The sequence below is a fragment of the Sodalis sp. (in: enterobacteria) genome (assembly GCF_036327475.1).
Classification (GTDB): domain Bacteria; phylum Pseudomonadota; class Gammaproteobacteria; order Enterobacterales; family Enterobacteriaceae.
On the sequence record NZ_CP132913.1, the window covers coordinates 1,038,087 to 1,153,429 of the forward strand.

At 53.9% G+C, this 115,343-nt stretch carries 89 protein-coding genes, 4 tRNA genes and 27 pseudogenes (1 of these 120 only partly in view); 37 read left to right on the plus strand and 83 right to left on the minus strand.

The genetic code is table 11. The annotated features are described in order from the left end of the window. The 21 genes and pseudogenes from rpoC to GPOALKHO_RS05770 form a co-directional block, all read right to left on the minus strand. Positions 1-3,770, minus strand: partial view of a DNA-directed RNA polymerase subunit beta' gene (gene rpoC, locus GPOALKHO_RS05670; protein WP_406701629.1) — the 5' portion only. 451 nt of this gene lie to the left of the window's left edge; 3,770 of the gene's 4,221 nt are visible here — the first part of the coding sequence; its start codon is at positions 3,768-3,770; its stop codon lies off the left edge, out of view. Between the two features lie 90 nt (positions 3,771-3,860). Then, positions 3,861-7,892 (minus strand): DNA-directed RNA polymerase subunit beta, encoded by a 4,032-nt coding sequence (gene rpoB, locus GPOALKHO_RS05675; RefSeq protein ID WP_406701630.1) that lies wholly within the window; start codon positions 7,890-7,892, stop codon positions 3,861-3,863. Between the two features lie 321 nt (positions 7,893-8,213). Next, positions 8,214-8,582, minus strand: coding sequence for a 50S ribosomal protein L7/L12 (rplL, locus tag GPOALKHO_RS05680; protein ID WP_406701631.1), 369 nt, complete (start codon positions 8,580-8,582; stop codon positions 8,214-8,216). Between the two features lie 62 nt (positions 8,583-8,644). Then, entirely contained in the window at positions 8,645-9,142 is a 498-nt protein-coding gene (rplJ, locus tag GPOALKHO_RS05685) for a 50S ribosomal protein L10 (protein WP_406703405.1), read from the minus strand. 281 nt (positions 9,143-9,423) lie between these two features. Further along, entirely contained in the window at positions 9,424-10,128 is a 705-nt protein-coding gene (rplA, locus tag GPOALKHO_RS05690) for a 50S ribosomal protein L1 (RefSeq protein WP_406701632.1), read from the minus strand. 3 nt (positions 10,129-10,131) lie between these two features. Next, positions 10,132-10,560: a 50S ribosomal protein L11 gene (gene rplK, locus GPOALKHO_RS05695; protein ID WP_406701633.1), complete on the minus strand. Its 429-nt coding sequence runs from the start codon at positions 10,558-10,560 to the stop codon at positions 10,132-10,134. A 131-nt stretch (positions 10,561-10,691) separates the two neighbouring features. Further along, positions 10,692-11,237 carry a transcription termination/antitermination protein NusG gene (gene nusG / locus GPOALKHO_RS05700; protein WP_406701634.1) on the minus strand — a complete coding sequence of 182 codons (546 nt, stop codon included), beginning with the start codon at positions 11,235-11,237 and terminating at the stop codon, positions 10,692-10,694. 9 nt (positions 11,238-11,246) lie between these two features. After that, on the minus strand, positions 11,247-11,615 hold the full coding sequence (gene secE, locus GPOALKHO_RS05705; protein WP_406701636.1) for a preprotein translocase subunit SecE: 369 nt from the start codon (positions 11,613-11,615) through the stop codon (positions 11,247-11,249). A gap of 157 nt (positions 11,616-11,772) precedes the next feature. After that, complete coding sequence (tuf, locus tag GPOALKHO_RS05710) at positions 11,773-12,957, minus strand: elongation factor Tu (protein ID WP_406701637.1); 1,185 nt, start codon at positions 12,955-12,957, stop codon at positions 11,773-11,775. 57 nt (positions 12,958-13,014) lie between these two features. Further along, positions 13,015-15,120, minus strand: a complete 2,106-nt coding sequence (gene fusA / locus GPOALKHO_RS05715) for an elongation factor G (RefSeq protein WP_406701639.1) — start codon at positions 15,118-15,120, stop codon at positions 13,015-13,017. A 94-nt stretch (positions 15,121-15,214) separates the two neighbouring features. Continuing rightward, positions 15,215-15,685, minus strand: coding sequence for a 30S ribosomal protein S7 (gene rpsG, locus GPOALKHO_RS05720; protein WP_406703406.1), 471 nt, complete (start codon positions 15,683-15,685; stop codon positions 15,215-15,217). A gap of 95 nt (positions 15,686-15,780) precedes the next feature. After that, a complete protein-coding gene (gene rpsL / locus GPOALKHO_RS05725; protein ID WP_406701641.1) occupies positions 15,781-16,155 on the minus strand; it encodes a 30S ribosomal protein S12 in 375 nt (124 codons plus the stop codon). Positions 16,156-16,282: 127 nt separating this feature from the next. Then, positions 16,283-16,570, minus strand: a complete 288-nt coding sequence (gene tusB / locus GPOALKHO_RS05730) for a sulfurtransferase complex subunit TusB (RefSeq protein ID WP_406701643.1) — start codon at positions 16,568-16,570, stop codon at positions 16,283-16,285. A gap of 15 nt (positions 16,571-16,585) precedes the next feature. Next, positions 16,586-16,945 (minus strand): sulfurtransferase complex subunit TusC, encoded by a 360-nt coding sequence (tusC, locus tag GPOALKHO_RS05735; protein WP_406701644.1) that lies wholly within the window; start codon positions 16,943-16,945, stop codon positions 16,586-16,588. Between the two features lie 7 nt (positions 16,946-16,952). Then, positions 16,953-17,345: a sulfurtransferase complex subunit TusD gene (gene tusD, locus GPOALKHO_RS05740; protein ID WP_406701646.1), complete on the minus strand. Its 393-nt coding sequence runs from the start codon at positions 17,343-17,345 to the stop codon at positions 16,953-16,955. Continuing rightward, a pseudogene (locus GPOALKHO_RS05745) lies at positions 17,345-18,057 on the minus strand (transcriptional regulator). Before GPOALKHO_RS05745 ends, tusD begins: the two are co-directional and overlap by 1 nt. Before the next feature lie 257 nt (positions 18,058-18,314). Next, the gene (gene fkpA, locus GPOALKHO_RS05750; RefSeq protein ID WP_406701647.1) at positions 18,315-19,136 is read right to left on the minus strand and encodes an FKBP-type peptidyl-prolyl cis-trans isomerase; all 822 of its coding nucleotides are present in this window, start codon (positions 19,134-19,136) and stop codon (positions 18,315-18,317) included. Positions 19,137-19,659: 523 nt separating this feature from the next. Next, positions 19,660-19,911, minus strand: a complete 252-nt coding sequence (locus tag GPOALKHO_RS05755) for a hypothetical protein (RefSeq protein WP_406701649.1) — start codon at positions 19,909-19,911, stop codon at positions 19,660-19,662. 649 nt (positions 19,912-20,560) lie between these two features. Further along, a pseudogene (locus GPOALKHO_RS05760) lies at positions 20,561-20,828 on the minus strand (glutathione-regulated potassium-efflux system protein KefB); the annotation flags it as partial. Positions 20,829-21,067: 239 nt separating this feature from the next. Then, a complete protein-coding gene (locus GPOALKHO_RS05765) occupies positions 21,068-21,238 on the minus strand; it encodes a hypothetical protein (protein ID WP_406701651.1) in 171 nt (56 codons plus the stop codon). Next, positions 21,229-21,534: a hypothetical protein gene (locus tag GPOALKHO_RS05770; RefSeq protein ID WP_406701653.1), complete on the minus strand. Its 306-nt coding sequence runs from the start codon at positions 21,532-21,534 to the stop codon at positions 21,229-21,231. The genes GPOALKHO_RS05765 and GPOALKHO_RS05770 overlap by 10 nt, the downstream gene beginning before the upstream one ends. A gap of 915 nt (positions 21,535-22,449) precedes the next feature. On the opposite strand from GPOALKHO_RS05770, the pseudogene GPOALKHO_RS05775 reads away from it, so the two are divergent. The 4 genes and pseudogenes from GPOALKHO_RS05775 to GPOALKHO_RS05790 form a co-directional block, all read left to right on the plus strand. Then, positions 22,450-23,779: pseudogene (locus GPOALKHO_RS05775) on the plus strand (ATP-binding cassette domain-containing protein); the annotation flags it as partial. Between the two features lie 715 nt (positions 23,780-24,494). Further along, positions 24,495-24,671: pseudogene (locus GPOALKHO_RS05780) on the plus strand (YheU family protein); the annotation flags it as partial. A gap of 194 nt (positions 24,672-24,865) precedes the next feature. Next, a pseudogene (locus GPOALKHO_RS05785) lies at positions 24,866-25,483 on the plus strand (phosphoribulokinase). A gap of 96 nt (positions 25,484-25,579) precedes the next feature. Continuing rightward, positions 25,580-25,783: a hypothetical protein gene (locus GPOALKHO_RS05790; protein WP_406703498.1), complete on the plus strand. Its 204-nt coding sequence runs from the start codon at positions 25,580-25,582 to the stop codon at positions 25,781-25,783. On the opposite strand, the pseudogene GPOALKHO_RS05795 reads toward GPOALKHO_RS05790, so the two are convergent. Next, positions 25,770-25,984: pseudogene (locus GPOALKHO_RS05795) on the minus strand (hypothetical protein); the annotation flags it as partial. The gene GPOALKHO_RS05790 and the pseudogene GPOALKHO_RS05795 overlap by 14 nt on opposite strands. Positions 25,985-26,295: 311 nt before the next feature. Between GPOALKHO_RS05795 and crp the strand changes: the two are divergent. From crp to GPOALKHO_RS05810, 3 genes and pseudogenes are all read left to right on the plus strand, one after another. Beyond that, the gene (gene crp / locus GPOALKHO_RS05800) at positions 26,296-26,928 is read left to right on the plus strand and encodes a cAMP-activated global transcriptional regulator CRP (RefSeq protein WP_406701654.1); all 633 of its coding nucleotides are present in this window, start codon (positions 26,296-26,298) and stop codon (positions 26,926-26,928) included. A gap of 257 nt (positions 26,929-27,185) precedes the next feature. Beyond that, entirely contained in the window at positions 27,186-27,590 is a 405-nt protein-coding gene (locus GPOALKHO_RS05805; RefSeq protein ID WP_406701655.1) for an FUSC family membrane protein, read from the plus strand. 436 nt (positions 27,591-28,026) lie between these two features. Further along, positions 28,027-28,277 (plus strand): annotated as a pseudogene (locus GPOALKHO_RS05810) (hypothetical protein); the annotation flags it as partial. A 298-nt stretch (positions 28,278-28,575) separates the two neighbouring features. Here the strand turns inward: GPOALKHO_RS05810 and GPOALKHO_RS05815 are convergent. From GPOALKHO_RS05815 to GPOALKHO_RS05825, 3 genes and pseudogenes are all read right to left on the minus strand, one after another. Next, complete coding sequence (locus GPOALKHO_RS05815) at positions 28,576-28,941, minus strand: hypothetical protein (RefSeq protein ID WP_406701656.1); 366 nt, start codon at positions 28,939-28,941, stop codon at positions 28,576-28,578. Positions 28,942-29,182: 241 nt separating this feature from the next. After that, positions 29,183-29,764, minus strand: coding sequence for an aminodeoxychorismate synthase component II (locus tag GPOALKHO_RS05820; RefSeq protein WP_406701657.1), 582 nt, complete (start codon positions 29,762-29,764; stop codon positions 29,183-29,185). Between the two features lie 1,247 nt (positions 29,765-31,011). Next, positions 31,012-31,540, minus strand: a pseudogene (locus GPOALKHO_RS05825) (peptidylprolyl isomerase). 299 nt (positions 31,541-31,839) lie between these two features. On the opposite strand from GPOALKHO_RS05825, the pseudogene GPOALKHO_RS05830 reads away from it, so the two are divergent. From GPOALKHO_RS05830 to GPOALKHO_RS05845, 4 genes and pseudogenes are all read left to right on the plus strand, one after another. Then, positions 31,840-32,225 (plus strand): annotated as a pseudogene (locus GPOALKHO_RS05830) (MFS transporter TsgA); the annotation flags it as partial. A gap of 79 nt (positions 32,226-32,304) precedes the next feature. Then, positions 32,305-32,436, plus strand: a complete 132-nt coding sequence (locus GPOALKHO_RS05835; protein ID WP_406701658.1) for a hypothetical protein — start codon at positions 32,305-32,307, stop codon at positions 32,434-32,436. A 301-nt stretch (positions 32,437-32,737) separates the two neighbouring features. Continuing rightward, positions 32,738-32,980: a hypothetical protein gene (locus tag GPOALKHO_RS05840; RefSeq protein ID WP_406701659.1), complete on the plus strand. Its 243-nt coding sequence runs from the start codon at positions 32,738-32,740 to the stop codon at positions 32,978-32,980. Between the two features lie 205 nt (positions 32,981-33,185). Beyond that, positions 33,186-33,323: pseudogene (locus GPOALKHO_RS05845) on the plus strand (HoxN/HupN/NixA family nickel/cobalt transporter); the annotation flags it as partial. A gap of 1,357 nt (positions 33,324-34,680) precedes the next feature. On the opposite strand, the pseudogene GPOALKHO_RS05850 reads toward GPOALKHO_RS05845, so the two are convergent. Beyond that, a pseudogene (locus GPOALKHO_RS05850) lies at positions 34,681-35,067 on the minus strand (hypothetical protein); the annotation flags it as partial. Positions 35,068-35,135: 68 nt separating this feature from the next. Here GPOALKHO_RS05850 and GPOALKHO_RS05855 point away from each other — a divergent pair. Then, positions 35,136-35,273, plus strand: a complete 138-nt coding sequence (locus GPOALKHO_RS05855) for a hypothetical protein (RefSeq protein WP_406701660.1) — start codon at positions 35,136-35,138, stop codon at positions 35,271-35,273. 220 nt (positions 35,274-35,493) lie between these two features. Here GPOALKHO_RS05855 and trpS read toward each other — a convergent pair whose 3' ends face one another. The 8 genes and pseudogenes from trpS to GPOALKHO_RS05895 all read right to left on the minus strand — a co-directional run. After that, entirely contained in the window at positions 35,494-36,498 is a 1,005-nt protein-coding gene (gene trpS, locus GPOALKHO_RS05860) for a tryptophan--tRNA ligase (protein ID WP_406701661.1), read from the minus strand. Between the two features lies 1 nt (position 36,499). Beyond that, positions 36,500-37,127, minus strand: a pseudogene (locus tag GPOALKHO_RS05865) (HAD family hydrolase). Continuing rightward, complete coding sequence (rpe, locus tag GPOALKHO_RS05870; RefSeq protein WP_406701663.1) at positions 37,120-37,800, minus strand: ribulose-phosphate 3-epimerase; 681 nt, start codon at positions 37,798-37,800, stop codon at positions 37,120-37,122. Before rpe ends, GPOALKHO_RS05865 begins: the two are co-directional and overlap by 8 nt. Before the next feature lie 47 nt (positions 37,801-37,847). After that, positions 37,848-38,660 (minus strand): adenine-specific DNA-methyltransferase, encoded by an 813-nt coding sequence (gene dam / locus GPOALKHO_RS05875; RefSeq protein WP_406701664.1) that lies wholly within the window; start codon positions 38,658-38,660, stop codon positions 37,848-37,850. Between the two features lie 70 nt (positions 38,661-38,730). Continuing rightward, a complete protein-coding gene (locus GPOALKHO_RS05880; protein WP_406701666.1) occupies positions 38,731-39,717 on the minus strand; it encodes an SPOR domain-containing protein in 987 nt (328 codons plus the stop codon). Positions 39,718-39,814: 97 nt separating this feature from the next. Beyond that, positions 39,815-40,900 (minus strand): 3-dehydroquinate synthase, encoded by a 1,086-nt coding sequence (gene aroB, locus GPOALKHO_RS05885; protein WP_406701668.1) that lies wholly within the window; start codon positions 40,898-40,900, stop codon positions 39,815-39,817. 40 nt (positions 40,901-40,940) lie between these two features. Next, on the minus strand, positions 40,941-41,462 hold the full coding sequence (gene aroK, locus GPOALKHO_RS05890) for a shikimate kinase AroK (RefSeq protein WP_406703407.1): 522 nt from the start codon (positions 41,460-41,462) through the stop codon (positions 40,941-40,943). A gap of 333 nt (positions 41,463-41,795) precedes the next feature. After that, positions 41,796-41,915, minus strand: a pseudogene (locus tag GPOALKHO_RS05895) (hypothetical protein); the annotation flags it as partial. 225 nt (positions 41,916-42,140) lie between these two features. On the opposite strand from GPOALKHO_RS05895, the gene GPOALKHO_RS05900 reads away from it, so the two are divergent. Together GPOALKHO_RS05900 and GPOALKHO_RS05905 are read left to right on the plus strand one after the other, a co-directional pair. Beyond that, positions 42,141-42,503: a hypothetical protein gene (locus tag GPOALKHO_RS05900; protein WP_406701669.1), complete on the plus strand. Its 363-nt coding sequence runs from the start codon at positions 42,141-42,143 to the stop codon at positions 42,501-42,503. Continuing rightward, positions 42,500-42,823: a hypothetical protein gene (locus tag GPOALKHO_RS05905; protein ID WP_406701670.1), complete on the plus strand. Its 324-nt coding sequence runs from the start codon at positions 42,500-42,502 to the stop codon at positions 42,821-42,823. The genes GPOALKHO_RS05900 and GPOALKHO_RS05905 overlap by 4 nt, the downstream gene beginning before the upstream one ends. Here GPOALKHO_RS05905 and nudE read toward each other — a convergent pair. Next, positions 42,815-43,378, minus strand: coding sequence for an ADP compounds hydrolase NudE (gene nudE, locus GPOALKHO_RS05910; RefSeq protein WP_406701671.1), 564 nt, complete (start codon positions 43,376-43,378; stop codon positions 42,815-42,817). The two genes, GPOALKHO_RS05905 and nudE, sit on opposite strands and share 9 nt — an antisense overlap. Before the next feature lie 929 nt (positions 43,379-44,307). Between nudE and GPOALKHO_RS05915 the strand changes: the two genes are divergently transcribed. From GPOALKHO_RS05915 to GPOALKHO_RS05940, 6 genes and pseudogenes are all read left to right on the plus strand, one after another. Next, complete coding sequence (locus tag GPOALKHO_RS05915) at positions 44,308-44,358, plus strand: hypothetical protein (RefSeq protein ID WP_406703408.1); 51 nt, start codon at positions 44,308-44,310, stop codon at positions 44,356-44,358. Between the two features lie 47 nt (positions 44,359-44,405). Then, positions 44,406-44,627: an IgaA/UmoB family intracellular growth attenuator gene (locus GPOALKHO_RS05920; protein WP_406701672.1), complete on the plus strand. Its 222-nt coding sequence runs from the start codon at positions 44,406-44,408 to the stop codon at positions 44,625-44,627. Between the two features lie 101 nt (positions 44,628-44,728). Then, positions 44,729-45,016 carry an IgaA/UmoB family intracellular growth attenuator gene (locus GPOALKHO_RS05925; RefSeq protein WP_406701673.1) on the plus strand — a complete coding sequence of 96 codons (288 nt, stop codon included), beginning with the start codon at positions 44,729-44,731 and terminating at the stop codon, positions 45,014-45,016. A 311-nt stretch (positions 45,017-45,327) separates the two neighbouring features. After that, a pseudogene (locus GPOALKHO_RS05930) lies at positions 45,328-45,636 on the plus strand (heat-shock protein). 45 nt (positions 45,637-45,681) lie between these two features. Continuing rightward, positions 45,682-46,482, plus strand: a pseudogene (locus tag GPOALKHO_RS05935) (Hsp33 family molecular chaperone HslO). Between the two features lie 549 nt (positions 46,483-47,031). Further along, a pseudogene (locus tag GPOALKHO_RS05940) lies at positions 47,032-47,478 on the plus strand (phosphoenolpyruvate carboxykinase (ATP)). A gap of 578 nt (positions 47,479-48,056) precedes the next feature. Here GPOALKHO_RS05940 and envZ read toward each other — a convergent pair. The 3 genes from envZ to GPOALKHO_RS05955 form a co-directional block, all read right to left on the minus strand. Continuing rightward, positions 48,057-49,433 carry a two-component system sensor histidine kinase EnvZ gene (envZ, locus tag GPOALKHO_RS05945; protein ID WP_406701675.1) on the minus strand — a complete coding sequence of 459 codons (1,377 nt, stop codon included), beginning with the start codon at positions 49,431-49,433 and terminating at the stop codon, positions 48,057-48,059. Continuing rightward, positions 49,430-50,149 carry a two-component system response regulator OmpR gene (gene ompR, locus GPOALKHO_RS05950; protein ID WP_406701677.1) on the minus strand — a complete coding sequence of 240 codons (720 nt, stop codon included), beginning with the start codon at positions 50,147-50,149 and terminating at the stop codon, positions 49,430-49,432. Before ompR ends, envZ begins: the two co-directional genes overlap by 4 nt. A gap of 212 nt (positions 50,150-50,361) precedes the next feature. Then, positions 50,362-50,562 (minus strand): GreA/GreB family elongation factor, encoded by a 201-nt coding sequence (locus GPOALKHO_RS05955; protein ID WP_406701679.1) that lies wholly within the window; start codon positions 50,560-50,562, stop codon positions 50,362-50,364. A gap of 1,127 nt (positions 50,563-51,689) precedes the next feature. On the opposite strand from GPOALKHO_RS05955, the gene feoA reads away from it, so the two are divergent. From feoA to GPOALKHO_RS05980, 5 genes are all read left to right on the plus strand, one after another. Next, positions 51,690-51,917: a ferrous iron transporter A gene (gene feoA, locus GPOALKHO_RS05960; protein ID WP_406701680.1), complete on the plus strand. Its 228-nt coding sequence runs from the start codon at positions 51,690-51,692 to the stop codon at positions 51,915-51,917. Between the two features lie 76 nt (positions 51,918-51,993). Then, positions 51,994-54,303: a Fe(2+) transporter permease subunit FeoB gene (gene feoB, locus GPOALKHO_RS05965; protein ID WP_406703409.1), complete on the plus strand. Its 2,310-nt coding sequence runs from the start codon at positions 51,994-51,996 to the stop codon at positions 54,301-54,303. Continuing rightward, the gene (locus GPOALKHO_RS05970) at positions 54,300-54,461 is read left to right on the plus strand and encodes a hypothetical protein (protein ID WP_406701681.1); all 162 of its coding nucleotides are present in this window, start codon (positions 54,300-54,302) and stop codon (positions 54,459-54,461) included. The genes feoB and GPOALKHO_RS05970 overlap by 4 nt, the downstream gene beginning before the upstream one ends. 1,079 nt (positions 54,462-55,540) lie before the next feature. Then, the gene (locus GPOALKHO_RS05975; RefSeq protein ID WP_406701682.1) at positions 55,541-55,729 is read left to right on the plus strand and encodes a hypothetical protein; all 189 of its coding nucleotides are present in this window, start codon (positions 55,541-55,543) and stop codon (positions 55,727-55,729) included. Positions 55,730-55,783: 54 nt separating this feature from the next. Further along, positions 55,784-55,963 carry a hypothetical protein gene (locus GPOALKHO_RS05980; RefSeq protein ID WP_406701683.1) on the plus strand — a complete coding sequence of 60 codons (180 nt, stop codon included), beginning with the start codon at positions 55,784-55,786 and terminating at the stop codon, positions 55,961-55,963. Between the two features lie 78 nt (positions 55,964-56,041). Here GPOALKHO_RS05980 and bioH read toward each other — a convergent pair whose 3' ends face one another. Beyond that, positions 56,042-56,815 (minus strand): pimeloyl-ACP methyl ester esterase BioH, encoded by a 774-nt coding sequence (gene bioH, locus GPOALKHO_RS05985; RefSeq protein ID WP_406701685.1) that lies wholly within the window; start codon positions 56,813-56,815, stop codon positions 56,042-56,044. A gap of 620 nt (positions 56,816-57,435) precedes the next feature. Between bioH and nfuA the strand changes: the two genes are divergently transcribed. Further along, positions 57,436-58,011 (plus strand): NfuA family Fe-S biogenesis protein, encoded by a 576-nt coding sequence (gene nfuA / locus GPOALKHO_RS05990; RefSeq protein WP_406701686.1) that lies wholly within the window; start codon positions 57,436-57,438, stop codon positions 58,009-58,011. Between the two features lie 522 nt (positions 58,012-58,533). Here nfuA and GPOALKHO_RS05995 read toward each other — a convergent pair. From GPOALKHO_RS05995 to GPOALKHO_RS06030, 8 genes and pseudogenes are all read right to left on the minus strand, one after another. Further along, positions 58,534-58,749 (minus strand): 4-alpha-glucanotransferase, encoded by a 216-nt coding sequence (locus GPOALKHO_RS05995; protein WP_406701687.1) that lies wholly within the window; start codon positions 58,747-58,749, stop codon positions 58,534-58,536. 100 nt (positions 58,750-58,849) lie between these two features. Continuing rightward, entirely contained in the window at positions 58,850-59,035 is a 186-nt protein-coding gene (locus tag GPOALKHO_RS06000) for a hypothetical protein (RefSeq protein WP_406701688.1), read from the minus strand. Between the two features lie 381 nt (positions 59,036-59,416). Continuing rightward, positions 59,417-59,542 (minus strand): hypothetical protein, encoded by a 126-nt coding sequence (locus tag GPOALKHO_RS06005; protein ID WP_406701689.1) that lies wholly within the window; start codon positions 59,540-59,542, stop codon positions 59,417-59,419. A gap of 153 nt (positions 59,543-59,695) precedes the next feature. Continuing rightward, positions 59,696-59,890: a hypothetical protein gene (locus GPOALKHO_RS06010; RefSeq protein WP_406701690.1), complete on the minus strand. Its 195-nt coding sequence runs from the start codon at positions 59,888-59,890 to the stop codon at positions 59,696-59,698. Further along, a pseudogene (locus GPOALKHO_RS06015) lies at positions 59,887-61,506 on the minus strand (glycogen/starch/alpha-glucan phosphorylase). The gene GPOALKHO_RS06010 and the pseudogene GPOALKHO_RS06015 overlap by 4 nt, the downstream one beginning before the upstream one ends. A 675-nt stretch (positions 61,507-62,181) precedes the next feature. Further along, positions 62,182-62,807, minus strand: a pseudogene (locus GPOALKHO_RS06020) (DeoR family transcriptional regulator). Positions 62,808-62,833: 26 nt separating this feature from the next. Beyond that, positions 62,834-63,682 carry a rhomboid family intramembrane serine protease GlpG gene (gene glpG / locus GPOALKHO_RS06025; protein WP_406701691.1) on the minus strand — a complete coding sequence of 283 codons (849 nt, stop codon included), beginning with the start codon at positions 63,680-63,682 and terminating at the stop codon, positions 62,834-62,836. A gap of 303 nt (positions 63,683-63,985) precedes the next feature. Next, entirely contained in the window at positions 63,986-64,249 is a 264-nt protein-coding gene (locus tag GPOALKHO_RS06030; RefSeq protein ID WP_406701693.1) for a hypothetical protein, read from the minus strand. Positions 64,250-64,351: 102 nt separating this feature from the next. Between GPOALKHO_RS06030 and GPOALKHO_RS06035 the strand changes: the two are divergent. Then, a pseudogene (locus GPOALKHO_RS06035) lies at positions 64,352-65,127 on the plus strand (FAD-dependent oxidoreductase); the annotation flags it as partial. Positions 65,128-66,187: 1,060 nt separating this feature from the next. Here GPOALKHO_RS06035 and asd read toward each other — a convergent pair. Next, complete coding sequence (gene asd / locus GPOALKHO_RS06040) at positions 66,188-67,294, minus strand: aspartate-semialdehyde dehydrogenase (RefSeq protein ID WP_406701694.1); 1,107 nt, start codon at positions 67,292-67,294, stop codon at positions 66,188-66,190. Between the two features lie 207 nt (positions 67,295-67,501). On the opposite strand from asd, the gene GPOALKHO_RS06045 reads away from it, so the two are divergent. After that, positions 67,502-68,095 carry a YhgN family NAAT transporter gene (locus GPOALKHO_RS06045; protein WP_406701695.1) on the plus strand — a complete coding sequence of 198 codons (594 nt, stop codon included), beginning with the start codon at positions 67,502-67,504 and terminating at the stop codon, positions 68,093-68,095. A 92-nt stretch (positions 68,096-68,187) separates the two neighbouring features. Here the strand turns inward: GPOALKHO_RS06045 and GPOALKHO_RS06050 are convergent, their stop codons facing one another. Further along, on the minus strand, positions 68,188-68,334 hold the full coding sequence (locus tag GPOALKHO_RS06050) for a hypothetical protein (protein WP_406701696.1): 147 nt from the start codon (positions 68,332-68,334) through the stop codon (positions 68,188-68,190). 466 nt (positions 68,335-68,800) lie between these two features. After that, a complete protein-coding gene (gene yigL / locus GPOALKHO_RS06055; protein ID WP_406701697.1) occupies positions 68,801-69,601 on the minus strand; it encodes a sugar/pyridoxal phosphate phosphatase YigL in 801 nt (266 codons plus the stop codon). Positions 69,602-69,717: 116 nt separating this feature from the next. On the opposite strand from yigL, the gene GPOALKHO_RS06060 reads away from it, so the two are divergent. After that, positions 69,718-69,900 (plus strand): hypothetical protein, encoded by a 183-nt coding sequence (locus GPOALKHO_RS06060; RefSeq protein WP_406701698.1) that lies wholly within the window; start codon positions 69,718-69,720, stop codon positions 69,898-69,900. Between the two features lie 583 nt (positions 69,901-70,483). Here the strand turns inward: GPOALKHO_RS06060 and GPOALKHO_RS06065 are convergent. The 4 genes and pseudogenes from GPOALKHO_RS06065 to GPOALKHO_RS06080 form a co-directional block, all read right to left on the minus strand. After that, positions 70,484-70,973, minus strand: a pseudogene (locus GPOALKHO_RS06065) (LysE family transporter). 112 nt (positions 70,974-71,085) lie between these two features. Then, positions 71,086-72,912: an ATP-dependent DNA helicase RecQ gene (gene recQ, locus GPOALKHO_RS06070; protein WP_406703410.1), complete on the minus strand. Its 1,827-nt coding sequence runs from the start codon at positions 72,910-72,912 to the stop codon at positions 71,086-71,088. An 87-nt stretch (positions 72,913-72,999) separates the two neighbouring features. Further along, positions 73,000-73,572 (minus strand): annotated as a pseudogene (locus GPOALKHO_RS06075) (phospholipase A); the annotation flags it as partial. A 234-nt stretch (positions 73,573-73,806) separates the two neighbouring features. Then, complete coding sequence (locus GPOALKHO_RS06080; protein WP_406703500.1) at positions 73,807-74,049, minus strand: hypothetical protein; 243 nt, start codon at positions 74,047-74,049, stop codon at positions 73,807-73,809. Positions 74,050-74,160: 111 nt separating this feature from the next. Between GPOALKHO_RS06080 and rarD the strand changes: the two are divergent. Next, a pseudogene (gene rarD / locus GPOALKHO_RS06085) lies at positions 74,161-75,019 on the plus strand (EamA family transporter RarD). 217 nt (positions 75,020-75,236) lie between these two features. Here rarD and GPOALKHO_RS06090 read toward each other — a convergent pair. From GPOALKHO_RS06090 to GPOALKHO_RS06125, 8 genes and pseudogenes are all read right to left on the minus strand, one after another. Further along, positions 75,237-75,578 carry a hypothetical protein gene (locus GPOALKHO_RS06090; protein ID WP_406701699.1) on the minus strand — a complete coding sequence of 114 codons (342 nt, stop codon included), beginning with the start codon at positions 75,576-75,578 and terminating at the stop codon, positions 75,237-75,239. Between the two features lie 129 nt (positions 75,579-75,707). Continuing rightward, the gene (gene corA, locus GPOALKHO_RS06095) at positions 75,708-76,658 is read right to left on the minus strand and encodes a magnesium/cobalt transporter CorA (RefSeq protein WP_406701701.1); all 951 of its coding nucleotides are present in this window, start codon (positions 76,656-76,658) and stop codon (positions 75,708-75,710) included. A 315-nt stretch (positions 76,659-76,973) separates the two neighbouring features. Beyond that, positions 76,974-79,136, minus strand: coding sequence for a DNA helicase II (gene uvrD, locus GPOALKHO_RS06100; RefSeq protein WP_406701702.1), 2,163 nt, complete (start codon positions 79,134-79,136; stop codon positions 76,974-76,976). Between the two features lie 686 nt (positions 79,137-79,822). Continuing rightward, positions 79,823-80,607, minus strand: a pseudogene (locus tag GPOALKHO_RS06105) (tyrosine recombinase XerC). A 122-nt stretch (positions 80,608-80,729) separates the two neighbouring features. Then, positions 80,730-81,434: a DUF484 domain-containing protein gene (locus GPOALKHO_RS06110; protein ID WP_406701704.1), complete on the minus strand. Its 705-nt coding sequence runs from the start codon at positions 81,432-81,434 to the stop codon at positions 80,730-80,732. After that, positions 81,431-82,255, minus strand: a complete 825-nt coding sequence (gene dapF, locus GPOALKHO_RS06115) for a diaminopimelate epimerase (RefSeq protein WP_406701706.1) — start codon at positions 82,253-82,255, stop codon at positions 81,431-81,433. Before dapF ends, GPOALKHO_RS06110 begins: the two co-directional genes overlap by 4 nt. Before the next feature lie 77 nt (positions 82,256-82,332). Further along, positions 82,333-82,548 (minus strand): lipoprotein, encoded by a 216-nt coding sequence (locus GPOALKHO_RS06120; RefSeq protein WP_406701708.1) that lies wholly within the window; start codon positions 82,546-82,548, stop codon positions 82,333-82,335. A gap of 133 nt (positions 82,549-82,681) precedes the next feature. Next, entirely contained in the window at positions 82,682-85,231 is a 2,550-nt protein-coding gene (locus tag GPOALKHO_RS06125) for a class I adenylate cyclase (protein ID WP_406701710.1), read from the minus strand. A 428-nt stretch (positions 85,232-85,659) separates the two neighbouring features. Here GPOALKHO_RS06125 and GPOALKHO_RS06130 point away from each other — a divergent pair. The 5 genes and pseudogenes from GPOALKHO_RS06130 to hemY all read left to right on the plus strand — a co-directional run bounded on the left by GPOALKHO_RS06130 (position 85,660) and on the right by hemY (position 89,416). Beyond that, positions 85,660-86,025, plus strand: a pseudogene (locus tag GPOALKHO_RS06130) (hypothetical protein). 97 nt (positions 86,026-86,122) lie between these two features. Further along, the gene (locus GPOALKHO_RS06135; protein ID WP_406701711.1) at positions 86,123-86,314 is read left to right on the plus strand and encodes a hypothetical protein; all 192 of its coding nucleotides are present in this window, start codon (positions 86,123-86,125) and stop codon (positions 86,312-86,314) included. 73 nt (positions 86,315-86,387) lie between these two features. After that, a complete protein-coding gene (locus GPOALKHO_RS06140) occupies positions 86,388-86,651 on the plus strand; it encodes a hypothetical protein (protein ID WP_406701713.1) in 264 nt (87 codons plus the stop codon). Between the two features lie 267 nt (positions 86,652-86,918). Then, positions 86,919-88,127: a uroporphyrinogen-III C-methyltransferase gene (hemX, locus tag GPOALKHO_RS06145; RefSeq protein ID WP_406701715.1), complete on the plus strand. Its 1,209-nt coding sequence runs from the start codon at positions 86,919-86,921 to the stop codon at positions 88,125-88,127. Beyond that, positions 88,124-89,416: a protoheme IX biogenesis protein HemY gene (gene hemY, locus GPOALKHO_RS06150; RefSeq protein ID WP_406701717.1), complete on the plus strand. Its 1,293-nt coding sequence runs from the start codon at positions 88,124-88,126 to the stop codon at positions 89,414-89,416. Before hemX ends, hemY begins: the two co-directional genes overlap by 4 nt. A gap of 2,213 nt (positions 89,417-91,629) precedes the next feature. Here hemY and GPOALKHO_RS06155 read toward each other — a convergent pair. The 20 genes and pseudogenes from GPOALKHO_RS06155 to GPOALKHO_RS06250 form a co-directional block, all read right to left on the minus strand. Further along, the gene (locus tag GPOALKHO_RS06155) at positions 91,630-91,812 is read right to left on the minus strand and encodes a hypothetical protein (protein ID WP_406701719.1); all 183 of its coding nucleotides are present in this window, start codon (positions 91,810-91,812) and stop codon (positions 91,630-91,632) included. Positions 91,813-92,291: 479 nt separating this feature from the next. Next, positions 92,292-92,516: a hypothetical protein gene (locus GPOALKHO_RS06160; RefSeq protein WP_406701721.1), complete on the minus strand. Its 225-nt coding sequence runs from the start codon at positions 92,514-92,516 to the stop codon at positions 92,292-92,294. Positions 92,517-95,950: 3,434 nt separating this feature from the next. Next, positions 95,951-96,027 (minus strand) — tRNA-Pro (locus GPOALKHO_RS06165). 74 nt (positions 96,028-96,101) lie between these two features. Then, positions 96,102-96,188: transfer RNA gene (locus tag GPOALKHO_RS06170), tRNA-Leu, on the minus strand. 14 nt (positions 96,189-96,202) lie between these two features. Further along, positions 96,203-96,278 (minus strand) — tRNA-His (locus GPOALKHO_RS06175). Between the two features lie 60 nt (positions 96,279-96,338). Further along, positions 96,339-96,412: transfer RNA gene (locus GPOALKHO_RS06180), tRNA-Arg, on the minus strand. Between the two features lie 105 nt (positions 96,413-96,517). Further along, complete coding sequence (gene wecG / locus GPOALKHO_RS06185) at positions 96,518-97,258, minus strand: lipopolysaccharide N-acetylmannosaminouronosyltransferase (protein WP_406701723.1); 741 nt, start codon at positions 97,256-97,258, stop codon at positions 96,518-96,520. A 20-nt stretch (positions 97,259-97,278) separates the two neighbouring features. Further along, positions 97,279-98,628 (minus strand): ECA oligosaccharide polymerase, encoded by a 1,350-nt coding sequence (gene wzyE / locus GPOALKHO_RS06190; protein WP_406701725.1) that lies wholly within the window; start codon positions 98,626-98,628, stop codon positions 97,279-97,281. Further along, positions 98,625-99,710: a TDP-N-acetylfucosamine:lipid II N-acetylfucosaminyltransferase gene (locus GPOALKHO_RS06195; RefSeq protein ID WP_406701727.1), complete on the minus strand. Its 1,086-nt coding sequence runs from the start codon at positions 99,708-99,710 to the stop codon at positions 98,625-98,627. Before GPOALKHO_RS06195 ends, wzyE begins: the two co-directional genes overlap by 4 nt. Continuing rightward, on the minus strand, positions 99,664-100,956 hold the full coding sequence (gene wzxE / locus GPOALKHO_RS06200) for a lipid III flippase WzxE (protein WP_406701729.1): 1,293 nt from the start codon (positions 100,954-100,956) through the stop codon (positions 99,664-99,666). Before wzxE ends, GPOALKHO_RS06195 begins: the two co-directional genes overlap by 47 nt. Position 100,957: 1 nt before the next feature. After that, complete coding sequence (gene rffA, locus GPOALKHO_RS06205) at positions 100,958-102,079, minus strand: dTDP-4-amino-4,6-dideoxygalactose transaminase (RefSeq protein WP_406701731.1); 1,122 nt, start codon at positions 102,077-102,079, stop codon at positions 100,958-100,960. Beyond that, positions 102,066-102,809, minus strand: coding sequence for a dTDP-4-amino-4,6-dideoxy-D-galactose acyltransferase (gene rffC / locus GPOALKHO_RS06210; protein WP_406701733.1), 744 nt, complete (start codon positions 102,807-102,809; stop codon positions 102,066-102,068). Before rffC ends, rffA begins: the two co-directional genes overlap by 14 nt. Beyond that, complete coding sequence (rfbA, locus tag GPOALKHO_RS06215; protein WP_406701735.1) at positions 102,787-103,668, minus strand: glucose-1-phosphate thymidylyltransferase RfbA; 882 nt, start codon at positions 103,666-103,668, stop codon at positions 102,787-102,789. Before rfbA ends, rffC begins: the two co-directional genes overlap by 23 nt. Positions 103,669-103,685: 17 nt before the next feature. Then, positions 103,686-104,756 carry a dTDP-glucose 4,6-dehydratase gene (gene rfbB, locus GPOALKHO_RS06220; protein WP_406701737.1) on the minus strand — a complete coding sequence of 357 codons (1,071 nt, stop codon included), beginning with the start codon at positions 104,754-104,756 and terminating at the stop codon, positions 103,686-103,688. Beyond that, positions 104,753-106,015, minus strand: coding sequence for a UDP-N-acetyl-D-mannosamine dehydrogenase (wecC, locus tag GPOALKHO_RS06225; protein ID WP_406701739.1), 1,263 nt, complete (start codon positions 106,013-106,015; stop codon positions 104,753-104,755). Before wecC ends, rfbB begins: the two co-directional genes overlap by 4 nt. A gap of 4 nt (positions 106,016-106,019) precedes the next feature. After that, a complete protein-coding gene (wecB, locus tag GPOALKHO_RS06230) occupies positions 106,020-107,144 on the minus strand; it encodes a non-hydrolyzing UDP-N-acetylglucosamine 2-epimerase (protein ID WP_406701740.1) in 1,125 nt (374 codons plus the stop codon). A gap of 107 nt (positions 107,145-107,251) precedes the next feature. After that, positions 107,252-108,304 (minus strand): ECA polysaccharide chain length modulation protein, encoded by a 1,053-nt coding sequence (wzzE, locus tag GPOALKHO_RS06235; protein WP_406703412.1) that lies wholly within the window; start codon positions 108,302-108,304, stop codon positions 107,252-107,254. 11 nt (positions 108,305-108,315) lie between these two features. Further along, entirely contained in the window at positions 108,316-109,419 is a 1,104-nt protein-coding gene (gene wecA / locus GPOALKHO_RS06240; protein ID WP_406701742.1) for a UDP-N-acetylglucosamine--undecaprenyl-phosphate N-acetylglucosaminephosphotransferase, read from the minus strand. Between the two features lie 278 nt (positions 109,420-109,697). Next, positions 109,698-110,957 (minus strand): transcription termination factor Rho, encoded by a 1,260-nt coding sequence (gene rho / locus GPOALKHO_RS06245; RefSeq protein ID WP_406701744.1) that lies wholly within the window; start codon positions 110,955-110,957, stop codon positions 109,698-109,700. Between the two features lie 393 nt (positions 110,958-111,350). Then, positions 111,351-111,588, minus strand: a pseudogene (locus tag GPOALKHO_RS06250) (thioredoxin domain-containing protein); the annotation flags it as partial. 233 nt (positions 111,589-111,821) lie between these two features. Here GPOALKHO_RS06250 and GPOALKHO_RS06255 point away from each other — a divergent pair. Together GPOALKHO_RS06255 and gppA are read left to right on the plus strand one after the other, a co-directional pair. Further along, positions 111,822-112,646: pseudogene (locus GPOALKHO_RS06255) on the plus strand (ATP-dependent RNA helicase RhlB); the annotation flags it as partial. A 6-nt stretch (positions 112,647-112,652) separates the two neighbouring features. Further along, positions 112,653-114,152, plus strand: coding sequence for a guanosine-5'-triphosphate,3'-diphosphate diphosphatase (gene gppA, locus GPOALKHO_RS06260; protein ID WP_406701746.1), 1,500 nt, complete (start codon positions 112,653-112,655; stop codon positions 114,150-114,152). A 68-nt stretch (positions 114,153-114,220) separates the two neighbouring features. On the opposite strand, the pseudogene GPOALKHO_RS06265 reads toward gppA, so the two are convergent. Then, positions 114,221-115,341: pseudogene (locus tag GPOALKHO_RS06265) on the minus strand (3'-5' exonuclease); the annotation flags it as partial. Between the last annotated feature and the right edge of the window lie 2 nt (positions 115,342-115,343).

The following is a 115,343-nucleotide window of genomic DNA, read 5'->3' on the forward strand; positions in this document are numbered from 1 at the left end:
ACGATAACTTCGATGTGTTTATCATTGATCTTCACTCCCTGCAGACGGTAGACGTCCTGGACTTCGTTGACGATATAGCGGGTTACTGCATGCACGCCTCGCAGACGCAGAATGTCGTGCGGCGATTCCGGACCGTCGGAAATCACATCGCCGCGCTCTACGCGTTCACCTTCAAAGACGTTGAGCTGACGCCATTTCGGGATCATCTCTTCATAAGCGTTACTGCCATCCACCGGCGAGATAACCAGGCGACGTTTGCCTTTGGTTTCTTTACCAAAGGAAACGATACCGCTGATCTCGGCCAGGATCGCCGGCTCTTTCGGACGACGAGCTTCAAACAGATCGGCAACACGCGGCAAACCACCGGTAATATCCTTGGTCCCGCCGGTTTCCTGCGGCAGGCGCGCCAGCGTATCACCGCCGGTAATTTTAGCGCCGTCTTCCAACTGCACAATCGTCTTACCCGGCAGGAAGTATTGCGCCGGCATGTCGGTACCAGGAAGCAGCATATCATTACCGTTGGCATCCACAATGCGCAGCGCCGGACGCAGATCTTTACCGCCGCCGGTACGTTCGGCGGTATCCAATACTACGATAGAGGACAAGCCGGTTAGTTCGTCTGTCTGGCGGGTGATAGTCTGGCCGTCGATCATATCGGTGAAGCGGACGAAACCGTCGACTTCGGTGATAACCGGCATGGTATGCGGATCCCAGTTGGCAACGGTTTCGCCGCTCATGGTTTCCGCGCCATCACCTTTGGCCATCACGGCGCCATAAGGCACTTTGTAGCTTTCTTTGGTGCGGCCGAATTCATCAATCAGCTTCAGCTCGGTATTACGCGAAGTAATCACTAGTTTACCACTGCCGTTAACCACGAACTTGGCGTTGCTGAGACGGACGGTCCCTTTGTTCTTCACCTGAATGCTGGATTCCGCAGCGGCGCGGGACGCGGCCCCACCGATATGGAATGTGCGCATGGTAAGCTGGGTACCGGGTTCGCCGATGGATTGTGCGGCGATAACGCCGATGGCTTCGCCCTTGTTAACCAGATACCCACGCGCCAAATCGCGGCCGTAGCAGTTGGCACACACGCCGAAATCTGTGTCGCAGGTCACGACCGAACGTACCTTGACGCTGTCCACGGAGTTTTCTTCCAGCACATCACACCACTGCTCGTTCAATAGGGTGTTACGCTCAACCAGAATATCCATGGTGCCTGGCTTCAGAACATGTTCCGCCGTGACGCGGCCAAGCACGCGTTCGCGCAGGGGCTCTTTCACGTCGCCGCCTTCGATTACCGGCGTCATTACGATACCGGCGAAGGTGCCGCAGTCATCCTCGGTTACCACCAGATCCTGCGCCACGTCGACCAAGCGACGGGTCAGGTAGCCGGAGTTCGCGGTTTTCAGTGCGGTATCCGCCAAGCCTTTACGCGCGCCGTGGGTGGAGATGAAGTACTGGAGTACGTTTAAACCTTCACGAAAGTTCGCGGTAATCGGTGTCTCAATGATAGAGCCGTCGGGCTTGGCCATTAGACCACGCATACCGGCCAGCTGACGAATCTGCGCCGCCGAACCACGGGCGCCGGAGTCGGCCATCATAAAGATACTGTTAAACGATACCTGACGTTCTTCCTCGCCGTCGCAGTTAATCACTGTTTCGGTGGACAGGTTGTCCATCATCGCCTTGGCAACGCGCTCATTGGCTGCGGTCCAGATATCGATAACTTTATTATAGCGTTCGCCAGCAGTCACCAGACCCGACTGGAACTGTTCTTGGATTTCGGCGACTTCCGCTTCGGCTTCATCGATGATTTCGGCCTTCTTTGCGGGGATCACCATGTCGTCGATACCGACAGATGAGCCGGAACGGGCAGCGTAGGCGAAACCGGTGTACATGATTTGGTCGGCAAAAATGACGGTCGGCTTCAGACCTAGCACACGATAGCAGGTATTAAGCATCTTGGAGATGGCTTTTTTACCTAACGCCTGGTTCACTAGCGAGAATGGCAGCCCTTTTGGCACGATCATCCACAGGATGGCGCGGCCGACGGTAGTGTCCACCAGGCGGGTGCTCTCCACCCACTCGCCGTTGTCACGTTTCTCATGCTCGGTGATACGCACCTTAACGCGCGCATGCAGCTCGGCCACACCGGCGCGATAGATGCGTTCCGCTTCTTTCGGCCCGGTCAGCGCCATGCCTTCGCCTTTGCCGTTGACGCGATCGCGGGTCATGTAGTACAGACCCAGCACCACGTCCTGCGATGGCACGATAATCGGCTCGCCGTTAGCAGGCGACAGGATGTTGTTAGTAGACATCATCAACGCGCGCGCTTCCAGCTGGGCTTCCAGCGTCAGCGGCACGTGTACCGCCATCTGGTCGCCGTCGAAGTCGGCGTTGTATGCCGCACATACTAGCGGGTGCAACTGAATGGCTTTACCTTCAATCAGCACCGGCTCAAACGCCTGGATGCCCAGACGGTGTAGCGTCGGCGCACGGTTCAGCATGACAGGGTGCTCGCGGATGGCTTCGTCCAGGATATCCCAGACCACGGCTTCTTCGCGCTCCACCATTTTCTTGGCGGCTTTGATCGTTGTGGCGAGTCCGCGCAGTTCCAGCTTGCCGTAAATGAACGGCTTAAACAGCTCCAGCGCCATTTTTTTCGGTAGACCGCACTGATGCAGATGCAGGTACGGACCGACGGTAATAACCGAACGGCCGGAATAGTCGACGCGTTTACCCAGAAGGTTCTGGCGGAATCGGCCTTGCTTACCTTTAATCATGTCGGCCAGCGATTTCAGCGGACGCTTATTGGAGCCGGTAATGGCGCGGCCGCGACGGCCGTTATCCAGTAGCGCATCGACCGCTTCTTGCAACATACGCTTTTCGTTACGCACGATGATATCCGGCGCAGCCAGATCCAGCAGGCGCTTCAAGCGGTTATTACGGTTGATCACCCGGCGATACAGATCGTTCAGATCCGACGTTGCAAAGCGGCCGCCGTCCAGCGGGACCAGAGGGCGCAGATCCGGTGGCAGCACCGGCAGCACGGTCAGGATCATCCACTCCGGTTTGTTGCCGGATTGCACGAAAGCTTCCAGCAGCTTGATACGCTTGGTCAGCTTTTTGCGCTTGGTTTCAGAGTGAGTTTCTTCCAGCTCCTCGTGTAACCGCTTGCATTCCTGCTCCAGATTCATATTTTTCAGTAGGGCCTGGATCGCTTCAGCGCCCATTTTGGCGTCAAATTCGTCACCGAACTCTTCCAGCGCGTCTAGATACTGCTCTTCGGTCAGGATCTGACAGCGCTCAAGGTTGGTCATACCGCCTTCAACTACGACATAGGATTCAAAATACAACACGCGCTCGATATCGCGCAGCGGCATGTCCAGCAGCAGGCCTATACGGGACGGCAGCGATTTTAAAAACCAAATGTGGGCGGTAGGCGAAGCCAGCTCAATATGGCCCATGCGCTCACGACGCACCTTGGTCTGGGTTACTTCAACGCCGCACTTCTCGCAGATGACCCCGCGATGTTTCAAACGCTTGTACTTACCGCACAGACATTCATAGTCTTTTACCGGTCCGAAAATACGTGCGCAGAACAGGCCGTCGCGCTCCGGTTTGAAGGTACGGTAGTTAATGGTTTCCGGCTTCTTCACTTCACCGAAAGACCAGGAACGAATCATGTCTGGCGAGGCCAGCGCAATTTTGATCGCATCAAACTCTTCGGTCTTAGTTTGCGCTTTCAGAAACTTAAGTAAATCTTTCACGGATTGGCTCCTGTCGGAGTTGGATCTGTTAGTCGCCTGAAACGCTCAGGTGCCTTTATTACCAGCACGAATCGTACTCTGGCAGAAAAATCAGTCTTCTTCCAGCTCGATATTGATGCCAAGCGAACGGATTTCTTTCAACAAAACGTTGAAGGATTCCGGCATACCAGGTTCCATCATGTGATTGCCATCCACGATGTTTTTGTACATCTTGGTGCGACCGTTAACATCATCCGACTTGACGGTAAGCATTTCCTGAAGGGTGTACGCTGCGCCGTAGGCTTCCAGCGCCCACACTTCCATCTCCCCGAAGCGCTGGCCGCCGAACTGCGCCTTGCCCCCAAGTGGTTGCTGGGTAACCAGGCTGTACGAGCCGGTGGAGCGCGCATGCATTTTGTCATCAACCAAATGGTTGAGTTTAAGCATATACATATAACCCACGGTAACCTGGCGCTCGAACTGCTCCCCGGTACGGCCATCGAACAAGGTAATTTGACCGGAGCTCGGCGGCAAGCCGCCGAGCTGCAGTAGCTCCTTGATCTCTTTCTCTTTGGCGCCGTCGAATACCGGCGTGGCGATTGGCATTCCTTTCTTCAGATTCTCCGCCAGACGCAGCACTTCCTCATCCGAGAAGGTGTTGAGATCTACCTTTTGGCGCACGTTATCACCCAAATCATAGGCTTTCTGGATGAATTCGCGCAACTTGGCCACTTCTTCGTGCTGCTTGAGCATGGCATTGATCTTGTCGCCGATGCCTTTTGCCGCCATACCCAGATGGGTTTCCAGAATCTGGCCTATGTTCATACGCGACGGTACGCCCAGTGGGTTCAGAACGATATCCACCGACACGCCGTTTTCATCGTAAGGCATATCTTCGATAGGGTTGATCTTGGAGATAACGCCCTTATTACCATGTCGGCCAGCCATCTTGTCGCCCGGCTGAATCTGACGTTTCACCGCCAGATAGACTTTGACGATTTTCAGTACACCCGGAGCCAGGTCATCACCCTGGGTAATTTTACGGCGCTTAGCTTCCAGCTTCTTCTCGAATTCATGCCTAAGCTCGTCGTACTGCTCGGCGAGCTGCTCAAGCTGATTCTGCTTCTCTTCGTCAGCCAGGACCAGTTCCAGCCAGCGCTCGCTTGTCAGCTTATCCAGTTTCTCCGCCTCGATGCCGCCAGAGATCAGCACGTCGCGAATACGGGCAAACAGACCGGCTTCAAAGATCTGCAATTCTTCGGTTAGGTCCTTTTTGGCCTGCTTAAGCTGCATTTCCTCAATTTCCAGCGCGCGCTTGTCTTTTTCCACACCGTCGCGGATAAATACCTGAACATCGATAACGGTACCGGAAACACCATTCGGCACGCGCAGCGACGAGTCTTTCACGTCGGAGGCTTTTTCACCGAAGATGGCGCGCAGCAGTTTCTCTTCCGGCGTCAGTTGGGTTTCGCCTTTCGGAGTCACCTTGCCTACCAGAATATCGCCGCCAGTCACTTCCGCGCCGATATAGACAATGCCTGACTCATCCAGTTTGGAGAGCGCGGCTTCACCCACATTCGGGATGTCGGCAGTAATTTCCTCAGGACCGAGCTTTGTGTCGCGGGATACGCACGCCAGTTCCTGGATATGGATAGTGGTGAAACGATCTTCCTGCACCACGCGTTCTGAGACCAACATGGAGTCTTCAAAGTTGTAGCCGTTCCACGGCATGAAGGCGATACGCATATTCTGACCCAGCGCCAGCTCACCTAGATCGGTGGACGGACCGTCGGCCAGCACGTCGCCACGCTCAACCGGTTCACCAAGCGAAACGCAAGGCGTCTGGCTGATACAGGTGTTTTGGTTGGAACGGATGTATTTGGTTAGGTTGTAGATATCAATGCCCGCTTCGCCCGGATGCATTTCATCCGAATTAACGTTAATCACGATACGGGAGGCGTCTACGTACTGCACCGTTCCACCGCGTTTCGCCACGGCGGTCACGCCCGAGTCAACGGCAACCGCACGCTCCATACCAGTGCCGACTAGCGGCTTATCGGTACGCAATGTGGGGACTGCCTGACGCTGCATGTTCGCACCCATCAAGGCGCGGTTGGCATCGTCGTGCTCCAGGAACGGAATCAGCGAGGCGCCGACCGAGACCACCTGCTGGGTGGAAACGTCCATATAGTCAACCTGATCGCGACTGAACAGGCTAGATTCTCCCTTGCTGCGGCAGGTTACCAGGTCATCAATGAAGCGGCCATCTTCGCCGAGGTTGGTGTTGGCCTGCGCGATAACGAAATTGCCTTCCTCAATCGCCGACAGGTAATGGATCTCGTCGGTGACCACGCCGTCCTGCACGCGGCGATACGGCGTTTCCAGGAAGCCATACTCGTTGGTCTGTGCATACACGGACAGTGAGTTGATAAGGCCGATGTTCGGTCCTTCCGGGGTTTCGATGGGGCACACGCGACCGTAATGGGTCGGATGCACGTCGCGCACTTCAAAGCCTGCGCGCTCGCGGGTCAGACCGCCTGGGCCCAGTGCGGAGATACGGCGCTTATGGGTAATCTCGGACAGCGGGTTGTTCTGATCCATGAACTGCGACAGCTGGCTGGAGCCAAAGAACTCTTTCACCGCCGCTGAAATTGGTTTGGGGTTGATCATATCCTGCGGCATGAGAGTATCCAAATCGCCCAGAGACAGACGCTCTTTCACCGCGCGCTCCACACGCACCAGGCCAACGCGAAACTGGTTTTCCGCCATTTCGCCCACCGAACGGATGCGGCGGTTGCCCAAGTGGTCGATATCGTCGACTTCGCCTTTACCGTTACGGATATCGATGAGCTTCTTCATCACGTCAATGATGTCGTCTTTGCTCAGAATACAGGAACCTTCAATCTCTTCACGCAGCAGCGAACTGTTGAATTTCATCCGGCCTACCGCGGACAGATCGTAACGATCTTCCGAAAAGAACAGATTTTCAAACAGGTTCTCGGCGGCTTCGCGGGTTGGCGGCTCGCCGGGGCGCATCATGCGGTAGATTTCTACCAACGCGCTCAGGCGATCGCTGGTCGGATCGATGCGCAGCGTCTCGGAGATATAGGCACCGTGGTCCAAGTCGTTGGTGAACAGTGTTTCAATACGCTTGTGCCCCGCCTGGCTTAGCTTGGCCAGCAGGTCCAGTGTCAGTTCCATGTTGGCGGAAATAATGATTTCACCGGTATTTTCATCGATGTAATCTTTTATCACCACCTTGCCTACAATGTATTCGACGGGGACTTCAATCTGCGCGACGCCATCTTTTTCCAGCTGACGAATATGACGCGCGGTGATGCGACGGCCTTTTTCGACATAAACGGTGCCGTTGGCCTCGATATCAAATGAGGCAGTTTCGCCACGCAAGCGCTCAGGAATAAGTTCCATCCGCAGCTTTTTGTCGTGAATTTCGTAAACCACTTTGTCGAAGAACGTATCCAGGATCTGGCCAGTGCTGTAGTTCAGGGCGCGCAGAATGATGCTCGCTGGCAATTTGCGGCGGCGGTCGATACGGACGAACAAATTGTCTTTCGGGTCAAACTCGAAATCCAACCAGGAGCCGCGGTAAGGAATAATGCGTGCGTTATACAGCACCTTACCGGAGGAGTGCGTCTTACCCTTGTCACTGTCGAAAAATACGCCGGGACTACGGTGCAACTGGGAAACGATAACACGTTCGGTGCCGTTGATGACAAAGGTACCGTTGTCGGTCATGAGCGGAATTTCACCCATGTAGACTTCCTGCTCCTTGATGTCTTTTGCCCTGCCTTCCGGCGCTTCACGCTCATAAATGATAAGGCGCAATTTCACGCGTAGCGGTGCGGAAAACGTCACCCCACGGATCTGGCATTCTTTGACATCAAAAACAGGCTCGCCCAGGCGGTAACTGACATATTGTAGTTCGGAGTTGCCGCTGTAGCTTTGTATGGGGAATACGGAACGAAAAGCCGCTTCAAGACCGTACTGACCTTCCGGATCTTGCTCGATAAACTTCTGAAACGAGTCAAGCTGGATAGATAAGAGATAGGGAACGTCCAAAACCTGCGGACGTTTTCCGAAGTCCTTGCGAATGCGTTTTTTTTCGGTATAGGAGTAAACCATAGGGTTCCTCAGCTCGCTGATAAGTCGACCCACACTGTCCGCCCTACTAGAGCAGTACATGAAACACCATTTACGCGTTCGGAGATTTGCTATTCTTTCCGTAACACCTGTTCCTATCACTCTTGGTTATTTCGCTGCACTTTGCTAAACCAGGGGGCTCGGCAGGCGATGCAGTATATTAAGTCGTCGATAGAAAAAATATTGTAGTTAATCAGTAGCTAAATGATGTAAAACGCTACTGATCCTTACAGCGCAAAAAGGCTGGTGACCCAAAAGCCACCAGCCATCAGCCTAAATCAGGCTGCAACCTAGAAGGTTAACTTATTTAACCTCAACAGAAGCACCCGCTTCTTCCAGGGCTTTTTTCAGTGCGTCAGCATCATCTTTAGTCATACCTTCTTTCAGGGTGACAGGTGCGGATTCAACCAGGTCTTTGGCTTCTTTCAAACCCAGACCGGTAGCGCCACGCACGGCTTTGATGACGGCAACTTTGTTCGTGCCGATTACGCTCAGCACAACGTCAAACTCGGTTTTTTCTTCAACGGCTTCAGCCGGGCGGCCAACAGCAACGGCAACAGCGGCAGCGGCAGAAACACCGAACCTTTCTTCCATCATGGAGATCAGTTCAACCACGCCCATGACGGACATTTCGGCAACCGCGTCCAGAATTTGTTCTTTACTGATAGACATAATAAGTGTTCCTAAAATTCAGCAAGCATACGTTTGCAATCGCTTCAGAACAGGGTCAGCACCTATGCCGCTTCTTTCTGATCACGCAACGCGGCCAGCGTGCGAACCAATTTGCCTGCAGAGGCTTCTTTCATGGCTGACATCAGGCAGGCAATTGCTTCTTCGTAGGTTGGCAGCGTTGCCAGGCGATCGATCTGCGACGCCAGGATAATTTCGCCTTCAAAGGCTGCGGCTTTGACTTCAAAATTGACATGATCTTTGGCAAAATCCTTGAACAAACGAGCGGCTGCGCCCGGGTGTTCTTTAGAAAATGCAATCAGGGTCGGACCAACAAACGCGTCTTTCAGGCACTCAAAAGGCGTGCCTTCAACGACGCGGCGCATCAGCGTGTTGCGAATAACGAGCATGTAAACACCGGCTTCACGACCTGCTTTACGCAGCTCAGTCATCTTATCTACCGTTATGCCGCGAAAATCCGCGACAACGGCAGATAGCGCGCCTTTGGCTACTTCGCTGACCTCAGCAACAATCGATTGTTTGTCTTGAAGATTTAATGCCATCAACTCGTGCTCCTGGATTTAGCCCGGGAAAAATCCCTAGGACTCACTTCGCATACCGTAATGACGGTATGCGTTGACATGCGGTGAGCAGAATCCAGCAAACAAATATGTTATTCAGGCCCTGCCACCGTCTACGCAGGAAAATTGAGTGTTGTGACACGCCTGCGGTCTTAGATGGAGGTTTGGATAAAAACCTTGCACCTATGGTCAAAAAGAAACCATTCTGGCAAAACTTTAGGCACCAGATTCTAGACAAATCCAACGCTCGCGTAAAGCAATAATTAAGCGGGCGCCACGGACAGGCCGCTTTGATCGATTACTATACCCGCACCCATGGTAGTAGACAAGCTGACTTTCTTGATATAAACGCCCTTGACCTGCGTCGGTTTGGCTTTTTTCAGCGCAACCAGCAAAGCTTCCAGGTTTTCTTTCAATTTATCAGACTCAAAGTCCACTTTACCGATGGTGGTGTGGATGATGCCGTTTTTGTCGTTGCGATAGCGCACCTGGCCGGCTTTGGCATTTTTAACCGCTTCAGCGACATTCTGAGTAACGGTGCCGACTTTCGGGTTCGGCATCAGGCCGCGCGGCCCGAGGATCTGGCCCAGCTGGCCGACAACGCGCACCGCGTCCGGAGAAGCGATAACCACGTTGCAGTTGAACTCGCCTTTTTTGATCTGGTCAGCCAGATCGTCCATGCCCACCAAATCCGCGCCGGCGGCTTTTGCTGCTTCGGCGTTGGCGCCCTGGGTGAACACGGCAACGCGAACGCTGCGGCCGGTGCCGTGCGGCAGCATGGCGGCACCGCGGACGTTCTGATCGGATTTACGAACATCAATGCCCAGATTAACGGCAACATCGATGCTTTCAACAAACCTGGCGGTGGCCAGCTCTTTCAGCAGCGCTACAGCTTCACTGATATCATATTGTTTAATAGAATCAACTTTGTGGCGGATGACACGCATGCGCTTGGTCAATTTAGCCATTTCTTAATCCTCTACCACTAGACCCATGGAACGCGCGGTACCCACAATGGAGCGGAACATCGCTTCCATATCGGCACCGGTCATATCAGCCGCTTTTGTTTCCGCGATTCCACATATCTGAGCGATGGTTACTTTACCGACTTTTTCTTTATTCGGCTTACCGGAACCGGATTTAATACCCGCAGCCTTTTTCAGCAGCACGGCGGCCGGCGGCGTCTTGGTAATGAAAGTGAAAGAACGGTCGGAGTACACGGTGATAACAACCGGAATCGGCAACCCTTTTTCAATACTTTCGGTTTTAGCATTGAAGGCTTTGCAGAATTCCATGATGTTAACGCCCTGCTGACCCAGCGCCGGACCTACCGGCGGACTCGGGTTTGCCATGCCCGCAGCAACCTGAAGTTTGACATAGGCTTGTACTTTCTTGGCCATGTTGATTTCCTCTAATGAGAGTAAGACTTCCCGCAAATAAGCGTTTACGCGTTCAAGGGCACATAAAAACGAAAAGCGCGAAGTTTTAAAATTAATTTCGCGCTCCGAGAAAGCAAAATGCGTTAGGCAACTCAGCTTTTCTCGACCTGGCCGAAGTCCAGCTCCACCGGCGTGGCACGACCAAAGATCGACACGGACACCTTCAGGCGACTTTTCTCATAGTCCACCTCTTCCACCACGCCGTTGAAGTCGGCGAAAGGACCATCGCTGACGCGAACCAGCTCGCCCGGCTCAAAAATGGTTTTCGGCCGCGGTTTGTCGCCGACCTGTTGCAGGCGGTTCATGATGTCATCGACTTCTTTGTCACTGATGGGCGCAGGATGAGCCGAAGTGCCACCGATAAAGCCCATGACGCGCGGCACACTTCGCACTAGATGCCAGCTAGCATCGTTCATCACCATCTGCACCAGAACGTAGCCCGGGAAGAATTTACGTTCGCTCTTGCGACGCTGACCGCCGCGAATTTCAACCACATCTTCCGTTGGCACCATCACTTCGCCAAACAGCTCTTCTATACCATGAAGTTTGATATGTTCGCGGAGAGACTGCGCCACGCGTCCTTCAAAACCGGAAAACGCCTGAACGACGTACCAGCGTTTTTGGGGAGCTTCGTACATCTTAGAACCTCAGGTAGTAATAAACGATACCACACGGACTAGAATGTTATCCAGTCCCCACAGAATCAGTGACATCACGCCACTCACCGCGGCGACGATCAACGTGGTATGCAACGTTTCCTGGCGGGTCGGCCAAATCACTTTACGTACTTCAGTACGCGCTTCACGCGCAAACGCAGCTGTGGACTTGCCTTTGGCAGTCATCATTGCCACTCCGCCAGCAACGGCTATAATGAGCACGATAGCCAGCGTTCTCAGAGGTAAGTTGTAATCGCGATAAAAACAGTTACCGACGATAGCTACAACCAACAAAATCGCGACGATTAACCACTTAACCGCTTCCAGGCCGCGCCCGCTCCCTTCGATATTCGCACCCATAAAAACCTATCACATAGGATTCAGATATGAATTAACAACAAAATCTCCTGCAGAACAAGAGCCCATCTCACCAATGATTGAAAAAGGGCACCGAACGATACCCATTTAACCGCATGCCGCGTCAAATGGCTATTCAACAAACGTCGGCTTTGCCGACTCAAGCGATAATTTTAGCAACAACGCCGGCACCAACGGTACGGCCGCCTTCGCGAATAGCGAAACGCAGACCGTCGTCCATAGCGATCGGGGCAATCAGGTTAACAACCATCTTGATGTTATCACCAGGCATCACCATTTCAACGCCTGCCGGAAGTTCAATAGTACCGGTCACGTCAGTGGTACGGAAATAGAACTGCGGACGGTAACCTTTGAAGAACGGCGTGTGGCGACCGCCTTCGTCTTTGCTCAGAATATACACTTCCGATTCAAACTGGGTGTGTGGCTTGATCGAGCCCGGCTTGGCCAGAACCTGACCACGCTCGACATCGTCACGCTTGGTGCCGCGCAGCAGTACGCCAACGTTCTCTCCAGCACGGCCTTCGTCCAGCAGTTTACGGAACATTTCAACGCCGGTGCAGGTGGTTTTGGTGGTGTCTTTGATGCCGACGATTTCCACCTCATCACCCACTTTGATGGTGCCGCGCTCTACACGACCGGTTACCACAGTGCCGCGGCCGGAGATGGAGAATACATCTTCGATCGGTAGCAGGAACGGCTTGTCGATGGCGCGTTCCGGTTCTGGGATGTAGCTATCCAGTGCTTCCGCCAGTTCAATGATTTTCTGCGTCCAGGCTTCGTCGCCTTCCAGCGCTTTTAGCGCGGAACCGCGGATAACCGGCGTGTCATCGCCTGGAAAATCGTATTGCGATAACAATTCGCGCACTTCCATTTCCACCAGTTCCAACAGCTCTTCGTCATCAACCATGTCGCATTTGCTCATGAACACGATGATGTAAGGTACGCCAACCTGGCGACCCAGCAGGATGTGTTCGCGAGTCTGCGGCATCGGACCGTCGGTGGCAGCAACAACCAGGATCGCACCGTCCATCTGGGCCGCGCCAGTGATCATATTTTTCACATAGTCAGCGTGCCCCGGGCAGTCTACGTGCGCGTAGTGGCGGGTCGGGGTATCGTATTCAACATGCGAAGTATTGATGGTGATACCACGGGCCTTTTCTTCCGGAGTGTTGTCGATCTGATCGAACGCGCGCGCGCTACCGCCGTAGGCCTTGGCCAGAACGGTAGTGATGGCGGCAGTCAGGGTCGTTTTACCATGGTCAACGTGGCCGATAGTACCGACGTTAACATGTGGTTTGGTGCGTTGAAACTTCTCTTTAGACACAGATACATTCCTTACTTTATGCCTTCACCAATGGGCGAGAACACGGGATATCAAAGCTTACTTGGCTCTACGAGTTTCAATAATGGTCTGAGCAACGTTGTTCGGCGCTTCATTGTACTTCAGAAACTCCATAGAATAAGAAGCGCGGCCCTGAGTCTGTGAACGCAGATCAGTAGCATAACCGAACATTTCAGACAAAGGGACCCACGCACGAACGGTTTTACCAGTCGTGGTATCTTCCATACCATCAATCATGCCACGACGACGGTTCAAGTCACCAATCACGTCACCCATGTAGTCTTCAGGTGTTTCAACTTCAACCTTCATGATGGGCTCTAGCAGCACCGGTTTCGCCTTCATGAAGCCTTCTTTGAACGCCATGGAACCAGCGATCTTGAACGCCATTTCCGAGGAGTCGACTTCGTGGTAAGAACCATCGAAGACGGCAACACGGACGTCTACGATCGGGTAGCCGGCCAGAACACCGCTCTTCAGCTGTTCCTGAACGCCTTTATCCACCGCCGGAACGTACTCTTTCGGCACCACACCACCGACGATTTCGTTCAGGAACTCGTAGCCTTTGCCGCCCGGTTCCATCGGTTCAATACGCAGCCATACGTGGCCAAACTGACCGCGACCACCGGACTGTCGAACGAATTTACCTTCCTGTTCGACGGTAGAACGGATCGTTTCACGGTAGGCCACCTGTGGCTTACCGACGTTAGCTTCCACGCTGAATTCACGACGCATACGGTCGACGAGAATTTCAAGGTGCAGCTCACCCATACCGGCGATGATAGTCTGGTCGGACTCTTCATCGGTCCAGACGCGGAAAGACGGGTCTTCCTGCGCCAGACGCCCCAGAGCCAGACCCATTTTTTCCCGGTCTGCTTTGGTTTTCGGCTCCACGGCAACCGAGATAACCGGCTCCGGGAATTCCATACGCTCAAGAATGATGGGTGAGGACGGATCGCACAGGGTATCCCCGGTGGTTACGTCTTTCAGGCCGATGGCCGCGGCGATATCACCGGCGCGGACTTCCTTAATTTCTTCACGTTTGTTAGCGTGCATCTGTACAATACGGCCGAAACGTTCGCGCTTGTCCTTCACCGAGTTTAGCACTGTATCGCCGGAGTTGACGACGCCGGAGTAGACGCGGAAGAAGGTCAGGTTGCCAACGAACGGGTCGGTAGCGATTTTGAACGCCAGCGCCGAGAACGGCTGATCATCGCTGGAATGACGCTCAGTATGGGTTTCGCCATTGTTGAGCACGCCATTGATGGCGGCAACGTCGGTCGGTGCCGGCAGGTATTCGATAACCGCATCCAGCATCGCCTGCACGCCCTTGTTCTTGAACGCGGAACCACATGTGACTAGAACGATTTCGTTGTTCAGAACACGCTGGCGCAGACCGGTTTTGATCTCTTCTTCGCTCAGATCTTCTCCACTCAGGTATTTGTCCATCAGCTCTTCAGAGGCCTCAACTGCGGATTCCACCAGGTGCTGATGCCATTTGTCAGCCAGATCGGTCAAATCAGCTGGGATGTTTTTATAAGTAAAGGTCACACCTTGGTCCGCTTCGCTCCAGTTGATAGCTTTCATTTTCACCAGATCGACAACGCCAGTGAATTTTTCTTCCGCGCCGATAGCCAGCTGAATCGGAACTGGGTTAGCGGCCAGACGGGTTTTCAGTTGCTCAACTACGCGCAGGTAGTTTGCGCCTATACGGTCCATTTTGTTTACGAACGCGATACGCGGCACTTTGTACTTGTTTGCTTGGCGCCACACAGTTTCAGACTGCGGCTGCACACCGCCGACCGCACAGTAGACCATGACGGCGCCATCGAGCACGCGCATAGAACGTTCGACTTCGATGGTGAAGTCAACGTGTCCCGGGGTGTCGATGATGTTGATACGGTGCGAATCAAACTGTTTGGCCATGCCGGCCCAGAAACAGGTGGTCGCGGCGGACGTAATGGTGATACCACGCTCCTGCTCCTGCGCCATCCAGTCCATGGTGGCGGCGCCATTGTGAACTTCACCGATCTTGTGGTTTACACCCGTGTAGAACAGAATACGTTCAGTCGTAGTGGTTTTACCTGCGTCGATGTGTGCACTGATACCTATGTTACGATAGTGTGCGATGGGTATTACACGAGCCATTTGAATCCTCGATTAGTGGGGCATTCATTCTGAACTAACCCGGCATGGACAATTCATGAGCGTCCGCTAGATCAGCGTGACTACGGCGGTGCGATTACCAGCGGTAGTGGGCGAACGCCTTGTTGGCATCTGCTATACGGTGAACGTCTTCACGTTTCTTCACAGCAGCACCTTTGTTTTCTGTTGCATCGGAAAGTTCGTTCGCCAAGCGCAGAACCATAGATTTATCACCGCGTTTACGAGCTGCTTCAACGATCCAACGCATTGCTAGGGCGTTGCGGCGAACCGGACGAACTTCTACTGGTACCTGATAAGTCGAACCACCGACGCGGCGCGATTTGACTTCGACAGTCGGACGCACGTTGTCCAGGGCAACTTCAAAAGCTTCCAGATGGCCTTTACCAGAACGCTGAGCCAGGGTCTCCAGTGCGGTATAGACGATTGCTTCCGCGATAGATTTTTTGCCATCTACCATCAGTATGTTAACAAATTTGGCCAGAAGCTCAGATCCGAACTTCGGATCCGGCAGGATTTTACGTTGACCAATGACGTGACGACGTGGCATGTGGAAATACTCCGTTGTTAATTCAGGGTTGTCCAAAACTCGATGGGTTCTTTAATAGAGTTATAAAACGTTTGGCCTTACTTAGCGGAGAACCATTAAGCCTTTGGCTTCTTTACGCCGTACTTGGAGCGACCCTGCTTACGGTCTTTTACACCGGAGCAGTCAAGGGCGCCACGAACGGTATGGTACCGCACACCAGGCAGGTCTTTTACACGACCGCCGCGGATCAGGATCACGGAGTGCTCCTGCAGGTTATGGCCTTCACCGCCAATGTAGGAGGTGACCTCAAACCCATTGGTTAAACGGACGCGGCATACTTTGCGCAGTGCGGAGTTCGGTTTTTTTGGGGTGGTGGTATATACGCGAGTACATACGCCACGTTTCTGCGGGCAGGAGTCAAGCGCCGGAACGTTGCTCTTCGCGACCTTCATGGAGCGCGGTTTGCGTACCAGTTGGTTAATCGTTGCCATTCAATAAAGCTCCTGGTTTTCGTAAATACGTAATAAACCGCCTCGTGATGCCACGAGGCAAAGTACGAAGACGCAGGATTTTATGGCTGACGGATAAAGGTGTCAAGAAATATACAACCCACTTGGCCTACCACGCTATCTGCTGCGGCTGTTTTTCGGTCAGCCTGACGAAATCATTATAACTGATTATCGCGATATTGGGCGAAAAATAAACAAATAATCCACGGGCGGCGATGTCGTTTTCCAGCGCGTACAACTCCAGAGGTGAGGCGATCAGCGCGCGGGCGGCCGGCGTACCGCGCAGACCGGCAATAACGCCATCGGACAGCAGCAGCAGATCGTCACCGGTCTGCGCGGTACGCAGCAGCGCCGATAGATCGCAGGCATAGGGAGAGCGACTCAAGGTATACAACATGGGCGCCTTCCGGCGTTAAAACGTCAAAACGGTATCGTAGGCGGCCAGACGCTGGCGTAAATCCGTCGCCGGCAGCCACTCGGCGTCCAGCACCCAGCCAGCGCCGGCACTCAGTCCGCGCTCCGTGGCCGAGTCAGCGCAGAGATAGAGCCTATTAACATCATACAGCGAGAGCACGCCGAAGGTGGCGACGAAGTCCCGCGCCAGAATTTGTGCCGGCTGCTGCTGAGGCAATAGTAGCAATACGCCGTCGGCGATGAAAAAGACCCCGATATCTTCGGCCAGCGCTGAGGTGGCCAAGAGTGCGTCGAGCCCCTCCCGTCCGGCGGCGTCGCCGTGTGGCCCGTGGGTAAAAACAAAAGCGATGCGGTTCATGGCGGCCTTAAAACTGAATAAAGCGATCGCAGTCGAGCACCGCCTGTGCCAGTGTGCCCAGGCCGCTGAGCTCGAAGCCAGGTTGAAGGTTATCACCGGCACGGTTTTGCAATGACGCCTGTATGACATCGGTCACGCCGCGGCGCAGGGCGGCGGCAACGCAGACATGCAGCATCACCCGATACCGCTGCGCCAGATCGTGCCAGGCGCGCACCAGATCCACCTCATCGCCGGCGGGCACACTCAGACGATTGGCGTTAGCAACGCCCTCTTGGTAAAAGAACACGGTGCCGAGACGGTGGCTGCATGCTAGCAGCGCCTGGGCGAACTGTAACGCACTGCTGGCGCGCTGGTTGCCATAAGCCGGTCCGGTTACCATCAGGCAGTAGTTCAGATTCACTACTCCTGCCCTACAAAATCGCCACTTTTAAACTGACGGATATGCAGATACACCGTGTCCTTGGAGATATTGGGCCTATCGAAGACCTAATTGATGGTATTCTTGATGTCAAAGATGCCTTTTTGTGCAAATTAAGCGCGATCTGTCGATTTTTGGCGTTGTTGTATACGTTGTGATCAGCGCTGACTTCCTCGATAGTGAACTCCAGCGCTTGCGCCACCAGATCGTCCAGCGAGGAGACAACATTCACTGAGATCGCGATGTCCTGCATTTTCGGAGAAATAAGCGTTTGCATAATCTGCGAGAACAACGCGTCCAAATTCATATTGATGCACAAAAGCCCTATCATACATTGCTCGCGGTTGCGGATAGCAATGGTGACGGATTTCATCAGGACGTCGTTTTTCGCCAGGGTGAAGTAGGTGCGGGAAACACTGCTGTCCTCACCGGCCATGTCATGCAGCATGCGCAGTGCCAGAGCCGAGATCGGTGACCCCACTTTACGTCCGGTATGTTCGCCATTAGCGATACGCACAGCCGAACATTTCAGGTCCTCCAGGGAGTGCAATACAATCTCGTAATGTTCGCTAATAAGCATCGCCAGGCCGTCCACGACGGCCTCATAAGAGGCGAGAATTTCATTATTCATGAAAGGACGTTCGTTCAGTAAATCCAACTCCCTTGAATCAGAATGTGGGAGAGACGTATACATGTGGAAGTACCACCCGTGGTTGTGAATCGGCCGAGACAGTATTGGGCAGATTTGGTTGTAATTCTGTTATTCGGCGGCTAGTCTAGCAAATCCGGTGAGATGCTTCCTTGTGTTTGGTGAGATTTTTATCATTCCGTATGGATATCATCCACCCGCGCTGCCAAGGGCGGGCGCGCTGGCCAGCAGGGCGCCTAAAATCATCACCGATGGCCTACATGACGCTCACGGACGGCGGGCCGTTGGTAGTAACGGTAATCTTATTTTTGCTGCGCGCCCACGTCGGGAGCCTGCCCGTCCTCTCCGGTCGCCGGTTTGATATCGAGCAGATCGATATCAAACACCAACGTGGAGTTGGCCGGGATGCCGGGAACGTCGGTTTTTCCATACGCCTGCTCAGGTGGAAGAACCAGATGGATTTTTCCTCCTTTCTTGATGTGCTTCAAACCTTCTGTCCAGCCGGGGATGACGCCGTCCAGGCGGAAGGAGAGCGGCTCGCTGCGTTTATAGGAGTTGTCGAATTCCGTTCCGTCGACCAGGGCGCCTTTGTAGTTCACGACTACGGTATCGCTGTTGGTCGGCGCGCTGCCGATGCCAGCTTTATCGACTTTATACAGTACGCCGTTGGTAGTTTTCTTCACGCCCTTCTGCTTGGCATAGTCTTCGCGGTATTTGTCGCCCTTGGCGGCGTTGTCCTTGGCTTCCTGCTCCATTTTGGTCTTGGCAGCCTGCTTGACGTGTTCCTCAAAGCTTTGCAGCGTGGCTTCAATCTCTTTGTCGGACAGCTTGTTATTGTTACCGAAGGCGTCCTGAACGCCGGAGATCATCTGACCTTTATCTAGCTTTATCCCGAGTTTTTCCTGCTCTTTCATCGAGTTATTCATGTAATGCCCCAAGGAGGCACCCAGCGCATAGGCGGTCTGATCTTCGCTGCTTTTGAATTTGTTCAAAATGGAACTGGCAGGCACGGTGGTTGCCGGCTGGATGGCGCTTGGCGCCGTATCGGCGGCCAGAGCGCTACTTGTGTTAAGGGCAAGTGCTATAGTAGAGGCTAGCAGCGATACTTTAATCAATGATTTCATAAATCTTCATTTTCCTGGAATAGCGGTCCCGGTGTTGATAGTAAAGTCAGACAAAGTACTATAGCTGTGAGCATAAAGGCAACACAATCGCTATGCTGGTTGATTAACGCTTTCTTGGACTTTTTTACAACAAGAAGTTTTCTGATAATGCACTTTCATTACGTTTCGGTTTAGTATCACCGCCTAATAATGACCTTTATGCGAATGATCCGCGCAAGGCAAGGTAGAATCTACCGGGATTGCCCGCGTGAAGCAACCGCGAAATGGGAACGATGAGACGCCGGTTTCATTAGTCTTGATCGGCAGCAAGAAGAGAAAATGATGGAACAATCGTGGCTGAAACAACGTCTGGAATTATTAATGCTGAGGAACTGAATCAGTCGCTGGCGCCCCACCAGCGCGATATCAGCCAGCTACGGGAGCAGTTACGCTCTGTTGTCGAATAAGTTGCGCGCACAGAACACCTCGCTTATCACTTCGCAAAGCGAAGAAACGCTACACCCCATTACTGAGCGGGTGGGGCTCATGACGTAGACCGGACAGGCCCGGCGCCGGCCACGCTTTGTGGCAGCGGCAACCACTGTTTCATGCTCATATGCTCATGTTCATGAGCATGTTCACCATAAACATGACCGTGCACCAGTTCTTCCTCAATCGCTTCACGCACGGCGATGAAGGCGTCCGCATGGAAGTTCAATTTCGGCGATTTCCAATCGGGACCTGGCCCTGATCGCACTAAGAAACGCATTCCCAGTTCCAGTTCGTCGACACCCATAAACTAAACATCTTTACGCGCTGCGCCAGATTTCATCGTAGGGGCCGTGGCATCGTTGGCTTCTATCAAAAATGTCGCTCGTGGCGCGATCTTCCAGCATTTTCCAGCCCTGGAAATCAACGAGGCATGATCGTGCGGGTACTCCAACGGTGCGCTCACCGGGGGTTCATCGACCAACAATACATCGTCTTCTATCCTCAACTGACAGACCAGATTGACCACCCGATCTTTGGAGTACCCGCACGATCATGCCTCTCTACTTTCATAATATTCCCCCATAATATTCCCCATTGAAAACTAATTTGGCGCTGATTCTAACCAAAAACCGCACGTATGTAAGCTTTAGCCATAAAAGTGGTCAATTTAGCCATGTGGTCAATCATGCTACTCCGGATGAAAATACCGATAATGTGTTCCTTATCTGGTCTTTCACGCCAATCCTTTCGTCATCCTACCACTGGTTATAGCCGCATTTGACGTAACTCACCCGATCACTATTCTCCTCGCGCTATACCGCCAGTATGTTGCCGCTGTGGCAGCTGGGGCATGTAGCGCCAGCGTAAAGTGTTTATGCTTTACCATCATCGTGTCGTTTCCCCTGTTGCTCATCCTCGCCACAACCGTCGAGCAGCCTGCGTTCCTACTACATCTACATCTCGCGCTGGAAAATGTCCTCCAGCTCGCGCCGCGCTTCCATAACGCGCGAACTGTGCCGCCCCTTCCTTGTGGTTGAGGCATCAATTCATGGAGTATACGCATATTCGCTAGCACCAGCTAGCGAAAGTGTTGCTGCGACCGGCACAACGATTGCAGCACCTTGCGCCCAACTCCAGCGCGCTGGAGTTGGTTTCGCGTAAAAATCACGACACGTCGGCCTGCAGGAACTCATGCGTTTCAACGCGCCCGTACGCACCAGCATCTGCAAAATAGGGAGAATACTATAGGGAGAATACTACTGGCAAAGGTGGATAATAGCCATATTATTCGGACGTGTTGGCTGTGATGCGCAACAGGCTGACAACGCCGATATCACGATCAAGTACCGTATGCGCGTTTTATTCGCCATGCATAGGCCCATCACTTGCGAGACGGCCCAGGATACGATCGACAGATCGTATTGTTAACAGCGTGGTAATCATCGACAATGTGACAATCATCAGCAATAACGATAATTGACGCCGGTAAGGATTTTCTGCACCGAGACGCAGGCGAAAACCCCATAGCCGCGCCAGGATATAAATAGCGTGCCTTTTATCGCGACCAGATATGGCGACCTCACCAGCATCGTCAGCACGTGCACATACAAAGCGCCGAGATTCAGCGCCATCCCGACCAAAATGCCGGTAGCAGAAACTTCTCGCACATTCGCCGAGGCGATATAGCGAAACAGCAGACGCAGAGCAGATAGCGCCCGCCCACCAGCATGCCGAAAACACCTCTAGCTTGATGCCGACTTTCATCCAATCCCAGTGGGCCGCCGTCGGAAAGAAATGTGATAAACGACAGCGTCGGGATCACAGGCATATCCTGAAATAGTAACACTGAAAAACCCAGTTTGCCCAGTCGATGCCCGACAATAAGCGCTGCCTGCCAGCGCATGCTGGAAAAGCAAGCGCAGCCCACAGCAACGCCGTGAATAGCTACCTGCTCGGCGCCGACACTGAATATCGAATGTCGTAAATGTCAGAGCTTGGCGGGGTTCAGTTTCAGGACGATGATGGACATCAAAGGACCACCCCAACTCCGAGAAATGCAGGATCTTATCGATATCGCGAATAAAATCCAGATCCAATGCGCCGGGGCCGATGGCGATGCCGGCAGCGAGGTACCTTGGCGTCGATGCCGAGCTGTTGTGCGATAGGCGCCGCCACCACCGCGGTAAAAAGAAACAGCAGCATCGCAACCAGAAAAGGAGGGACTACTCTCCTGCCATTCACCATCCGACGATAACGGCAACGATAGCCAGCGCGCATATTCGCTGGCTCTGCAGGCGAGGCGTGCCGCACCCTGGCGCAGCGCCCAATAAATAACATCGGCGACTGCCAGTGCATACGGCACAGCGCAGCGAACAGGGCAAAAGGACGTAGGAATCCGCCATCTCCACTTCTAACGCGCTGCTGGTCGATGGGCACCCCAGCATCGCCGGTGGTGATACTGACCGCTAGTGTTGGTCAGCACGCGTCTAGCCACCCTTTGAGCAACACGGTACAGCTGTAGGTGTATAACAGATGCCCACAATCACCTGGTGATCGTGCGGCATATCGATAAAAAAATTCGAATAGTGCGTATACATCATGTACGGTGACATGACTGAGTGTAGCTGCAGCCTTGAGTAACACCTGGTCGCTACTGAATCCTGGGCCTCAGAATGCGCGCACAACAGCAAAATTTTCGGCAGCTCAAAGATAACTCCCCTTCAAAGCGTAGTCAGGAAGCAGGATTTCCGCCACCATGCTCATGCTTCGCAAAGATAATATCATGACGCGATATCCCGTTTAACATTCAACGAAATTTAACATACTCCAACGACGGCACTTTATGATTGCTTTCTCCTTGTTGACAATTCGTCGCGGTACACCGCGTACTGATGGATATAACGCCACAGCCACGGTCAACCCGTGGCACAAGTCGGGCTGGGTTGGCAAAACGGCTGCGGCAAATCCACGCAGCTATCGTTGTTGAAACAAGAATGCAGGATGTCGACAGCGTCAACCTGATCGCGAACTGGGCGATGGCCTAGGTTAATCAAGGGACCCACCCTTGACGTGCCGGCACTGGAGTTATGTTAGATGGCGATCTGGAATATCGGTCAGTTTAAATCTGAATCACTTGCTGCCAATGAAAATGATGGTCATACCATTGCCACGCTACACGAAAAACTGGACACTATCGACGCTTGGACCATTCGCGTCCGTACCGCCAGCCTTTTGAGCGGTCTGAGCTTCAGCCAGCCCAGCGACGAAGGCCGGTACCGCTTTACTCCGGCGGCTGGCGCATGCGTCTTAATCCCGTGCAAACACTGCTGTGCCTGGTTTGATCTGCTGTTGCTGACGAGCCGACCAACCATTTGGATTTTGATGCAGTCATCTGATTGAAAAGTGGCTAAGAAATTACCCGGGTACGTTTATTTTGATTGCCCACGATCGCGACTTTCTCGATCCTATCATCAATCGGGTGCTATACATATCGACCAACAGACCCTAAATGAATATACCGGTAACTGCTCGTCGTTTGAGAAGCAGCGCGCCGCCAAACTAGTGCAACAACAGTTGCTCTACCAGCATCAGCAGGAAAAGTGGCGCATTTGCAGTACTACATTGATCGCTTCCGCGACAAGGCAACCAAAACCAAAATAGAGTTTCTCGCCCCGGCACATGTGGATAATCCCTTTCGATTTAGTTTCCGCGCGCTGGAAATTTTCCTAATCCGCGGCTCATAGCCTGATTTTACGCTCCATCAAGCTCATTTTATACCCGGTTCACGCATCGGTCTACTGGGACGCAACGGTGCCGGTAAATCGATGCTTCTTATCAAGCTCCTGCTCGTTCCTCTGCTGCCACAGTCGGGTGACGGTGTCGCTGGAGAAAGGTATCAAGATTGGCTACTTCGCCAAGCACCAAGTTGGAGTTTTGCGCACCGATGAAATGCTGCTGCAACACCTTTGGGCGGCTTCGGCTTTCAGGGCGATAAAGTCACCAACCAGACAGCGCGTTTTTTCGGCGGTGAGAAAGTGTGGCTGGTGCTGGCGCTGATTGTCGCGTTCACCAAAGTGCTTATCGATTTCGATGGCACGCTGGTAGTCGTCTCCCACGATCGCCATCTACCGCACTCCACCATCGATAAATTTTACCTAAAGCGCCCGCAAAAGCGAACTGAGCGACTGCCTGCAACGGTAAGGGAATTGAAATCGGCGCCGGCGGAAGTGGAGTTAGGCTGGCTGAGAAGTCCAGGAACAGTTGGACACACTGTTGTAGACGTTAGCGCAAAAAATAGTTGCGCTCAGCGTCATACCAGCATTGCGCAGACCGCAGGCGACTCAATGTCGCCACACAGACTGAGCGCGCTCAGCGCCAAATCAGCAGCACGCAGGCCACGATCAGCAATCCCATTGGCCAGAACGAAAGCGCCCAAGCCCGCCGCCCTTTCAGCGGCCGACCGATCACCCTACCAAGCACGAGCCAGACGGGCGCTAGAGGACGATATTGACGGCGGCGATGCCGATGCATTCGCGATCACCGACCCAGCGAACCACGCTTTCGGATGGAGAAATTGTATGTCTTGATAAAATGGCACCAACTTTTAGCGTAAAATGCAGGGCGTAAAGGGTGATGAGACTGCCGACACCACAAGCCCGACAACAGCATGCACTGCATGCCAAGCACCAACGGCATGGGACGCAAAAGGCCGACATGGGCGGCCGATAAAACAGACCCAACTCCATCTCCACATATCCCGTACTATATCCCGCACTATTGCTCCCGACCATTCGGTGAAAGTTCGTCACGCTTCACCCCGGACCACCGCCGGAGAAATATCGAAAATAATCATTCCATGGGAGGGGTTGTCCCGCCACGTTATATAATTTGAGCGAATCGTTCACGTTATATAATTTGAGCGAATCGTTTGTGCTGCGCGAGAACACAGATTATGGCGAGTGGGAACAAAGCCTGCAACAGAAGGTAGCGGATGTGTTACGCCAGGTGCAGTCCGGCGAAGCGGTGCTGACGTGGTCAGAGTTGCATGAAAGCATTAGTATCATACGCGCGGTCAGTTCTGCCCCGATTAGCGACGGCGATGCAGCTCTCCCCGCCGCTGCCTCGACCGGCCCTGGCGTCCGCATGGCGGAAACAAGCAAGCCTGCGGTGGTCCTGCAGCGCCAAAATGTGATAACAATAACTTTCGGCCGCCCGCACGTCATATGACAGAGGTTATCAATACTATTAAGGTCTCATCTATGTCAGCACAACGTCCAATTATTGCAGTTACCAGCTCTAATGGCACCGGGACTACGACCACCAGCCTGGCTTTTCACAAAATCTTTCAACAATTGCACATTCGCGCAGCGGGGTTAGAAGGCGATAATTTTCACTATTTCACCCGGCAGGAAATGGATTAGGCCATGTAAAGCGCGCGTTTAGGTCTGCACGTGAGTTATTTCCGGATGTGAATAACCCCTATCTTCTGGAAAACCTTTTATGAAGAAAGCGGACGCGGGCAGGCGCGCAAATGTTTGCATGCCCACGACAAAGCGGTTTCTTATAATCAGGTCCACGGCCCCTCACTCCCCTGGCAGCCCCTGCCGGGGCCTACCGACCTTCTATTCTACGAGGGGCTGCATGGCGGCGTTGTGACCGAGCATAATGACGTTGCGCGGCACGTGGATTTGCTGGCGGGGTAGTGTCGATAGTCAATCCGGAGTGAATTCAGAAATTAGTGCGCGATACCAACGAGCGGAGAGCGGAGCCACTCCCGCGAAGCGATCATGGATTCCGTAGTGCGATCCATGGAAGATTATATCAACTTCAACTTTATCATGCCGCAATTTTCCCGTACCCATACCAACTTTCAGTAAGTGCCCATAATGGACACCTCCGATCCGTTCGTCGCCAAAGCCATCCCCGGCGCTTGATGAACGCTTTATGGTTATTCACTTCGCGGCCTGGACGTCATGGATTTTCCCAAGGGATCTTTTATTTACAATATCAATACGTTGGCGGTATCAGGCGGCAAATGGGTCTTGGTGATTGAATTCATCATGGCGCCTCTAGTCAAGCAATTTTCAAAGCTGTGTGTGGATGATACTGGCGGCTTTTCCTGCATCAGCGAGAGCGAACAATTTGATTTGGGTAAACAGACGCGGAGGTTAACTTGACCTCACAGTCGTGCGCATCGGCATGCCCCTTTTGCAGAATCGAAACCACGTCAATGGCACTATAGCCATCGGCGGACATAAGCAGCATTTCGATTGAACTTGGAACCTTTTCACCACTGTTGCCATCCATAATAATCTGGTGGCCCGAGGCGGATTTGCCGATAAAAGATAGCCTTTCCACCCTATTACTCGCGCTTGCATATCGTTAACTTCTGATAATATTCTTTGTGGAAGACTACCTTTGCTGCCAAACTGGCAATGTAACCGCAGATGCATCATGCTGAATCGAGACAACACAAGACAGTCTCTTAAAGCTATGCTAAAAACAAGGCAGGATCAAACTCACTGACAGTGAAAAGCAAGAGAGCAATCGAAATGTCATCAACATCGGACCCTGATAAGTTCCCTTGCGAGGTTCCGTTTATGAACGGAAGACATCATAATAACACCTTACCTTACAGGGAATACGCCGTTCATAAACAGAGCGGCGAGACAAAAGAGGATAACAACTAATGGTTCTCGGCAAACTGCAAACAGACCCGACTCTCGAATGGTTCCTGTCCCATTGCCATATTCATAAGTACCCATCGAAGAGTACGTTGATTCACCAGGGTGAAAAGGCAGAAACGCTCTATTATATCGTTAAAGGTTCCGTCGCAGTGCTTATCAAGGACGAAGAAGGCAAGGAGATGATCCTCTCCTACCTGAATCAGGGGGATTTTATCGGCGAATTGGGGTTGTTTGAAGAGGGGCAAGAGCGCAGCGCATGGGTACGAGCAAAAACGGCCTGTGAAGTGGCTGAGATATCCTACAAGAAATTTCGCCAGTTGATTCAGGTCAATCCCGACATTCTGATGCGTCTGTCTTCACAAATGGCCAGCCGCCTGCAGGTGACCTCAGAGAAAGTTGGCAACCTGGCTTTCCTGGATGTGACGGGGCGTATCGCGCAAACGTTACTGAATTTAGCCAAGCAGCCGGACGCAATTACTCACCCTGACGGTATGCAAATAAAAATCACCCGGCAGGAAATTGGCCAAATAGTTGGCTGTTCACGGGAAACGGTCGGCCGTATTTTGAAAATGCTTGAGGATCAAAATCTCATCTCTGCCCACGGGAAAACCATTGTCGTTTACGGAACCCGCTAATCCCCTTTCACCACAGGCATGGCCAGGATGGCCATGCCTCTTTAGCTGACTTATGTGGCATAGACTCATCTATCACCCCGAAGTGAGTTATGCCCTGAGTTATGCCCTGCAGGCAGACCATTATGCTTTGCCTGCCGGTCGCCGTCGGACTGTGTTCGGCAGCCTGCAGCAAGGTCTGCTGTTCTCGCTGGTACCCGCCTGCGCAACATCGCCGAACCTGATCAGCTCTATGAGTGTTTTAAGCGGCTGGTGGTCGGTTGCTCGCCGTTCGCCATGAGCTGTATTTTCCAGGGCTGTTCGGTGTCAGCGGCGAAATACGCCTGCTACACGACCGCTTGCTGCCGGCATTGCTAATTGCCGCGGTATCTACCCTGGGGTTGACCGGCAATGTGCCGCTTTGGCCGCCGCTACTCTATCTGGCGGGGAGCGCCTGGTATGGGCTGTTTGACGCGCTGTGGTTCCGGCTATGGCACGAAGTACAACTTGCTAACTCAGCACACCGACGGACAGTGCGCTGCCGACGCTGTTCGCCCGTCAGAAAGGCTATCAATCAGATTGCCCAAGTGTATTGGCAGTTGAATATGCTCTCGCCAACCATCTCAACCACACAAAAGACTGTTGCGGGCCTTCCGGGTCGCGTTGGATTTGCAATATCGCGGTGAGTCTACATCAGCCGGTAAAGTGCAAAAGCTGGTTCAGCAAAGCCACGCCGAGCCGGTATCACGCTACAACGCGCGTATCGTCGCCGCCCTGTCGGCGCCGGAAAATTGCCTTCTACCATCCGGATAACCCGGTGGCCAGTTCTGCTAAGCAGTATCTATTGCCTGTTATGTCCAGCGCCTCTCTGTCATCATAATGTGATGGCGAATAACCAGCAGCAGTTGCCGTTCTGGCCGTCGCCGTTCGTTATTGCTCCTTGAGATCGATAGCGCTGCGCAACATCGTCCGCCTGGCTTCATGCTAGCGATCGGTAGCAGTTTGAACCCAGCGTTCAATCTGCAGATGACCATCATGTTTGTCAGTCAGAATGGTTGGCAGAGGGGGCTGTAAAACGACCATCAGGCGCTGGAGCGGAATCTCCGGCTCGCTCACGCTACTTATGCCCACATGCGGGTCAACCAAGCGCACAACGCCTTGTTCACCTCCCTTAGCCGGCAATGCAGGAGCCTGGTTTAATTTCCACTATCTGAGTGATATGCGCTTATGGAGCACCCATAGTCAGTTCATTATCGCACACATCAACGCCATGATGACGCTAGCGCGCGATCATTGTATGCTGGCCAATGCGTTGGCGGCCGACTATCTGGCCTCTTGCGAGGTAGCGCAGCAAAGTTGTCAGCAACGGTGGAGTACGACAGCCCGAGTGTTGAAATCTGGGTATTTCAACACTAACGGCCAGCAGGATCAGGCGGCGACGCTCATGGAATGTCATTTGCGGCGCATACTGCTCCACATCGGTGTGATGCATACGATTCGTCGGTGGCGTGGCCGAAGCGGCAGCAGCACGGTTTTTGGCTCGTGCACCGGTTGTGCACGATGCACTGCCAAACTGGTGCCGTGGTTCAAGAGGGGAAACCGCCCCAGGCCGCCGGACGGGCACAGGCCGGCCGATAGCGATGACGTCTGTCACTCTGTCAGGCTGCGCCGTCACATGCGCCACGGTTTTTCAAACCACGTCAAGCCCTCATCAATATCAGCAAACACCACCTCCAGCGACAGCGAGAAGGAAATCACATCGTGGCTGACATTGAGAATCATGCGCCTTTCCAGAACGGCGGCATGTAGAAAATTCCTCACCCGCCCCTGAAGCTCGATGCCAGCTCCGCGCCAAGCAGCAGTCCCATACAACGTACCTGCGCGAAGACCTGATATTTTTTCGTCAATATCCTGCAGCGCTTGGATGAAACGCTCGTGGCGTTCGTTGATACCACTCGCCTCATGAGAGCTCAACGCGGCTTCCGCCACTGCATAGGTCAGTGGGTACAGTAGGAAGACATCGCCGGTGTGCCGCACAGCGTCTCCCTTGAGTTTTCGACGCGCCTTGCTGATCCCAAACCCACCTGCCTTTGCCTTTTACCGGAACGAACTAGGCGGATGCATAAACCAGCTAACTTGATCGAAGGTTTCCTAGGTAACTGCCGCATTGCCTGTTTTCATAAGGCGGTCACTTTAAAATATAATATGAGTGAAAATATATTTACGTGCTATGAATAAAATCACACTAAAGTCAAGCGCTATCCAAATTAGACCGCCGTTAGCGATCAAGAAAATTCGCCAGCAACCGGTGACCTTGTTCACTCATGATGCTTTCAGGATGAAACTGTACACCCTCCAACGGCAGTGAGCGATGGCGAATGGCCATAATTTCATCCGGTTCTCCCTCGTGCTGACTCCAGGCGGTTACCGCCAGGCAGGACGGCACGTTGGCCGCATCAATCACCAGCGAGTGATAACGCGTTACCGTCAACGGCTGCGATAGACCGGAAAATACCCCTTGACCATCGTGTCGAATAGCGGAGGTTTTGCCGTGCATGACGTTACGCGCACGGACAACGGAGGCGCCGAACGCTTGCGCGATAGCCTGGTGCCCAAGACAAACCCCTAATATGGGCAGCTTGCCGGCAAAATGCCGGATGGCGGCCAGGGAGATACCGGCTTGGTCCGGGGTCCCCGGGCCGGGGGAGATAACCAGATGCGCCGGTGCCAGCCGCTCGATATCCGCTATATCCAGACTATCATGACGGCGCACCATCACCTGCATCCCCAGCTCACAGAAATACTGATAGAGATTCCAGGTGAATGAGTCGTAATTATCGATTATTAGCAATCCATTCATAATACCCTTTGAAGCATAACCTATTGCGCCTTTTCTGCGATGTCTTTGCGCGCAGATTGACGCTGAACCTTGATGAGCAGCAAGTGTATGACAACGGCAGCGACATGACTACGACCAGCGCCGCATTGTCCGGGAGACAGAGATAAAAAGGCAGAATGTTGACCGCGCCCGCAGTGTCTGGTTATCGGAGCTGAATCGCTTTACCTACAGGCTTGGCATTACGCACAATGCGATGATCTGAATTCAGGCAGAAGCCAGCGCTGTCCCATTCAACCGTGAGTGTTAATGGCGGGGGCTGAAGGTGTTGCCGTCTACTAGACGGCCAAGCATTGCTCCCATCATAGAGGTGGACGCCGTCCGAACGCCGTAATTACTACGACGCCGAAGGCTAACTGGGAGATGACGATCTGTCTGACACTCTGCACCCCGCACACCGAGTTAGCACGGGCTCAGCGCGAAAAGCGGCAAGCGGTAGGCGGTGGGTTTCTGGTGACTGGGATATTTATACATCGTCACTCGGCTAGCTCACCGCCCTTTTGAACAAAGCGGCTAGCGACACCGCACCGCGCAGTCAACGCCAATCCCGCTTCCTGTGGCCCGCGACTCTTCATGAATGCTCAGAACATTGCGAAGCATCTTCAGATATGGATAAATAGGGATTGCGGTTATGGTCGATTTATCGTTCATAATACCTCCTCAGCGCGTCCAAGTGTGCGGATAGCGCTTCGCCTTCCAGCGTGGCCGCGAAATGCTATACCATAGCCATCGAGCTGGGTACTGGCGTAAACCGCACTTAATCAGACACTGCCGGTTTCCTGAAAAGAAATAAGTATAACGTACATTAGCGGCTTTGCCGTGAAGGACGCGGAAGGCTGGCGCTGCCCGCTCAAGAGAGGAATGGCGGATTTCAGGGTGAGCCCCACGCCCCTCGCTCAGAACAGGAGTAGTAAGAGAGACTCCTGTGGATTACCTGTGGATTAAACGCCCCTCAGTGCCTGCATGAGGCACGGATCGTTTGCCGGACAACGCCGGCACGATATCGCGGGCCAGCGCCGCGGCACACGCGGCAACTCGTTGGGCCGCCTACCGCCGCCACATCGCGCGCCATCGCACCACAGAAGTCGTACGGCATGGAGGGCCGAGCGCCTGAGCGCCCTAAACGAAGTATTATCAGGCGCTAGAAGCCGTCAAGCCCAGGCCCTCACCCTCACCCCGAAGAGGCGCATAGCGCGCAACGCCATGGGACGTTATGCGTCGATGCTGTCAATTGGCTTAACCGACTCGTTCTGGTGCGGTGCCTCATTCTTAATGGGCACTTGAGCAGTTTTGTCCGCCACCTTCCCTGTTACCGCCTCGCCAAAGACGGCATAACCGAAATTGCGCTGGATGTGATCGAGGAAGGCGTTGTCGCGGCTACGTTGATGAAAATTTGTTGGTGGCACTGTCTTTATCGGCAGTGCGCGCCATAGCAATCGCGCCTCGGGTATTGCGCAGGCCATCGTCGGCTTCGTTTTTAATCGGCGCCTGGATCGGCTTTTGCGACATATCCTGGTTGAACCGCCGCCCTGGATCAGGAAACCGGTATCACACGGTGGAAAATAGTGTTATTATGAAAACAGCTATTAATGTACTGCACAAAGTTTTCACTGAAAACGGCGTTTTGTTTTTGTCCAATTTCAGCTCGATGTTTCCTGCTGGAGTTGTCAGCAGTACGTGGTAGGCCTGTGCCGCGGCATGAGCACTCGAAGAGCAAAATGTCAGGGTGCAAGATAGCAAGCGGTCTACGGAGAGCGTTGAGCATAAGAATTCTAAGATATAAGGCCACAGGAAGCGCTTAGATTCTAAAGAACCACTTCCGGCAGTGCCAGCCATTTACCTTTTTACGTAACGGAATATTTACGCCGGCCACACTGTGATGAGAAGTCCATTCTTCCACCCGCGGAAGAATGTTATTCACTAGATATCTAACAACAAATAATAAATAAGTCATGATAGTATCATGCTTCCCGCGAGAAAGCAGGACGCTGTTTGTTTCCAGACTCGTTTTCACCAGTTATCGTCAAACTGGAACTACAATGAATCAAAACAATAAATTAAGACTAACATGGATTGGTTTTTCTTGTGGACTAACCGGTGCGCCTGGTGATTGTCATCGGCGTTGTACTAGGCAACACGCCGACCACTTCCAGTTACCCGTTTCCAGTATGAGTAATACCTTTACTTTCCTAAACTCAAGCATTTTAGCGGTGATATTTCTCAATGTCTGGATGATGGAGATTATTCCCTTGAAATGGCCGTTGATGTTCGGCTGTCTACTGATGGTGCTTGGGGTCTTGAGGTCGACGAGCTGCCATAATCTGATAGTATTTTCCCTGTCGATGTTTGTGCTGAGCATGGTTAGAGCAGCATTACCATGTCTATCGGCACCTACCTCATCACCCATCTGTATGCGGGACGGCAGTGCGACTAGTGCCTGTTGCTTACCGACTCGTTCCTGCTCCAGATGCTGGTCGGCGTGCTGCTGGCACTGGGTTCCATCCGTGGCCCGCTATGGTGTGGGTGCAGCGCTGCAAACGTTCAATCTGCTTCTACCGTATATTACGGTATTCATTCTGTGCCCACTGCTGGATTTCGTGAGCCGTCATCGCACCCATACTCAAGCAATCGTCTGATGTTGCGCGCCGGCTTGTCATGTCATAGTAGTCCCGCACACCGGTTGGGCTGGGATCGACCTTGCTAGCAAACGTTACATAGCGAAGAGCCGACAGCTGCGCCGGTCCGCTGTCGCCCTGGCGGCCTGACGCCCTATGCGCCTTCGTGCTGGGGCGCAAACATTAATTTATCCATGTCTATAAGGACGTTGTGAACATGACCGGATCTTCCCCGCCGTTTCTCGCGCTCCGCTGTTGTTGGCGGCGCTGATTGGGGCCAAGCTGTTCAGCTGGACTTGGGCGTTGCTCGCTTTTGGACACAATGGCGCCCTTATGCCACCAGCCTACCCGCTTGGAGCTACGGTTGCGCCGTGTGGTAGACACCTACCATATTGCCGCCATCGACGCTGTAAGCCATCAAATGTGCAGTAGGGCCAGAGCCAGACGGAGGTGGGGCTTTTCCCTAGGACGCTCTGCGATTGTCATTCTGGCCACCTTGGCTATCGCGCTGGCGGCTTCCACCTTCCAGGACAACATGGGTGGCTGCATACCTATGGTGAACTGATAAGCTAGGCCGTTTCAGCGGTTTGCTGCTGATGGAGCTGAGAACTCCTTATTCTGCAAGGCATCTGGCGCCGTTTCCGTCGGCTCAAACAAGGCGACAGCGCGGCATCCGAAGGGCCGATGGGCACGGGCTGATGTACCGCCTGCTTGGCAAACTGTTCCATCTGACACGTAAAAGCTGATATGCCCGGTGGGGTTTCGGGCTTGGATTTGATACCGTCACTGAAATCGGGCTGCTTGGCTTGTCTGTCGCCGGCACGTTGGCGGGCATTGCCAACTGGTCGATAATGCTCTTCCCGGCACAGTTCATCGGCGGCATGGCGCCGGTGGATGTCTTGTTATAATATAATGATTAACGCTTAGGCTGGGCGCTGAACAAGTCGTCGCGCAGGCTTTTTACGGGCGGACTTGAGGCGGCGGAACTGCTGACGGAAAAGCTCGTTCTGCAGGGCACTCCCTGGCGGCTTATGGCGTCCCTTAATGATCATGTAGGCATCGCCGGTTTTTGGTAAGCGATTCATTATAGTGATGAATATCACTATGTACTAAACCAATATCTGATAATTGGTCGTTTCTGAGCGCTAACGGGTTCTGTTTGTCGCGCCGATAAAGACGTCAGCGACGTACAAAACCTGACCATCTATGGGTGGGTCAGGCGGGGAGGGGTCGATTGCCGCCGACATTGAATCGGTAAGGCACTGTGGTGACGTTTCATCATAGATCCTGTGGTTAGGGTGAGAGGAATATGATGTGTTATGGAAGATTGTCTTATTACGGTACAGATTCAGAATGCACTATTTTAGTCATATAGATTTAGAATAATTAAACTATAATGGCAATCTAGTGCGCGATCTGTACCGGTTTCTGCGCTTTTAATAGCCATCTGTACGAAGTATGCACGACCCGTTACCATCATCTGGCCGATATCATCGGCGACCGTATCAAATCAGACCTATACGACCGCGGCCAGCGGGCCAGCGGCTGCCCTCGGTGCACAGGTTGAGCGTGAAACAGGCGTCAGCATCAGCACCGTACAGCAGGCCTATTTTGTGCTTGAGCTTCGGCAGTTAATCACTGTCCGGATCCGGCTATTCATCTGTCAATAGCATGGGCTGTCATATAGCGCTGTCGATCGCCATCCATGTGCTATATCAGCCGGAGGATGTTGTGACTGTGAACTCCCTCAGCTTTCACGGCGTCACCCAAATCTTGAAAGGTTTTGGCATGAGAGCACTGGCGGCCCATCACTGCCATCAGCTTGGAGGCGTTGGAACTCGCCCTCAAGCAATCGCCTGTCAAGGCGATTGAATTGATCCCGATTTAATGATCCACCGGACTATTGATGCTTGTCTCCCACAAGGTGGCGCTGTTGGCGCTGGCGCAATGCTACGATACCCCAGAAGACGGCGTTTACGTGGATCCTGCCTATTACTGTCCCGTCCACGGACGATCAAGTCCTTTGATGGAACCTAGACGCTATGTGGAGAGGGCATTATATATTGGCACCGGCGCCACATCCACGCAACCGCAGTTAGCCATTGTAGAATTTCTGCTCCAGGGGCACTACCTGAAACGCGTAAGCCGGATGCGCACCTGCCATCAGCTAAATCGCGACATCGTGACGAAATGGATGCAGCGTTATTTTCCACCAGCGGAGACTAGGATAGCCAGCCGCAGGGGGATTTTGTTGTAGGTGGAGTTGCCGCCGGCGTTCATCTCTTTCACGCGAGTGACGCCGCGGCACTTGAGATAATCATCGAAACGGCCATGCAAGTGAGCATTCACAAGCGGATTGGCAACGAAATTGATGCCCGACTGTTTCAGTAGGCGAAACAGTCGCGCGGTATATGCGCCACTATACCGTCCAGCCGGGCCTCCAGCACCAGCGTCGCCACGGTTTTCGTTGCAATGAACGTCAACCAGCCGATCGTACTTTATACAGCAACGCGAAAACTTTATGCAAAGAAGCGACGGATCGGAGACGTCCATATGACTGTGTACGTGCTGAATGCCATTTGCGATTTGCTATACAGCGTCTGCCAGGCGTGGGTTTTCGTGGGTCAGCTCAGCCTTGCTCTCCGCCCAACGGGCATCCATTCAAACAGCATTCCGGACTCATTCCAATGCTGGTCACCGATGGTTTAAGTGGTATCAAGATGAATCCACAAAGGGCGGTATCAAGGGCGGTATCGCCATCCGCCCTTGACGTTGAGAACCCCTTCACCGTCCCGCTTACCGTTATTTTGCTGTGCCAGACGGTGAATGATTCCCTGCTCGAGTATGATTTTCTATAAACCTTCACGCCAGGGTGGTCGAACGTGACTAATAGTTTGAGAAGAGGATTAGGCGTGGCTTACCTCGCTTTTACCGTGGCCTGAATGGTAGATAACATAACCGCAATAGAATGACAGCTGCTCAAAATTCATCGCCTTTGTCGGGAGGGGCAAATATGGCAAAAGGCGCGCTGACCTGAACATAGCGGCATCAGGCTGGCGCGTGAGGAGTGTACATCACTCAAAGCTTGGCGACAAAACCCACTGCTTCATAAACCTTAGTTAGGGTCACGCTGGCCTGAGCGCGAGCTTTCTCCGCCCCGTCGCGCAGGACCTGATTCAAATAGGCCTCATCGGCGCGTAGGACATGGTAGTGAGCTTGTAACGACGTCAGCATTTCCGACACCGCATCCGCGACGGCGGTTTTCAGATGGCCGTACATTTTGCCGGCAAACGCCTGCTCCAGTTCAGCCACCGGCTTGCCGGTCAGACCTGAAAGAATATCCAGCAAATTGGAAACACCGGGTTTCGTCACTGGATCGTAGTGCACCACTGGCGGCTCATCGGAATCAGTTACCGCGCGCTTGAGTTTCTTGACCACAGATTTTGGATCTTCAAGCAGAGTTATCACGTTATTGCGGTTATCATCCGATTTCGACATCTTTTTCGTCGGATCTAGCAACGACATCACCCGTGCGCCAGACTTAGGAATAAACGGTTCCGGAATAGTAAAAATGTTGCCATACAGTGCATTAAACCGCTTAGCAATATCGCGACTGAGCTCCAAGTGCTGCTTCTGATCGCCCCCAACCGGCACCTGATTGGTCTGATAAAGCAGAATATCCGCCGCCATCAGCACCGGATAATTAAACAGCCCGGAGTTGATGTTTTCAGCGTAACGGGCCGATTTATCCTTTAACTGGGTCATTCGGCTGAGTTCGCCGCAATAAGTGTAGCAGTTCAACAGCCAACCCAGCTGGCTATGCTCCGGTACGTGTGACTGAATGAAAACCGTACTTCTGGCAGGATCGATACCGCAGGATAGATATAGTGCCAGAACGTCCAATGTCGCCTTGCGAAGCTGCTGGGCATCTTGGCGCGCGGTGATAGCATGCAGGTCAACGATACAATAAATACAATCATAATCATCCTGCATAGTGACCCACTGGCGCAGCGCACCTATATAGTTGCCAATGGTCAGCTCCCCTGACGGCTGCGCGCCACTGAATACGATGGGCTTACTCATTTTAAACATCCTGATTAACGGAAGATGACAGCCCGAACACGGGCAAAAGATCGGCAAAACGGTTCAGAATGTAATTCGAATGACTCAAGATGATCGCTTCACCGTAGTTATAGCCATAGGTCATGCCAGCGCCTGGGCAGCTGGCGGCTTTGGCCGCGAGGATACCATTGTGTGAATCGCCGATGAACAGTGGCTTGCGAGCATAAAGCCCAAAATGACCGAGCGCCAGATAAAGCAGAGCTGGGTGCAGCTTTGGGTGGAAACGTCATCGCCGCCAATAATCGGCGCGAAATGGCGCTCGATACCGAGCGAAGCCAGCAGCGGCACGACGAGGGGCGTGGGCTTATTGGTCACCGCGTACTGCCCGCCGCTACCATCCCAGCATGGCTCTCATCGAAGCGCAGGCGGACGGCCTCTGCAGCGTAGCGTCCGGTTTCGTCTGGGTAGTCCAGCGCGGCGCGCTCCTCACCAGCACATCGGTGCCGTTGCCGATCCAGGTGGCGATACGCGCCAGGCCGGCCGTGCTCTGAAAGCATTTGATTTAGAGCAGCGGTTAAGCCGTGGGCGCTGTCGGTTAGGGTACCGTCAAAATCAAACGCGATACCGCGGATAGGAAGTGCTTCACGCATCCCGCGCCGCTCCCGCCAATTCGTGACGCATGGCATCGATGACGGTACGGTAGTCCGGCTGGCCAAATATGGCGGAGCCGGCGACGAACATATCAGCGCCCGCGGCGGCAATAGCGCCGATGTTGTCCACTTTGACGCTGCCGTCCACCTCTAGCCGGATATCTCTGCCGCTAAGATCGATTAGCCGCCGCGCCTGACGCAGTTTATCAAACGTAGAAAGCAAGAACGACTGACCGCCGAAACCAGGGTTGACCGACATCAGTAGAATAACATCAAGTTTATCCAGCACATACTCAAGGCAACTCAGCGGCGTGGCGGGATTAAACACCAGTCCGGCCTTGCAACCGTGTTCCTTTATGAGCTGCAGCGAGCGATCGATATGCTCAGAGGCCTCCGGGTGAAAGGCAATATAACTGGCGCCGGCGGCGGCAAAATCAGAGATCAAGCGATCGACCGGTTTCACCATCAAATGCACATCAATGGGCGCGGTAATACCATAGCTGCACAGCGCTTTAAGAACCATCGGCCCCATGGTCAGATTAGGAACATAATGATTATCCATCACATCAAAATGCACGATATCCGCCCCGGCGGATATCACTCGGGCAATATCTTCACCCAGGCGAGCAAAATCCGCAGAAAGGATGGAAGGGGCGATTAAAAAGTTTTTCATCCTTGCCTCCCGTCAATCACGGTCAATCTGCGGCGGGGCGGCCCCGCTTAAAGATATAACGCCAACAGCTCATTTACGCTACTGCGCCCGAAGACATTGCTGCTGATGGTTCGTCGCGCCGTGACATGATGCAGCACCGCATCGCCATACCATTTCCGGGTCAGCGCGGTATCGTGATTGGAAATCAACACCGGTATCCGACTTTCGCGAGCCAGCTGGTTGGCGAGGCGCGCCAGATTTTTCTGTTCTGTCAAATTGAAACTACTAGTATAGTATGCCGTAAAATTCGCGGTGGTAGAGAACGGCACATAGGGTGGATCGCAATACACCACCGAGCCCGGTGCGGCACGAGACAGCGTTTGCTGATAGTGCTCGCAGACAAATACCGCTCGGCGGGCTTTCTCTGCGAACTGGTAAAGTTCGAACTCCGGAAAATACGGCTTTTTATAGCGGCCGAAAGGGACGTTGAACTCACCGCTCAGGTTATATCGGCACAGGCCGTTGTAGCAATGCCGGTTGAGATAAAGAAACAGGACCGCGCGCCGGTGGGCTTCCGTACAGAGATTAAACTCGCTGCGCAGTAGGTAGTAAACCTCTGAGCTGTTAGCATCAGCGGCAAACAATTCGCGGGTGTCGCGGATAAAGTCATTCGGACGCTCTTTAACGATATTGAACAGATTGATGAGATCACTGTTTATATCAGCGAGGATGTAGCGCTCGTAATCCGTATTGAGGAACACCGAGCCAGCGCCGACAAAAGGCTCTATCAAGCAATCGCCCGCCGGAAGGTGACGGCGAATAGCCTCAATTAGCGGATATTTGCCCCCAGCCCATTTCAAAAACGCGCGGTTCTTCTCCATCCTTCGCTACTACTCACACTCCCAGAGCCTCGGATTATGCCTTGTTTACCATAGCGCTACAGCGCTATCTTCAGGAACGCTTAATTATTTGGTCCTTTTTAACCTGATCGATTTTCCGCGCCCATGGTTTCTTGGCCTGCACATCAGCAGGCAATTTCGCCAACGCGTTTTTGGCCTGCGACAGCGAAGGATAAACCCCATTAACTAGCACGTACCAAAGCTTGCCGTTTCGTCGTGTCTGATACACCCAATAATGGCTCAGTTGCTGTTGGCGCGCATAGGCATTAAGCGTAGCCGGCTGCGAAGCGCTGCTTAACTGTAGCGTGTAATAACCAACCGGTGCAGATTGAATCGTTCCCACTGCGCTGCCCTCGGTCGTGGAGGGGGCAGAAGCGGGCGGCGTTCGGGCGCTTGTTGGCGTTCGTTTCGGTTCGCAGCGCGCATCGGCAGGCGCCTTCGCCGGCGCGGTTGACACTGATTTGTGTGGTTGTGTGCCGCTTCGGCTGCCCGGTGCCAGAGTGGCTGCCGCGGTGAGCAGAGTCGAAACCGGTCCCTGACCGTTCATTTGCGCAGCCACGCCGTCAACCCGATCTCTCCGTTTGGTCAGCGTCTCGGCCATATTGCCCGGTAATTCTACGCGCTGCTGCCCGCTTGGCGTAGTGACCGGCGCGGCTTCCGTTGGCGTTGAGGCGACCTGCGGCCCGCGCAGCTCTTGCCGCAAGGAGGTACCATCGCTACCGTTCGCCGCCGCCGGGGAACTGTTGGTCTGAGAATTGTTCGCCACCGACGCAGTGGTGCCAGGGGAAAACGAAGTGGTGTCGGAGCTATTACGCTGACCGTTATTGTCAGCACTCTGGCGGCTTGAATCGGTATGCGACGAGGATTTCAGCGCCGAACCGATACTGATCACTAGCAACAGTAGCGCCAGAATACAGATACCTATCATCAAAGGCTGCCTGGATACCAGCACTTTCAGTGCGGTCGGACCCTTACGCTGGCAGGAGCGGCGATCGCTGTTATCTGGTCTCAGTTCGCTTTCTGACTTGAACTCATACATATAAAACTCTCCGAGGGACTTTTCATCGCCGGAGCGCAAGAAGGATTATCACATTAAACCGGCCATGCCGACGCGCCCTGGCGTACAGCCGACCAGCTCAGGCCTGGCAATCCTTAATTGATGCCACCACCATATCATCAGCTACGCCGGCGCGCACTTCCGCGTTGCCGAGCGTCACCGGCAGCACCAGACGCAGCTGGCCGGCAATGACTTTTTTGTCGCGCATCATATGCGGCAAGTAATCTTCCGTAGCCATTTCCGCTGGCCCGCTGATCGGCAGGCCAGCACGCAATAGCAGCGCACTGATCCGCTCGGCGTCCGTATCGCTGAACTGGCCGAGGCGGCGCGCGGCGCGCACCGCCATCATCATTCCGGCGGCCACGGCTTCGCCATGCAGCCAGTTGCCATAACCCATATGGATTTCGATGGCGTGACCGTAGGTATGGCCGAGATTAAGTAGTGCGCGCTGCCCCTGCTCGCATTCATCCGCAGCCACCACGTTCGCTTTCAGCTCACAGCAGCGGCGGATACAGTAAGCGAGCGCCCGTGGCTCCAGGGCCAGCAGCGCCTCAAGATTGTCCTCTAGCCATGCGAAAAACGCCGCATCAAGAATAATGCCGTACTTGATGACTTCCGCCAGGCCCGAGGAGAGTTGCCGCCGCCGCAGCGTATTCAGACAGTCCAAATCGATAACCACCGAGGCGGGCTGATAGAAGGCGCCGATCATGTTCTTGCCGAGGGGATGGTTGACTGCTGTTTTACCGCCCACCGACGAGTCGACCTGAGAAAGTAGCGTGGTGGGAACTTGAATAAACCGCACGCCCCGCTGGTAACTGGCGGCGGCGAAGCCGGCCAGATCACCGATGACCCCACCACCGAGCGCGATGATGGTGGTGTCGCGGCCATGGGGCTTGGTCAACAGCGCGGTGAAAACGTGATCCAGTACCGTCAACGATTTGTTCTGCTCGCCGTCAGGCAAGACCACCCGATCGACCTTGACGCCGGCCTGGCTCAATTGCTTGCTCATGGAGTCCAGATACAAAGGCGCGAGGCGATCATCAGTTACCAGCATGGCGTCATCGCCGCGCGTTAACGGCCAGAAAGACGCCGGATCATTGAATAATCCAGCGGCAATGGTAATCGGGTAGCTGCGTTCCCCTAATGTAACGGTAATCCTCTCCATGGGACGCTCAATAACCTTTTCGGCATCTCATTAATTCAGATTAGTTGCTTTCCAGCATATTGATAATTTGGTTAGCAACAACCTTAGCGCTTTGTTCGTCGGTGCGGATAGTGACATCCGCTATTTCCTCATACAGCGGGTTACGCTCGCGAGCCAGCGCTTCCAGAATGTCGCGCGGCGGAGCTTCAACTTGCAATAGCGGGCGTTTCTTATCACGCTGCGTACGGGCCAACTGTTTTTCAATGGTGGTTTCAAGATAAACAACCACACCGCGAGCTGAGAGGCGGTTACGTGTTTCGCGCGATTTCACGGAGCCGCCGCCGGTGGCCAGCACAATCCCTTGCTTTTCGGTCAGTTCGTTGATGACTTTCTCTTCTCGATCGCGGAAGCCATCTTCTCCTTCTACGTCAAATACCCAGCCCACATCAGCCCCAGTGCGTCGCTCAATCTCTTGATCAGAATCGAAAAACTCCATACTAAGTTGTTGAGCCAACTGACGCCCAATAGTACTTTTGCCGGCACCCATAGGCCCAACTAGAAAGATATTGCGTTTCTCTGCCATGTTTTCGGTATTACTAAGATTATTCGTTAATGACAACCCGCCCCGCCAATCAAATTAGCGGCGGGACCTAAACTAAAACCTCATGAGCATTGGTACGAGAATCAGATGAAAATTATCTCAATACTCCGGGCAGTTTGGCAACCGATTAAGTTGATGCCTACACTGCAAGCATGATCCCAGGTATCATTGGTATCATCACAGGTATGACATTTGACGCAAAATCAGTGATAATCATCGATTACGCTTGTAAGCGAAATCGCCGATAGCGTCAAATTGATAACGAAAAAACGCATAATTTGTTGCTGCATATCGACTAGTTTAGTCGGCGGTAGTCTACCCTGATATGCGGGTGGATGTAATAAAAATAACTAATTCACGTTGTTTATAATTCGCTTGTTTGCACTTAAATAACGCCCAGACTAGCGGAATATCGGTCAATAGCGGCACCCGATCGTTGCTCTGCTGTTTTTAATGCTGGAATATGTCGCCGAGCACGATGGTCTCGCTGTCTGCAATCTGAGTTTTAATTCTTCCGTATCATGGTCACACTCTAGCTTTCTCCCTGCTTGATGATACTGCCCGGAGCATGCTTGTTCAGCCGCAAATCCAGCGTAATGCGCCAGTTGCGCAGAATACGCAGCGTTATCTCAACGTATAACACCGCCTCTTTGAGCTGAGATGAGAAACTCCATATCCCGATCGGGCCCGATCAAATGCCACTGGAATTACCTTCGTAGCCACGGCTACTGCGGTCCGAGCGGCATACCCTGGAAAGTCCGCGAGTCGCCCTGGGACGCGCGGTATATCCGCGATAGGCTGAAGACCCGACCCGTCTACGGTCTGCTACATACGGCGGTCGTGACCGAGACCAGTGTCGCCGGTACGGTAAAAATGATGGTCGACGGCAGCAACGGTTGCTGCCGCTGGCGGGGCATGCACTGGGCACGGCCGTTCAGAAGCGACACGCAGCAAGGCCCGACGCGAAAAGGCGACGGACGTGGTGCAGGCGGGGCAACAGCTTTTAGCGCGCCAAATGGATGAATGGATGTCGGCGGTTTCTGTTTATCACCGTGCTGGATAACGAGTTAACCTTGGAGATCATTTTCAATGATGTGCCTATTTTCTGCTTGGATGCCGGCTCTGCTCCGACTGGCAGCCGCACAACCCACCGCCGACCCATGCTGGCAAGATTCGGCTACGCCAGTGGCCGGGATAGTCAAAAAACGAAGGTGTTTATGCCAGGCAAAGATATTCCACGCGACGCCGGATTGCGCCGGGAATGGACTCTCTTCGCCTCGACGTTTGATGCGCTAGGCGGGGTCTATTTTGGCACCAGGGGCGCCAGGGAGGAGTTATTTTGACCCTGGTACCTGATTGAGCCAGGCATGGGTGAGAAACAGCGCGCTCACATTGCGCGCCTCGCAAAAATCAGGTTCATCTAGCAACGCTAGCATACGGCTTATCGGCCATCGCACCAGCGGCAGCGGCTCCGGTTCGTCCCCCTGTAGCCGCCGGGGATAAAGATCCTGCGCTACCACGATATGCATTTTGCTAGAGAAATAGGACGGCGCCATACTCAGGCGACGCAAAAAGGTAAAGGCGCGCCCACCAAAGCCCACCTCCTCCATCAGTTCGCGATTGGCCGCCTCCACCACTCTTTCGCCGGAGTCAATAAGCCCCTTTGGAAAACCCAGCTCGTAATCCTCAATGCCGGCGCCGTACTCGCGGATCAGCAACAAATGGTCATCCAGCACCGGCACGATTATCACCGCCTCGCGATAGGAAGGTTTCATACGCTCATACACCCGCCGCGCGCCATTACTGAACTCCAGATCGACGGATTCAACAGTGAACAGGCGGGATTGGGCAACGGTCGCCACGCGATGTATTTTGGGTTTTTGCAGATTCTTATCCATATCGTTCCTGCAGATTGCGCATAGGAGGACTGGGGACGCCCGGCTACCGTGTTGGTCAACATTGTGCGTCAGAAGGGACCAAGCCGCAACCTGTCTACGCAAATGCCCTTCTCATTCCGTCAAAACAGTGGCGCATAAATCTGGCAAACGGCGAATAAAATAGGAAAATGCTGATATATTCGCAACAGCGGGCTTGTTAACCTCATCGGTTACTATGCCTGTTTTAGCCGATAAATCACTGCGTTCGCCGCAGGCCCATTTGAGCAGCAGCGCTGGTATGAGTCCTTGCAACGACAGTTAATTTTGGTATGGTATTTATGAGGTTGTGGGTGGGGTTTAGCACGACCGCGATCGTCTTTGTATTGGCTGGCGTGCTTGCCTGTGCGATGGTTTTGGTTGTCGGCGGCGCTATTAGGCGTGCTGCCTTGTCTCAAGCAAACGTCTGTCGTTCATTCAGACATTTCTGCGCAAGCTGAGGGCGGAAGAGCGCGCGGCTATCGGGCATTACCCACATCATAGCCAGCTGCTGACTGACGCTGCGCAGTGAAAATGTCTATGCTGTAGCACGCCATCACTAGTTATGGCCTGGCGACCGATGCGCCACATAAACGCTACAGGAGCAGACCATCTAGTCGTCCTTCCGGGCGCGCGGACGTTTCTTTGCAGCGCGCTGCTGCTGTTAATACTGCCGAGCCTGCTAGCGCCCATCGTGGTCTAGGCCTGGCTGGCGGCGCTGGCCCGCGCAGGCTGCGGTTCGCCCGACGCCACCGCGCAATCGTCAGGATATCCACCGCCTGCGCGGCATCCCACGGCATTGGGGCTATTCGGCGAATCCAGCCAAGGTAGCAGGCGAACAATCAGCTGCATCCGGTCCAGAGCAATGAAAACAAAACTACGCCGGGCTGGCCTCAGCCATTTTAAAATCCGGCATGATACTGCTTGATGATTTTAGCGGCAGCGTGCTGAAGACCAAGGCGTGATGTCAGGATGACACCGCTCCTTAAATAAAAGACCACAATCGGCGCTAGTGCATTTGGCCAACGGGCGCGACTGGCCGACGATCGTCAAACGCGTCCGCGCGGGTTCATTGAAAGGCATTAATATTCCGCTGCGTCCCGCAAGCATCGATACGTTGAAAGAGCTGGTCAACGCCGCCGCCGACCATTTTGCCAGCGAAACGCGTAACGCCACTCACGCGCTCAACAGCCTACCGCCAGGCGGTTTTGATGCGACGAAGAGCAGCAACTGACTAGACAACCGTTGCAGCTCATGCTATTCGCTAGGCCAGCGTAATTAGTGAAGTTCGCGCCGGGGAGGGTCTCTACCCGCCGCACACACTGTTTAACGCCGATGGCGTTATCTACCAATATCACCGTCGAGGCCCACGACACACGTCACATCTCGCTACATATCGAGCCCGAAAGGGTCTCTCTGTGGCGCAACGTGGGCACCACGTTGTCGCTGTTGTTGATGTTGCTTCTGACGGTCGCCGCGTTTAACACCATTTTGCTGATACGTCACCTGCACAACGAACGACGCCGGGCGCGGAATATCCGGCGCTATTATGATGGCTACTTTAACCATGAGCGGTGTCCCCGGGCGGTAACCGCTTTGGCATCTGAGCGGAGGACGCAATGAGCGGCAGTCCGCTCAGATGCCAAAGCGGCTTAATGCGTGCACTGCGGCCCTCGTTCAGGCGGAAAGGCGGCATTATCACTCCGACCGAAGCTGGCGCGCTAATAAATCTGGAGTATCACAGCGTGCACCATACATTGAGCGCTATCGTCTTGGCGTCAGCAATCCCGATTTTTGCTAGGTGCCCCAAGGCGTTCCGGCAGCATTCGGTACTGAGCGATTGCCGCGTGCTGCCGCCTGCGCTGGCCGGCATGGGGCGCCTGACAACCCGGAGGTGAAATGAACCCAATGAACCCAAAGATGTTAACGGCAAGATTCCGGCCGTGCGGCTGGATAAGTGGCTGTGGGCGGCGCATTTTTAATGGACGGCGCAGCAAGCCGAGAAAAACGATAGAGCTGGGCATAGAGATTATGCTGCATCAAGGCAATAAGAAAATAATGACGAACGTCAGGTGAGCGTGCGCGCAATTGGCGATCAGCGCCACTCGCTCAGCGATGGGCGCAGTTGTGTCAGGGGAACGATGCCAGTTTCGCCAAGCAAATGCCCTTATGATGCCCCATCCGACAAGCGCCTGGATCAAAAAGAACGCCGCAATCTGATTAAATTTAAATATGGCAGGTGAGGCGCAATAACCCGCCCGGCGGCACCGCAGGCATGAGAGACCATAATGACCCATCAAGACCAGCTGCACCGTTATCTTTTTAAAGAATATTCCGTCAGGGGTGTATTGAGCCAACACAACCAGAAAACGCTGTGTAGGGGGCTTCTGGTGGCAACCAGCTTGTTTACCACCACGCTGAAGTTTACCGGCGAGATCACCGTCCAGTTACAAGGGAACGGCCCGTTGCGTCTGGCGGTGATGAACGGCGACGATCGGCAGAATATGCGCGGCCTGGCGCGTGTTGACGGCGAAATCGCCGCGGACGCCAGCGGAGGGCGAGCGGTGGGGGTGGTCGGTTCTGGAAGGTCTCGGATTGTCTAGCAAACTACCTTCTGTAATCGGAGCAATTGCTGACGCGATTGTTTATCTGCACTAGCGAACTTAGGGCCAGATGGCTGCCACCGGCCTGCTGAAAGTATTCTCGATCAGGATACTCACGCCGATGATTTCGACCATTTTGCACAGCTCACCGCAACGTGAAGGGCAACGAATTGTTCGCTTTACCGGACAACGGGTTTTAACCACCTCTATCATCAAGATGAGGTGACGGTCTACCCGCCGCAATCTGTGCAATTCCTTTACACTTGCTCCCGCCAGCGTTGCGGTGAACAGAAGCTGAACGACATGCTCGAGCAGGACGGTGAAATGGATATGCATTGCGATTTTTGCGGCAGCCATTACCGTTTAACGCCGACGCCATCGCGTCCCTGGCCCTACAGCGGCAGGCGGCGGAAGGTCGCGCGTTACAGATCTAGGGCTAAATCTATTACCCTGCCGGACGATTGCCTCTTCGGCGGCATATGTTAAGGTAATAACTTATTCCCCGTGCGCCCACAAAATAACTTAAAGCCTGCCCGGTTAGGTCAATCCTTCGGCGCGCCCACCTCTAACCCCCACAATTGACAACGATACTTATTGCACTAATGGGCAGTGACATGGTAAGTAACCGCAGCAATAGCAACCGCAGCAATAGCTCAGTTATGGTATAATGGGCTGCCGCGGACTGGTGTGCAATCCAGACTACGACCAAATGTTTGCAGAAGACACTGACCCCACCGCCAGCTGGTTTGAAGGCGGAATCCTTACTCGATCGGGCGCGGTGGCGGTGGATACCGGGATTTTCACCGCTCACTCACCTCGCGATAAGTATCTGGTACGCGAGACTCTATTGTAGCCTGATCATGGCAAAAACGCCAATGACAATCATTCCCTTGACCAGCAGACCTGGGGTCGCCCTCAAAAGCGGATAGGCCAGCAACTTAGCGGCAAGCGCTTGTTTGTCATTGATGCTTGCTGCGGTGCCAATAAAGGTGCGTTTTGTCTCGTTAAAATGTGTTCATCCGGCCGAGCGACGAAATGCACCCAAACTGGCGTGAACAGGACCGACATTCAGAAAACTTTGTCGCTTGCAATCTCAAGGAGGGCATCCAGCTTATCGGCGCCACATGGTATGGCGGCGAAAATGAAAGAGCTGTTCTTGGTGATGAACTACCTGCTGCCGCTAAAGGGGAACGCGTCCATGCACTGTTCGGCCAACGTCGACGCGAGGATATCGCGCTGTTCTTCGGCCCTCCGGCACTGGAAACACGCTATCGACCGAGCCGCGCTGCCGTCTGATCTGGGATGATGAACACGACTAGGACGACGATGGCGGTATTCAATTTTAAATGGGCTGTTACGCTAAAACTATCCACTTTTCCACAGAAGGTCGAGCCGGAGATTTATCGGGCGATTCGTAACGCACTGCTGGAAAATGTAGTAGTGCGGGCGGACGTCAGAGTGGATTACCATCGATCATATTGAGAATGTCGTCAAACCGGTGTTGCGCGCGGAACACGCAACGCGCGTCATTTTTACGGCGAATACCTTTGGCGTCTTACCACCGGTCGCCAGCCTGTCGATGGAATAGGCGCAGTATCATTTCCTGTCCGGTTTTATCGCCAAACTGGCGGGGACCGTGAGCGGAACGTGATGGCGTGGCACCATCTTCCGCCTACTTTGGCGCGGCATTTTTATCTCTGCATTCCACCGCCTGCGCACGCGCCTTTTTGGTCAATGCCGGCTGAAAGAGTAGCGATAAACGGCTCTCCCTCAAAGACACGCTGGCGATTATCAACGCCATTTTACGCGGCGATATTGACGACAACGCCGGCGAATAGCGGATTAAGGGGGGGAGATTTAGCCCAGCGTTTTATCGATAATTTCACCAAATTTACCGACACCCCGGCAAGTGACGGGCGCTTGTGAGCGAGGGCCCACGGCGCTAACGCTCTCTGCTCCTGTACCTAGGACGGGTTACCTTCTCGCCAAGGCACCGCGCTACGCGATGGTCAGCCTGGATACGGCAGGCTTTCTGGCCCGGCATCGTGTCATACCGCCGCTTAGTCGATGCTTTTGCCGGCAGTTTTGGCTTCACTGACGCTAGCCGCTTGATCCATTGATGCGACCGGCAGCGGTAAGTAGGCGCGGATACGCAGCCCTTGCCGGGCGCTGCGGCCGATTTCCAGCTTGCCGGCATGTGCGTCGATGATACGCTGCACAATAGCCAGACCGAGGCCGGTACCGCTTGTGCTGCGCGCGCTGTCGCCGCGCACAAACGGCTGGAACAGATATTGTAGCTGATCCGGCTTAATGCCTGGACCATCATCCTCGACCTCAAACCAAACACGGTTGATGTCACGGCCACTATTCACCTTGATCCAGTCATTACCGTAGCGTGCCGCGTTCACCACCATATTCAGCGCCGCCCGCTTGATGGACATCGAGTTAACGTTAACGATCAGCTCCTCGCCGCAGATATCGGTTTCAATCACGCGCTCATAACCGCTCTCTGCCATCACCACTTCGGTCAAGATGCTGTTCAGATCCGCCATCTCGGTCTGCATCTCCTTGCCGGTGCGCAGATAATCAATAAATTGCTCGATAATGGCGTTGCACTCTTCGATATCTTTATTGATCGACTCGGCGAGATAACCGTCTTCCACGCTCATCATCTCCGTCGCCAAGCGGATGCGGGTCAGTGGGGTGCGTAAATCATGACTGACGCCGGCCATCAACAGAGTACGATCATCCGCCAGTAGCTTGACACCGGCGGTCATCTGATTGAAAGCCCGGGTCACCGAGCGCACCTCCGAGGCGCCATATTCCCGCAGCGGCGGCGGAATAATGGCCTTCCCCGCCTGCAGTGCGGCGTGTTCCAAATCCACCAGCGGCCGGTTCTGAATACGAATAAAAAGCCAAGCGCCACCGATGGCCAATAACATAATCACCAAGGTATAGCGGAACAATGGCGAGAAGCCACCCTGATGAATTTCGGTTAGCGGAATGCGTACCCAAATATCCGGTGATAACCAGGTTTTCAGCCAGACAACGGGGAAATTTTTGACGACCTCGACGCGCACGTCAGTTGGGCCGCCCAGCTGCTGCGCCATTTGCTGACTCAGAAACTCATAATGTTGCGCCCAGCGCAAACCGCTCTCTTCCGCGGCCGGATTGGTATACAGTGAGATACCTAATTCACGGTAAATTTCGCGCCGGAACGCCGGCGGCACTTCCAGCGACGTACCGTCCTGCAGCTGCAACCGGTCGGTCATCAACATTCTGACTTCATAAGCCAGAATCTTATTGAATTGTTGCAGACTTGGCAGAATAGCGAAATTTAGAATCACCAGGTATGTCGTTAGCAGGCTTGTGAGTAGCGAGGTAACGACTAGTAGCAGGCTGAAGGAACTGCGCGGAGAGATGCACCATCGCATCATGCTTTACTGGCGTCCGGCACAAAGACATAGCCCAGCCCCCACACTGTCTGTATATAGCGCGGATGGGCTGGATCTCCTTCCACCATGCGCCGCAGACGGGAAATCTGCACATCAATGGAGCGCTCCATAGCGCTATACTCGCGGCCGCGCGCCAGGTTCATCAACTTATCTCTGGATAACGGTTCGCGTGGATGGCTGACCAACGCTTTGAGCACCGCGAATTCACCACTGGTCAGCGGCATCGGCTCATCTTCTCGAAACATCTCGCGCGTACCGAGGTTGAGCTTGAATTTGCCAAAAGCGATAATCGCCTCTTCCTGCGACGGCGCGCCTGGCAACTCGTTGGCCTGCCGGCGAAGTACCGCGCGAATGCGGGCCAGCAGCTCGCGCGGATTGAATGGCTTGGGAATATAGTCATCGGCGCCGATTTCCAGGCCAACAATCCTGTCCACTTCTTCCTCTTTAGCGGTCACCATAATGATGGGCATCGGGTTGCTCTGGCTGCGCAGCCGGCGGCAGATAGACAGGCCATCTTCACCCGGCAGCATCAGATCCAGCACCATTAAATGGAAAGATTCCCGCGTCAGCAGACGATCCATCTGCTCAGCATTGACGACACTGCGTGCCTGAAAACCCTGTTCGGTCAAATACCGCTCAAGGAGCGCCCGCAGGCGCATATCATCATCCACTACCAGGATTTTGTAATTCTCTTGCATTGTCTCTTTCCCAAAAGCGAAACGCCCGTCGGTGGATCACTAACAGCGATTTCGGGTGACCATTCTAAGCGAAATTGTTACAAAGCACATGAAGATGCGCAATTATCAACACCTTCCGCGCCTGATCCGATAATAACATCTGTCGTGCCGTCGCGAATAATAATTAACGTCCACGCCGGTGCGCAGTTTAACGGCAGTGTCACTGTGTCGTATTATTCGCGGTAAGCGATATCAGTGATATACCAGGTGTGACGCCCGCCGGTGTATGACCTCCGCCTCGCCATCCGCCGTCTTTTTATTAAGGCGCGCACCATAGGTGAGTCAATGGAAATGCGGTTCTTATGTTTGTAGATTTCATCGGGACTGGCGATACGAAAGCGTTTTGTTTCACTCTCCTGGCCTTCCACCTCCACTCAGATGCAAAACACCCACCGTCCTGCTGCGGGGAATAGTCCACCGCCCACGATTCTTTACGGTACGCGGCGCAGATAGCGCACACACAGGGAAATCTTGCGCAGGATTTTATTGCTATAACGATAATCCGTATTTTCACTGCGTTCTCAGAGGCTGGCGGCCCAGGCTACCTTTTCGGTAATTCCGGCCGTAGCGCTTCCACGGGTGGTCTAGCTCATCGTGTAATTCCCGGTAGCCTTGATGACGGGTAAGTAAGGTTGCTCTTCATCGTCATCAATCGTCACAATACATCGCCAATAACGGCAATAACAACGGCAATATACCATAGCGACCCATAGCGACGCCGAGGGTTAACAAACCAGGGCGGCTGGCGCTTTGTCGCCGCAAACCGTATAACCTGTGCAGGTCCACAAGTAATCCTTATGACAAAATGAACTGTGACGCATGAATAGAGAGTCATTGAACCACCTTATCGCCGGGAGCTGAAAGCCTGGGCGGAGCAGGTGGAGCCGCTGTGCAGCTGCTGGATGAAGGCAATACCGCGCCTTTTATCGCCACTATCGTAAAGAAGTCACAGGCAGCCTGGACGAACGCAGTTGCGTACGCTGGTTGGAAACGCGCCTGCTGGGTTACTTACGCGAACTGGACGAGTGACGTTTCTGAAATCAATTGACGGCCAAAGAATGGAGAACTGGTAAATAAATATTTTAATTATTTCTTTATTCACTATTCGCTATGAGTATAATTATCTCGACGCTTATTTAATATTCACTGCCTATTGGTACAGGGTTATTTTCGTTTTCTGCCATGCGCCATGACTAACAAAATAGACGACCCCACCCCATTGCCCGGAATTTTCGAGACGCTTAAAATTTAAATATTGTAAATACAATACATTGCATCAAACAGCAGAGAATAGATTTTTGCAATCGCCACTGAAAAAAAGAATTTGGTTGATGGTTTGTTTTATTTAGCGCGGGTAATAAGGTGATAGAATTATTGCTATTAATAACTATTACTTTTACCATTTTCATTAATTAACACTGCGCCTGTCCGGTTGACAAATCATACCCAGTGGTATTTACCGTTTACGCCGTGCTTTCGATCACCATGCAAGAAGGTCACTATGCAACTGCAATTGCAGCACCATTATAAAATTACCGGCTATGCCAAAGAGATTCCTCCCACCTTCCGGCAAAAAATGCTATCCCTTGGTATGTTGCCCGGCAGTTCGTTCCAGGTGGTGCGTGTCGCCCCGTTGGGCGATCCTGTGCAAATCGAAGTACGGAGGGTACAGCTGGTATTACGAAGAAAAGATCTGTCATTGCTGCTATTGAGCCGTACCGACGGTTGACCCGCTCTGCTCCGAACGCGTCGTGTGCTCGGGGTAATCCGTTTGTATTTGTCACTGCTTACAGGTTTTATTCATGATCACTACACGCACTGTGGCCTTGATCGGTAATCCCAACGCCGGCAAAACCACCCTATTCAACCAGTTGACCGGCGCTCGCCAGCGAGTCGGTAACTGGGCCGGCGTTACGGTGGAACGCAAAGAAGGCTTTTTTATCACCGCCGCGCGGCATATTACGCTGGTCGATTTGCCGGGCGCTTACTCTCTAACCGCGCTGTCGCAGCAATCCTCGCTGGATGAACAAATCGCCTGTCGGTATATCTTCGAACAGCAGGCTGATATGCTTATAAACGTGGTCGACGCTGCCAACCTGGAGCGTAATCTTTATCTGACGCTACAGTTACTGGAGCTTGGTATTCCCTGCATCGTGGCGCTGAACATGCTGGATATCGCCTACAGTCAGGGCATTAGCATCGATATTCCAGCACTGGGGCGACGGCTCGGCTGTTCGGTGATCCCGCTGATATCCACCCGCGCTGAGGGCATTGAAACCTTGAAGGCGCGGCTGGACGGCCCGCTACCGGCGGCACCGTCTCTCACTGTCGACTATCCGCAAGCCGTCCGCCAGGCGGTAGAACAGCTACAGCCATTCATCTCTCACGCATATTCGCTACGCCAGCGGCGCTGGCTGGCGCTGCATATGCTGGAAGGGGACATTCACAGCTATGAGTTGCTAACCTCTCCCAAATGGCTGGAAAGCCTGCGTGCGGGCCTGCAACAGGATGCGGCATTGGCGATCGCCAATGCCCGCTACGCTACCATCATCGCTCTCTGTCAGGCCGTCAGTAACGGCCATTTGACGCAGACCAACCGCCTGACAGAGCGTCTTGACGCTGTGCTACTCAACCGCTGGCTTGGCGTGCCGCTGTTTTTTATGGTGATGTATTTTATGTTCATCCTCGCCATCAATCTCGGCGGTGCCCTGCATCCGTTGTTTGATGGCGGATCTACCGCATTGTTCATCGACGGTATTCAATGGCTTGGCTATCAGCTGCACACGCCGCAGTGGTTAACGCTGCTGCTGCTACAAGGCATAGGAGGCGGGATCAATACCGTGCTGCCGCTTATTCCGCAAATCGGCATAATGTACTTGTGTCTGTCGTTTTTGGAAGATTCCGGCTACATGGCGCGCGCCGCGTTCGTCATTGACCGGCTGATGCAGTCCCTCGGCCTGCCGGGCAAGTCGTTCGTGCCGCTGATTGTCGGTTTCGGCTGCAATGTGCCGTCAGTAATAGGCGCTCGCACGCTCAACGCGCCGCGCGAGCGCCTGATGACCATCATGATGGCGCCCTTCATGTCCTGTGGCGCGCGGTTGGCAATTTTTGCCGTCTTCGCCGCGACTTTTTTCGGCCAGCACGGCGCAACATTGGTGTTTTCGCTGTATCTGTTGGGAATTGTGGTAGCGATTCTTACCGGATTGATGTTAAAATACACGCTCATGCGTGGCGAAGCGATCCCGTTCATCATGGAGCTCCCGGTGTACCACTTGCCGCACATCAAAAGCCTATTATTGCAAACTTGGCAGCGGCTGAAGAGCTTCGTGTTTCGGGCCGGTAAGGTCATCGTTCTAGCCAGCATGCTCATTGGCGCGCTTAACAGCTTCACGCTGCACGGCGAAACAGCGGACAACGTCAATCACTCTGCGCTCGCGGCGGTGAGTAGAACCCTCACCCCTCTACTCAAGCCGATGGGCATCCATGAGGATAATTGGCAGGCCACGATTGGGCTGATTAGTGGTGCAATGGCAAAAGAGGTAGTGGTGGGGACGCTCAACACGCTGTATACCGCCGAACAGATCACCCGTACCCCGTTTGAGCCGGACGCATTCGATTTATTGGATGAATTGTCTGGCGCCATGACGGAAACCTGGCAGGGAATACAGGATGTCTTCAGCTTCAGCGTTCTCGCCAACCCTATCGAAGCCAGTAAAGGCGACGGCGAGATGAGCAGCAGCGCCATGGGAATGATGAGCAGAAAATTTGGCAGCGCTACCGCCGCTTACAGTTATTTGATCTTTGTTCTGTTGTATGTGCCCTGTGTTTCGGTCCTTGGCGCTATTATTCGAGAAAGCAGCCGCGGTTGGATGCTACTGTCGGCACTATGGGGTGTTAATATGGCTTATTCGCTGGCAACGCTGTTCTATCAGGCGGCTACTTTCATACAGCATCCGCTTTACAGCGCAACGGCGATAGCGGCAGTTATCGTAGTCAATGGTCTTTTGATTGCCTGCCTCTACCGCTGTCGGGATCGTTTCCAGCCAGGGCTGTCCGATCCTTACCCTGCCGCCAGCCCACAGGCGGCGAAAGCTGTCACTAAGGAGGAGTGGTGACTAAACTGATGCAGTTGCGCGACGCACTGGAGATGGGTCAGGCCGAACAGGTTAGCAGCGACGACACGCAGCGCTCACTGCTGGCGAGCCCTGTCATCGGTTGCGTTCAATCAAATGACCATACGCTCATCAATGTATCCGTCGCTGCCAGTCCTTGAATCGGTACAGCGCCGGAAAATACGCATTCCAGCCAATACTTAGCATAGAAATTAATCGCCTTCCCCGGCCCACCCGCAACTGCCATCAATCCACTTAACGATTTTGCTCCCAGTGGCTACAGTAACAACAAGGTGTCATTGCCACGTTTATGCTGTGTTAGCGCGTCGTCACATTAACAAGGTGCCATGATGGAAGACCCGCTTGCCGAGAGAGATTGACTCCACCACCTTAAGCCAGGGGCAATTGGACACCATCAAGAGCCAAATTAGCTTCACAAAATCCACGCTGCACCAGGCGCGCAAAACGCACTGGGATTAGGACGAAAAACGCACTGGGATTAGGACGATGTAGTGCTTATCGTCTCCAGCCTCTTTCTAGAGGCGGAAAAACCACTTTCGATACCTTCACTACTTTTAGTCACCGACTACGCAACATGTTTTCCCTGATGTATTGATGGTTTTTGTCATTGATTATCAACATCGTCGGCAGTCGGCAGCAGAGATCGCCTAGCTCAATCGTCCGGTTGATGTTGATTTTATCTGTAATTACATGTCCGCCAAAGTTGGCGGGTGAAAGGCTATCTGGCGGGTCTAAACCTATGCCCTCACGGCAGCACCCTCTGGACAACGTTCAGCGCCGATCAGGTGGATCTCACTTTGGCCACCCTAAGTACGTCGCCGTCATCGGCGTATTGCTGCACTATTTGATACAAGGTGCGGACTATATTCACCCGGACACGGTGGGCTATCTGTGGAAAGAAGTGGACTCGTTTTATCAATTTATAAACCAACGTGCCCCATTAAGATAACATTAACGATTTCGGCAACGGCCGCGTGAAGCGCAGATGATATACCAGTTTCCGCTGACGCCGCTTGTGCTGCACGCACTGCACAACGTCGGCAGCTGCACTCTGCGGCACTGGGCCGCGTGGCTGAACATCGGCTGCGGCACCACGACCTTTTAACTTCCTCGCCTCCCATATGACAGCATCGGTATGAATCGAATCCGCTGCACGGCATTACTGCCGGAGGCGGAAATCATCCGGCTCGCGCACGTTCTGAAGAGCGAGGGTGAGCTGGTGTTTTATAAACAAAATACCGATGGCACCACCAACCACTATGAAATCAACGTTACCTATTTGGATGCGTTTGACTGGCACGATGGGACGCGTCTAAGCCGCTTTACTATGCTATTGTTGGTGTTTTCCGGGCGTGCCAGCTTTTATGTACAGAGCATCCTAGTGTCACGCAATGACAATGTTGGATGAGGAAACCAGCTTGTACTCGCGCTTATTCCTGGCGCTAAGCACTCTTATCTGGCTGTGTCGTTGGAACAGGTGTTTCACTCCGATGTTGCCATGGAGGTGCTAGAGTGGAATAAAAATATGCCGCTCGCCTTTTACGTCACGCCGCCGGCCAGCGACTGCTGTGTATCTAGTATCTATAATAGCTGCACTCTGCCTGATGGCGATTATCGCCAATTGACCGCCGACGGAACGTAATTGGGTAGTGGTCCGCTTTGGGCATTGGCGCAATCGGCCTAGGTTCCGGATTGGGCCGCAGTACCACCGCTAACGCAATCAGGTAACGGTCTGACTGAAGTCGCAAAGCGCCTGGCAGAAAAGCACGGGATGAGAAATGAACGGCGCATGCGCCGCGCCAGCAAAGACGATGCTTTGGCTAGCGGGACTGCATTTATCCACTAATGGAACCACTTTATGCGGCACCAGGCCGTCCAGATAGCCGTACAGGCGCAGCAGCGACACGTCAAGTCGTCCTAATGCCGGGCGCAAATCACTAGCACGCAACAGTGCCAGCCCGCCGGCCAACACTTCTGTCTCTGGTGTTGGCTGCGCCAATACTACACTTTTCAACCAGCGCGCATCTTGACGCGCGGACTCGGTTCCCAGCGTTTGCAGACCAAGAAAACGGCTGACGGTTCGGGTGAAATCTGAACGCAGCTCCTGTGCAAAACCTTCCAGCACCTCTGGCCTTATCCCTGGCCAGTCGCCATCAGCGCAAAAACGCGGTGAAGAGGCCACAGTAATCAGGCCAGCGACCGCTTGGAGACGCTGATACGTCACCGTGGTCGCCACCAGGCCGCCGAGCGACCAGCCTAGCCATAGCGCGCTGGCGGGGGCCCGTGACGCCACTTCCTCCGCCATCTGCTCCAATGTCAGTGCCCCGTATCCGCGGCTGCGGCCATAGCCCGGCAAATCGACCATGTGCAGGCGAAAATGTGGCGCTAGCTGGGGAATAATGCGAGACCAGACACCAGCATTCAGTCCCCATCCGTGCAGCAGCACAAGATCGCGATCACCGGAACCGGTCGTTTGCCAAAACAGTGATGTCATCTGTTATCATCCATAAAGTCGGAAACAAAAGGTTGACCCTATACTAATAATCAGCGCCCTGTATTGGTTATGCTGGCAATCGCCTTGGTTTGGCCATCACGGCGCTTGTCGCCGCTGCGTTAGAGTGCTGCTAGCGGAGCGGAGAATTGCCTGCCCGTGCTGTGGATTACCTGCCGGCTGCAGACTCCGCCCTGGCAAATTCTGCTTACAGTGGGAGACTACCCGCACGCCGCGAGCCGGCTGGTGACAAAGCTCAAATATCAGGGTGACACCGGCCTTGCCCGTGCTGGCGCGGCTGCTGTGGTTACGCTAGCGTGATCGCGTCGCCGAGGGAGATGAACAGTCAGATTTGTTGTTTAATGTGCCTTTGCATGCCTCTCGTCACTGATGTAGGGCTATAATCAAACTGAACTGCTCGCTGGTGCGCTTGCGCGCTGGCTAATAGCTTCCGCGGTGCCTTCTTACTTATGCCGCGTGGATGTAGCTAGGAAATGGGTGATGATGTTGGATGATATTGACGCGCGCGAAGTGCAACTGTGGAGCATTTGTCGCACCTTGTAGTCTGTGAGAGAAAGGGCGTATAGTATCCTACTAGTTTAGTCAATTATTGAGTGAATGTTATGATCCGTATTACAGATGCTGCCCAGGAACATTTTGCTAACTTACTATCCAATCAGGAACCCGGCACCCAGATCCGCGTGTTCGTTATCAGTCCTGACACGCCAAATGCGGAATGCGGCGTGTCATACTGCCCTACGGATGCAGTAAAGTCCACCGACATGGAGCTGAAATTCGATAAAATATCGGCCTATGTGGATGAACTCTCCGCCCCTTACCTGGAGGATGCGGAAATTGACTTCGTCACAGATAAGCTCGGTTCCCAGCTGACGTTGAAAGCCCCAAATGTCAAAATACGCAAAGTGAACGACGAGGCGCCACTTATCGAGCGGGTTGAGTATTTGCTGCAGTCGCAGATTAATCCACAGCTGGCGGGCCACGGCGGTCAGGTGACGCTCATAAAAATCACTGATGATATGCTAGCCATCCTTCAGTTCGGCGGCGGCTGTAATGGCTGCTCGATGGTAGATTATACACTTAAAGAAGGGATCGAGAAAGAGCTACTGGAGAAATTCCCTGAACTGAAGGGCGTGCGCGATTTGACCGAGCATCAGCGCGGCAAACACTCCTACTATTGATCGGCGATAGGCCAGACTTGACTAACAGCGTTAGGCCAAATCTGCCGACGGAGGTCCGCTAAAACAGACCATCGGCATTAAGTCCGATCCGTGAACGGGGTTAGCGAGCGTTTGCCCGACTTGATCCCCGGCGTCCCCCTCGCTGCCCTCCCTTCCACGCCAGCGATAAACCTCCGTCGGCAGTTAGATAATCTTAGGGTCGTCAAACAGGGTCTCGAGACCCTACGTCAGTTTCGCCAGTGAGAACAGGCATCAGTGATACCAGGCACATTGACCGGTGTTGCCATCTGCAACTAGTCTTCGAGCTGTAGCCCCAGAAGCGCGCTGCAGCATGGGAAACTTCTCCTTCTCAGCACAAGGGTGTAGCGGCTGGCAATCAGCCTGCGCGTCGCAACGCGTCCAGCAACGCCTGCCCTCTAGCTGTCGGTCCTCCAGCAGCAACTGCCAGGTCTGCTCATTGTCATACAAGCCAAGCCAAAAAACAGAACCCTATACGAATACACGCCCATGGCACGCAGCTTCTCACCAATATCTGCCGAGATCCTCGCCGATAACCATACATTGCTGGCGCCGGCTCTCAATGGCTAACACCGCCAGAAAATCTGCCATCGGGTAGCGCACATAGGCCACGTGCTCAGGACCATAACACAAGCAGTACCCAAAACACATCAACACCATCACATGATCAAGGCGCAGCGGGCTGCAGTAGTGCATATTGGCGCGCAACATATCGAACATATCGATAAACGATTGCGGCAGCAGTTGCTAATTCACGAGGACCCAATCGGTCCGGCGCGCACCCACCGACGCGTATGGAACAGTACAGGGCGGGATCGGCTCAGGTTTCTGCACCGCCCTCGCCGACGCCAACCGCCAGATCGCGATAGATCCCTACCGACATCCACAGCCGTTGACTGAATCGGTAATAGCCATCCAACTGCCTGGCCGCCAGCCATTGTAAATAACTAAAAAGTGTTTCGTCTTGGTGCTGTCGCCTCGAACGCGCCAGCACGGACTCAGGCAACTGTGCACAACCTATTTAATGTGCAAATGTGCAGGTGCATCAAAAATAGCCCGCTGATAAAGGCTGTCACCGCCGGCCGCAATAAACTCCGCTAGCGATTGGCGTTTAAGATTATCCGCCGCACATCTGAATTGCGTCCAAGCATAACGCTGTGTCGTCAGTTTCATCGTCATTACTGTGCATAATCCACCTGGTCATTCGCATACAACGCCTGTAACCGGCTCCCAGCTCCCAGCTCCCAGCTCCAACCACAAAAGCTACTCCTGCGCATTGTGCAGAAAATCGTTCAGCCCGCCCCAACATCAAATAAGAACTGGCCCAATCGGGGTGGGTCTGATACAGCATATGCAGCGGGTTAACGCTAACAAAAGCACCGTCCAGTCAGGCTATCCCGGCGATCATTTGCGCCAAATCGGCGATACTCCAATTGCGTATTAAACGCAGCGTATAGAGCTGGACCTGCTGCCCCATCCCCATAGCTGCATTCCGCCCCGGTCGGCGGCTCATAACCGCGCTCTGTGTCGACAATTACCCTGCATTCCAAGCGTGCACAAACACACAGCGTCAACCGATGGTAGCCGTCAGACACCCATCGGCAGCGTCAGCAAGCGCTCACGGTAACCACCGGTGACCCATACAGGTGGCAGCGGTGCCAAACTGTCACCGGCGTCGGCTCCCGGCATCGCGTCCAATAAGTAGCCGCAGCGTTTCCGGGCTGATGCTGCGTGGCCATTGCCATGCGTCGAGACGCACTCGCTGATAATGCCAGCCCGCCGCACGCTGATAAAGCGCGTCCGCCACTGTCATCGGCATGTTCCGTGCTTGACCATGCTCATCCATAACAAGTGCCATCACGGCATCATCAGCTCAACGTTTTGTCTACCAGATAGCTGCTGATAATCATGTGCCGCGCGGTCCGAGCTGAAGAAGCTGCCAGCGCGGTATTTACCACCGCGCTGCGTGTCCAGTTATCGGGGCGGCAATATAACGCGTCCACCCGCTGCCAGACTTGGCAATAGGCGGCGAAATCCGCCAGCATCAAATTAAGGATCGCCGCCTATTGCAGATTGTGCAGTAAGGAAACGTGAAGGTGTGCTTGTCTTTGAAGCTGTATCTACAGCTGACCAATCCGCCAACAACCCTTTCATCGCCTCATTCCGCTTCAAAAATCGCACCGGTTTATGGCCGTCGGCGAGCAGCGCCTTTACCTGGCTTACCGTATAGCCGAAAATAAATATATTCTCCTCGCCTACTTGCTCGGCAATACCCGTCATCTAATGGATTTTAGCCGCCGTTTGTTGCCGTATTTAATCTGCTGAAAACGGGCGCGAAACGCCACATTGTCCGCATGGGGCGCCAGCGCTTGCAATCTTTCCGGGTGAAGCAGCCTTTGCCAATGGTTTCATCAATCCGCCCAGCCAGCGCCGGATTACACTGTTTCAACCAACGGAGTTGAGTAACACCGTTGATCACGCCTTACGCGGCCATAGCCAATAATGATCGGGAAACAGGTCTCTTTCACTGGTTCAGAAAGTAGCGCGGCGACGCCATTGACAGTAAAGCCACATACCACGTATAAATTCTCCATCCGTACTTGTTACCCTATATGCTCGCTAAGCGGCGCCATACCGCGTTGTCGCCATGCCGATGCTGCTCCAAGCACGCGCAGTCGATCGTTAATGTTCCTGATAATGGCGAAAAGGCGCAGCAGTAGCGTCTGCAGTAGCTTCTCAATGCTACGTATAGTTGGTATAGGCGAAAGTGCGTGACGTAATCAACAAAGGCCTCATCCCATGTGAACCGATGTTGGTCGAGCAGCAAGCGGCATGCACAACATTTCATGGCGATAGCCGGATGGGTATCATTGAGCTGAATAACTTCATAATTCGGCAGAGTTTCCAGACTGCGGCCAAATGGTGACGGCACAAAATGTCCGCCACGGCACAAGCGCACTGGAAATACTGCTGCATCAGTCGTAGCTATTTATCTTTCTGATGGTTATCGTTCGGGTAAAGTACTTTAGGGAACGTGTCGACTAGGGAACGTGTCGACGTCGATCCCGTCCCGTCGGCTTTAAGGAATTTCCCGTCATTAAAAACGCCAGATTGAACGGATATGCGGACGTGTCGCCCGCCATAAACGCAGCGGCAGCACCGCACTGTTGCCAAAATTGACTACCTGCAAATCCAAGGTTTCGCCGATCAGCGAGAACGGCGGTTCCCAGTGGCTGCCGCCCTGATTGTCTTTCACCAGTTTGCCATCAAACCCGACGTCACATCTGGCGCTGCGTTATGACGGAACCAGGGATAGGTTTCGCGATGCCAGTCGTCGAAGGATTCCATTACTGGCCTTTGGCGAATGTCTGGAAACTATGCTGGTAATTCAGCCGGTAGCCCGATGGCTGGCTGGCCCACGGTCGCCATGAAATCCATATAGCAATCGGCCAGGTGGCCCAGGCCGCCGTTATCCAGCGCCTAATCGTCTCGTATTTCAGGATATCGGCAAGCTAATCTGATAAGCCTCGAACACTCTTTTGACCATGTCATACCCGCTAAGATTGATAAGATTATTGCTAGTCAGGCGTCCCAAATTCCATGTACAGGTCATTGATATAGCAGAAGATTTTATTACTGTCACCCGGTTTAGGGACTTTGGGGCGATACTTTCATTGATCACCGTGCTGACCGTCTGTCACCACTGCAACGAGGCCATTTCCCGCGTGCCGGCGAGACTGTTAACGTTGCTACTGGTGATCTGGCGCTGCGCCTGTTTTCACAGCTTTATCAAATTTTGGCTGAACATCTCTATCCTGTTAGGCTAACCTAAACAGTGCTGGAAAATCGGCTACTAATCCTGTCATCATCATAGTTATTTCCACGCCCATCGCAAGCGATCGCCATAGCAACCCACGGTTATCCAAAAGCTTAGCGGAGGGGCACGCTGTGCCTGTGGCCATATTAAACTGCGGCGTACCTTAAGGGGTCGCCGTTCATGTCGCCGTGCAAAAGGCATCGGAATGGTCTGGCTAAGCGCCGTGATGATCAAAGAATAGACAATACCATTTAAAATGGGAAAGTCGGCGTGAATTTTTACACTCGAGACCTTACGCTTAGCACAGGTTCACTTGGAGTGTCCGGTAAGAGTCATCACCCGACGGCAAGTTGGTCGGTAAATGGATCATCTACCAGCTCTATTTGATTGACCATGGCGCTGGCGCTGCGGGCGAATTTAGAATTGCCGGTCACCAGTATCACCACGCAGCGAGAATTGTCGATAATCGCCCGTTTGATGCGCACCTCTAATTAAACTTTAGCAGCGAGCCATCCAAATCAATGCTGCTGATGCTGAGATGCCGTATATAGAGGGCGGCCTCGCCGATAATGCCGCCGTCGCACAACGTCGCCACGTTAAGATTATTGGCGGACCACCCGCAGTTTTATGACCCAGCAGCACGTGCACCACCGCCTCCGGGGCGTGGTGCCGAATCGATGAACAGCGTGGCGCCGTCGGGGATTTGACCGGCGACGCGCGCCGCAATGCGCGCCTTTTTCGCTGACCACATCACCCTGCATCGTGGTAGGCAGAGTTGACCGAACTCGACGGCAGTGCTGCGTGGCCGTAATGGCGCTGAGTCTTGTTCTGTTTGGCCAAATCGTTCAGATTGCGCCGTATTATCTGTGGACTGACGGTAAAGTGATCCACCAGTTCCTCGGTACTGGCGTATGATGGCGAACCAGCTCATAATGGCATCATACCGCTGTGTTTGCTTCACATTGACTCCTCTGTGCTGCCGGCCGATCAGCGCCGATCGCTGTGACTCCGATACCGCCGTGTTTGCCAAAACGCCATCAGCAGGCCCGTTACCAGACCTGCCACGTGCGCGGCATTAGCGATTGCGATCCCCAAGATATTAAAATGGCCGGTAATGAGGCACAACAGGGCGAACACGATCACTCCGCGCGGCATAGATAGCGGCTCGCCGGGATTTTTCTCGCCATGCCACCAGACATAGCCTATCAGCGCATACACCACGCCAGACAGGCCGCCAAAAAAGCTCCCGCTAAAATGTGACTGCACCACGCCGCTGACGATTGCCGATAGCAGGAACAAAATGAGTAATGACGCCACACCGCGGTAGCGCTCCATCAGGCCAGCCAGATACCACCACCACGCCACATTGAACATCAGGTGCAATAGTGAGAAATGCAAAAAGGCATGGCTGACACAGCGCCAGATCTGGGCATATTGGGCCGGACCGGCGGGATACGCCATCGTGGCCATTACCCAATCATCGCCGAGCAGAGTCATTAAAACAAAGACCAGCACGCACAGTGCTGTTACCCCTAACGTCAAAGGACCGGCCTGCTGATGCAGCGCCGGTAGATCAGTGAGCAGGCCGGATCCCGTCACGCCGCGGTAATGTAACGAACCGGTACGCCAGCTAGCGATCTGATAACGCGGATGCTGCGGTTCAAGTAAAAATGCCTCAAGCGCCCCCTCGACCTGTTCCAGTTTTTCGTCCTGGGCCAGCCACAGCTCGGTATAACGCCCCTGCTGACGCAACTCCATGTCCACGCCCTGGGTTTTCATATAATCAATGAAGACCAACGCCAGGCGCGCCTTAGACAAGGCGGCAACTCGAATCATATTTCACTCACGCTATCATAATGAGGTAATGGTGGGAAAGAATAAGCGATTCGCGGGCTAACGCGCGGCTCGACGACTTCCACGTGCACCAACGCCGCTAGACGTTCAGGCAATATATTGCGCCAATATTCTGTGGAAAGGCTTCAGCCAGGTGTCAAACCCGCACCCCTGGCTCAGCAGATACGCCTTTACTGCTATTGCCATGATAGCATATCATCAGTACCGAACGAGTGGTACCCTGTTGCGCCAAAATGCCGACAAAATATCATTGCTCAAAATGGAACGCGCCACGGGAATACCAGGCTACGAAGTTTGCTGATCGCGAATATCAGCAGTACCACGTCCCCGCTGCCAGCGATCCCTAGCCAGTTCTACGCTGATTGTTGCAAATTGATCCATGCCCCTGTCGCCTCGTTGAATGAAAGATAGCACGCCTCGCGGTAGTAAAAGAAGTGTAGCAAGCCGTTGGCCGGCATGCAGCGCTTTCGCCGCCACTCCTGTCGCGCCATATCGGCGTCGCCGTGGCAGCAACCCGCGCTGATCGAGTAAAAACGTTAACTGCGTCACGCATTGCCTCTTTTTTCACAGAGTTCTTATATGTTAGTTTGCGCTTACAACCATGAGCAAAACGAATATAAAAGAATTGTAACGCGCATTGGAAGGACTTGAATCAGTAGTGGGATCAACGGTACCGGTATTGCTGCCAACGACACCGAGCGTGGAATGTCCGTATTGCTGTTGGGAGCGCAGGGTTCGGTGTGTGCCACATCGTCCGCCAGCTCTAAACTCATTCACGGTGACCTGCGCTATCTCGAAGTTATAAATTTCGCTTTGTGAGCGAAGCGCTGACCGAACGAGAAGTGTTGTTAAAAATGGAGATCTATATTACCTTTCCGATGCGCTTTCGACTGCCGTGCCGGCCGTATCTGCGCCTGGCGTAGATGATTCGATCGGGCCTGTTTATATGATCATCTTGGCAGGCGCACCCCTCTGTCGGCTCAGTGAGGGCGTTCGTTTGGCATGGATTCGGTCCTAACACCGGAAATCGTGCGCGGTTTTCGTGCGCGGTTTTGAGTATTCAGACTGTTGGGTAGGTGATGCGCGTCTGGTGGTGCTCAACGCTCAGGAAATAGTGGCGCGGGGCGGCGATATCAAAACCCGTACGCAGGGGCCCGTGCCTGGCGAGAAAACGGTCTGTGACACAAAGTCGAGGCGCGCGATAGCCTGGCCGTCAAGAGTCATCCATCTCTGACAGGACAAGGGAGCTGGCCAACGCCATCGATCCTTGGATAAAACATTGCATCGATGACAGCTTGCATTTACCGTCGCAGTACGGCATCCGCCTGGATAAAAGGTAACCATACCGTCGTGCTGCAGGTCCATTTCCAGCCGCAGGCGTACATTCTGCAAAACGAAGTCACTGCATTGCATTCATCATCCCCTGGATGGAAACGCTCTCGATTATTGGCTCCACCGACGTGAAATATCATAGCGAATCCTGGAAAGGTGTATATAGATGACGGCGAAATTGACTATCTGCTCAAGGTTTATAACGCCCGTTTCAAACGGCTCTCTGGGCTGTGGGAACATCGTCTGAACTTACTCTGGCGCACACCCGCTGTGCGACGATGAATCCGATTCGCCGCAAGGCGGTGACCCCGCACTTATACGCCATCGTTAAGTGATGAAGATGGTAAGGCGCTGCTACTGTCGGTATTTGACTGAAAATTGACCACTTATCGCGGGCTGGCCGAACATGCGCTGGAAAACTGGCTCACTACTACCCCACACGCCAAAGGCGCCTGAACCCGCAACGCGGTGCTGCCTGGCGACGATTTCACCGGTACTCGCGACGACTATGCCACCGTGTTGCGCCGTAAATTCTCCTTTCTGAGGGATCGGCTTTGAGCCGCCTTCGCTCGCGATAATTTATGATTCATATAAAATTAGTCAACAGTTACCGCTGGTAAAAGAGTTCCCGAATACCGTTTTCCTACCGCTGGCGCATCGGATGGCGGCGGCCATCACAAAAATTAAATTCCCAACGACAGAAAAACCTGCCACGTATTGGAAATTTTTATTAATTATTAAGCCTATGAAAACTTAACGTCGCTCAGTTAAATTTTAATTATCCAAAAATACGTTGGCAATAGATATTGCATTAAACGCCATGAATGACAAGCGCCAGCGGATCGTTAATCAACGGATTGGCGGAGAGAACGCCGCGCGGATCTGCGCCGATAACTGGAGGGGCCGACCGTACTCTGGTGCGGCCGCGTCATGCGCGTTATCTTTATCTTTCCTCATTGCGCTGGGACATGAGAATTTCAGCCTATATGAATTGCCGGAGCGCACGATGGTGCTTAAAATGCCACGGGCATTAACCTGGCGCTGGTCACACAAGGGAAAAACAGGTGGACATTAGCGCAAGTGAAGTCAGTTTGCCCGGCGGCACAGCGAAGGGCGACTCTCCGCCCCTCGCTACAGGCGGCAAGGAGGCAGATATTAGTGAGCTACCTGGCGCAGCATGCGGCGCAGAGGTTCGGCTGCGCCCCACAACAGCTGATCGCCGACGGTGAAGGCCGAAAGATACTCCGGCCCCATGTTCAATTTACGTAGCCGACCGACAGGCGTTTTCAGTGTGCCGGTCACCGCCGCTGGCGTCAATTCTCGTATTGACAGTTCTCGATCGTTAGGTATCACGGTCACCCAGTCATTATGGGTTGCCAACAAACGTTCAATTTCCGCCAGTGGAACATCCTTCTTCAGCTTCAGCGTAAACGCTTGGCTATGGCAGCGCAGGGCGCCGATGCGCACGCATAACCCATCCACCGGAATTGCCTGACTGGGGTTGAGGATTTTATTGGTTTCTGTCTGGCCTTTCCACTCTTCGTGGCTTTGGCCATTTTCCAGTTTCTTACCTATCCAGGGGATCAAACTACTGGCCAGTGGCACGCCAGAGTTATTCGTCGATAGGGTGCCGCTGCGGGTTAGATCAGTGACCCGCCGCTCGATATCCAAAATGGCTGATGCCGGATTTTGCAGCGGTTTCGCTACCACGTTGTGTAATTGCCCCATTTGAACCAGGAGTTCACGCATATGACGTGCCCCCCCGCCGGATGCCGCCTGATAGGTTGCGACAGAGGCCCACTCCACCAAATCCTGGGCAAACAACCCGCCCAACGACATTAGCATCAGACTCACGGTGCAGTTACCACCAACAAACGTCTTAATACCGCGATCCAAACCCTGCTGAATCACTGCCTGATTAACAGGATCAAGAACGATAATCGCATCATCGCGCATACGCAGTGACGCCGCCGCATCAATCCAATAGCCTTGCCAGCCGATTTTGCGTATCCGCGGATAGATTTCGTTGGTATAATCGTCGCCTTGACAAGTCACAATAATGTCCAGCGCGCTGAGCGCCGCAAGGTCCAGTGCATCTTGTAGCACATCCTGTTGGCCGTTGACTACCGGCGCGGGTTGACCATGTTGAGAAGTGGAAAAAAATACCGGGCGAATGGTGTCAAAATCACGCTCTTCAGTCATACGCTGCATTAGCACTGAACCAACCATACCGCGCCAACCGATAAAACCAACGTTTTTCATGCTTAACCGTCCTGCCGTATGGGTGACAAACTCTTCCGCGCGCTATTTACTGCACAGCGTCAGCGGGATATGCTCTGTCCACCATACAAAATATGGCCGAAGTGTCACAAGTGAAGTTATTCGATTTTAAGCCCTTTTCAGCAGCGGCGCTTATAGGTCTTTCTATGCCGTTGCCGTGGCGGCGTCGCTGATGACTTTGAGGTAATAATGAGTGAAATGATGGCAGCCACAGTTTTGTTATTTCTGATTATGGATCCCTTGGGAAACCTACCCATATTCATGTCGGTGCTCAAGCATCTGGAGCCGAAACGGCGGCGCGTTATCGTCATCCGGGAAATGCTGATAGCGTTGCTTCTCATGCTAATTTTTTTGTTTGCCGGCGAACATATTTTGTCGTTTCTCAGCCTGCGTACCGAAACGGTATCCATCTCCGGAGGAATTATTCTCTTTCTGATCGCTATCAAAATGATTTTTCCTTCCCAGGAAGGTAACAGCACAGGCCTGCCGGCGGGGGAGGAGCCGTTTTTGGTGCCGCTGGCGATCCCGCTAGTCGCTGGTCCGTCTATTCTGGCGGCGCTTATGCTGCTATCGCATCAATATCCACTGCAAATCAACCAGTTGGTCCTGGTTTTACTCATCGTCTGGAGTCTGTCGGTCGTCATCCTGATGTTGTCCAACGTCTTTCTGCGCTTGCTAGGGAGTAAGGGGGTCAGTGCACTTGAGCGGTTGATGGGGTTATTATTGGTCATGATCTCGACGCAGATGCTCCTTGACGGCGTACGCGCTTATTTGCGCACTTAGGGGCGAGAGACCACATCGTCAATAACTAGACCGGACGTAACAACCGCCCTCACGCTTAAGAAGCAGCGGTCGGTCGATCGCTAAAACCCAGCCTAGCCGGCTGGTGTCGCAAAGCGCCACTGCTCGTGGCGCGGCGGCAGACCGGTTTGCGTCGGCAATATCCAAATCTGATAGAGATGCAGGAGCGTATCGTTACGAGTACTGTATTCGGAGTGCTGTATCCCGGTCCCGACGCTCATAAATCTGCACCTGATCGCCCATATCCCGGCAAGCAACCGTTTCGGACAGCGTATAGATCAAATCTCCATGTCTTTGTGGAGGTAGGTGCTAAAGCCTTCATCGGGGCATAAAATAAATCAGTATGATAGTAGTCTGTAAAGGAAAAACTATGCCGACTGGTCAGTCAACCATATTGGGCATAGCCGCGGTCGTTAGAGACATGTACAAAGATCATATTCAATTATCCTCACTATTTTCCTCCAGTCCTATGCGCGGCACAGCAGAATGACAGCGGAAAATATCACCGCTAAGTTCAAAAAAAAAATCGATGAAATGATAGGGCGACAGCGGACTAATGAGGGCTTAAAAAGCCAGCGCGCAGGATGGATGAAATCACTGGAAGCAATGTGAGTAATGTCGTGCTCCTGTGTCAGTATCGTAATGGCCGGCATAGTATATCATTCGAAGTTGCAAAGCATTTTATTCCTATCCCAAATACATCGCCCGTAGATATCGAGACACAGCATCATCCTCATTACTGCCGATAACGTCCAGGGTCGGCAAGGTGTCCTTTAGACGCTGCTGAGCATTTTGCATAATACAGCCCTTGCCGGCCATCGCCAGCATTTCTTGATCATTCATCCCATCACCGAAGGAGATGCAATCCTTAAGTTGATATCCGAGCAGGCCGGCCACCTGCCGCAGCGCGTGCCCTTTGGAAACCTCGCCAGCCATAACCTCCAGACAAACCGGTAGAGAGAAGCTGACGTTGACTCGATCGCCCCAGCGGGCGTTGAGTGCCTCTTCCAACACCAGCAGTCGCTGATGGTCATTGCAGGTGAAATACACTTTGCAGATGCCGTCGGTGGGCAGCTCGCCCTGATGATACACCTGATATTTGAAGGTAGATTCGCGGAAAAAATCTTCCTGATCGGCGCGATTACGGTTCATAAACCATCCATCATTTCGAAAGACATTCGTCAGAATTTTCGGATCCTGATGCACTATACTGAACAACTCCATGGCGATATCTTCATCCAAATTGTGAGAGAAGATCAGCTCGCCAGCGGTGTTGTGTACCCGTGCTCCGTTAGAGGTGATCATATAGGCATCGATTTCCAGATTGGCGCGCATCTGCGCCACGTCCACGTGATGACGGCCGGTGGCGAACACGAAGTGGATCCCGCGTGCGGTCAAGAGTTGCAGGGTTTGTTTGGTGTAGGGGGTGAGTCGATGAGCCGGTGAGAGCAGTGTGCCATCAAGATCGGACGCAACAATATGGAACATGGGGCGATAAAACCTCTGGTGTACGCGGCAAAACCGACGCCGCAGATTGATGATGCCGTATTAAAGAAATCAGCAAGTAAAGCCCGCGCGCAGCGGGTCAGACTCGAATAAATTTCATGATGCGCGCCCGTAATCGTTATCAGGCCGTTATTCTCACAGGGATGACCCTTCAGGGCTATCACCTGGCAGAACGCCCGATGGCTGTGGTTATCCACGATTTTGTCTTCTCCAGCCTGCGCCAGCACTTGCTTCCCGACCAGTATCCTTTCGTTCATCCAGTGGTAGGTGGCGCCGCCTAGCTGTATCTCTGGATAATCGGCGTAGTATCGCAGGTGCGGCGTTAGCGCTCTGGTCGCTGTGCGTCAGCATGTTGTCCATGAGCGATAGGGGTCGCCAGGCGCCGATGCCTACCACATAGCGTCGCGCATGGCCGGCCACAGTTCCGTCCGCCACCCACTCTAGAATAAGCTAGGCCGCCAGCGTGGCATCCAGCAACCGCAGACCGAATATCGGCGCACACAGCACGGCAGGGTCCTGGCTACTCCGCCAGGAACAGCGCGAGAATGACGCCGCCCATGGAGTGCGCCAGCGAAAAGTGTCCGCGGTGGTCAGCTAGTTGGACAATCCGCTACTATCCGCTACTAGAAGTGGTCGAAGTCGCTGACGTAATCGGCGAATTGCAATACGTAACCGCAATATCACATCATAGCCGCACTGGAACAGATCATAGGTCACTTCGGGATATTTGGTATAGCTTTGATGCGAAATTCGCCTTCTTCTCGCCCGCGCCAAAAATTCGGCAGTTCGCCATTGACGAGGCGAACTGCCGTTCAGGGGTTAGCCACCGGGCATTGCACACTCGGCATATTGTCCGGCAGCACCTTAGCGCGACACAATAAGGTTAACACCGAAGCCGGCAAACAATACGCTGGCCACACTATCGATCCAGCGCGCCAGACGCTAAAACTGCGGTGCATCGCCGGCAGGGTAAACACCACCGCTGAAAACCACAGCAGGGTTTCGCTCAGAATATTCCAACGGGCGCTGGCGTCGCCGAAGAAGAGTGAAAATACGCTGCTGAAATAGATAACCGCCTTGATTTGATTGGCAAGATTAGTGAACAGGCCGCGTTGCCAACCCATCTAACAAAGGCACGGGCCGCCGCCAAAGGTAATAAGGTTATGCAGCCGGCCACAGCTCAAAAGTAGATGCAACCTCAGCAGCGCTACCGTTGCTCCAATGGCCAGCCAAAGGGTACACACCACGACACCATACATCACCTGACAGCGGTTTGCGAAGCAAAAAAATCCAAACCTGAAGACATCAGGGCGATTAAATGTACCAGCGCCACGGTGGCAAACAGCGTTAACATACTTTCCTGCTCCTGAAATAAAGCGCCGGAACATCGTGCCACGCGCGTCAGTAGGTAACTGTCCCACTGTCCCGATGCTCGCCGCGCGGCGGCCGCCCCGGCTCTGGCGCGCTTAGCGCACGGGCCGGGGCGGATCTTCGTCGGACAGGTGTTCGCGGATAAGGGCCAGGAACGGAAGCCCAAAACGCTCCAGTTTACGATTCCCCACCCCGTTGATTCGTAGCATTTGGTCGCTGTCTATGGGCAATTGCTCTGCCATTTCCAGTAGCGTAGCGTCGTTAAACACTACATAGGGCGGGACGTTGGCGTCGTCTGCCAGAGTTTTGCGCAGCTTACGCAGTTTGGCGAATAAGGGGCGATCGTAGTTACCGCCGTAGGTTTTTGGGGCCGCGCGGGTTTTTAAATTAGTTACCTGCGGCTCCGCCAGCATCAATGCCACATCTCCCCTGAGCACTGGCCGCGCAGATTCGGTCAACTGCAATGCCGAATGCTGAGTGATATTCTGACTGACCATCCCAAGGTGGATCAATTGCCGCAGCACGCTTATCCAGTGCTCATTGCTGCGGTCGCGGCCGATACCGTATACCGGCAGCCGATCGTGCGCGTTTTCACGAACACGCTGGCTGTTGGCGCCTCTGAGCACCTCAATGACGTAGGGCATACTGAAACGCTGCCCAACCCGGTAAATACAGGAGAGCGCTTTACGTGCCTCCTCCAAGCCATCATAGCGCTTTGGAGGATCAAGGCAAATATCACAGTTACCGCACGCCATTTGACGGCCTTCGCCAAAATAATTCAGCAACACCAGCCGTCGGCAGGTCTGTGCCTCGGCAAAAGCGCCCATAGCGTTTAGTTTATGGCGCTCAATATCTTGCTGCTGGCCAGTGTGTTTTTCTTCCAGGCAGCGCCGCAACCAGGCCATATCCGCCGGATCGTAGAGCAAGATAGCTTCGGCAGGCAGACCGTCGCGACCGGCGCGACCGGTTTCCTGGTAGTACGATTCGATGGTGCGCGGGATATCAAAATGCAGCACAAAGCGCACATTGGGCTTATTAATCCCCATCCCAAACGCTACTGTCGCCACCACGACCTGCAAATCATCGCGATGAAACACCTCCTGCACCTGGGCGCGGCGCTCGCTTTCCAGGCCAGCGTGGTACGCGGCCACGTTGACGCCGCGGCTTTGCAACCGCGCACTGAGATCTTCCACTCGCGAACGGCTGTTGCAATAGACAATGCCGCTCTTACCGCGCTGACTCTGCACAAAGTGCCAGAGCTGCTCAAACGGCTTGTATTTCTCTACCAGCGTGTAGCGAATATTGGGGCGGTCAAAGCTGCTGACCTGGATCAGCGGATCACGCAAATCTAGCAAACGTAGGATATCCTGCCGTGTGGCCTCATCTGCTGTGGCAGTCAGCGCCAAGAACGGCAGCGTCACAAAATGGCGTTTGATTTGCCAGAGCGCGCGGTATTCTGGGCGGAAATCGTGTCCCCATTGCGAAATGCAGTGCGCCTCGTCCACCGCTATCATTGCCAGCCGCCACTGCTGTAGTTGCTCAAGCATGTTGTCCATCATCAAACGCTCGGGCGCGATATACAGCATCTTAATGCGCCCACTGCGGCACGCGGCCATCATCTCGTGCTGCTGTTCGCGACTTTGGGTAGAATTCAAATAGGCCGCCGCCACGCCATTGGCCAGCAGCCGATCGACCTGATCCTTCATCAGCGAAATTAGCGGTGAAACTACAAGTGTCAGCCCATCCATCACCAGGGCGGGGATTTGATAGCACAGTGATTTACCGCCGCCGGTAGGCATTACTACTAGGCAGTCGCGGCCTTTCAGAACAGCCTGAATGATCGCTTGCTGGCCCGTCCGAAACTGCTGGTAGCCAAAGGTGTCGTACAACACCTGCTCCGCCAGCGTTTCTCGCTGGATCATTTCCGCGGTAGACACATATGCTCCAACTTTATCTTCAGACGGACGCCGCAGGGGCGTCGTTGTTAAGTCCTTGTGAATTACATCATATCATTTGGCATAATCGATTAGCGACTCGCCATAGCCGCTAAACAGCTGGATATAAAAACGCACATGGCGGTTGATAGGGTGGTTTCAGCCCAGTTGCGCGCCGCTGTAGCCGCTGATTCAGTTATAGTACCCTTCCGCGCTGAAGATACTCTTACCCAGGTATAACCTATCTTCAGTCGGTAGTGGCCCATGTACTTGATAATATCGTGGTTATCGCTACTGCCCGTTAGTGTTTTGCGCCATTAGCGCGTATGCGCGCGGTTTCAGCTGCGCGACATCGGATCTGATCGGATCTGAAGGGCCATTGGATTAATGGTTCAGACCTACCTCCACATCGCGCAAGGTCCAACCTGCGAAATCATAATCCGTTGCCAAGTCAATGAACAGCTTTTGGGCGTTATTGGCCCAAGTCGTGGCTGCTTATCGCTTGTTTGTTGATGTTGGTGTAGGTGTAAAACAAATAGTTGCTCTTGTACGGGTACGGCGTGAAAGGATTGTCGTGCTCCTGCAACAGATTGGCATTCCCTTCACCGCCGGTGTATCGTGGATCTTCTCAACCGTGGCTTCCTGTGCGGTAAACTAAAGTCTGCGCATAAAATATTCTCCGAAAGCGCGTAACCCATCAATCAACACAAGAATTCAAAGCTAATCATTTTATACGCTCCGGAAATTTTCATTTAGGGAAAATTACCTAAAGTGACTGCGACCGTCCGAGACTAGTAAGCGATAATAATTAAGCATACTATAGGTATATAATTTTCCTTACCCCGCGTGGTAAACATTGCCCCAATCCTGAATTAATTATATCTACAACCCCCCTTTACCGCCGATCACGCCAGCCGTTTGATCGAGGATATCTTTGTTTATTGCAACCGTGAATGAGGTCTGAAGCTTACACAACATGAAAACGATGCCACACAACGTTATCGCCTCGGTGCTGGACGTCGCAGCCGGCATAACCTGCATCACCGCGCATTGCTGCGCCAGCCCGCATTGTCGGAGCAGAATCTGCGGCATCGATTGACGCACATGGAAACGATTGACATGCACGTGGATTATTTTCGCGTGGCGGAGATGCACAAAACCGCGGCATCATCTCGCTACTGTCGATACAACTTATTTGCTAGGCTGATCAATGCACTAAAACACCGCCCTCAAGGCATGCTGTGCGCCCTCGGTGCTACTTTATTGTGGTCTGGTTCCCGCCTATTTCAAATTGATAGATTACGTATCCGCCAACGAAATCCTCGCACACCGTATTTTGTGGTCGGCGGTGTTTATACTGGTATTGCTGACCCGGGGCCGCCGCTGACCGTAGGTGCACCGGACTTTTCGCCACGGCAGATTGCTGCTGGCCCCAGCGCTGACCTCTATGCTAATAGGCAGCAACTGGCTGTTGTTCATCTGGGCGGTCAATCACCACCATATGTCAGAAGCCAGCCTCGGCCACTTTATCAACCTGCTGGCCAATTTTGCTCGGTATGCTGTTTCTGGAAGAACGTTTCCGACGATGGCGATGGCTGGCGGTCGTGCTAGCATCCGCCGGTATGCTGGTGCAGTTGTGGATGTTCGGTTCACTTCCGCTTATCGCCCCTTGAAGTGGTGCTTACCTTTACCATATGGTATAGCCTGCTGCGAGAAGATTGGCATCGATGCCCAAACCGGCATACTGGCTGATAGAAACCCTCTGACGGTTGCCGTTTATCTGTTTTCGTCATCGACACCCCAACCATTCACCTCGGCGCCAACGCCTGACATTTTTAATACGCTTCTGGCGAGCGCGGATGTGCTGACCACTATGCTACTACTGCTGTTTACCACCACCGCTAATCGTCTGCGGCTGTTGACGATAGGATTTTTCCAATATCTTGGGCCGGCGCTCATGTTCCTGTTGGCGGTGAGCTTTTGTGGCGAGGCGTTAAGCGCTGATAAACTTTATACTTTCGCCTTTATCTGGCTGGCGCTCGGCGTATTTATCGCCACGCCCCGCTGGCCAGAAAGGCGGCCACAGACTGCCTAATGCTGCGTCAGCCAGGCGATTGACTGGCCTGGCGCCAGACGGAGGTGTGCGAGATAAAACGCGCCATCGCTGGTCCGACCAGTAAAACGGCGAATAAACGTTGGCTTTGCATCACCATGAAACCGATGTTAACCTGACTGCCGGTGGCGATAATCGCCGCGGTATACCAACCAGACTGCTGGCCAGATAAGCGGTCAGCAGATCCACCGGCAACAGTTTAGTCAACAGACAGGTCATGGAATCGTACAGTGTTTTCAGCGCTAACAGCACGATAGCACAGGTGAAACGCAAGCCGACGCTCAAGCCAATACAGGTCAGTGCTAATAACTTGCGGCGTCAGCGTGCCGCTGGCGTGCAGCGCTGCGCCGGCCACCATTAGCAGCAGTGAGGCGGTGAAATACGCAGCCGTCGGCCGAATACCGCCCCACGGCCGCCGCCCTAGTGTGGCGCAAAGCGAAGGTTCAGTGGCGGAAACCACTGAACCTTCGGCGAGACCCCCTCTTCTCTCATCGCAATATGCGCCACTGTGGCGGCAGTGTTTGCGACAAACAATACCCATGATATTGCATAAACGCCACCAGCCGCATATCGGCGTTAAAATCGCCCGCCGGCGCCATGCGATAGCATGGGTTCACGGTAACACACCAGGGATAATGGAGCTTGCCGCTCTTTCCACCTCGGTCAATACTTAAAGCCAGTTTTTCCGTTTGAAATACAAATACGGCGCTAGCCCAGCCAGTATCATTAACATAATGGCGCCGGGGTAGCCGAAGGACCATTTCAGCTCCGGCATAAACTCGAAGTTCATTCCATAGCTAGAGGCGACCAGAGTCGGCGGCAGGAATACCACCGACACCACCGAAAATATTTTAATAATGCGGTTCTGCTCGATATTGATAAACCCCATCGCCGCCTGCATCAGGAAATTCACCTTCTGAAATAGCGATTCATTATGTGGCAGCAGGGACTCAATATCGCGCAAGATTTCCCGCGCCTGCTCCAACTGGCCCGACGGCAGCCGCGCCTTGCGCACCAGAAAATTCAACGCCCGCTGAGTATCCATTAGGCATAGCCTGACCTTCCAGCCTACATCTTCCAATTCGGCGAGAGTCGAGAGCGCATTATCATACTCATCGCCCTGGTGGCCATCCATGATGACCAAACTCAGGGCCTCCAGATCGCTGTAAATATTCTCAATTTCGTCCGCAAGTTGCTCAATCTTGGTCTCGAACAAGTCCAGCAGAAGCTCATAAGCGTTGCCGTCAATCAGCGTCTGGCCGCGAGTTCGCATCCGATACAAGCGAAACGCCGGCAGCTCCCGCTCGCGCAGGGTGTAAAGCCGGCCATCGCGGATGGTAAACGCCACGGTGGCGTTGCCAGCGTGATCCTCTGCGTCGGCATAAAAGAAAAAGGAGTGGATATGCAACCCGTCCTCGTCCTCGAAAAAACGGGCTGACGCTTCGATGTCCTCCAGCTCTAGACGCGTCGCCAGGCTCTGACCCAGCTCGTGCTGCACCCGTTCGCGCTCATCATCGCCTGGCTCGATCAAATCAACCCATACTGCCTCGGATAGAGTTCCCAGCTCATCGGCGTCAAGACGCGATAAACGATGGTTTTCCAGTTGAAATGCGTTAAGCATACGCCCTCGTTTCCTTCACAGTAACAAACAGGAAACGCATTAGATCACAGAAATACGGGGTGAGGAGTCACCGTCGAGTTTCAGACCGTCAAAGATCCGACTCCGCGCGACACTAAATGCAGGTCGCTGACAACCACTGAGGCAGTCAGCACCAGAGGTAGCCTTAGTGGATGTACCTGATAAACAGATTATCGGGCCAGTATCTACTGGGGTGTCCAAGGCGCAATCCTCTCCAATAGTAGTGCGCGCATGTTACGCCGAGAAGAAAAAGGCTGTCAATACGTGAGAAAAGCAAATAGTAGGTACGCGGTGGCATTAAACGGTTTCCAGTCGGGCGTAAGTCGCCACCAGCCATTTAATACCATGGCCTTGAAACGCGATTTGTAGCCGGCTATGCTCGCCGCTGCCTTCCAGATTCACCACTGTACCCTCGCCAAATTTCGGATGACGTACTCGCTGGCCGAGGATGAAACCGCTATCGTTTTTGCTCAGCGACGCGCCTAGGCTCTGCTGGCTGGCCGGACGGGTTATTCTTGCGCGCAGCCGCACTTCTTCCACGCAAGACGGTGGTAGTTCACCAACAAAACGCGACGGCCGATGATAGGCCTCTTTGCCGTACCGCCGGCGAGTCTCCGCATAGGTGATGGTCAGCTTGTCCATTGCGCGAGTAACGCCAACGTACGCCAAACGTCGCTCCTCCTCCAGCCGCCCGCCCTCGTCCAGCGACATTTGGCTGGGGAACATCCCCTCTTCCATGCCAACGATAAACACTTGTGGAAACTCTAGCCCTTTGGCGGAATGCAGCGTCATCAATTGCACCGCATCCTGATGGGCATCAGCCTGACCCTCGCCGGTTTCTAGGGCGGTATGGGATAGGAACGCCTGCAACGGCAGCAGATTCTGATCTTCATCGTTGTAGTTGAATTGGCGGGTGGCGGTGACCAGCTCTTCCAGGTTTTCGATACGCGCCTGGCCCTTTTCACCTTTCTCCTGCTCGTACATGCTCCGCAGACCGGAATTTTTGATCACCAAATCGGTTTGCACATGGAGCGACAACTCCGCCGTCTCTTGCGCCAGCACATCGACAAGCTCCAAAAACCGCTGTAGTGCGGCGGCGGGGCGGCTGGCCAGCACGTGCTCGGCAAGCAGCACCCGACTAGACTGCCACAGCGTCAACTGCCGGTCGCGGGCGGTCTGGCGCACCACGTCGAGGGTGCGATCACCGAGTCCGCGCGTCGGCGTATTAACCACCCGCTCATAGGCGGCGTCATCGTTGCGGTTGGCGATAAGCCGTAAATAGGCGAGTGCATCCTTGATTTCCTGGCGCTCGAAAAAGCGCATGCCGCCATAAATTCGGTAGGGTAGGCCCGTTTGCAGTAGCGCTTCTTCCAGCACGCGCGACTGGGCGTTACTGCGATAGAGAATGGCGCAGTTATTGAGCGCCATACCCTGCTCCTGGCTCACCTTGATGCGATTCACCACGAAGCGCGCCTCGTCCAATTCGTTAAAAGCGCAGTAAAGGGTAATCGGTTCACCTTCGGCGCCTTCTGTCCATAGATTTTTGCCCAGCCTACCGCCGTTGTGGGCGATAAGGGCATTGGCAGCCTGTAGGATATTGCTGGTAGAACGATAGTTCTGCTCCAAGCGAATGATCTTGGCGCCGGGAAAATCATCCAGAAAACGCTGGATATTCTCCACCTGCGCGCCGCGCCAGCCGTAAATCGATTGGTCATCGTCACCAACGATCATCACATTGCCGCCATTGCCGGCCAGCATGCGGATCCAGGCGTATTGGATTTGATTGGTATCCTGAAATTCGTCTACCAAGATGTTGGTGAACCGCTCGCGGTAGTGGCGCAAAATATGCGGCTTGTTCAGCCACAGCTCATGGGCGCGCAGCAGCAGCTCGGCGAAATCTACCAACCCGGCGCGGTCGCAGGCTTCCTGATAGGCCTGATAAATACGCTGCCAGGTCGCCTCCATAGGATTGCCGTAACTTTTCATATGTTGCGGGCGCAGACCCTCATCTTTCTTGCCGCCGATATACCACATCGCCTGGCGCGGCGACCACTGTTTCTCATCAAGATTCATAGTGCGGATGAGGCGTTTCAACAGACGCAGCTGATCCTCGCTGTCAAGGATCTGAAAATCATGTGCCAGATTGGCATCTTGATGGCAGGCGCGCAGCAGGCGGTGGGCCAGCCCATGGAAGGTGCCTATCCACATTCCGCCCTGGCTGGCGCCTACCAAATGTTCGATACGATGGCGCATTTCCGCCGCCGCTTTGTTGGTGAAGGTCACGGCCATCACCGAATAGGGTGAGCAGTTTTCAACCGACAACAACCAGGCGATACGGTGCGCCAACACCCGGGTTTTTCCGCTACCGGCGCCAGCCAGCACTAGTAAATTACCGCGTGGCGCCGCCACGGCTTCCTGCTGCTTGTCGTTCAAGCTGTTGAGGAAATCAGAAACGTCCATACATAGGTGGCCTTTAACATGCGAATGGAGAATGCCGTCCAGCGACGGATACTGGTCATTTATACAGAGTCAGTGGTGATTATAGCAAGGCCGTCAGGGATGCCAACCGCGAAATTTCCAGATGCGGTAACAGACGCGCATCCGGCGGCGGCAAAATTACTGTCGCGATCGTTAATCCAGTAGGCCAGCATCCCGTAGTGAATGGTGCCGTGACATCCGTCTCAAAAATCGTCGCCCATGTGCAGAATATTACCGGACGGTGCATTCAACCGCGCCGCCGCTCTTGGCGAGACCGCCCGTGTCGGTGCGCACAATACGGCGGAAATATGACGGAATATGACGGAATATGGCGGAAGTAGCCAGTCAGTCCGCCGGCTTCGTGGGAAGTATTGCCGCTAGTTATCGCTACCAGCAGCCAGCGTACTGTGGGTTTCCACCGGTACATCTATCTGACTGCGCCATCGCAGGACCACCTCCATGGCGACATCGGCGCCAACGAGAGCGCCTCGCGCTTGCTGAATTCCGTGTTACGCATCGCCAGTTCGATCGAGCGCCAGCGCCAAAATGACTTACATCGTGGTAAATCTCCGGCTCGCGCTGGCGCAACTCGCGGCACAACCGTTCCCAGACAACGTAGCGCGGGATTGATATTGCGAAATTGCACCGACTCGTTTCGGTATGGGCAATCACCGGCCGATTACCGTAGAGCATATCAGCTCTCGTAGAGGTGATAGAAATGCATCAGGTTTCCTCGTTTTGGCTCGTGGGTGCGCGGCACTGTACACCGATGCCAGATACTGGAAATCAAGGTGAGTGTAGATCTGGGTGGTGTTGAGATTGGCGTGGCCCAGTAGCTCTTGCACCGCACGCAAATCGCTGCTCGACTCCAGCATGTGGGTAGCGAAGGAGTGGCGCAGCTTATGCGGATGGACGTGACTATTGACTCCCTGCTTCACGCCCTCGTTCGGCAAAGCGTTTCTGCACATTACGCGCGGAAATACGCCCCGTGCTGGGCGATAAACACCGCGTCGTTTTGAGGCACGTATTGGTCACGCAGCGCCAGCCAGCGCGTCAACCAAGCCACGACTGTAGCACCGATGAGCATTTTCGTTCTTTAATTGCCTTTACCCACCACCCGCACTTCGCCGCCGATAAGACAACGTCTGCGCAATTGAGGCCGACAAGCTTCGCCAGCCGTAGCCCGGCGCCGTAAATCACCTCGAGCATCGCGCGGTCGCGCGGCGCCAGAGGAGGAGGCAGATGCCGGCCGTAGCCCGGCGCGGAAACACTTCGCACCGGGGTTGCACCCAACTGACCGATGCCCACCAGCCAGTCAAGAAACTGCGCAGCGCGGAAGCCGCAGCGCCAGACTGGCGGGCTGTAATCCCTGGCGCTTACTGCGGGTGCCCAACGCTCGCACCTGCCTTACATCCACTTGCCGCCATTCCGTAAGTCCCATCTCGGAAGCCATGACGATTAAGGGTAGCCAACTGCCGAAATAGCTTTCCCGCGTTTTTGGGCCCAGTTACCGTTCCACCCGCAAATATTGCAGTAAGGCATCGACCTGCGGCCAGAGCGGAGGGTGGGTGTTGATCATGCCCGGCTGACCCAGCGTTCCAGAAGGCCCGGTAATAGCGTAGCCAATTGCTGTAACAACACCGTTCCCATCCCGTCCTGGAAATGCTGGCTGTCACGGCTGGTAAACATAAGCACGCCGAGAGAGCCATCATCCCCGAGCAGAGACATGGCAACAGAGCCCACCTGCCTTGCCTGTGGCAGCAACAGTAATAACTCCGGGCTGTTCAGCGTGCCTAGATAATGATTGCCCTGGCCGAGACGTTGGATCCGCAGCGGCTCGAACGCGTTGCGCGCCAGCGCCAAATGCGCGAACCCCGACGGGGCGCCTAGTTGCCACTGATCGCTGAACAGCCGCATATGCGCTCCCGCCAATCCCAGGCTGCGTGCCCAGCACTGCAATCGATTAAACAGCTCCTGCAAACTGTCTGTCGCCGCCAGATCGGATTGCAGCCGCAGTAAGCGATTGAACAGCGCCTCATTGGTGCTCGCATGTTCCATCAAACAGATGATATCGTCTTCCAATTGCTGAATATGGGCACGCTGGCGCCCCAGTTGCCATTCCAAGAGGGAGACGCAACCGCGCACCGGATGAGGCACCACCATCTGCTCCACGTTGCGGGCATTGCGGATAAAGAAATCCGGGTGAGTGAGCAGATAACGCACCACCTGTTCGTCATCCAGCGTTTGCGCGCTGTCCGCCTGTTCGCCGACTTGCTTCATAAATGAATAAATCCGTCATAGATATGAGTGGCGGGTCCTGTCATATACAGTGGATGTCCCGGCCCGCGCCAGCTGATGGTGAGCCGGCCGCCGGGAAGGTCCACCTGCACCTGTTCCGCCAATTGGCCCTGCGAGATCCCCACCGCAACCGCGGCGCAAGCGCCGCTGCCGCAAGCCTGGGTTTCACCCGCGCCGCGTTCATAGACCCGCAGGCGGATATGCCTGCTGGTCAACACCTGCATGAAACCGATATTGGCCCGTTCCGGAAAGCGCTCGTGACTCTCAAGCACACGACCGAGCGTCAGCACCGGAGCGCTCTCCACGCTGTCCACGGCAATCACGCAGTGTGGATTGCCCATGGAAACCACGCCGCACAGAACCGTCTGTTCCGCCGCGCGCATGATATAGGTTTTTTCAGCTTGAGCTGCGCGAAACGGCACCCGTTGTGGGTCGAAATTCGGCTCGCCCATATTAACGCGCACCATATCGTCCTTGGTGACGGTCAGCACCATGCGCCCCGTCTTGGTGCTGACAAAAATGTCGCGTTTGTTAGTCAGATTTTTCATGCGCACGAAACGGGCAAAACAGCGTGCGCCATTACCGCATTGCACCACTTCGCTGCCGTCGGCGTTGAATATACGATAATGGAAATCCAGTTCTGGATCATATGGCGGTTCCACCACTAGCAATTGATCAAATCCCACGCCGCAATGCCGGTCCGACAGACGGCGGATCACCTCGGGTGAGAAATAGACATTTTGCGTCACGGTATCCACGACCATGAAGTCGTTACCCAGGCCGTGCATTTTGGAGAACTGCATATCCCACTCCGCTGAGTAGCCGATAGCGCAGCATAGCGCGCCTGCCGACAGGAAGCGACTGCGTCCATGATTACGGGCTATTCGGTCACAACGGCGGCGCTACTGCCATCATCCCATGGCGAGGCGGTCTGCACCGGAGACTGAGTCGAGGACGGCGTGGTCGTCAGTTGATGCTTTCGTTCGCTTCTATCTGCTTTGTCAGCTGGCGGGAAATAAAGTGGGCCTTTCAGGCCGCAGCCGTAAAGCCCCAGCAACATTAATATCAACGCCGCGTGACACAATTCGCTTTTCATTTCACCAATTACCTATTGTTCATCCGTCTCAGCTTCCTATCATCGCAGTTGGCATATGAAAAGCAACAGCAATTGTGGTTTACAAGCGACGGGCAAAATGGCGGGCGCGGGGAGCGCGTGCTCCGCCGACGAATTAGCTGCTGCGGGCGTTTTGCGCCGGCGGCGGCGCGCCATTTTCCAACGGCGTGGCGCACAAATAGGAGAGCACGCTGCTGCGAAACGGCAAGACCTGGACGCGGCCGTCCAGATTCATAATCTGATAGAACTGCGGCAAATTGAAATTGATGAATCTCGAACCATAGGTAAACCGGTCGTGGGGTGGGGAGTAGAAGCGGCTGATGTCGCGCACCAGCTCCTCTTTGCTGCCCCCGCAACGATGATAGGCTTCCACCCGATTGGCTTCATCGAGAATATAGACATTGAATCCGCTATCATCTGTGGTGTCTTCAAAAAAGAACTGGATGATGCCTTCGCTGGCGAACCCGTCAACGACCGGCGGCAGATGGATCTGCCCGGCCTCCATCTGGATAGACAACCCGTTCAGTTTATTATTGGAAATGGCGCCGTAGAATTCCACTGCGTTTTCCAGCTTCTGTACCGAAACGCTCAGACGCTCGAAAAACAGCCCCCAGATCTGTCCCGCCACGCGCACCACCTTGAATCGCGCTGGATCCTGGCGGGTGCTGGAGAGACGTAGCTCGATACATTCGGAAACCAACTGTTGCACGCGAGTGCGAATAAGCCCGCGTAAATGCTGGCTATAACAGAATACCTCTATCGTATCCGGCGGCGCGGCGTCCCGATGCATTTTGCCGAGAATGGTTTTCAACGCTTCCAGCACCGCCTGCTCGCCGCTGAAATGTAGGGCGCGCACTTCATTCCACGAGTTGCGATAGAGTAAATCGATGCTGCCCACCAAACACTGCCGCTGGCCGAAGCTGAAAACATCCAACTCACGGAAATCGAAATGCATTACTTGGTTAAGTAACATCGCGGTGGGATCGTGTTCGAGATTGACGATAATCGCCAGATGACGGATTTCACACGGGCTATAGAGCGCCTTGAGCGTCGGCGCAGGAACCCGCAACGGGAAGTGGCCTGCGACATCAGCGATGAGCCCATTCAGTTTATCGCTATTGCAGGTATCGCTACCCTTGATATGCACTTTGGTCAAGCGAGTCAACAGCCCATTAAACCAGGCCCAGGCCACTAGCTTATTAAGATAGCGGTTATATTCCAGCGGCTGGTGGCTGAGGATGGAATCCATCGACGGTGATTGATTATATAGATACCAGCCTGTGCAGTTGACGCGCCCCTGCGGTACGTATATGAACGTCAGGTGCGGTTCCGACAGATCCGGCGAGATCTGCGGATTGAGCAACGTCACTTTGCCCGGCAGCACCTCAAAGGCCGCATACAGTTTGCGTGTCAGCACACCGATATCCTGTGGGCTGGCGCTGACGCTCAAGTTGTTGCGGCAGGCGAACCGGATCAGATTGCGGTAACTTTGCATCATGGCGTCCAGCAGCTCATCGTGCGCTTCACGTACCTTGTCTATCTTCCAGTTGGCGCGATCGTCCAGCATTTTCAGCCGCGCCTCATCCCAATCCCAGTTGGTCACGAGCTGTGTTAGGATCTCACGCCGCCAAGGGGTACCCGTCGGATCCTGCGATAATTTTTCACACACCTTGAGATAAAAGCAGCGGCGCACCAAATCCAGCCGCGTCATATCGTTTATTTGCGTCAGGTAGTGCGTCACCTGTTCTAACATCATGCAATAAGGATCGAGGCCGAAAGACACGATTTCGCCGTCATGCAGCCGCTGTTTAATCTTCATCGCTAGCAGTTCGGTATGGGGATATTCCCAGGAGTAGGCTTCCAGCAGCAGCGTTTTCAACACCGCCTTATAGGGGGAGTCCATGCTTTTATACAGCTGCCACAGGCTGGCGCCGAAATACTCTTCCGCGGACAAGGTGCTGAGGCCACCCAAATCTAACCACTCGTTGGGTGTCAGCGCACCACGGGCGTACAGTGACAGAACATATTCGTCGTAATGGGCCTCTTCGTCCCCCGGCACCATGTTCCACAGGATACGCTTACCACTCATGCGTACGGCGGTGCGATAGAATTCATCAAGCAGTAGGATATGCTGGGTGGAGCCACAGTCCTCGTCGCCTAAATTACCGCTTTCGTTATGGCGAAAACGGTTTTCATCTATTAAAAAGAAGTTGACGTCCACGCCCTGACGTGTCGCCCACCGCTCCAGCAGGTGGCACTTGCGCTGTAATTGAGCGCGTTCCTCGTTGTCCAGCCAGGATTGGTGACAAACCCAGATGTCAAAATCGGAATTGGCGTTCTGGCCAATGGTAGAGGTACTCCCCATGGAGTAAACGCCAGTGATGGGCTGCGCGCCGCTGTCTGGCTCCGCCACCGCCGCGCCGGCTTGGCGGCCGATATCGTCAAGCCATGCGCGCTGCGTTTCATTGGGGGAATACAAACAAATGCCATGGGGCACATTACCATCCAGGTAACCCGGAAGCATCGGATGGTGAAAATGTAGTAAGGTTGGCAGCAGACTGTATACGTATTGAAAACCCGGCCCCATGGCTGCCAACGCGCGATCCACCCGAAGTTGGTTAATCGCATCCAGTCTCTGTTTCAAGGTCTCGATGTAGAAGTACAAGACGTCTCGCCTAATTATCCCAGTGTTAGAAAAATCCGTTCCTCCACCTGACCGGCATGGTGAGCAGCAGAATTATTGGCCGGTAAATGCTGGAAACGTGATCAATCTAACACCTTACTGATTGACCGTAAAGAAAGTTAAGCTGCCCAGTGAGTATAACACTTTCCCCAACGGCAACTTGTTATTCCTTTTTCTCCCTTCCACCTCGCTAGGCTGCCGGTGCCGAAAACTGACAGTGCTTCACTATTGGAGTTAGGGTAGTGGGTGAATTGAATGATAAAATCGGTAATGACTATGCAAGACAACCTTCTCAGAATCGCCACCCAGCAGAGCTCTCTGGCACTTTAGCAGGCTGGCCACGTGCGTGATACATTGGCTGGGTCCCCGGTGGCCCGCGGCGACGTTCTTCTTGATACCCACTGGAAAAGGTGGGCTGTAAGGGCTTCTTCATCAAGGAATCGGAACAAGCGCTCCTGGAACATCGCGCCGATATCGCCGTCCATTCGATGAAGGATGTCACGGTCTCTTTTCCCGATGATCTGGAGCTTTCCGCACGACGCCTTTGTCAGTTCGCATTACGCTAATCTTGACACGCTGCCGCTATGGGCGATATCGACATGGGCGATATCGACACATCAAGCTCGCACCGGCAGTGCCATCTACACGAACGGCGTCCTGATTTGCAGGTACGCGATCTGCGCAGCAATGTCGGCACGCGATTGGCAAAACTCGATCGGGGCAACTTTGATGCCACCATCGAAACGGCTGGGACTGTGAGGATCGCATCCATCTAGCCATTTATCCCGCGGACTCGCTGCCTGCTGCGGGTCAAGGAGCGTTGGCATCGAATACCGGCTGGATGAGGTGCCGAGTACCTATCGGTAGTTAGCCGTGCTCGACGGCGATCAAGTCTGGTTGCGCGCCCCGGTGGGGTCGCCGGACAGCACAGCCGTCATTCGCAGTGAAGGACGGGCGCCGCTGGCGCAGGCGGAACAGCTCGGCCTGTGCCTGGCTGACGATCTGCTGGATCGCGGCACTTGCGCCATTTTGGCCCAAGTTTACCAAGACGATCCGCCGCAATAAGCATCCTCGTCACCCGCCCATCGACCACGGGTGAGCAACTACGCTCACCCCGGCTGACGCAGCAGAGCGTCAGTTGGTCGGCCGAGTTGCACTATTTCGCTGTGTGGCGCAGCACCGGCCTGCGACTGCATGGTCTAAGCGGACGTCGGTCAGCTACCCCGACAAGGGAGAAGCCAGCGAGGATTTACTGTGTCTACCGGCGCTGGCGCGCATCAACGGCAAGCGCGCGTTTATCCTGCGCGGCAACAGAGGACGGGATGTACTGAAGGACGCTACGCCATCGCGGCGTGCAAGCTACCTTCTACGAATGCTGTCGCTGCAACCCGATACATTATGACGGCGAAGAGCAGGGCCGACGCATGCGAGCGCTGGGCATCGACACACTAGTAATTACCAGCGGTGAAATGTTACAACAATTCTACACTTTAATGCCTTAATGCTATCGCCACACCTGGCTGGTACCATACCGGCTGATAGTGGTCAGCGAACGTTTGGTCATGCTTGCGCGTCAATTTAGCCGGACGGACATCATCGTGGCGAACGCGGCAGACAACGATGCATTGATGAGCATATTACTCTAAATTTAATCACGGAACAGACCAACATGACGGAACACACTACTCCAACGATCCCGCAGGGTAAGGCAGATAGCCTGCATGCTTCAACTCCTCTTTCAGGCGACGCCGGGCCACGGCTCGCCGCACCCTCACGGGCCGCAGTGGGGAAGATTTCGCCCGCCAGTAACGGCAAATCTGGCAAAATGACCGGCGGCCAGCGGCCGGCGGCGCTGATACTGGCGACGTTGGCCCTGGCCATAGCCGTTTTACTGGTGATTGGCGTCTATATCTCTGCGCGCCAGCAGACGCATCAACGGGAGGCCGCGCTCGCGCAACTGCAGGCGAGTATCGATGAACTCAATCAGGCGCAGCAAACGCAACGCCAGCAATACCAGAAGTCACTGGCCACCCAGCGGCAAGCGCTCGACGCTGCGCGGGCTCAGCAGACGGCCCAGGGGCGCGAGCTGGAGGATTTGCAGAACAAACTGACGGCTATCACAGGGACTAACGCCAATACCTGGTTGCTGTCGCAGGCGGATTTCCTGGTGAAAATGGCCGGACGCAAATTGTGGAGCGACCGGGATGTCGTCACCGCCGGCGCACTGCTGAAAAGCGCTGACGCCAGCCTGGCGCAAATGAAAGATCCCAGCCTGACCGAGGCACGGCGAGCGATCACCGAAGATATTAGCACGCTGGCCGGCGTCAGCCAGATAGATTTCGATGGCATTATCTTGAAACTCAACCGATTGACCAACCAGGTGGATAATCTGCGACTGGCGAATAACGACAGCGACGAATCTCCCATGGATAGCGACAGCGGCGAATTATCGTGGTCAATCCAAGAGTGGCGGCAGAACCTCAGAAAAAGCTGGCATAATTTCATGAACGATTTCATTACCGTGCGGCGCCGGCATACTAGTGCCGAGCCGTTGCTGGCACTGAATCAGGATATTTACCTGAGGGAAAATGTTCGTGCCCGGCTGCTGGTCGCCGCCCAGGCGGTATCACGCCATCAGAATGAGATCTATCAGCAGTCGCTGGATTCCGTGTCCGGCTGGGTGCGCGCCCATTTTGATGCCAATGATGCCAATACCCGTACTTTCCTGAGCCAGCTTGACGCCTTATGTCAGAAGGATATCACTATGAACCTGCCGGATAGTCTTCAAAGCCAGCCGCTGCTGGATAAACTGATGCAGACCCGAGTACGCAATCTGCTGGCCCAGCCGGCGGCGCCGCACAGGGAGAATAAGCGATGATCATGGTCTTGTTGCTGTTCATCCTGCTGTTCGCGGGCATTGTGCTCGGCCCGCTGATCGCCGGCCATCAGGGATATGTGCTGATCCAGACCGATAATTACAATATTGAAACCAGCGTCACCGGTCTGGTGATCATTTTAACTCTGACGTTTATCGCGTTGTTTATCATCGAATGGGTAATCCTCAGGCTGTTTCTGGCCTGGACGCATACCCGGCGCTGGTTTCACGGCCGTAAAAATCATCGCGCCCGCAAGCACACCAGCGCGGCGTTGATGAAGCTGGCCGAAGGGGATTACCGTCAGGCGGAAAAACTCCTGGTGCGCAACGCCGATCACGCCGACCAGCCAGTGGTCAACTATCTGCTGGCGGCGGAGGCCGCGCAGCAGCGCGGGGACGATTTACGCACTAATCAATACCTGGCGCGCGCGGCGAAAGTGGCGGACAACGATCAGTTACCGGTAAACATTACCCGAGTGCGTATCCAACTCGCGCGCCATGAGGATCATGCCGCCCGCTACGGTGTCGACAGTCTACTGGAAACCGCGCCGCGCCATCCCGAAGTGCTGCACCTGGCGGAACAGGCCTTCATCCGCACGCACGCCTGGCAATCGCTGCTGGATATTCTACCGGCAATGCGCAAAGTTCAGATATACGACAAGGCGACAATAAAGCGCCTGCAGTATCAGGCTGTTAACGGGCTGATGAACCAAATCATGGAAAATCAAGGCAGCGAAGGGTTGAACCGCTGGTGGCGCGATCAGGGTCGGAAAGTACGCAACGATGCCTCACTACAGGTGGTGTTGGCCGAACACCTCATCGAATGCAACGATCACGACACCGCGCAACGTCTCATTGTTAAGGTGCTTAAACATCGCATCGACGGTGAACTGCTGCGGTTGCTGCCGCGCCTGAAGAGCAGCAACCCCGAACAAGTGGAAAAAGCGCTGCGGCTGCAAATCCGCCAGCAGGGAGACACGCCGCTCTTAAGCAGTACGCTGGGGCAGTTGTTGATGAAACGTGGTGAATGGCAGGCCGCGGCCGACACCTTTCGCGCCGCGCTTAAGCAGCGCCCGGACGCCCACGATTACGCCTGGCTGGCGGATGTGCTCGATCAGCTGCATAAGCCGGAGGAGTCGGCGCAGATGCGCCGCAAGGGGTTAATGCTGACGCTGGGCACGCTACCAAGCAAAACACCAGCCCCGTCCAGCGCGTCCCTGGTTCCCCAAGCGCCGGCGAACGACATCCGGGCAGAGCAGGTTAAAACGCCTCCTGCCGATCCTATCCCTTGAGGCCGGCTTGAAGCGCGATGTCGTTCAGGCTATGGCGCCTATCTTCCTGAGCAAAGCAAAACGCCACATTGACTCTTTCTGCCCTGCCACCGAAGTGGTTGCTTTGTCTAGACCCTGGTGCGCGGCCGTTCGTCAGTCATGTACCGTGAGTTGCCGTTGCTAGTCGAGCTCCTCAACGCTCAACCACAGCCGCTGGCCGGCCCGAAAATCGGCTACGGTTTTTACCCCACCCGGGGCGTACCGGTATCGATAATACTCCGGCATCAGACGCATGAACCAGCCCAAGGTGGCTGATGATCTCTGTGACGAAGAAAACATCATCGTCGTGGATCCAGCTTGGTAGCGATTACCGTCTACCAAGCTAGGGCTGTAACGCCTGTGGATCAGCGATTTCATCGGCGGTCACAAGCCAGGAACCGATGCGACCGAAACTGTCATGGCCCTTGCCTTATACCCGGGTGCCTTGCTCCAACTGCTAAGCTCCGCTCGGACACATCATTCACTACGCAGTAGCTAGCCACGTGTTGTAGGGCGTCTTATTCGGGGATATCTCGGCCGACTTGACCGATCACCATGCCAAGGCTCCATCTCCTAATCGGTTTTCAGCAAGCCGCGCGGGTATGCAGCACATAAAAAGGACTGCTAATAGCGATGGTCCATTTATTGAATACGATAGACTCGGTAGGGATTACCGTGCCGGTTTCAGCCGTATGATTATCATAACTTACCCGATACAGGCGAATTTACCGACCTGGCAACGCAAGGGCAATGCACGGATCGCCCGCCACCTTTGGCGGAGTAGCGAGATTCAGGGCGAACAGGCGGTCAAGTGCAAATAGTATCTCGCCGGTGATATTCTCTGTCTCTCCGGCGAGAGAGTGCAATTTCGCTATCCAGGAGTGCCTGACGCTCTTCGCCCGGCGGACCGTAACGTAATAGCTTCATTCCTGTCGGCGAATGGAATAAAAGCGCTGAGGACCCGCGTCAGACGGCGGCCTATCCTTTTAGTGCATAGTGCAGCTTGACGAAAATTGCCCGAAAATGACTGGCAGTGCATTCTACCAACTGATATTTATAGCAAAATACCCAACGGCATAAGGAATTTGCTTACTCCGTATCCGAAACAGGATGTTTCAGGCGCTATTGGCTTTTATCTGTACACGCAGAGCCAAGCCGACCCGCAGGGTAGCTTTACCAGGCCAGCAGCGGAAAACGCTATCGTTTTTCCACGATCGACTGTCCTGCCGGCCAGCGTGTGAGAATATAAGCAATCATTTGCCTCAGCGCCTCGTCGCTTAATTCATGCAGGATTGAGCGCCAGGTGCGACCGCGCAAATTCGCTACCAACGCGGTGCTATCGGCGTATTCGCGCCGTGTCTCCCACGTGGTAGCATCGGACGCAGCTAAATCCAGCTGTCGTTATCGCCGCTTCAATTGCCACGTGCGGCGAGCGACGACGCCTTTCAATAGCGGCCAACGACGGGAACAGATCAAAAAAACTAGCTGCGCATATGCTTGAGCATTCCCATCACAAGACATCTTCCGGCGTCCGATCCTGAATCAGCAGAAGTCCCCCGTGGCGCGCGGATACACCATGCCTTATGCAGAACGGCTGAGGCGAGTCGAAACGGTCAATGAGGGCACGGGCGAAAACGGTATCCTGACTGGCGTCCGCTAGAACCGGTCGTGTCGCCCTGCACAAACACCACATTGGTCAATTACTGAACGGTTTCCTGCGCACCTTGCAGCATCTGCACAGAAAAACCGATGCCGATGACCTAATCAGGCGCCTAACCCAGACTAAGCAACGCTATAAATGCCGCCGCCGCAGTCGATATCGGCAATCGCTTTGCCAGTAGGATCCACCCACTGCTCAATAAATCTCCCCAGCCGGCATGGGCTACGCGGCAGGTATAAGAATATTAATTAGAGCCAGTATGTTGCTCGGTTATACCCGCAAGCGCAAAACAGCGCTGAAAGGATTATCTTGGCCGGGCCCGCGCAGCGAAAGCGTAACCAGACGTCGCCTATCTGCGCGGTGCCTCCGGTGCTGCATCAAAGCCCAGCGACGCCTGTACTGTGCCGCATCAGGGGCATTGCGCCACACGATCGGCAAACGGCGCACGCCAGCGCAAGGGGTCAAATATCGTCTATGATGCTAGTTATGGATAAAGCTATTCAATGCCTCTCGATAGCGATCCTGCATTTGCGGATCATGTTCGGTTATAGGCGCTCAAGCAATACCACAAAGTCAATTTATGAGTGACGGAACGACCGGTCAATTGTATTTCTTTGATGATCGTCGTCAGAAGACTATCCGCCCCGCCGCCCCGGCGACCGGAAGCGTCGCATGAAGAGGTGATCGGCTGTTCCGTTTCAACGTTTACGCTGCTCATGAAGTCTCTCTTAAGTCACCTACCGCTAGTCTTGCCGCGGCGGATATGCGGTGGTGTTCAGGAAAGCGTGTGCCGCTGCCATGGGCTATCACACCGGCGGTGGCGAATTAGCTTTAAGCGTGGCAAGCGGCTTTCAACGCCGCCAGTAAAAAATACTTTTCCTGCAAGGATGGGCTCATCGCGCGGCTTCTTTTGGCGGCTGTCGCCCCACCCGTGTGGTTGACGGTGGCCATCACGCAATGCTGTGGCGATCTTAATAAAGACTGGCCTTACCGAGGGACCAAGCAGCGCCATTTTGTTGCGAATCACCTCGCAAGCCGCTAGAAACGGCCACCGCGATACCCTGCGGCAGACCAAAGACACGGGCGGCCTGCAGGCTAAGTTTGGGCGGCGCTGCCCAGCGGTAAGGTGGCGGACGAGATGCGTGCCAGAACATCCTCAAGCCACATCGTGCTTAATAGCGAAGCGCTGAATTGATTTCATGGGCGAAGTAATTCCATTTGCAGGTCAAAGTGCAGACGCTGGAAATCTCGGCATCGGTGGCTTTCCACACTAAAATCTACTAAATCCAGCAACTTGTCGCATTGGTGCGTGTTGATCTCTTCCTCCTCGCGTGTCGCCCGATGATCCATCCACATGACAATGTTACGCTGCAGATCACTGCTGGCAGACGCCGAGAGGGGCTCGCCTGCGCTGCCCAACATAACCAGGGGATAGGCGGTGCCAAAATCGTGCCTTTGACGCTTTATGGGCAGTATGCGATGTCGTCACTGCTTCTCGTATTGCTTCCACTACGACTGTCCAAATTTCATCTGACGATCGTTCTACGCAATGACCTTCATCATGAAACTGACTGATAGGACGGGTGGCGAAAGCCACCCGCTCACCGTGGGAGGAAAACAACCTCGCCCTTACGCTGGCCGAGTCGGCGTCAACGCTCAGATAATATCCACGCATGGGAACAACCCTATTGCTATATTGAATTGGCATTATATTTGTACTTTGTCACTATCCTGCTGATTTGCAGATACGCTTGCGATAACTCGAATTAGTTGATAGAAAAACCGGTAGGTGCGATGCTCATCTGCGATAGCGTTGGAGACCGGTGGTTAGCGACTGCTGGTTGGTGGTTAGTATTGGTTAGGCTAGGAAGGAATGCATTGTCTATTGTAGAATATAGCCGCGCAAGGAGACATCAAAAGCGAACCGAGCCACATCAATTTGTCTTGCTCTGGTGTTCAATCCATGTCATCACGCGTGATTACTTTCCTAGGGCATCATAGAGGGAAAGATTATCCAGATAAACTGAATATAATGCGGTATTTCCGGGAAGGTGTTCGATAGGCACGCATTTGAGATCTTTTTACTCTGCTGCGTTCATCCTTGTTCATCCTTACTCTCTACAATAGGCTCAGCAAAGATGCAGTGCCGTTATGAGGTGTATTTACTGGTTTGGCAGAAAGTATTCAATGCCTAAAAATATATTTTAAAATTCGAGGTTTCACCGTTCTCATCTAACACTTCACATCGCGCTGTTTTTTAATGACTCACTCAGATCAAGCACCCATCCCGGCAAACCTCAATGACCATTCAAGCTTAGTTAAAATATCGCCTCTTTCATTCATCATGATGACAGACCGATCATAGCTCTCATGTCTTTTATATATCTGCTCATTATCAACTTCTTCAATGTAATTTGTAATTCGGTGTTCTTGGCTCTGTAGTTCGCTATTACTGATGATATTACCGCAATATCATTTAATGGCAACAAAGGATAGATAGGTAGACAAGGAATAGTTTCAGTGATATTTTCACTCACAAACAATACAGTCACAGTCGCGTTAAATTTCCTATGGGTTTTCATTTTATGTACAACAGGCAAGAAATAGCGTCTTGTTGGTGTGCTCTCTGCACATAAAGTCGCCTCCAAAACGTCTCTATCACAGCCAAAAGTTGTTTATCCATCCGTAAAATCCTCAGATACCAGGAATCGATTTTAATTTATGCGTATAGGCATTAGCGGCTGCATTGCGCAATTTAATATTTACCGGCAACAAATCGAACGAAACGATCACTAATCATCTGCAATATTCTCGATATATTCTCAATTTTTGCGCTAACGCCGCGTCGAGTCCACCCTCATCAGTAACCAGCGTTTTCTCGAATATAAACTTGATATTACGTCCTTTAGATAGCTTTTCGAGTACCATGAAATCCGCAGGTACACTAAAGACATGAATCGCAAGTATCGCTTCAGTCTGGTTGATTATTTTGTGCGCAAAACGACGGCACCCCAAGACCTCTCCGTTATACCAAGCACTTGCAAGGTAAGCGTCATGCCAATAGTCATCGACTATATTGTAATGACATTCATTTGTACGTCTTTGCTATACTCTTTTGCCTTGTCTTCGTATGCCTGTAAATATTTCCCTCTGGGAAGTATTCCAGAGGATGAAATTTCCGCCATGTTCTCTTTTAAAACCGTAATAATATAAGGTTTCAAGGAGGGTATTCTTGCGAGTAGGCTTTCCTATCAAGAATAGCAGGTTTACCTTTCATGGCATCTCATGGCATCCGGGATTTTAATATTGTTGTATATGTTGAAGCTAGGGTTAGTAAATGGTTTTTCACCAGCATCTTGATCTCTTGTACGCCTTTCTTAATGTCATACTCAGCAACAAACCCTAACTTATCCTGATACTTGCAAAGACTACGCTATAACTTCGATTATCTGTAATGGATACGTCACTTTCACGATCATGCCGGGTACGCGGGAGCAGATCATTTTCCCTAACCAAGACAGGTTAACATTCCGTTTGTCATCACTAACATTGTAAATGTCTCTGCTGATTTTTTCATTTGACGCTACCAAGGCAATTGCTATTCCTCGAGCCACATCTCTGCAATGGATAAACGGCCGCTATTATTACCCGTCATGAATAATGCATTCCATTCTGTTACCCGCATTAGCGGTCATACCATTGACGGCTAAATCAAACCGCATTCTCCTTGAAGTATCAAAGACGGTTGCGAATCTGTATATCGTGACGGCCATATCTCCTCTTTGTAAGCCTGGGCGATGACCTCACCCTGGATTTGTTTCTGAATAATAGTTTTATGAATTCAGCTTTGACTGCTCAATAAAAACATCCTCGCCATAACCGCACACGCTACAGTTCTAGGCAAAGAGAATGTGTTTGATTTTTTCTTTTGCCGCGATGTCAAATGGATTTTAGGTCGCGATTACGTTGACTGCGTTACAAATTTCCTTGCTAAAAGAGCGCGCCGGATTGCCGACAATCTCGGCAAGATGAACATTTTATCAATATTGATGACTGCTTTTCGGAGATACGCAAATGTCCCCTTGTTGCATCTCGAAATAGTTTAGCCCATACAATGGGCGTAACCCGGACATCCCGAAGATCCCATTATCAACAATGCGAACACCATGTCCATGAGAAAGAAGGAGTTCGACGAAATATAGCCCGCCAAGCTTACCTGTGTTGGTAGCAATATTCGCTTTCTCTACGACTAACATCAGTGCTATTATTATTAATAAATGATATAAATTTTGTATAAATAAGTAACCATATGTGTTCAACTAAGAAAATAATAAACCTGATATTGTTTTATGCTGTTATAGTAGGTCATATTTACGTTGATATGTGATGCGCTTCTTATTTTAACTAAGCAATAACCTTATATTGTACCTTTTATAAGAACACGTAAATTGATGGCTTTGTTTATTAAGGCTTATTATGATTCCATTACAACATAAAACTCTGCACTTTTTATAAGATTCGCTTTTGCTTACTTAAGACAATTATATAAATGGGTCATTTAGGCGGATTTATCCCATCATCCCCACAAAGAAACTGTAATACATCGCTGTTGTAAAAGGCGATGTCGTGTCTAACGCACGGCCCTTTTAGGAACGTTTAAACCTGTCTTCACCGCAGCGCTGGCGGCATGAAAGCCTTAGCGGCCACGCCCCCGATCGCGGTTCCACAGGAGTCAACACCAAAACCAGGCTGAGCAACGTGAGCATGAGACGTGGGGAAAAACAGAAAATCATCATGACTTACTGTTGTCTTTTATAACCTTGTCTAAATATCGCGCAACAAGATCTCTGAGAATATGGTCGGCGAGAGAGGATTCGAACCTCCGACCCACTGGTCCCAAACCAGTTGCGCTACCAAGCTGCGCTACTCGCCGAGGTAATAGCGTAGGCCTTTGGAACACACTCAAGCGGATGCTAACGGACAGATCATACTAACAATTCGAGGATGTGGTGCGAAGAGAGGGACTTGAACCCTCACGTCCGTTAAGACACTAACACCTGAAGCTAGCGCGTCTACCAATTCCGCCACCTTCGCATGCCCACTAATAATGGGGTGACTGATGGGACTCGAACCCACGACAACTGGAATCACAATCCAGGGCTCTACCAACTGAGCTACAATCACCATTACTGATTACTATCACGCGGCACAAGACTTACACTTCTCTGCGCACAAACGTGTCGGTGCGCCCGACAGGATTCGAACCTGAGACCTCTGCCTCCGGAGGGCAGCGCTCTATCCAGCTGAGCTACAGGCGCGTAGCGCAGTTACGCGTTGGGATAGTACGGCTTCACGCGCCGGCCGTCTAGTGGTTTTCAAAGAAATGGTGCGGTTGTGCGTCGCCGCCCTGGTCTTTCCGCTCGCTATAGGCGTCCGCTGATATGGTAACCTAAGTAACGCAGAAGTTTAAGCTGACGCTGCAGGCGCGACGGCTGGCTTAACAGACGGTAAAGCCACTCCAGCCCCAACCCCTGCCACGCCTTGGGCGCACGCCTGACGTGGCCGGTAAACACGTCATAAGTGCCCCCTACGCCCATATACATCGCCGCGGGATATACTCGCCGGCATGCCTGCATCAATTGCTCCTGGCGCGGCGAACCCATGGCAACGGTAACGATAGCGGCGCCGCTGATTCGGATGCGTTCTATCATCGCCGCTTGCGCGCCGGCGGTGAAATAGCCATCTTGCCGACCGACGATATTCACATTCCAGCGTGCGCGCAGCTGCGCTTCGGTTTGCATCAGCACCACCTGACGGCCACCAAGCAAAAATACCGGCACGCCTTCCCTGCCGGCGCGCGACATGAGATCTTCCCATAAATCCGCGCCCGCGATACGGCTTACCTCGGCATGTCGATATTTTCGACGAATGGAGCGCACGATGCTGATTCCGTCGGCATACTTATATTCCGCTTCGTCAAGCAGCTGTTTCAGCGCTGCATCCTGCTCGGCGCGCAGAATTTTTTCAGCGTTAATCGCCACCAGTGTGCCGGTTCTCAGCCGGCCGCCAGCAAACAAATAATCAACAAATTCCGCCCGGTCGCGAAACCCCCAGATGGCTAGGCCGCGAATTTGATAATGAGGAACCCCGTCGTTATTATGCATTATTTTCATGGGGTAATCGGTTACGGCACGGCGCAGTGGTCGTTCAATCTGGCGTTGCACGGCCGTATCAGCCCCGCATGACGGAACAGCAAGAACAATAGTTTTGCCGTGATTAAACACACCCCGAACACCAGGCAGAAAAACACTACCCGTGATACAAACGCATCCAACCCTTCACGCGCCAGGACTATCATGTCGAATATCGCACCAAAACAAAAGGATTGCAAGAGCGCGGCACGGTAACGATCGCCCGCCGCCGTGCCACGCTCATAAAGCGTGTCGAACACCTTGCTGATAAGCCCGACCACGATAGCGCCCAGCGGGATGAACCCGACGCCGCCCATCACAATCAGCGAACCGATAAGCGTGGGGGAAATTGACAGGCCTGAATGGTTGTTAAGCATTTCCCAGGTAAAATAATTCGCCGTATTCAGCACCAGCGAAGGCCGATCCGGACACAGCCAGTCGGGAATGAAGACATAAAAATCACGAACGATAGGTGCTAGACCCTGAAAATCTATGTGCCCATAGTTTTGCAACAGCAGCGCCAGGTTTTCCCATGGCGAGAAGGTGTCGCGCGTTAGATAGAGAAAAGTATAGAACGCTTCATCGCCGCTGACATGCAGCCCGTAGCGTTTCAGTGCCAGCCAAAACATGCCCGCAATCGCTGCTACGCCGGCGCCAGCCAGAATCCACAAGGTGATCCAGCCGCGCTGGATACCGATGCACAAAAACAGCGCGAAGGCAGTAATAATATTGGCACGCGTGCCGCCCACCACGATATAAGTGAAAATACCGAAAGCAAGAGTAGCGATAAGAAAGATTATCCAGCTGCGCCGGGTAGGGTTTAGGAAATAGATCAGCAGCATTGCGGGAATGAAGAAATAAAAGAAACGCTTTAACGCGACACCGGAAACATCGCTAGAAAAGATCTGGCTATAGGCATGCAATCGGAACAGCAAAAAACCATTATAAATGAAAAACACCACCGCCGTTGCTACAGCGATGAGTACCAGCAGCAGCCACAGTAAATGGATCTCGGTACGGCTGATGCTGAACCAGAGCGGCCGCGTGCCGCGCGGGCGGGCGAGCAACCGGGTTCTGTAGCTGACATAGTAGATGCCATAGAAGGCGGTCGCCGCCAGCAGCGATTCCAGCAGGTTTTCCACCGGCACCACCTCGACGCCATAGCGGCACATCAGCAGGCAGGTAAGTGGAAAACCGAGATAAAACGTCATCAGGTATAACACCGAGAAGAAAACATTGAAATTAAACCTGACTCGCCGGAATTCCCGATAGGTTAGCGACAGAACCAGCGCCAACGACAGCAAATAGACCACCAGCAGGCCGCCGAACTGCACCAGCGTCATAGCGGTACCCCCGCGGCAATGGACAACGCCTGACACCAGCCATGCAGGATATTTGGGTAAAAAAAGGCGATACGCGCCGGATCTTGTGTCAGCATGCGCCGCTGTGTTTCGCGGATGATGGCGAGATCGAGCGCGTCATCCTCATACAGCACCGGCACCTGCTGCGCGATCAAATCCTGGCAGAACGGATTGTGCCGACTAAGTACGAATGGTAAGCCCAACTGAATTAGCAGGCTCAGCGTTCCGATACCCTGCTGGCGCCGGAAGAGGAAATAGCCGGCGTCACATTCCTGCAACAGCGCGAGATAATCGTTAAAGGCCAGCGGTTCGGTGAGGATTCGCACCTGCTCCTCGTGGAAGCAGCGCTCGCTTTCCGCGCGCACCATGGCAATGTAAGTATCGTTGCCAGCGGGATAGCCCATCGGCATGATGATCTTGACTGCGATGCCGAATTGATGATGAATGGCGCGCAGCGCCTGGCAATGGCGATTGGAGGGATCCCCGGAATTGCCCACCAGCAGCGTTAGCGGCCGGTTGCCTGCCTCCGCTGGCGCCACCCGCACGATATCCGCGGCCAGCCGGGTAGGAAAATAGAGCAGCGAAGCCGGCACCGATGGATACCGCTGGCGATAGCAGGCCAGATCGCCGCGAGTGGCGAAGACATGACCAACCTGCCCCTGGGCACGGCGGCGCAGCAAATAGAACAGCCGGTGGTGCAAGCGGCGCGATTCCTCATACAGATCCGCGCCCCATACGTGCCAGCTTATGCGCACAGGGTGGATTTTGCCCGTCAGCATCGCCAGCCAGAGCAAGGGATTGAATTGGCCATGTAGGAAATAACGTTCGTCCGGCGCCGCGTTGCCGCGGCGCACCAGCGCTTTTGTCAGTGCCCGCTTACTGTCAAAACACTCGATATCCACCTGACTGTAGCCGGAAAGTGGCGCGCCGTTCGGGGCGACCACCATGAATCGCCGAATCTGCGCCGGCGGGCAGATTGCCGCCAGGGTATCATTGAAGAAACGCAGCACCGTCAGGTTATGACGGGGGATATCGGATCCCAGCACATGTATTAAATTGCTCATTTTTCCTGAGATAAAGTAGAAATACACTGCTGCACAGCGCGAAATAAACGATATAGGTGGCCATATAGGCCTGGGCTGCGCCCAGCGCGCCGTGGCACGGAATAAGCCAATGGGAAAAGCCGATCAGCAGTACAAACTGGCTTATTTCAGCCAAAAGATAAACGCGAAGCGCGGCACGAGCCAGCACCAGGTAGCCAAAAACATAGGCGCCCACCTTCAGGACATCCCCCACCAGTTGCCAGGCAAACAGCTCGCTCATGGCGCTGAATTCGGCGGAAAACAACAACCGGATCGCAACATCTCTCAACAGCCAAAGCGTCAGGCTGATTGTCGACACCGCCGGCAGCACAAAACGCAGCGCACGCGTAATTTCCCGTGCTACCGACCGCTTATCATTTAATCGCGACAGCGTGGGTAATAAATAAACGGTAAACGAGGTGGTGATAAACTGCAAATAGGCGTCCGAAATACTGCTGACGCCCTGCCAAATCCCAACCGCCGCCCAACCCTCCGTGCGGGCCAGCAGATTACGCATTATCACACATGCCGCCTGCAGGGTCATCGCGGTGATAAACGCCATGACGGTGAATTTGGCCAGCAGCGCTGCATAGCCGCCGTCCCAGGCGGGCAGCAAGAATGAGAGCGGCAGTTGGCGCCGGTAACACAACATGAACAGCACCGGCAACAGTGCCATCGCCGGCAACAGTGCCAGCCCGGCCAGCGCGCCCACATAGCCGCCCAGCCGGTAGCAGACAAAAAAGGCAGCAACGCCAAGCAGGCTACCGACGCTGACGGCCAACGCATTGCCGGCAACGTCTCGATACCCTTTTAAAATTGCCAGCCCCAGGTTGGCGCAGGCGATCCCCAGCTGGATAACCGCCAGCGCCACGACGGCATCCCGATATTGCTCATGGCCGAACAGCGTGCGGCTGACCGGCTCTGCGGCAAAAATAAACATAGCCGCCAGTAGTAGCGAAGAAGCAAGGACCATCGCCGAGCCGGTGCCAAGCACCGCGCGCAGCCGATCCGGTTGATGCTGATGCTGCGCCACCAGTTTGGTCATTCCGTTGAAGATGCCGGCGCCGGACAGTGTACCCAGCACCGTGATCAATTGGCGAAAATTCCCCGCCTGTCCCACGCCGTCAGGACCGAACACCACCGCCAATACCTTCACCATCAGCAAACCGGCGCCGATTTTGATAAGTGTGGATAGTGCGGTCCAGATTGGCGCGCTCGCCAGCGACATATCAGTTGAAGTAGCCGTAGATCGCATCAATGACGCGTTGCTGATCGTCGTCGCTCAGATTGTAAAACAGCGGCAATCGCACCAGGCGCTGACTTTCATGCTGAGTATGGCGATCACTGCCGTGGAACCGACCAAAGCGGCGCCCAGCCGGGCTATCGTGCAATGGAATGTAATGAAAGACGGACAAGATATCCGCCGCTTTCAGATGGCGGATGAAACCGTCGCGTTCGTCAATATCCCGCAACTTGACATAGAACATGTGGGCATTGTGCAAACAAGTTGCCGGTACCGTCGGCAGCGTCAAACCGTCCAGCGGAGCCAGCGCAGACGCGTAACGATACCACAGTGCTAGGCGCCGTTGATTGATGATGTCCGCCGCTTCCAGTTGTGCCCATAGATAGGCGGCCTGAATATCAGCCATGAGATAGCTGGAACCAATATCGCGCCAGGTATACTTATCCACCTGTCCACGGAAAAATTGACTGCGGTTAGTGCCCTTTTCGCGGACGATTTCCGCCCGCTCAACGAGGGCCGCATCATTGATGAGCGTCGCGCCGCCCTCACCGCCGGCGGTATAATTTTTGGTTTCGTGGAAACTAAAGCAGCCGATATGGCCAAGGGTGCCAAGGGCGTACCCTTTGTAGGTCGCCATGACTCCCTGCGCGGCGTCTTCCACTACCCACAAGCGGTGTCGTTCGGCGATCGCCATGATGGTATCCGTTTCACAGGCCACACCGGCATAATGAACCAGCACAATAGCGCGGGTTTTTGGTGTGATTGCCGCTTCTATCAGCGCCTCATCCATGTTCATCGTGTCCGGACGGATATCAACGAAGACAATCGTCGCGCCGCGCAGTACAAAAGCGTTGGCGGTGGACACAAAGGTATAGCTCGGCATAATCACCTCATCGCCGGGGCGGATATACAACAGAATAGCCGCCATCTCCAACGAGGCGGTGCAGGAAGGCGTCAGCAACACTTTCGCGCTACCGAAACGCTGCTGGAGCCAGTGTTGACAGTGTTGGGCAAATCCGCCGTCGCCGCATAGCTTGCCGCTACTCATCGCGGTCTGTATAAAGCCTAATTCGGTGCCGACCACCGGTGGCACGTTAAATGGAATCATGATGTCCTCGGTATAACCAATGCGCGGCATGCACTACTCGCGCACCATTCGCCAAATAAAGCCGCAGCGCCGGCAGGTTGGCGGTTTGCGTCGCCACCCACAATTGTCGGAAGCCGCAGCTGCAGCACCAGCCCAGCGCCGCACGGCACAGCAATTTGCCCGTGCCGCGACCGCGGGCGGCGGGAGACACCGCCAACAGGCCGATACGCGCCACTTGCCTCCCGATATTCCTGAGCGTTACTAGTCCCGAAAGACCGTCAGGACCCTTCGCCACCAGGCAGAGGTGATCAAAGCTGCCCCGAACGGCGTTTGTCACCCACTGCGCGTAAAAGCGTTGGCGTTCTTCGTCGCTGAACCACGGCTCCCGAAAGCGGCTTTGCACCAATGTCTGTGCCGCCAGCGTGCGCAACTCGGGAATATCCGCCTCCCTCGCCAGCCGAATTTCCGCCGCAGGCAGCGCCGCAGCGCCCGCGCACGGCGCGCCACTGGCGCAGACCGGCAGGGTATAACAGCAGTCCATCTCGCCCTCCACCGGCCTGAAACCGATGGCGCTGAGCGCATCTATTTGTGTCATGGCCTGCGCCGCCACTTTCGCCTGCACCAGCGCAAATCCCGTCATCGCCGACGGGGTCAAACGCGGCGCGGTATCCTCAAACACGACGCAGCCCAGGCGGCGGCCGAAAAACTCGCTCTCCCAGGCCAGGAGGTCAACACTGGCGCGGGCAGACATGGAGTAGATCCATCAGGTATTGGCCGTAGCCGGTTTTCTCTAGCGCCTGCGCCGCGCGCCGCGCGCCGTCATCATCGAGCCAGCCGTTGCGCCAACCGATTTCTTCCAGACAGGCGATTTTAAACCCCTGGCGCCTCTCAACCGTCTGCACAAAAGTACTGGCCTCTATCAGGCTGTCATGGGTGCCGGTATCTAGCCAGGCGAAACCGCGCCCAAGCAGCTCGACCTGCAGCCCGCCTTGCTCCAGATACATCTGATTTATTGAGGTAATCTCAAGCTCTCCGCGTGCCGAAGGCGTAACCCGTCTCGCGAACTCCACCACCTGGCGATCATAAAAATAGAGACCGGTTACCGCCCAGTGGGAGTGGGGATTGGCCGGTTTTTCCTCCAGCGCGACGGCGCAGAAATCGTTATCGAACGCCACAACGCCGAATCGCTCGGGATCCATAACCTGATAGGCGAACAGCGTCGCTCCCTGCTCGCGCGCGGCCACCTGCTGCAATTTGGGGCTAAAACCCTGACCAAAATAGATATTGTCGCCAAGCACAAGGCAGCAGCGGTCGTCGCCAATAAAGCTTTCGCCAATCAGGAACGCCTGCGCTATCCCCTCTGGACTGGCCTGGGAGGCATAGTTCAGATGAATACCGAACGCCTCGCCCACGCCGAGAAGTCGCTTGAATAACGGCATTTCTTCCGGGGTTGTGATAATCAGGATATCGCGAATCCCCGCCAGCATCAGCACCGACAGCGGATAATAGATCATCGGTTTGTCGTATACGGGCAACAGTTGTTTGGAAATCCCGCGGGTGATCGGATAGAGGCGGCTGCCGCTGCCGCCCGCTAGAACGATACCTTTCATCTGTCCTCCTCGCCTTATTAGCCCGGCCCGAGGCCGAGACGCTCGCCGCGATAGCTACCGTCCAGCACCCGCTGCCACCATTCATGATGGGTTAAATACCACTGCACGGTCTTGGCCAGCCCGCTATCGAAGGTTTCCTGCGGCCGCCAACCCAATTCGCGCGCAATTTTACCGGCGTCAATCGCATAACGCCTGTCGTGCCCCGGCCGGTCTTCCACCCGCGTGATGAGCTGCCTGAACGCGACGACGCCGGGGGGGTGAGGTGCGCCGGCCTGCTCCAGCAGCCCGCACAGCGCTTCTACTACATCAATGTTGCGCTGCTCGTTATGGCCGCCGATGACATAAGTCTCGCCGGGGCGACCGCGGATCACCACCTGATAGAGGGCGCGAGCATGATCCTCCACATACAACCAGTCTCGGATCTGACCGCCGTCGCCGTACACCGGCAGCGGTTTACCCGCCAATGCGTTGATAATCATCAACGGAATCAGCTTTTCCGGGAAGTGATAGGGGCCATAATTATTGGAACAATTCGTCACTAGCACTGGCAGGCCGTAGGTGCGCATCCAGGCGCGCGCCAGGTGGTCGCTGGCAGCTTTCGATGCGGAGTAGGGACTACTGGGTACATAAGGCGAGCTTTCGTTAAACCGGCTACCGTCATTTGGTAGGTCGCCGTACACTTCATCAGTGGAGACATGGTGAAAGCGAAAGGCGTCGCGCGCGGCCGTAGGCAAGGTCTGCCAATATCCGCGGGCTGCTTCCAGCAGAATCGAGGTTCCGGTGATATTGGTATCGACAAACGCCGCCGGGCCGTCAATGGAGCGATCAACATGGCTCTCTGCCGCCAGATGCATGATGGCATCCGGCTGGAACTCCGCGAGCAATCGCACCATCGTCGGGCCGTCACTGATATCGGCGCGAGCAAAACGATAATAGGGATGGTCGGCGACAGGCGCAAGCGAGTCCAGATTGCTGGCATAGGTCAGTTTATCTACCACTAACACCCGATCTGTAGTGTCGCTGAGAATATAGCGTACTAGCGCCGAGCCGATAAACCCAGCACCACCGGTAATTAGTAGGCGTTTCATCGCCAGACTCCGCGCGTATCCACCACCCAGCGCTGGCGGATAGCGGTAGGCGCGATGGCGCGGAATTGGCGATGATCCACCAGCATAACCAGAACATCGGCCGTTTCCAGCGCCTGGTCTCTGTCCACCAGGGTGGCCAATCCGTCCAACGAGGCCGGCAGCGCATCGACATTCGGCTCCACCGCCAACGTCTGGCCGCGATGCCAGCGGGCGATGAGCTCGGTCACATGCAGCGCTGGGCTTTCACGCATGTCGTCGATATCCGGTTTAAACGCCAGCCCGAAGCAAGCGATGGTCACATCGCTACTGCCACGACCGCTGTCGTTAAGGCAGTCCGCCACCGCCGTCTTCACTTTTTCCACCACCCAATCTGGTTTGTCGTCATTCACCTGGCGCGCGGTGCGAATAAGTCGTGCCTGCTCTGGATTCTGGGCCACGATAAACCACGGATCCACCGCGACGCAATGACCGCCGACGCCCGGTCCCGGCTGCAAAATATTGACCCGTGGATGGCGATTTGCCAGCGTTATCAGCTCCCAGATGTTGATTTGCTGTTCCGCGCAGATGATAGACAGCTCATTGGCAAAGGCGATGTTCATATCGCGGAAGCTATTCTCAGTCAGCTTACACATTTCGGCGGTGCGGGCATTGGTCACCACGCACTCTCCTTCCAGAAAAATGCGATACAACTTGGCGGCGCGCGCCGAGCAGCGCGGCGTCATGCCGCCGATCACCCGATCATTTTTAATCAGCTCCATCATAGTCTTGCCTGGTAGAACCCGCTCCGGGCAATAGGCGATATTGATATCCGCCTCCTCTTCAGCCTGCTGTGGGAAGGTTAGATCGGGGCGCGCGGCCGCCAGCCAGCCGGTCATCTGTTCAGTTGTTCCCACCGGCGACGTGGACTCAAGGATTACCAGACATCCCGGTTCCAAAACCGGCGCCAGCGATAACGCCGCCGTCTTGACATAGCTCAGATCCGGTTCATGGTTATCCTGAAAGGGTGTCGGTACGGCGATAAGGAACGCGTCCGCCGGCTGCGGCTGGCTCACCGCCCGCAGCAGACCCTGGCGCACAGCATCTGTCACAACTCGGTCCAAATCCGGTTCAATGATGTGTGTTGCGCCGTGGTTAATAGTGTCTACCGCATGCTGATTTGTGTCTACGCCTATCACCAGTTTTCGGCGCGAGGCAAACGTCGCGGCGGTGGGTAGACCGATATACCCCAATCCAATAACGGAAATTATATCAAAATTCATGGATTCACCTGCTATCTTTTTTTAAAACCGTAATGATCCGCCCACAGGCATGGCCATCGCCGTAGGGGTTATGTGCCAGGCTCATCCGTTGATACGCCTTGGCATCGTTGAGCAACTGCGATACAGCCTGGTGAATCGCCTGCTCGTCCGTCCCTACCAGCCGCACAGTGCCGGCAGCTACCGCCTCCGGCCGCTCGGTGGTATCGCGCATCACCAGCACCGGTTTCCCCAACGAGGGAGCTTCTTCCTGGATTCCGCCGGAATCCGTCAGAATAATCGTGGCGCGATTCATTAAATAAACGAACGGCAAATAGTCCTGTGGATTAATGAGTTTTATATTGGCGATGCCGCTCAACATACGGTTCACCGGTTCGCTAACGTTAGGATTAAGATGCACCGGATAGACCACCTGCACATCGGGGTGATCAAACGCAATATGCGCCAGAGCGGCGCAAATGCGCTTGAAACCGTCGCCAAAACTCTCGCGGCGATGACCGGTGACCAATATCATCTTCTGCATACCGTCGAGAAACGCGTAACACTCATCCAGGCTGGCACGTAGCCCGGCATTACCTATTACCTTGTCACGCACCCAAAATAGCGCGTCAATCACTGTATTGCCGGTCACTGTGATGCGTGCCGCCGGTAGCCTTTCCGCCAGCAAATTGGCGCGGGCATTGTCGGTGGGTGCGAAATGCCAGCTGGCCAGGTGACCAGTCAATTTACGATTTGCCTCTTCCGGCCAAGGAGAAAACAGATCTCCGGTGCGCAGGCCCGCTTCCACATGACCCACGGGGATATGTTGATAAAACGCCGCCAGACTGGCGGCCAAGGTGGTGGTGGTATCGCCATGCACGAGCACAACATCTGGACGGAAGTCGTCTAGGACGGGCTGTATGCCGGTCAATATGCGGCTGGTTATCTCGCCAAGGCCCTGCTCTGGGCGCATGATATCCAAATCGTAATCGGGCACGATCGAAAACAGGCGCAACACCTGATCCAGCATCTCGCGATGTTGGGCCGTTACGCAGACGCGGGGCTCAAAGGCCGGATCAGCGGCCAGGGCCAGAATCAGAGGCGCCATTTTGATGGCTTCCGGCCGTGTACCAAAGACGACTAACACTTTCACAACAGTTCCCTTTATTCTGAGCAAAAGCCGGCAACGGCTTGGAATACATTAGGCCGCACGGCTAACGACAGCGGACCATTCCGACAGTTTAATACCTGTCGGTGTCATCAACGACGACGCGCCAGCGCGCCGCCAGCGCCCAGCAGCATACCTACGGCTCCCCATAGCACAAGCAGAAACAGGCGGCGTGGCTTATCGCGTTTTACTGGTTCTTCAGGGGTCCTCAAATAACGATAGGTCTTAAAACTCTTGTTTAAGACCGGCCCTACATTGAGAGTAGTCAACATCGCGCGATTTTGGTCGTAATCTGTATCATAGGCCGGTCCGGTCGCTTGCAGAGCATCCAAACGTGCCTGCAGGAGCGGGTGTCCCAGCAGAAATATTTCAGATTGCTGCACATTTTCGGCGGCGATGTCGGTTCTGCTTCGGTCGATACCCTGTGCGAGCGCCAGTTTCAACGCCTGATTAAGCTGTTGCTGCTCGCGCTGATATACTGCCGCGGCCACCGCCTCCTGTCGCTTCACCTGCGCTTTGAGCAAAACGGTGCGCGCGGTCCAGGCGGCCATAACATCCTCATTAAGATGCTTTTCCGCGCGCTGGTTGGCGAAATCCACATAGCGACGCAGCAACTGATTAGCGTCCGGCGCGGTTTCCGCCACCAGCCGCACGCTGTCTGGCAGTTTTTTCACCTCGTTGCGCGGTAGGAACTGAATGGCGTTGATCAACTCATCCAGCAGCACCGCGTCGGCGTGGGGGTCGCCCTTTTTGCGCGTTTGATAATAGGGGCTGACGAGCCAGAAATCCCGGCGGGTGTCGTAGGATGAGAGTTGGCGTAAGAATTCCTGATACGCTTCATCGGCAATCGAGGGAGTGTCAGAGGTCGGTAACGCGGTATTTTTCATATCCAAATTGCGTAAAAATTGCTGCTGAGAGAAGTAGCCGCCCAGCACATTCACTGTCGGTTTGTCGGTAATAGCGATGGCGGTCCACTCCTGGCGCACCACGAAAGAGTATATAAGCGCGCCCAGTGTAAACGCGAGTGCATAGACAATGACGGTAGCCTTGCCGCGCCACAGGACGCATAGCAAACCGCGCAAGTCTAGTTCATTGTCGATAACCTGTCCCCGGACGGCGAAGGAGGGTGAGCTAGCAGGTGTCATTTTCGCCCCGATCAACATTTCCGTTTAAGATGGTGTTTTTTATAGTGACTAAGCCGTCGCTCGGTTCGCTTGATGAAGCGGACGACCCGCCAGGCGCATTTCAGTACGTAGCCATACAGTAAAAACACCCCGATCCACAGCAACAACATGATCGACTCCGGCCAGCGCAGCCAGCGTTCCCCCACTACGCCGAAGAACGCCAGTAGTGCGGCAGTGAGTGTAATGACGATCAGAGACTGGCGCGAACTGAAACCCGCGCGCATGATCAGGTGGTGAATATGCTGCCGGTCTGGCGCAAACGGGCTTATGCCCTTGCGCATTCGGCGATACATGATGGCTATCATATCCATCAGCGGCACGGCGATGATCCATAGGGCGGTCACAGGATTCATCGGGTGCCCCCAGTCTTGAGTGCTTTGCAGTAGCAGCCAGATAACCGTGAAGCCGATCATGGTGCTGCCAGCATCGCCCATAAATACTTTATGGCGTCTGCCGAACACCCCAAGGTTTAATAAAATATAGGGCAAAATGGTGACGATCATGGCGAAACACCACAGTGCCAGGCCTGGATTATTATCAATCGCGAGCAGGATACCCATGGCGCCAAGAGACACGCAGGAGAGGCTGCCTAACAGGCCGTCGATACCGTCTACCATATTGAACGCGTTAATCGCCGCCCAGACGGCGAATAGCGTCACCAAATAGCCAAATGGCCCCAGCACCATCTCCAATGACCCGAAAATGTAGCCCAGGCTATTAATATGGCGGCCGCTGAAGACCATCATCACCACCGCGACCAGCGCTTGGATAATGGCGCGCGCCACCACGCTGATATCGAACCGATCGTCAAACGCGCCAGTCACGACCAGGACGCCTGCGCACATCAGGTACAGCGACATGTGGGGAATATAATAATCCGTATAGAAAAAAGTGAAGCAAATGCCGGCATAAATGGAAATACCGCCCACCAAAGGGATCTGCCCATGGTGGCGTTTGCGGTAATTGGGTTTGTCGACCAAGCCTATTTTTTTGGCAACCTTGCGCGCTAAAAACAAAAAGAGCAAAGAAAACAAAAAAATGACAACAAAATCAGTACTCATATTGAGTATGTTCACAATAGAAAGCTCTCTGCAGCCATCAGGTCGTTCAATGCGTCACCATGGCTTACATCTCAACCCCGATGTCTTGCTCGTCACTGAGTTTTGTGACAACGAAATAGGGTTTCTGTTATCTCTTTATGTTCCACCTGAATCTCCCTCAGGCGTGCAGATAGGTTCAAAATCGCCCGGACAGGCACAGACGTGTGTAACCGGACATAGTAAAGATGTGACTATCCTAGCATTAGAAAAGAAAAACGCCACGTTCTCACGCGGCGCGACCCGAGTTTTATGACTTACGAACGTTTCATCATATCGAAGAACTTATCATTGGTTTTGCTCATCGCTAACTTGTTCATCAGGAATTCCATCGCATCAATTTCACCCATTGGGTGGATGATTTTGCGCAGGATCCACATTTTCTGTAGCTCTTCTTGAGTGGTAAGTAATTCTTCCTTACGGGTCCCTGAGCGGTTGTAATCGATCGCAGGGAAAACACGTTTCTCGGCGATTTTACGCGACAGGTGTAGCTCCATGTTGCCTGTGCCCTTGAACTCTTCGTAAATCACTTCGTCCATCTTTGAGCCGGTATCGATAAGCGCGGTGGCGATGATGGTCAGGCTACCACCCTCTTCCATATTACGTGCGGCGCCGAAGAAACGTTTCGGGCGATGCAGGGCGTTGGCGTCTACACCGCCGGTCAATACCTTACCGGAAGCGGGTACGACGGTGTTGTAGGCACGCGCCAGGCGGGTAATGGAGTCCAGCAGGATAATAACATCTTTCTTATGTTCAACCAGACGCTTGGCTTTTTCTATCACCATTTCGGCGACCTGCACGTGGCGAGACGCCGGCTCGTCGAAGGTCGAAGCGATGACTTCGCCTTTCACCAGGCGCTGCATCTCAGTTACTTCTTCCGGACGTTCGTCAATCAGCAACACCATCAGCACGCAGTCAGGGTGGTTATAGGCAATGCTTTGGGCGATATTTTGTAGCAGCATGGTTTTACCGGCTTTCGGCGGCGCCACGATCAGACCACGCTGGCCGCGGCCAATAGGAGAGGCAAGATCTAGAACGCGCGCGGTTAAATCTTCGGTAGAGCCGTTACCGCGCTCCATGTGCAAACGCGAATTGGCATGCAGCGGCGTCAAGTTTTCAAACAGGATCTTGTTGCGGACGTTTTCCGGCTGGTCGCAATTGACTTCGTTGACCTTCAGCAGCGCAAAGTAGCGCTCGCCCTCTTTCGGCGGACGGATCTTGCCAGAAATGGTGTCGCCGGTGCGCAAGTTGAAGCGGCGGATCTGACTGGGGGAAACGTAAATATCATCGGGGCCGGCAAGGTAGGAGCTGTCGCTGGAGCGGAGAAAACCGAATCCGTCCTGCAAAATTTCCAGTACACCATCGCCGAAGATATCCTCGCCGCTCTTGGCATGCTGCTTGAGGATGGCGAAGATGATGTCTTGTTTACGCATGCGGGCCAAATTTTCCAGCCCTATATTCTCGCCGAGGGTCACTAGCTCTGAAACCGGCATATTTTTTAATTCGGTAAGGTTCATAATGGTGGGTTCTTAAACTCGGGGTATATTTGAAACTGATTTTGTGGATGGCATGGCAGCGTAAACCGTGCCTGTCTATGGCATTTCATCCCTGGTGGAATCCCGTTTAGGCTGATGAACAGAGGCTCATTGCAATATTAATAACAAGAAGACTGAGATTAAAAGTGCCTAACAACGGATTAATTTAAATCCCGCTTGCCTGACGCCCTCGTAGGTCACATTTGTTACTTTCTTACAACAGGGTGCGGGCAAAGAATAAAGCTTAGATTCAAACTACAGGTAAGATCACAACGCAGCAAGCGTAAATTTAACATGGTTCTTGATGGGCGTCTAGCGGTCAATATGAGAAATGCTTACGAACGCTAGTACCAAGAGGAAGATGCGCAATACTGCTTACAGATTCGCGTTAATGAACTCTTTCAACTGTCTTTTCAATAAGGCGCCAACTTTGCCTTTTCAGCATCACTGAACAGGAACAGGGTAGAAATACTGCGGATACCATATTAGGTGCAGTGGCCGGATTCTCATTGATCTTCAGCGATGGTCAGCCGTCGAATTCATCAGCGACTTCTGCCAGAATAGGCGCAACCATTTTACAATGACCAAACCATTCGGTCCAGAAATCGACTAAATAGCCCCTTGGCCTGTAATTCATCCCTTTGAAGCTTCACTCAAATAATTTTGCTCATGTTTTACTCCACAGAATTATCGTTACTTACCATTGCAGCAATAACCAACAACAGGTTGACTTCATTGCACTGTATACACTTTCCACACTATGTGCAAAACACACTTAAAAGAAGTTTTCCGACTTCGCCCTGCACCCGTTAATCGTTGAAGCGATCTATTCTAAAGGCTTTAATATATGATAAACAGCTGAAAGTGCTGGAAGCCGGGGTCGACACCCTGCTGGGAACCCCACCGGTAGGCTGATTGACTACACTAAACAGAATTACATCAATATGGGCGCCATTCAGGTGGTGGCACTGGATGTGAGGCCGAACGGATATTCGACTCGGCTTTGCCAAAGATATCCGCTGGCTGTTTCGCCGGGATGTCGCCACCGCTGAACGGCTGAACATGCTGTTTTCCGTCACGCAACCTAATCAGGTGCGCGAGCCGGCGTTCGAGCACATGAATAACGCCAAGCATGTTGAAGTGAAGCCGCTGCAGAAAACGGGCACCGCATACAAGAGGAGTTTTTATCCTCCAAATGAAGAAAATGCGCCCGCCATTTTGCCAATAACAAGCACTGCTGTGAGGATATCTAGGGCGTCTGTGGCTGCTGAGCGTCCGCATCTGGCGCTGACCGGCGATATCTCGCAGAAGCGGCGCCTTCGTACCGAGGGTGCTTGGGTATTCCGGTGGCGACAGACATGGGTCACGAACTGCATATTCCCTCCGTGTTCCATGTTTTTGATTATGATCTGCCGGACGGCTGCGACGATCACGTCCGCTGTATCGGTCGTACCGGCGAGAGCGGTCGTTCCGTCAGTCTGGCGCGTGAAGAATATGCATTGAATCTTACCGCGATAGAAAGTTATATTGGCCATCAGATCCCCGTTAGTAAACACAATAGCGACGCGCTGCTGACCGATCTGCCCGCGCCAAAACGGTTGACCCGCCCGTACGGCAGTGGTCCCCCGCCGCAGCGCCGCGCCGTACCATAACCGTAAACGTCCGGGCTAAACGCAAATGATAAGCGCCTCCTCACTTTATACCGCCATTGACTTAGGCTCCAACAGCTTTCATATGTTGGTGGTGCGTGAGGTGACCGGCACCGTCCAGACGCTAGCACGCATCAAGCGTAAAGTACGTCTGGCTGCCGGGCTCAACGGCGATAACCGGCTTTCCAGCGACGCGATGCAGCGCGGCTGGCAGTGCCTTCGCCTGTTTGCCGAATATTTGCAGGATATCCCCCCTGCCCATGTCCGAGTGGTAGCTACCGCCACCCTGCGCATAGCCATTAACGCGGCGGAATTTCTTGGCCCGGCCAGTGATATTCTGGGCTGTCCGGTACAGGTCATTTCTGGCGAAGAAGAAGCCCGGCTCATCTATCAGGGCGTCGCCCACACGACAGGCGGCTCCGATGAACGTTTGGTGGTGGATATCGGCGGCGGTAGCACCGAGCTAGTGGTGGGACGCGGCTCGCAAGCGCTGGAACTGTTCAGTCTGGAAATGGGTTGCGTCACCTGGCTTGAGCGCTATTTTAACGATCGCAGCTTGACATGGGAAAACTTCGATCGGGCGGAGCAAGCGGCGCGAGAAAAAATCCGCCCTGTCGCTTTCCGACTATTAGCCCTGGGCTGGCAAGTGTGCGTCGGCGCCTCCGGCACGGTGCAGGCGCTGCAAGAAATTATGGTTGCCCAGAGGATGGATGAACATATTACGCTCAGCAAACTGCTGCAGCTTAAACAGCGCTCCATTCACTGCGGCAAGCTCGAAGAGCTGGAAATCGAAGGTCTTGCGCTGGATCGAGCGCTGGTGTTCCCGAGCGGGCTGGCAATTTTGCTGGCGGTATTTGCCGAGCTCGGCATCAAGACCATGACCCTGGCGGGCGGCGCGCTGCGCGAGGGGATGATGTACGGCATGATGGCGTTACCGGCCGGAGGCGATGTCCGCCAGCGTACCCTGGAAAATTTGCAGCGCCGCTATCAGCTTGACACTGAGCAGGCGCAGCGGGTCGCCCGGCTAGCGGAGGAATTCGCCCGTCAGGTGGCCGAGACTTGGCAATTGGACGAGCGATGTTTCACGCTTTTGCGCTGCGCCAGCATGATCCACGAAATCGGCCTAAGCATTGATATCAAACGCGCTCCGCGCCATGCCGCCTATCTCGTCCGTCATACCGACCTTCCCGGCTTTACTCCCGCCCAGCAAAAGCTTATCGCCACGCTGCTGCAAAACCAGAGCAACCACATCGATCTTACCCAGTTGCATGAGCAAAATAGCCTGCCGCCGCACATCGCTCAACGCTTATGCCGGTTGATGCGGCTGGCGATCATCTTTGCCAGCCGCCGACGCGACGACGCGTTGCCCGCGGTGGAGCTGCGCGCCATGGACGAGACGTTGCACGTGCTGTTACCCCACGACTGGTTGAACCAGCATCCGCTACGGGCGGAATACCTGGAGCAAGAAAGTCAGTGGCAGAGTTATGTCCACTGGCCGTTATTGTTAGAGGAAACACCGCAAAGCTGAGCGATCGGCTCGCCTAACGCTACATTGCGGACGCTGTACCGCACTAAGCGGGAAATGCCTTGGCCGCCCTCGTTGTGCGCTAGGGCCAGTTGAGCCCGAAGACTAGCCAGATGGTTCTGTCCACAACCCATCCGCTCCTCGGCGCTGACCGGTTTGCGCACTTGCTCCCACACAAAATCGTCCTACGGTCGTTCCAGTAAGAAACAGCTCGATTCTGGTTTGACCAATTCACCGTATTGACACCGCTTGCGACACATGGTAAAGGTTAATTCCTTTTGCGCACGGGTAATATCGACATAAGTAAGCCAGGCGGCGCTCCTTATCAATACTGTTCTCGTCGACACTGCTTTGATACGGTAACATGCCGACCAGGAAGATATAAGCAAATTCCAACCCTTTAGAAGCGTGCAGCGTCATCAGTTGTACCTGATCCAACTGCTCCTCGCTCTCGCTGCGTTCCATCATATCGCGCAGAGTAAAACGGGTGACCGCCTGATCAAGCATCATTGCCTCCTTTAAGCCGGCAAGCATCTCAGTCATCCAGCTAAACAGTTGGTTAACATTTTCATCCGCATTTCCGTCGCTCTCGGATTGAGAGGGCTTTCATGCAGCCAGCTTTCATAGTCGTACAGTGAATGAGTTCACGCACCACCGCGATCGGTTCACGCTACGCCTGGCGGGCAACGCCCTCCAGTCAGCAGCTAAACTGTTGCAGAGATTCCAGGCCGCTCAGCGTTTCTCCAAGCCCAGATCGAAGCTAGCGGTGAATAAGCTATGTCGCGCTGCGTCTTGGCGTGAGAAAAACGACGTTCCGCCGGAGATGCAATAAGAAACGCGGTTTTGCATCAGCATCTTTTTAAACAGCCGCGACTAGCGATTACCGAGAGAAGGAATAGCGTAATCGCGACAGCGGGTCTTGTTGATGAAATAGTGATTAAGTATGCGCTCGGTGGAGCGGTGGTTCTACTCCAGCCTAATCACCGCGAGCGTCGGGAAATCTCCTGTTGCAACAGCACCAGATTTTGCGGTCGCGCGCCACGCCAGGAGTAAATCGAACCAGACAACGCTCGCGCACCGCCTCGTCGCGCTGCGGCAGTTTGGTGGGCCGCAGGATCAAATCGCCGAAATCCAGCACATTGCAAGCGACCAGATGATTCTCGTAGAAATCGTGACAGTGGGCGAGCAGTTTAC

Excerpts from the sequence above, each read along its gene's own strand:
- GPOALKHO_RS06195 (WP_406701727.1), bottom strand. The coding sequence starts at position 99,710 with ATGAGCAATTTAATACATGTGCTGGGATCCGATATCCCCCGTCATAAC.
- gppA (WP_406701746.1), top strand. The coding sequence starts at position 112,653 with ATGATAAGCGCCTCCTCACTTTATACCGCCATTGACTTAGGCTCCAAC.
- hemY (WP_406701717.1), top strand. The coding sequence starts at position 88,124 with ATGATCATGGTCTTGTTGCTGTTCATCCTGCTGTTCGCGGGCATTGTG.
- wzxE (WP_406701729.1), bottom strand. The coding sequence starts at position 100,956 with ATGTCGCTGGCGAGCGCGCCAATCTGGACCGCACTATCCACACTTATC.
- GPOALKHO_RS06005 (WP_406701689.1), bottom strand. The coding sequence starts at position 59,542 with ATGAGCCGCCGACCGGGGCGGAATGCAGCTATGGGGATGGGGCAGCAG.
- GPOALKHO_RS06160 (WP_406701721.1), bottom strand. The coding sequence starts at position 92,516 with ATGTTGGGCAGCGCAGGCGAGCCCCTCTCGGCGTCTGCCAGCAGTGAT.
- rfbB (WP_406701737.1), bottom strand. The coding sequence starts at position 104,756 with ATGAAACGCCTACTAATTACCGGTGGTGCTGGGTTTATCGGCTCGGCG.
- GPOALKHO_RS05995 (WP_406701687.1), bottom strand. The coding sequence starts at position 58,749 with ATGTTCGATATGTTGCGCGCCAATATGCACTACTGCAGCCCGCTGCGC.
- envZ (WP_406701675.1), bottom strand. The coding sequence starts at position 49,433 with ATGATGCGATGGTGCATCTCTCCGCGCAGTTCCTTCAGCCTGCTACTA.
- rho (WP_406701744.1), bottom strand. The coding sequence starts at position 110,957 with ATGAACCTTACCGAATTAAAAAATATGCCGGTTTCAGAGCTAGTGACC.
- GPOALKHO_RS05755 (WP_406701649.1), bottom strand. The coding sequence starts at position 19,911 with ATGGGTGTCGACGAACTGGAACTGGGAATGCGTTTCTTAGTGCGATCA.
- GPOALKHO_RS05765 (WP_406701651.1), bottom strand. The coding sequence starts at position 21,238 with ATGGCGCTGAATCTCGGCGCTTTGTATGTGCACGTGCTGACGATGCTG.
- GPOALKHO_RS06045 (WP_406701695.1), top strand. The coding sequence starts at position 67,502 with ATGAGTGAAATGATGGCAGCCACAGTTTTGTTATTTCTGATTATGGAT.
- secE (WP_406701636.1), bottom strand. The coding sequence starts at position 11,615 with ATGGGTGCGAATATCGAAGGGAGCGGGCGCGGCCTGGAAGCGGTTAAG.
- recQ (WP_406703410.1), bottom strand. The coding sequence starts at position 72,912 with ATGATCCAGCGAGAAACGCTGGCGGAGCAGGTGTTGTACGACACCTTT.
- GPOALKHO_RS06120 (WP_406701708.1), bottom strand. The coding sequence starts at position 82,548 with ATGAAAAGCGAATTGTGTCACGCGGCGTTGATATTAATGTTGCTGGGG.
- fkpA (WP_406701647.1), bottom strand. The coding sequence starts at position 19,136 with ATGAAATCATTGATTAAAGTATCGCTGCTAGCCTCTACTATAGCACTT.
- rplL (WP_406701631.1), bottom strand. The coding sequence starts at position 8,582 with ATGTCTATCAGTAAAGAACAAATTCTGGACGCGGTTGCCGAAATGTCC.
- rpsL (WP_406701641.1), bottom strand. The coding sequence starts at position 16,155 with ATGGCAACGATTAACCAACTGGTACGCAAACCGCGCTCCATGAAGGTC.
- rffA (WP_406701731.1), bottom strand. The coding sequence starts at position 102,079 with ATGATTCCATTTAACGTGCCACCGGTGGTCGGCACCGAATTAGGCTTT.
- nudE (WP_406701671.1), bottom strand. The coding sequence starts at position 43,378 with ATGGATAAGAATCTGCAAAAACCCAAAATACATCGCGTGGCGACCGTT.
- rplJ (WP_406703405.1), bottom strand. The coding sequence starts at position 9,142 with ATGGCATTAAATCTTCAAGACAAACAATCGATTGTTGCTGAGGTCAGC.
- GPOALKHO_RS05820 (WP_406701657.1), bottom strand. The coding sequence starts at position 29,764 with ATGAATGGATTGCTAATAATCGATAATTACGACTCATTCACCTGGAAT.
- uvrD (WP_406701702.1), bottom strand. The coding sequence starts at position 79,136 with ATGGACGTTTCTGATTTCCTCAACAGCTTGAACGACAAGCAGCAGGAA.
- GPOALKHO_RS05855 (WP_406701660.1), top strand. The coding sequence starts at position 35,136 with ATGAATCCACAAAGGGCGGTATCAAGGGCGGTATCGCCATCCGCCCTT.
- rpoB (WP_406701630.1), bottom strand. The coding sequence starts at position 7,892 with ATGGTTTACTCCTATACCGAAAAAAAACGCATTCGCAAGGACTTCGGA.
- nfuA (WP_406701686.1), top strand. The coding sequence starts at position 57,436 with ATGATCCGTATTACAGATGCTGCCCAGGAACATTTTGCTAACTTACTA.
- aroK (WP_406703407.1), bottom strand. The coding sequence starts at position 41,462 with ATGGCAGAGAAACGCAATATCTTTCTAGTTGGGCCTATGGGTGCCGGC.
- rplK (WP_406701633.1), bottom strand. The coding sequence starts at position 10,560 with ATGGCCAAGAAAGTACAAGCCTATGTCAAACTTCAGGTTGCTGCGGGC.
- wzzE (WP_406703412.1), bottom strand. The coding sequence starts at position 108,304 with ATGACACCTGCTAGCTCACCCTCCTTCGCCGTCCGGGGACAGGTTATC.
- crp (WP_406701654.1), top strand. The coding sequence starts at position 26,296 with ATGGTTCTCGGCAAACTGCAAACAGACCCGACTCTCGAATGGTTCCTG.
- GPOALKHO_RS06110 (WP_406701704.1), bottom strand. The coding sequence starts at position 81,434 with ATGAAGCAAGTCGGCGAACAGGCGGACAGCGCGCAAACGCTGGATGAC.
- aroB (WP_406701668.1), bottom strand. The coding sequence starts at position 40,900 with ATGGAGAGGATTACCGTTACATTAGGGGAACGCAGCTACCCGATTACC.
- dam (WP_406701664.1), bottom strand. The coding sequence starts at position 38,660 with ATGGAGAAGAACCGCGCGTTTTTGAAATGGGCTGGGGGCAAATATCCG.
- asd (WP_406701694.1), bottom strand. The coding sequence starts at position 67,294 with ATGAAAAACGTTGGTTTTATCGGTTGGCGCGGTATGGTTGGTTCAGTG.
- GPOALKHO_RS05925 (WP_406701673.1), top strand. The coding sequence starts at position 44,729 with ATGGCGTTATCTACCAATATCACCGTCGAGGCCCACGACACACGTCAC.
- corA (WP_406701701.1), bottom strand. The coding sequence starts at position 76,658 with ATGCTTAACGCATTTCAACTGGAAAACCATCGTTTATCGCGTCTTGAC.
- rfbA (WP_406701735.1), bottom strand. The coding sequence starts at position 103,668 with ATGAAAGGTATCGTTCTAGCGGGCGGCAGCGGCAGCCGCCTCTATCCG.
- GPOALKHO_RS05880 (WP_406701666.1), bottom strand. The coding sequence starts at position 39,717 with ATGTATGAGTTCAAGTCAGAAAGCGAACTGAGACCAGATAACAGCGAT.
- tusB (WP_406701643.1), bottom strand. The coding sequence starts at position 16,570 with ATGTTGTATACCTTGAGTCGCTCTCCCTATGCCTGCGATCTATCGGCG.
- yigL (WP_406701697.1), bottom strand. The coding sequence starts at position 69,601 with ATGTTCCATATTGTTGCGTCCGATCTTGATGGCACACTGCTCTCACCG.
- feoA (WP_406701680.1), top strand. The coding sequence starts at position 51,690 with ATGCAACTGCAATTGCAGCACCATTATAAAATTACCGGCTATGCCAAA.
- ompR (WP_406701677.1), bottom strand. The coding sequence starts at position 50,149 with ATGCAAGAGAATTACAAAATCCTGGTAGTGGATGATGATATGCGCCTG.
- GPOALKHO_RS06155 (WP_406701719.1), bottom strand. The coding sequence starts at position 91,812 with ATGAGCAGCGTAAACGTTGAAACGGAACAGCCGATCACCTCTTCATGC.
- rpsG (WP_406703406.1), bottom strand. The coding sequence starts at position 15,685 with ATGCCACGTCGTCACGTCATTGGTCAACGTAAAATCCTGCCGGATCCG.
- trpS (WP_406701661.1), bottom strand. The coding sequence starts at position 36,498 with ATGAGTAAGCCCATCGTATTCAGTGGCGCGCAGCCGTCAGGGGAGCTG.
- GPOALKHO_RS06090 (WP_406701699.1), bottom strand. The coding sequence starts at position 75,578 with ATGGGTATTGTTTGTCGCAAACACTGCCGCCACAGTGGCGCATATTGC.
- wzyE (WP_406701725.1), bottom strand. The coding sequence starts at position 98,628 with ATGACGCTGGTGCAGTTCGGCGGCCTGCTGGTGGTCTATTTGCTGTCG.
- GPOALKHO_RS05900 (WP_406701669.1), top strand. The coding sequence starts at position 42,141 with ATGAGAAACTCCATATCCCGATCGGGCCCGATCAAATGCCACTGGAAT.
- glpG (WP_406701691.1), bottom strand. The coding sequence starts at position 63,682 with ATGATTCGAGTTGCCGCCTTGTCTAAGGCGCGCCTGGCGTTGGTCTTC.
- hemX (WP_406701715.1), top strand. The coding sequence starts at position 86,919 with ATGACGGAACACACTACTCCAACGATCCCGCAGGGTAAGGCAGATAGC.
- GPOALKHO_RS05790 (WP_406703498.1), top strand. The coding sequence starts at position 25,580 with ATGGATTTTCCCAAGGGATCTTTTATTTACAATATCAATACGTTGGCG.
- GPOALKHO_RS06050 (WP_406701696.1), bottom strand. The coding sequence starts at position 68,334 with ATGAGCGTCGGGACCGGGATACAGCACTCCGAATACAGTACTCGTAAC.
- rplA (WP_406701632.1), bottom strand. The coding sequence starts at position 10,128 with ATGGCTAAATTGACCAAGCGCATGCGTGTCATCCGCCACAAAGTTGAT.
- rpe (WP_406701663.1), bottom strand. The coding sequence starts at position 37,800 with ATGAAAAACTTTTTAATCGCCCCTTCCATCCTTTCTGCGGATTTTGCT.
- nusG (WP_406701634.1), bottom strand. The coding sequence starts at position 11,237 with ATGTACGAAGCTCCCCAAAAACGCTGGTACGTCGTTCAGGCGTTTTCC.
- GPOALKHO_RS06060 (WP_406701698.1), top strand. The coding sequence starts at position 69,718 with ATGATGCGCGCCCGTAATCGTTATCAGGCCGTTATTCTCACAGGGATG.
- tusC (WP_406701644.1), bottom strand. The coding sequence starts at position 16,945 with ATGAACCGCATCGCTTTTGTTTTTACCCACGGGCCACACGGCGACGCC.
- rffC (WP_406701733.1), bottom strand. The coding sequence starts at position 102,809 with ATGTCTGCCCGCGCCAGTGTTGACCTCCTGGCCTGGGAGAGCGAGTTT.
- dapF (WP_406701706.1), bottom strand. The coding sequence starts at position 82,255 with ATGCAGTTCTCCAAAATGCACGGCCTGGGTAACGACTTCATGGTCGTG.
- GPOALKHO_RS05905 (WP_406701670.1), top strand. The coding sequence starts at position 42,500 with ATGAATGGATGTCGGCGGTTTCTGTTTATCACCGTGCTGGATAACGAG.
- wecC (WP_406701739.1), bottom strand. The coding sequence starts at position 106,015 with ATGAATTTTGATATAATTTCCGTTATTGGATTGGGGTATATCGGTCTA.
- bioH (WP_406701685.1), bottom strand. The coding sequence starts at position 56,815 with ATGACATCACTGTTTTGGCAAACGACCGGTTCCGGTGATCGCGATCTT.
- fusA (WP_406701639.1), bottom strand. The coding sequence starts at position 15,120 with ATGGCTCGTGTAATACCCATCGCACACTATCGTAACATAGGTATCAGT.
- wecG (WP_406701723.1), bottom strand. The coding sequence starts at position 97,258 with ATGCATAATAACGACGGGGTTCCTCATTATCAAATTCGCGGCCTAGCC.
- GPOALKHO_RS05840 (WP_406701659.1), top strand. The coding sequence starts at position 32,738 with ATGGCGCCCTTATGCCACCAGCCTACCCGCTTGGAGCTACGGTTGCGC.